Origin of the sequence: Rothia nasimurium (assembly GCF_928382285.1) — a bacterium.
In the GTDB taxonomy this organism is placed as follows: domain Bacteria; phylum Actinomycetota; class Actinomycetes; order Actinomycetales; family Micrococcaceae; genus Rothia; species Rothia nasimurium_E.
Map to the genome: position 1 here is coordinate 403701 of NZ_CAKMSS010000001.1, position 115343 is coordinate 519043.

Here is a 115343-nt window from a genome sequence, read left to right on the forward strand (position 1 = left end):
GAGACTCCGGCTCGGAGAACTTCTCAATCGCCGACTCAGCCGCGTAAGTGCGGTTAGTAATCACCTGGGCATAGGAGCCGCCGTAGCCGGGGAAGAGCGCGTTAAACCGTTTGTAAATAAAATCAGCGTGGGCCTGGTTCTTAGCAAAAATAATGGTCTTGCCTAGCAACTCACCGTCAGCTACCCGGTAGCCGTGCTCCATGAGCGTGGTCAGCACCTTATCGACCGTATCGGCGTTGAAAAGAAAGCGGTTCAGGGCCTCGCTGGTAATCTCATCGGGCACAGCATCACCCCAGTCAGCAGACTCCCACTGCTCCTGCTCAGCCTCACTGAGCTGGTCATAGCGGATACCCTCGCGCAAGAAACGGGTACCTACGCTAAAGCCCCGGGCAGGAACCAGGTAACCATCGCTCACCGCCTGATCGAGGGTATAGGCGTCGGTCGGCACGCCGGCTTCTAGGTCAAAGAGGGCATAGGTGTTGAAATCAACCTCGTCTTTAGGGGTAGCAGTCAGCCCCACCAGAAGGGCATCAAAGTACTCAAAAATCGCCTTGTACTTGGCATAGACCGACCGGTGAGCCTCATCGATCACAATCAAATCGAAGTAACCGGGGCCGAATTCGCGCAGAGTGGCCTCGCCCTCAGCCCGGGTGCGGTTAATGATGTTCAGCATGGTGGGGTAGGTGCTGGCATAGACCCGGCCATTGGCCTGCTTATCTTCCACCAGATTCACCGTAGCCAGGTTCGGCAGATGGGTTTTAAAAGCCTTAACCGCCTGATTCACCAGGGCGGTGCGGTCAGCCAGGAACAGGACGCGCTTGACCCACCCGGCGCGTGAAAGCAGGTCCACCAGGGCGATGGTCGTGCGGGTCTTGCCCGAACCGGTTGCCATCACCAGCAGGGCCTTACGACGCCGGGCATCAAAAGCCTCAGCCACCGAAGCAACAGCCCGCAGCTGATAATCGCGCCCCGCAATCTCAGTATTCACCTGCTGACCGCTCAACTGCTGGCGGCTGGTCCTGCGCTCAATCAAAAGGGCCAGTTCATCTTCGGTGAGGAAACCCTGCACCTCACGCGGCGGGTAACCGGCAGCGTCATCCCACAGGTAGTGGGTATAGCCGTTGGTATAGAAAATAACCGGGCGGACGCCGGTCGCCGCCTGGAGCGCGTCCGCATAGGCCTTCGCCTGGTCACGGCCAACATCTACCGACTCCCGGGCCCGCTTGGCCTCAACCAAGCCGAGGGGGCGGCCGTCCCTACCCCACAGCACATAATCAACCCGGCCCGACCCACTGGGGGTGGGCAGGCCCGTCACCGGGTACTCGCGGTCCCGCGTATTGGCAAGGGGCCAGCCAGCTTCACCCAGGAGCAGGTCGATGAAGTAGTCGCGGGTTTCAGCCTCGTTATAGTCGTGGGTGTCGGGCAGAGGTCTAGCCGCCTGGGCTTCAGCTAACTGGGCGCGAAGACGCTCTAGCTCGGCGTCCATAGCGTCCACCCGCGCCTGGTGCTCAGCAGCCAGTCTCTCCAGCTCAGCCGTGCGTTCGGCCTCAGCCTCAGCCATGCGCTGCTGGGTCAGGGCCCGCTGCTCCGCCTGACGGCGTAGCGTGGGAATCAGCTGGCGGTCAAAAGCCCTACCCATAGGGGCTAGGGCTGGGTTTGCCGAATGGTTATACACGCCCCAGACCATCAGATGATACAGGTCGGTAACAGCCCGCTCGGCGTCCCGCTCAGACAGCACTTTCCGTGAATTGTGGGCCGCATCGTTGCCCAGGTGGCGGATGGTCTTGAACTTCAGACGCTTGTCATTGTCGAGATATACCGAGAAAGCCTCATTGCTGGTCAAGGTCGCCAACGTGGTCTGCTCCGGGCGATAGATACCCCGCACCCGGTAAATATGCTCAACCAAACCCTCGATAGCCCGCCGGGTGTAGAAGCAGGCGGTAGGCGCGTCCGTCACCAGATAGCCCTCGGCCTTGGCGCAATCCTGGTAGAGCTCAGGCAGGGCCTGGTAAACAAAAGCAAAGTTAGACATAGCGCCTCGTGACTGTGCGAGAAGGTGTAGGTGCAATCACACATATTTTAGCCTGGTCAGCGCTTGGAAGGGGACCTCAAAACCTAAAAGGGACCGCACATTATGCGGTCCCTTTTTGGAAATCAGGTCCCCTTGGGGGGCGGGCGTGAGCAGGGGCCTGCTCCGCCCTCCCTACTCGTCCGCCTCCGCGAACTGCGAGTTGTAGAGCTCGGCGTAGAAGCCGCCGCGCTCCAGCAGCTCAGCGTGGGAGCCGGATTCGACAATGTCGCCGTCGCGCATAGCGAAAATGACGTCGGCATCCCTGATGGTCGAGAGACGGTGGGCAATCACGAAGGAGGTCTTACCCACTGCCAGCTGACCCAGGGCCCGGGCAATCAGCAGCTCAGTGCGGGTATCGACCGACGAGGTAGCCTCATCCAGAATCAGCAGGGGTTTCTGAGCCACCATGGCGCGGGCAATCGTGACCAGCTGCTTCTGCCCGGCAGAAAGCTGGGTCTGGTCGGTCAGTACCGTGTCGTACCCGTCGTGCAGCTGCGATACCAGCTCGTCCAGGCCCACCGAGGCCATCACCTCATCAAGCCTCTCCTGGCTGACCTCCCTAGCCCCGTAGACCACGTTCTCCCGCAGGGTGCCCTCAAAGAGCCAGGTATCTTGCAACACCATGGCAAAGAGGGAGTCCACCTGTTCGCGGGTCAGGTCGGTGGTGGGCACCCCGTCAATGCGAATCTGCCCCGAGTCGAGCTCGTAGAAGCGCATGAGCAGGTTGACCAGGGTGGTCTTACCGGCCCCGGTTGGGCCCACAATCGCCACCTTCTGGCCGGGAGCCACTGAGGCGGTAAAGCCGTGGATAATCTCCTTGCCCGGCTCGTAGCTGAACCGCACGTTCTCAAAGTCCACAGCGCCGCGCACGGGCTGGGGCAGGGGAGTGCTCTTGGTGGACTCGTCCGCGAGCTCCTCGGCCTCCAAGAACTCAAAGACGCGAGCGCCCGCAGCCGCCGCCGATTGCAGGGAGGTAGCCGACTGGGCGAGCTGGCCCAGGGGGTTGGTGAAGAGGCGGACGTAGACGATGAAGGCGACGATGACGCCGAAGGTGATGGTGTTGTTCAGCACCAGGGCGGCACCGACAACGCAGACCACCACATAGCCCAGGTTGCCGATGAAACCCATGAGGGGGAACATGAGGCCCGAGAAGAACATGGACTTCCAGGCCACCTGGTAGAGGTCGGTGTTGCGGTCGGCAAATTCGGCGCGGGCGGCGGTTTCACCGTTGTAGGCGCGAATCATGGAGTGGCCGCTCAGGGTTTCTTCGATGTGGCCGTTGAGCTTACCGAGGAGCTGCTGCTGGGCCACGAAGTACTTCTGGCTGCGGGCCAGCACGAAGCCGGAGGCCACAATGCCGAGCAGGGAGGCGGCAATAGCGGCGAGGGCCATGCGCCAGTCGGTCACAAACATCATGACGGCTGAGCCAACCAGAGTGACCACACCGGTAATGGTGGTAGCCAGGGAGTTGTTGAGGGTCTGCTGCAGGGTGTCGACGTCGTTGGTCACGCGCGAGAGGGTGTCGCCGGTGGAACCCTTGTCCATGTAGGCCAGGGGGAGTCGGTCGATTTTGCGGTCTAGGTCGTGGCGCATGGAGCGCGATACCCAGACGGTTGAGCGGGCCATAATCTGCCCCTCCACCAGGCTCAGGAGCAGGGAGGCCACCAACATGCCGATAGAGATCCACATCAGTCGGTAGATTTCACCCATATCCAGCTGGCCGGTGAAGCCCTTCTGAATCTCATCGGTGATTGCCGAGAGGAACTGCGGGGCAACAATGGTAAGAACCACCCCGATAACGGCAGCCACAATGGCAACAATCATGCCGGGCAGCACTGGGCGCAGGTAGGCAAGCAACTTACCTATAGTTTGTTTAAAGGGGGCGGACGCCTGCCCCGGCAGGGCGTGGCGCGGCGGCCCGCCGGGCCCGCCGTGACCTCCGGGACGCCCTCCCTTCTCGCTTTTCAGCTGGCTATCGCGCAGCTGGCCTGCAGACTCAAGACCCCTGCGGGCTGACTCTAGCTCTTCGGGGGTAAAAACTGGTGACTGGCTCATGAGCGAAGTTCCTCCTCAGAGAGCTGGGACAGGGCAATATCCTGGTAGACCTCGTTGCTGGCCAAGAGTTCCTCGTGGGTGCCGGAGCCGACCAGGCGGCCCTTATCAAGCACCAGAATCTTATCGGCCTCCCGTACCGTACCGATACGCTGGGCCACCACCACGATGGTCGCCCCCTTGGCGGAGTTCTTGAGCTGACTGCGGATATCCCGTTCGGTCTTATAATCCAGGGCCGAGAAGGAATCATCAAAAATCATAATCTCCCCGCCGCGGGCAAAGGCCCGAGCCATCGACAGGCGCTGCCGCTGACCACCAGAGAAATTCTTACCGTTCTGGGCAACCACCGAGGCGTAGCCGTCCTCCTTCTTGCCCACGAACTCAGCTGCCGCAGCTGCATGAGCTGCCGCCACCACGTCCTCAGCGGTCACCTGGCGCAGGCCCTCACCCAGGGCCAGGTTAGAGGCAACCGAGCCCGAGAAGAGCACACTCTTTTGAGGCACATAGGCCAGACGGGCGCGCAAGTCCTTCTGGTTCCAGTTACGCACATCAACACCGTCCACCAGCACCGATCCCTCGCGCACATCGGCAAAACGCGGAATCAGATTCACCAGGGTCGACTTGCCCGAGCCGGTCGAGCCAATAATCGCCACGGTCTCACCCGGGGCAGCCGTAAAGGAAATTGAATGCAGGGCGTCCCCATCGGCCTCCGGGTAGCGGAAGGACACGTCCCTAAACTCCAGGGAACCTGCCGGGGCAACCCCAGCGCTCGCCCCGCCGTCCACAATCGCAGGCTCGGTGGAGAGCACCTCGCGGATACGACGCCAGGCAACTAGGGCTCGCGGGCCCATGACAAAGATGACGGTCATCATCATGAAGCTGGTGACCACCTGCAGGGCGTAGGTGGAGAAGACCACCATCTGCCCAAAGAGGGTGACGCGCTCGGTTAGGTCGGCGGTGCCGTCAATCAGCACAGCACCCAGCACATAGATGGAGAGGGACAGGCCCGTCATGATGGCGGTCAGCAGGGGCATGATGAAGGCCATGGTGGAGTTGACGAAGAGGGTGGTGTTGCGCAGGTCGGTGTTGACCTCTTCAAAGCGCTCTTCGTGGAAGTCCCCGGTGGTGTAGGCCCGAATGACGCGCAAACCGGTCAGGTGCTCGCGGGTCACCCGGTTGAGACGGTCGGTGATTTTCTGCATGCGCATCATGCGGGGGATGGCCAGGCCCATGGCGACGCCCAACACCAGCAGGGTGGCAAGGACGGCGATCCCGGTAGGGATGGTCCAGGTCAGCGACTGGGTAGCGATTTTGGAGCTAGCCCAGACCGCCATGATGGGGGCCTTAATGCTCATCTGCAGGCCCATGACCACAAACATCTGCACCTGGGTGACATCGTTGGTGGAGCGGGTGATGAGGCTGTCGGTGCCGATGTGATTAACTTCTGCACTGGAGAGGTCAAAGGTTTTGTTGTAGACCCCGGCCCGCATACGCCGGGCTAGGGTGGTACCGAAAATTGCGGTGCAGAAGCCGGTGATAATGGCACAGACCATAGAGGCCAGGGCGGCTGCCAGCATAAGGGTTCCGTCTGAGACGACGTCCCTGAGTTCGGACCCGGGCGTTGAGATGGTGAGGGTGATGTTTTCCATGTACTCGGGTACCTTGAGGTCAAGGTAGACCTGAGCCACGATGGACAGCACCGCCACCAGGACGAGTAACCATTCTCGCCGGTGAATAAATTGGGTGATTTTCATGGAATCCTAGGGCGTTTTCGTCAAAGAAAAAAGGTGCATCTCTGCACCTTCGTCCTTTCTATTATGCCCCTCTTGGCTGAGCTTGCCTAGATTCTTTACCGGTCAAGGCCCCGGGCGGCCAGGGCGTCGCCGGTTTCGTGGGCATAGGCTACCGTGGCAATCACTAGGGGAATGAAAAGCCGGAACTGGGCGACCTTGATCCCGCGGGCGGCCACCGCCGCCTGAATCAGCTGCCAGCTATCCATAATCACCGGGATAGAACGCACCATCAGGGCCAGAGCCAGCCCCACCCGCTCAGGGGAGCCACCCACCCACTTCAGGGGGGTGCACAGCCAGATAAACCCGTCAATCAAGACCGGCATAGGGGTCGACCACAGCAGCACCTTTGAAGCTGCAATCATGGTGAGTAGGGTCAGTAGGACGTCCGCCCCCGACTCTAGCTTGCTGCTGACCAGGTAGTAGACCAACAGAATTGCCAGCAACCAGGAAAGAGAAGCCAGGGATTGTACCCAGGTGCGCCAGGGAATTTTTGCCAGGGCCCCAAGAGCTAGCACCAGCGCGAGGGCCGCAAGGCCAAACCCCCAGTGGCTGGTAGCTGCCAGGGAGATGCCCAGCAGAAGAATAAAGACGCCTTTAGCCCACAGGGGTGCCCGGTGCACCGGGGTGCTAAGGGGCTGGTAGATGCCAAAGAGCTGGTTGGCAATGTTCACACCTGCCCCCCGGGACGTTGGGGGTCAGCAGGTTCAGGTGGGGCTGGGAAGTCCGTGGCACACCAGTGCTGGTAATCTGCCAGGACGTCTGCCGCTGGCCCCTGCGCCAGCAGGCGGCCCTCGTGGATGACGATTGCCTCATCGCAGGTTGCTGCCAGGTCAAGGTCGTGGGTGGAGATGACCTGCTGCTGGGGAAGGGAATCGAGCAGGTCAAATAGTCTTAACCTATTCTTGAGGTCTAAAAGCGTTGTGGGTTCATCTAAAAGTAGAACCTTAGGGTTCACTGCAAGTACAGCAGCTAGGGCGGTCAACTGCTTTTCACCGCCTGAGAGGTTATAGACAGAGTCAAAAGCGCGGTGCTCAACCCCTCGCTCAGCAAGGGCCTCCAGAGCAGCGGCGCGGCGGGCGTCCTTGCCCTTGATGTGCTGAAGGGAGAGCTCGACATCCTCAACCCCCGTCGGCATCACCAGCTGGGCGCCGGGGTCTGAAAAGAGCATACCCACCCGCGAGCGCACCGCAGGTAGATGCTCGCTCACGCTCACCCCGTGGACGGTGACCTCGCCCGAGGTGAGCTGGGAGAGCCCGTTGAAGAGTCGTAGGAAGGTTGACTTGCCCGAGCCATTGAGGCCGAGCACTGCGGTACGCGGGGTAGAGAGCTCCACGGTGATGTTGTGTAAGAGGGTGCGGTCGCTGGTGCCGGTGTCAACGGTTACGGTGGCTGAGCGGGTGGCAAGCAGCCCGTCGTCCGAAAATTGGGTCGACGGGCTTGCAGCGCTTGCGCGTGAAGAGCGAGAAAAAAACACGGGCTCTATCGTACCTAGCGGCGGGCCAGGGTGGGGAAGGCCCGGTGCACAGCCAGGGCAACCAGCACGGCTACCAGGCACTTAATGAGATCGCCGGGGATGTAAATCAGGGCAGCGGCAACGGCAGCACCCAGTTCAAGGTCGGCGTTGATCATCATGCCGGCAACGCCAAAGACCTGGATGATGGCAAAACCTGCCAGTACAGCCACCACAAAAGCGCCAAACAGCCCGGGCCCGCTCATGCGGCGGCGCAGGGCTGCGTAGGCAAGCCCGCCGGTAATCAGGGCACCGGGAATAAAGCCCAGCAGGTAGCCAAAGGAGGGGGAGACAATAGTGCCGAAGCCGCCCTTACCCCCAGAGAAAACCGGAAGGCCAATCAGGCCAGCGACGACATACAGGGTGACGGCAAGAGCAGCGCGGGTGCCACCTAAGGTCAGAGCTGCGATGTAAATCGCCAGGGTCTGGAGGGTAATCGGAACAGCGGCCGGACCCACCGGAATAGCGGGCAGCAGGGCGCATACGGTAATAAAAGCGGCAAAAACAGCGATAAGAGCCAGATCGCGACCGGGATTGGCAGCGGCGCGCGCCGGGCGCGCGGAAGTCTGTGATGATGTCATGCCCACTACTATAAACAGGTTTTGAACACCGTTCAAAAACTCCGCCTTTCTTTCACTTCTGTGACGCCAGCTCGAACCAACGCCCCGGTGGCCCTTCCAACATCGACCAGCACCACACCGGGGCGGTAAGATAGAAAGCTGGCCATCCACCCCTTACCTTAGGAGCAGTAGACCCGTGCTGTCAGTCAACAACCTCGAACTGCGAGCTGGCGCTCGCCTACTCATGGAGGACGTCACCTTCCGCATTGATAAGGGTGATAAGGTCGGTCTCGTGGGCCGAAACGGCGCCGGTAAAACCACCATGACCAAGGTGCTGGCCGGGCTCACCCTGCCCGCAGACGGTACCGTCACCCGCGGCGGCACCATCGGCTACCTGCCCCAGGACCCCAAGGTCGATGACATGACCCAGCTGGCCAAGGACCGGATCTTCTCGGCCCGCGGCCTGGACGGGGTGGCCCGCAAAATGCGCCAAGCTCAAGAAATGATGGCCAGTGAAGACCCGGCAGAGCATGCCAAGGGCATGCGCCGCTACGACCGCTTAGAGGCTGAGTTTATTGCCGGTGGCGGTTATGCCGCTGAGTCCGAGGCGGCAACCATCACCGCCAACCTCGACCTGCCCGAGCGCGTCCTCAACCAGCCCCTGTCCACCCTCTCCGGTGGTCAGCGCCGCCGCGTCGAACTGGCCCGCATTCTCTTTGCCAACGCAGACACCATGCTGCTCGATGAGCCCACCAACCACCTGGACGCCGACTCGGTAGTCTGGCTGCGCGAGTTTTTGAAGAACTACCAGGGCGGCATCCTGGTCATCTCCCACGACGTGGAACTGATGGAACTGGTGGTCAACAAGGTCTTCTACCTGGATGCCAACCGCTGCGTCATCGATATCTACAACATGGGCTGGAAGAACTACCTGCTGCAGCGCGAGCAGGACGAGGCCCGCCGCAAGCGCGAGCGCGCCAACGCCCAGAAAAAGGCCTCGGCCCTGATGGAGCAGGCCAACAAGATGCGCGCCAAGGCAACCAAGGCGGTTGCAGCCCAGCAGATGATCAAGCGCGCCGAAAAGCTCATGCGCGGGCTGGAAGAAGAGCGCCAGGTCGATAAGGTGGCCGCGATTCGCTTCCCCGACCCTGCCCCCTGTGGCAAGACGCCCCTGTCGGCGACGGGGCTGTCCAAGAGCTATGGCTCCCTCGAAATTTTCACCGACGTGGATTTGGCCATTGACCGCGGCTCGCGCGTGGTGGTGCTGGGCTTTAACGGCGCCGGTAAGACCACCCTGCTGCGCATGCTGGCTAAGAGCACCCAGCCCGATACCGGCGAGGTCATCTACGGCCACGGGGCCAAGGTGGGCTACTTTGCCCAGGAACACGAGATTCTGGATCACGACCGCACCGTCTTTGAGAACATGAAGTCAGCGGCCCCCGACCTTGATGACACCCGCGTCCGCACCATTCTCGGCTCCTTCCTCTTCTCGGGGGACGATGTCGATAAGCCCGCAGGCGTGCTCTCCGGCGGTGAGAAAACCCGCCTGTCGCTGGCAACCCTGGTGGCCTCGTCCGCCAATGTTCTGCTGCTCGATGAGCCCACCAATAACCTCGACCCGGCCTCCCGCGAAGAAATCCTGAATGCCCTGAAGAACTACCAGGGGGCTATTGTGATGGTCTCCCACGATGAGGGGGCGGTTGAGGCGCTGGATCCCGAGCGCGTGCTACTGCTGCCCGATGCGGTAGAAGATTTGTGGAGCAAGGAATACCAGGACCTCATCTCCCTGGCTTAGGCAGGAATGAGCGGACGCCCGCCCCGCCCGGTAGCTGACCGGGCGGGGCGGTCTTGTATCGACACCCCTTCTTTGGTCCGTACAAATAGGCTTGTGTGTCTGTTTCTTACGCAAGCCCACTGTTGGGGCCACCACACTCTACGAAAAAGGCCTGTGTGTTTCGTGGGTTTTTTGTTCCCAAACAAAGGTCACGAAATGATAACGGTCCTATTTTGCTAGTGCAGGGTGGGCCAGTCGGCGTAGAGTAAATACCAGCTTCGGAAGCCAATCTTCCCCAGCTACACCTCAAGAACACCGCCTCACCGATGAGGCGGCACACAAATCCAACACCGACGTTGGGCCGAACCTTGAAAGGATGATTCTATGCTGGAATCACACGACGTACGTTACCCCGAAATCGCTGAAGAGGGCGTAGAGGTCGACGTTTTCTGGACCGAAGACTAAACATCGTTCGCCTCAGCGGCACGGATATATTTTTGTTTTCCTTCCCACCCCACTTCAATGAGTGACTACATAGAAGTGATACACGGGTGAAAGACAGGGGCCCGGCACCATACGGTGCCGGGCCCCTGTCTTTGCCTGAAGTCTTAGGCTCCTGTGAAGAAGCCGCTGATCAGCTGGGTAGGGTAGCTGGTGAGGAAACCAAAAAAGGCCAGGATGTAGACCCCGATATAGACGGTCAGGGCGGCGGTGAGGAAGTTCTCGCGGGCTGAGCCAGCATCGCCCAGGATAGGCAGGGCCATGTAGCCGCTCTTGCGCCAGAGTTTGCTGGGCACTACGGGCTTGATGGTGACGGGCCAGAAGGGGTTAACCCCGCGGGTGGTCAGGGCATCACCCAGAATGTGGGCGGTTGCCCCGGTAAGAACCGCCCAGGGCATCAGGGCCAGTGAATCGGTATAGATGGTTCCGGCAATAACCGCGAGCGCCCCCAGCCAGCCTCCCGGTGCCTTGAAGGTGCGCAGGGCCAGGCCGCCAGCAAAACCGGCTAGAGCCAGGGCCAGGACGGGGATGCCCGCGTAGGTCAGGCGGTCGGCAAAAAAGGCCAGGGCCCAAAAGGCTGCTAGGCCAACCAGAGAATGGGTTCCCTTGCGGTGGCCGCCCGAGAGCCGCCCCACCAGCAGGGCAACCCAGCGACTGACCGGCGGAATCGAGTGGGCGATGGTGCCGTTATGGTGATCAATATCGGGGAGCATGCCCGCACCGGCAGCCGCTAGGGTAGTGACGGCCAGGGTGGTGGGGTCGTCAATGCCCAAGACTCCCGCCTCGTTGAGGGCTAGCCAGGCTGCTGCTGCGCTAATGGAGTGGGAATAACCCATCATGATGGTGCGATCCTTATGAATAATCCTCTGGAAGTGAAAGCACCACTTTAACATAATTTCGAATATTTGTTCTAAAAGGACGCCGGTGGTCACGGAGTAGGCAAAACCGGGGGATTGTTCGCCCAGAGCGAGCAAGAAGCGTAGACTAAAACTAGGACCACCCGCCCCGGCAGCCCTGCCGGGGGCGAGCGTCCTTACACCCACCACAACTACATACCGAAAGTCCTTCGTTGAACCAACATACCCAAGGGTCAGAACCCCAGACCCCTGCTGAAACTTCAACCGACATGCTCTACCAGATCGACGACACCCCACCCCTCGGTGTCTCTATCCTGCTAGCGCTCCAACACATCCTGGCAGCCTTCGCCGGAATCATCGCAGTACCCCTGGTCGTCTGCACCGCCCTCGGCTTTAACGTCGCCCAAACCTCACTGATGGTCAGCGCCTCCATCTTCGTTGCGGGCCTCACCACCTTCATCCAGTCCCGCGGCATCGGCCCCGTGGGCGCTCGCGTGCCCGGCATGATGGGCACCGACTTCACCTTCGTCAACCCCACCATCGCGGTTGGCTCCCAGTTCGGCATGGCCGGAATCGTGGCCGCCACCATCAGCGCCTCACTAGTTGAGATTGTGCTCTCCCGCTTCATTAAGCCCCTGATGCGCTTCTTCCCGCCGCTGATTACCGGCACCGTAGTGGCCCTCATCGGTATCACCCTGCTACCGGTCTCCATGGACTGGGCAGCAGGCGGCGCGGGCTCCGAAGACTACGGCTCCCTGCAGAACCTCACCATCGCCTTCGGCGTCATGGCCCTCACCCTCGCAATCGCCCACTTTGGCCGCGGTATTCTGCGCGCTGCCGCCGTCTTTATCGGCATGGTCGTCGGCTACCTGGTCTGCATTCCCCTGGGCCTAGTTGACCTATCCGTCGTCTCAGACGCCGCCTGGTTCGCCCTGCCCAACATCTTCGCCTACGGCCTGCACTTTGATCTGGCCTCCACCCTGGCCTTCGTCCCCGCCTATATCGTCTCCACCATCGGAACGGTCGGCATCATGATGGCTATCGGCCAGGCCTCCGGCGCCAAGCTCAACAGCAAGAGAGTCTCTAACGGTGTGCTTGCGGACGGCGTCGGCTCAGCTTTGGCAGGTGCTTTCGGCGCGGGCCCCAACACCGCCTTCTCCCAGAACGTCGGGCTGATTACCCTCACCAAGGTAGCCTCGCGCCGCGTCATGATCACCGCGGGTATTATCCTGGCTATCCTCGGCGTCTTCCCCAAGCTCTCAGCCCTGATTTCCGTGATGCCCCAGCCCGTCTTGGGTGGTGCAGGCGTCATCATGTTCGGTCTGGTCGCAGCCCAGGGCATCAAAACCCTCACCACCATCGAACTGGGCGACCGCGAACTGCTCATCGTCTCGGTGGCCTTCGCCCTGGGTATTGGCGTGACCGTGCGCCCCGACATGCTCGCCAACCTGCCCACCGCCCTGCAGATGATTCTCTCCTCCGGCATCTCCACCGGAACCCTGGCAGCCCTGCTACTCAACATCATCCTGGTAGACCGAAAGAAGAAAACAGCATGAAACTCCTCGAAGACCGCATCCGCCGCGACGGCCGCATCCTGCCCGGCAACATCCTCAAAGTCGACCAGTTCGTCAACCACCAGGTCGACCCCCAGCTCATGATGGACATGGGCCGCGACTTCGCCGAGCATTTCAAGGACGCCGGTATCACCCGCGTCCTCACCCTCGAAGTCTCCGGCATCTCTATGGCCATGACCGCCGCCCTGCACCTGGGCGTGCCCATGGTCTTTGCCAAGAAGATTTCCTCCAAAACCCTCTCCACCGACACCTACCACTCCAAGGTCTTCTCGTACACCAAGAAAATCGAGTATGACATCCGCATCGACAAGCGTTTTGTCACCCCCGAAGACCGCATCCTGATCATCGATGACTTCCTCGCCAACGGCCAGGCCCTGCACGGCCTAACCCACCTCTGCGAACAGGGCGGGGCCCAGGTAGCCGGCATCGGTATCGCCATCGAAAAGGTCTTTCAGGGCGGCGGCAAAGAATTCCGCGACCGCGGCTACGACGTCTACTCCCTGGCCATGATCGACCACTTCACCGACGACGGAGTGGTCTTTACCCACGAGGTAGAAAAAACCCAGTAGCACAGCAAGCAGCTCAAGAAAATGCTCCCCTCCACCTGAAGCGGTGGAGGGGAGCATTTTCTTTTCTCAATCACCCACAAAGCCTAGCGGTAGAGCTGCTCATCGAGCAGGGCGTCCTCCACCTCTTCATCGGTAATCTTCTTACTGCGCTTAGGGGCCTTAGGGCGCACAATGGACTTCATATGCGCGGGCATATCATCCACAAACTCCATGCGGCGGCGTACCACCTCTTCGTCCTCATCGCCGATATACGTGCCATCAGCATCGTAGAACTGACCAAAATAAGCCTCAAGCTCAGCGGCAACCTGCGCATCGAGCTCATCGTTACGCACCTTCTGGCGGGCAGACCAGAAATAAGCAATATAGAACATGGCCGCAAAACAGTACCACTGCACCGAATACGACAGGTTCGGCCCGTAATCTTCCTCCGGCTTATCCTTGACAATCGGGGCGCTTGCCGGAGCCGGGCTCTCAGAAGCCATCACACCGTAGTTGACCGTATCGACATCAAGACCGGTCACCTCAGCAACCTCGGGAAGGTCAATACTGCTAATCTGCCCATCCACCGATGAAGCACCCGTGTCAATCTCACCCTCCACCAGACGCACCGTAATCGTTACCTGCCCAGCCGGGGGAGCAGGCACCGGAGAAGCCGTCGAACCGGCATCCCCAAACGCAGCCTCCATCCAGCCGCGGTTAACCACCACAATATGGCCCTGATCGGTCTGGAAAGGCACCAGCACCTCATACCCGTTCAACCCGTTATAGGGCCGATTGCGCACCAGCAACTGGTGCTCACTCAGGTACTCGCCGGTCATGGTCACCGGCTGCCAGCGCAGCTCAGAATGAGCGGACGCAAACAGGCTAGAATCGTCCGCAAAATCCAGGGGAGCGGCATCATAGTTCTGCGAAATACGCTCATTCGAAAAATCAAGCGCCTCCTTGCGGCTCATCTGCCAGCTCGCCAAATACAGGCACACCAGCGAGGCGACCACCGTCAGCACAAACAGGCCAACCCACTTACCAGAGAGCAAAAAACCGTATTTCTTCACAAGCAACCACCCTATCCCAGAGGGACAGTCTGCTTCCAAAAACTACGCGCCACCAAAAAATCCTGCAAATACTGCACGTGCTCCTCACAGGCCGCCCAGCTCTTGAGCCGCTCCGGGGCATGCACCTTCGGGTTATTCCACAGCACCTCAAAACGAGCCTGCTCCTGGCAGCCCTTACGGCTACACTTCACAAACTCAGGCCCCTGGCCACTACCATCGGCCTGCCCCTGATTCAAAGAACCTAAAATATCCACCCGCTACTCCTTACCGTCCTCATCAAAAACCACTTCACCATCAATAATCACCGGATCACCAGAACCCTCAGCCGCAGAATCTGCCGGGTGAGCGCTCGCCTGGGTGCGGCTACCAGCTGGCCCACCGGCGTCCGCCCCCTCAGCTGCAGCGGCACGAGCCGCCCGATCAGCCTGAGCCGCCTCAATAGCAGCCTGCTGCTCCGGTGGCAGCATGGCAGAAAAACCGCCACCACCCTGCTTAGCCTCACCGTTAGCCACCACCACAGCCGTCCAAGGAATAATCGCAGCCGCCGCCAGGCACACCCACTGCCACACACCGTCCACCATCACCGCAGCAATAATAAAAACAATGCGCAAAAACATCTTGAAGGCATACACCTTAGCCCGCGAACTAACCCCCACCGACTGCCGCTCAGCAGCGTCCGTAATCTCAAAAACCTCAGAATCGCCCGAAGAATACCCGGCAGCCTCTAAATCCTCAGCAGTCCAATACTTCTGCGCCACCGGTACCCTCCTCACACAGGCTCAAACTCACCCCACCAGTCTACCCCTCGCACACACACCCCGCCCGACCCCCTAACCAAACCCGCCAGGCCAAATAACACGCGCCTACTTGAACAAACCACCACTTTTTTCTCAAGAGCGTAAGATAGGGGCAGGAACAAAACCCCACAACAAGGTGAAACAATGACCAACCCCACCGTACTCATCACCGGCGGCAACCGCGGCATCGGCCACGCCATCGCCACCGAATTCAAAAAAGCCGGCTACAACGTCGCCATCACCTACCGCAGCGGCGAACCCCCCGCCGACTTCTTCGCCGTCAAAGCAGACGTCACCGACTCAGCCTCCATCGACGCAGCCTTCACCGCCGTCGAAGCAGAATTCGGCCCCGTCGGCGTCGTCATCGCCAACGCAGGAATCACCAAAGACACCCTGCTCATGCGCATGAAAGAAGACGACTTCACCTCCGTCATCGACACCAACCTCACCGGCGCCTTCCGCGTCGCCCAGCGCGCCACCAAGGGCCTACTCAAAAACAAGGGCGGCCGCATCATCTTCATCTCCTCCGTCGTCGGCCTCTACGGCAACCCCGGCCAGGTCAACTACTCCGCCTCCAAGGCAGGCCTCGTCGGCATGGCCCGCTCCATCACCCGCGAACTCGGCGCCCGCAATATCACCGCTAACGTCATCGCCCCCGGCTTCATCAAAACCGACATGACCGAAGAACTCTCCGACGACCTCAAAAAGCAGTACACCGACTCCATCCCCGCCCGCCGCTTCGCCGAACCCAAAGAAATCGCCGACGTAGCCCTCTTCCTCGCCTCCGACGCCGCAGGGTACATCTCAGGTGCCGTCATTCCAGTAGACGGCGGCCTGGGCATGGGGCACTAATACAGCCTGGGCGGTGTGTGCCAGCGAAGGGCGGTAGCTCCCCTCTGCCGACTAACCTTCTCGCCGGTTCGCTATCGCTCACAGGCGATTCATGCCAGCCCCAGCCAGTCGGCTGCCGGGGAGCTACCGCCCACTGCTACCTAAACAAATCATTTATACAGCGCTAATAAGGACTAAGAATGTCACTTCAGAACAAGACCATTATCATTACCGGTTCCTCCCGCGGCGTGGGCGCAGATACCGCCCAGATTCTTGCCGCCCAGGGAGCCAACATCATCGTCAACTACCGCTCCAAGGCACCCCGTGCCACCAAGGTTGTTGCCGCCATTGAAGAAGCCGGTGGTAAGGCCGTTGCCGTACAGGGCGACGTGACCAAGGCTGAGGATGCCACCGCCCTGGTAGAGGCTGCCATCGAGAACTTCGGCTCCCTGGACTACCTCATTCTCAACGCCTCTGGCGGCATGGAGGCCGGCATGCCCGACGACTACGCCATGGTGCTCAACCGCGACTCCCAGCTGCGCCTGGCCCGCCTGGCAGCTGAAAAGATGCCCGAGGGTGGCCGTATCGTCTTTGTGACCAGCCACCAGGCCCACTTCATCCGCGAAGTAGAGACCATGCCCGAGTACAAGCCGGTTGCTGAGTCCAAGCGCGCCGGCGAGGACGCCCTGCTAGCAGAAATCCCCGCCCTCACCGAAAAGGGCATCTCCCTGGTGGTTGTCTCCGCCGACATGATTGAGGGTACCGTCACCGCGGCCCTGCTCAACCGCCTGCACCCCGGCGCCATTGAGGCCCGCCGCGAAGAAGCCGGCAAACTCTACACCGTCAACGAGTTCGCCCAGGAAGTTGCCAAGATGGTAACTGCCGACGTTGAAACTGGCCACATCGAGCTGGTCGGCGGCGCAGGCGGCTTCATCAAGTAGCCTTAGCATCACAAGATTTCGCAGGCTCGCGCTCGCTGCCGACCCTCTCGCTGGTTCGCTGACGCTCACAAGCGATTCACGCCCCGCCTAACGGCGGATTCCGTTCGCTCTTGTGTGCTGACGCACCCGCTCACTTCATCCGAGCCAGCAGCTTCGCTGCGAGCCTGCGAAACCTAACCCTTCAAACGTAAAAGGACGCTGGTAGCCACCTACCAGCGTCCTTTACCTATAGCGTGCGGGCAGTGCCCCGCAAATCTTTAGAGCCCAGCGAAGTGGCGTACCGCGTCCAGTCGCAGGGTGTTGATCTGGGCGTCGGCGACCTCAAGCAGGGCAGTCTTGGCGTTGAACGCAACGCCCAGCTCCGCCTCAAGGATCATGAGCACATCGTTGGCACCGTCGCCCACGGCAATGGTCTGGGAGGACTTGATATCGAACTCCTTGGCCCACTCCTTCAGCGACTCCTTCTTGACCTCACCGGTAATGATCTCGCCGGTGACCTTGCCGGTCAGCTTACCCTCGATGATGTCAAGGACGTTGGCGCGCGCCTTGGAAAGATTCAGGTAGCCCGCCAGCGGGGAAAGAACCTGCACAAACCCGCCCGAGACCACGCAGACCTCGTGGCCGGCAGCCAGGAAAACCTCAACCAGCTTGGTGGCACCGGGGGAGTAGAGCACCTGAGAAGCTACCTCGTCGATTACTGACTCATCGAGACCAGCAAGGGTAGCAACCCGCTCACGCAGGGAGGCCTCAAAGTCTAGCTCTCCCCGCATAGCGCGTTCGGTGACCTCAGCAACCTCAGCGCCGCGTCCTGCCGCAGCTGCCAGCTCGTCAATAACCTCCTGGCGGATCAGGGTGGAATCGACATCCATGATGAGCAGCTTCTTCTCATCATTGGCTAGCTCAGCGGGTACCACATTCAGGTCAAAACCCAGCGAGCGCGGTCCATCGAGCAGACCTAGGGCACCGCGGGCGTCCTCTACTCCGCCACGCTCCCACTGCGCAGAAGCCAGATAAACCAAATAGGCTGGCCCCTCAGCTTCCCGCTCTACGCGGGAGGCAGGAACATCCATTAGAAGACCGGACTCAAGCTCCAGGCCCTCAACCGCCTGCAGTGCAGCAACCAGCTGCTCCTCGGTAGCAATCAGGGGGGCGTCCGCACGAGAAATAGCAACAATATTCACAGAAGTACTCATAGGCACCATTATCTACTAAAGTTGTGAACCATGGCATCAGTTCTTGAACTTAATAAGGTTACTGTCTCACGAAGCGGTAAGAACCTCATCCACAACATCACCTGGTCTGTCGAAGAAGGCGAACGCTGGGTCGTCCTTGGCCCCAACGGCGCGGGCAAAACTACCCTGCTCTCCATCGCAGCAGCCCGCCTGCACCCCACCCGCGGCGAAGTCGACATCCTCGACGAAATCCTCGGCGCCGTCGACGTTTTTGAACTACGCCCCCGCATCGGCCTCTCATCAGCCCCCATGGCAGCCCAAATCCCCGGCAACGAAACCGTGCTCGATGTCGTCATCACCGCAGCCTACGGCGTAGCAGGCCGCTGGAACGAAGAATACGACTCCTTCGACGACAACCAGGGCAAGGCCCTGCTCGACGACTGGGGGGTAGCCCACCTAGCTGACCGCCCCTTCGGCACCCTGTCTGAGGGCGAAAAAAAGCGCGTGCTCATCGCCCGCGCCCTCATGACCGACCCCGAAATGCTGATTCTCGATGAACCCGGCGCCGGCATGGACATCGCAGGCCGCGAAGACCTGGTCAAGCGCCTCACCCACCTGGCCCTCGACCCCTACGCCCCCGCCACCATCCTGGTCACCCACCACCTCGAAGAAATCCCCGCAGGCTTCACCCACGCCCTACTCCTGCGCGAAGGCGAAATCGTAGCAGCAGGCCCCATCGAAGAAACCCTCACCCAGGCCAACGTCTCAGCCACCTACGGCCTCGACCTCGACCTGACCATTCACGAGTCCGGCCGCTACTCAGCCTTCGCCCGCTAGCTCCCAAGCATGAAACCCAAACAACTCACCCCCGAGCAGCTGGCAGAACGCTCAGCCCGCGTCACCGCCCTGCCCAACACGCGTCCGCTCAGCACAGCCCCGAGCGAGGCCACCCGCTTCTACACCCACCTCACCGACGTCAAACTGCGCTCCATCAAAGAACCCGAATGGGGAATCTACATCGCAGAATCCTCCAAGGTAATCCGTCGGGCGCTCGCCGCCGGGCACCGGCCTCTCTCATTTCTCATGAGCGAAAAATGGGCCGACGACCTCATTGACGTGTTGCAGGAGTACCCCGAGGTGCCCGTCTATGTGGGAAGCGAGGACGAGCTGGAGCAGGTCACCGGCTTTGCCCTGCACCGCGGGGCCCTGGCCGCCATGGCTAGGCCCGAACCTGTTCCCTTACAAACCCTGCTTGAGGGGGTGCGGCGCGTTGCGATCCTAGAAGATATCGTTGACCACACCAACGTGGGCGCTATCTTCCGCTCGGCAGCCGCCCTCGACGTCGACCTGGTGCTGGTGACCCCGCGCTGCGCTGACCCGCTCTACCGGCGTTCAATCCGCGTCTCCATGGGAACCGTCTTCCAAGTACCCTGGGCCAGACTGGACTCCTGGCCCGGCGCCCTCGACACCCTGCACGCAGCGGGCTTCACCACCGCCGCGCTCGCCTTAGAAGAGGATTCTTTGAGCCTGACCGAACTGGCTAACCGCAACGATGAGAAACTAGCTCTGATTTTGGGCACCGAGGGGCACGGGCTGGCAAAGTCCACCCTGGCAGCTACCCAGCACACCGTCATGATTCCCATGAGCCACGGGGTTGATTCCCTCAATGTAGCGGCCGCCTCAGCCGTTGCCTTCTGGGAAACCCGCCCAAAGATGGTAGAGTAGTTCCTCGGTTGTAAACCGCAACCACCGGTAGGCACCCGCCCCGGTAGCAACAAGATATGCACTGGCAAAATCCAGGGCACGAAGAAGGTAAATATCATGCAGGCTGGCATCCACCCTGAATACAACTACGTTCTCTTCCGCGACCTCGCATCAGGCGAGACCTTCCTGACCAAGTCAACCATGACTTCTCAGAAGACCGAAAAGTGGGAAGACGGCAACGAGTACCCCCTCGTAGAAGTTGAAATCTCATCAGCTTCACACCCCTTCTACACCGGCAAGCAGCGCATCATGGACGCCGCTGGTCGTGTTGAGCGCTTCAACGCTCGCTTCGCAAACTTCGGCAAGAAGGCCTAAGTTTACAGCCAGTCTATTCAGGCTTAATATCACACCCCGTGACCGTGATTTATCACGCGTTACGGGGTGTTTTTGTAGGTTTACTGCGTAGAATTGGGTTCGATTCACTCCGCGTACCGCACCCTTTTGCCGGGTGGGTACGCCCCTTTTGAGATTAGTTAGGGAGGTACCGTGTCCGTCGAGGCTCACGAAGAACCTAAAAAGAAGAAAAGCAAAAAAGCCCTCTGGATTACCCTGCTCATTCTGCTGCTGATTCCGATTATCGCTGTGGGCGGCTACCTGTTCATGATCAATAAGGCCTGGAATAAGTCCGAGACCTTTGATAACGCCATGCCCAATGAGGACGGTAGTGTGAGTAGCCCCCACAGTGATGAGCTGCAAGCTTTGGTCGATTCAGCAAAAATCGTTAACGATTCAGGGAAAGATAACATCACTGAGGGTGATGCTAACGGTAACGGTATCCTCGATATCTATGAAGGCGGTGCCGTCACTGCCCGTCCCGTAAACACTGCTGCTACTGACATCCTTTTGCTGGGTTCTGACCAGCGTACCGGAGCTGAGGCGCTACATGTTTCTGGCGCCCGTGCCGATACCATCATGGTGCTTCACATTCCTGAAGACGGCTCAGCTGCCTACCTGATTTCAATCATGCGTGACACCTGGGTTAATATTCCCGGGTACGGCTCCCATAAGGTAAATGCCGGTCTGAACTACGGCGGTATTGATCTACAGGTTGCTACTATTGAGCAGCTTCTTGGTATTCAGATGGATCACGTTGCTGAAATAGACTTCCAGGGCTTTAAAGCCCTGGTAGATACCCTGGGTGGAGTTACAGTTGATGTTCCCCTCAGCTTTTCAACCGGGAATAATACCTTTATTGCAGGGCCTCAAACTCTGAACGGTAGTCAAGCTCTTGAATTTGTTCGTGAACGCTACAGCTTCTCAGACGGTGACTACCAGCGTGTCCGAAATCAGCGTGCCTTCCTGCGCGGTGTGTATAACAAGCTGAGGGCTGATGGTGCTTTATCATCAGCTAGTAAGTTGTTGCAGGTCATTGAGTCTGTTTCACCCTACATGAGCGTAGATCAGGGTCTGTCACCTTCCGCCATCGTGGGTATTGCCCAGCCTGTGCTTTCCAACGGTAATACCCAGCTGGTCTCCATGACCCTGTCGAATGCCGGTACCGGCTGGTCCTGGGACGGCCAGTCCATCGTGGTCCTCGATGCCGCTGCAACCAGCGCCCTATCATATGCCTTGCAGACCGATACCATGCCTAGTTACATTGCTACCTACGGTTCTGACTAAGCCCAGGTAGCCCCTCGCCAGAGGATATAAGGGGAGCCCCACCAGTTTGGTGGGGCTCCCTTTATATTTTCTTTTTACCTTGATGCTAGTGTTCGAGCGGGTCGGCAGATACTTCTTCTTCGGTATAGCTGTTATCGCGACCGACGAAGAGAGCCAGGAAGGCTACGGATGCGCCGAGCACTATACCTAAAATGCCGAGCAGGGGCTTGAAGAAGACAAGAACCAGGCCCGTGACCAGGATTAGCCCGCCGACAAGCCCAAGGAGAACAGAGATGCGCTGTAAACCCAGGGAGTTCGCTGTAGTGGGTTCTGCGGCTTCAGCTCCGTTGGCTTCAACGGTAGTGGGCTCGCTTGCGGCCGGACGGCTGGGCATAAGTGAACGCTTCTTCTTGGGGGCGTTGCTGCGGGTCGCCTCACCCTCGGTCGGCACGTAGGCGGGGGGCACCTCGTAGGAGGGTGCTGCCGGTAGAAGCTCGGGCAGGTAGTTGGGGAGCTCCTGGTACCACTCGGCGGGAATTTCAGAGGGGCGGACGGCCTGCACCGTCAGGGACAGCTCAAAGGAGTTGCCGCGAATCGTGCCCCAGGCGCTGGTGAGCTTATCGTGCTCGTAGGCGTAGCGGATGACGGGGGCTAACTGCTCGGAGATCTGGGTGGAGAGGCGGCCCACCACCTTGCGGTCGTGTAGGACGTCGACAGAGTCAACCACGCGCCCGTCCGCGTGCTTAATCTGGTTGTTCTCCAGGGAGAGAATCACTCGGCCCTCACCCGAGGGAGGCAGGATGGAGTGCAGGTACTCGGAATGGTCCTTCTCATCGAGCACCTTCATGGAGGCCCCCTGGGGCAGCAGGGTTGCCTGGGTGGGGGCGTTATTGAGGGGGAAGAGAGAACCGGGGGCACTCAGGGAGAGCTGGCCGCTGCTTTCGATGTGGGTTTCACCGGTGACCCCGCGCAGAACAGCAGAAAGCTGCATGCGGGTCACCGCATCGTAGCCCGAGGCCACAACGCGGGTAATCGGGCCCCAATAGGCAGCGGAGTCCTCGGGAGAAAGACGCCCCAGCTTAAGGTCGTCAGCATAGACCGCAATGGCCTGGGGCTGGTAGGGGTTATCGGGCTCTGGTACAAGGCGAACCTCACCGTTCCAAACCCGTTCACGGTCAATCAAGAGTTCTTCAAAAACCTGAAGAATTTCTGCATCGTAGTAGTCATCGGTGATGACCTGCACGGTGCCGCGATCGCCCAGTACGTAGTCGGTCACAGTAGGCTCCTTATCCCAAAAAGTTACTCTCTATAGCTTCTCACGAAAAAGCCGGTTTTGGTTTGCAATGCTGCGCCCCAAAACCGGCTTTCTGCGTAGATTCCCAGGTAAAGACCTAGTTACCTGCCACCTCTTCGGCGGCAGATGCGTTATAGGCCTGAGCGTTGAGGATGCGGACGGCATCATCGAGCAGCTCCCGCACCAGTCGCACCAGGGCGGTGGGGGCGTCCGCATGCTCGGCTAGCCAGCGCTCAGTGGCGCGGACGACCGGGTGAGTCGCCGCGTTACCCTCAGCTAGCTCCACCGCCGGGTAGAGACCACGAATCACACGAGTCGCCATACCGCCGGTACGTGCAGCCCAGGTGGGGGCAAGAAGCTCAAAGAAAGCATCCCGATAACCAACACGCAGCTCTTCTGGCCCATGCTGGAAACCAGCAGCGGTCGCTGACAGCAACTCATTAGAAAGGCCCATATCTTCAGTCACCAGGTTCCAGGCGGCCTGCTTTGCAGCCGCCACCGGCAGAGCGGCGGTCGCAAAGGCATAGCCACGCTCAGCCGTAGCAGAAGGACGGAAAGACCGCGCCTCCTCCAGCTCCTGCTGGGTCACCGCGTCCTGAACCGCAAGAGCCCCCAAAGCCTTCCAACCCAGCGTCTGGTTATAGCTCATACCAGGAGCATCAGAAATAAAACCCTCAACCTGAGCGCTCGCACCCCGCGCCAGATCCTGAGCGAACTCAAGACCCAGCTGCGAATGCGCCGACACAGACAGTAGCGCCCGCACCAGAATCAACTGCTCATCGCTACCCTCCGCAGCACCAGCAAGAGCCTCAGACAGCGCAGCATACAGGGCATCCCACAGCTCACCACGAGCACCCGCCGGAGTGTACAAAGAAATCGCAGCCTGCGCCTGATCCACAATATTCGACAGTAGGGTAGCGGACGGCTCAGCCGCCGCAGCCTGCCCCACAGCCAACACAAACCGGCGGCTAGCAAGCTTCCCATCACGCACCATATTCCACAAGCTACCCCACAGCAGACCGCGCGACAGAGCATCCTCCACCGACGACACCTGACTCAAAGCAAACTCAAGCCCATCAGCCTCAGCCAGGGCAACCTTCGCATAGGTCAAATCCTCAGCATTGAGCAAAACCACATCAGCAGCAGCCACAAGAGCCTGCTCCTGATCAGTCAATCCAACCAGCACCTCATTCTGACCCACAGGAATATCAGCCGACACCACACCCGTGGGCACCAGACGCCCGCCCTCAGAGGCGAACAGGGCAATCTTCAACAGATGCGGCCGCCCCAACTCAGCCGGAACACCCACAGGCAACTGCTGACGCACCACCAACTGCACAGAACCATCAGCACCGGTCACACGCTCACACGACAGCTCAGACAAACCACTCGTCTGCAACCACGCCTCAGCCCAAGTACGAACATCACGATCAGAGACCTCATCGAGCACACCCAAGAAATCATCAAGAGTCGTATTACCCCACTCAAACCGCTTAAAGTAAACCCGCGCAGCCTCAATAAACTGATCAAACCCAACATAAGCAACCAGCTGCTTCAGGGCGCTCGCACCCTTGGCGTAGGTAATACCGTCAAAGTTCTGACGGGCAGCTTCAAGGTGGGGGATATCCGCAACAATCGGGTGAGTAGTCGGCAGCTGATCCTGACGGTAAGCCCAGGCCTTACGGGAATTCGCAAAGGTGACCCAGGCGTCCTTATAGCCATTGGCCTCAGCAGCGCCCAGATGCCCCATGAAGTCTGCAAAAGACTCCTTGAGCCACAGGTCATTCCACCACTTCATGGTAACCAGGTCACCAAACCACATGTGGCTCATCTCGTGGCAAATCACATTAGCCCGGCCCTCAAGCTGGGACTCATCAGCGCCGGAGACAAAAATATACCCCTCGGTAAACGTCACCAAACCGGGGTTCTCCATTGCCCCCAAGTTGTACTCCGGCACAAAAGCCTGCTCGTACTTGGGGTAGGGGTAGGCGTAGTCAAAGAGGTCCTGGAAGAAATCCAGGCCCTGCTTGGTCACGGCAAAGATGTTCTGGTAGTCAAAATGCTCTTTGAGCGACTGGCGGCAGTAGGCAACCAGGGGGATAGACCCAGAATTAACAGCGGACGCCGGGGTGTAGGTATCGAAAGCGGTAAAGTACTCGCCCGCCACAATAGCGGTGATATAGGTAGAAATACGGGCAGTCGGCTTGAAAACACGCTTAGAAATCGATGAATCTGACGGGTCATCAATTTCGCGGTCCAGCTCAGCATTCGAGCTCACCACCCAGCTCTTAGGGGCCGTAATACGGAAGTTAAACACAGCCTTGAGGTCGGGTTGCTCAAAATTCGGGAAAACCCGACGACAATCCGCCGGCTCATACTGGGTGTAGAGATAAATCTTGCCATCGGACGGGTCAATGTAGCGGTGCAGACCCTCACCCGAGCGGCTAAAGTACGACCGGCCCTTGATAGTGAGAGTATTCTCCGCCTGCAAACCCGGCAGGACAATACGGGAACCCTCAACCACCTCATCAACAGGCAGCGACACCCCGTTCAGCTTCACCGACTCCACCGACTGATGAATGTAGTCAATAAAAGTACTAGCACCCTCAGACGCCGTAAATCGAACAGTCGTAGCAACCGGATAAGTTTCAAAATCAGAGCTGGCATGAGTGAGATCAACATGCACATCGTAGGTATCAACGCTGATAGTACGGGCCCGCAGAGCGGCCTCTTCTTGAGTCAAATTTTCGTTATTCACATCACCATAGTAAGCCCCTGTATGTACAAGGTCGAGTTAGAAAGTGCTGGTGGGGTAGTGGAAGGTGGATTTTGCACGTTCGCTAAACCTTGTGTATAGTAATAACTCGTTGCCAGCACGGCTTCAGTTGAAGTCTGCAAGACACCTTGCGCGGGTGGCGGAATAGGCAGACGCGCTAGCTTGAGGTGCTAGTCCTCGTATTAGAGGGTGGGGGTTCAAGTCCCCCCTCGCGCACAAGAAAACCCCATGTGGGACATAGAAAAAACCGGTTCCTGTTGACAGGAGCCGGTTTTTTGTTGACAGGAGCCCTGCTGAGGTGGGTTGGATCAGGAATCTTGAGTGCTAACCCGTAGGGGAGTGCTTGTCTGATAGTCACCCAACGTTCGGATGTGATGGAGCTTATGCCGCCAAATCCCTTTTCTGGTTTGCGCGCACGAGAAGTGCCCGGTATAGTTATTACTCGTTGCCAGCACGGCTTCGGTTGAAGAAGTGCAAGACACCTTGCGCGGGTGGCGGAATAGGCAGACGCGCTAGCTTGAGGTGCTAGTCCTCGTATTAGAGGGTGGGGGTTCAAGTCCCCCCTCGCGCACAATAAAACCCCGTATGGGATATAGAAAAAACCGGTTCCTGTTGACAGGAGCCGGTTTTTTGTTGAATTAAGCCCTGCCGCTACGAGCCATAGGCCCCGGCGGAATTTTTATGCCCCGGTAGATTATCAACTTTATTCATCAGTTAAACTGATAATTTTTGGCTGGCGCCCTTAAAAAATTTTGAAATCGGGGGCAGCTCCCACCCTCCAAGCCAGTCTCTCTAGCCTTCGACCGGGCGATAAACTAGCCCTATGCAGCCTACTGAACCCCGTGCGTCCGCCCCGCTCCTTGACCATACCTACAGCGAGACCTTCCCCGACCTCACTCGCCATGCCCAGCCGGACATCCCGCAGGGTACCCGCCTGGCCTGGCTCAACGAGAATCTTGCCCGCGACCTGGGGCTGAACCCGGCCTGGTTGCGCACGGACGCCGGTCTCGCCTGGATGACGGGCAGGGGAGAGGCCCCCACAGTCGCCCTGGCCTACTCGGGCTACCAGTTCGGGCAGCTCTCTCCGGTGCTGGGTGACGGTCGGGCCCACCTCATTGGCGAACTGGCTATCCCCGCGCAAGAAGAAGGCGGTAGGGCTACCCGTTGCGATCTTCACCTGAAAGGCAGTGGTCGGACGACCTTCTCCCGCCCCGGTTCGGACGGCAAGGCTCCACTGTCGGCGGCCTGGCGCGAGGCTGTCATCGGGGAGTCCCTGCATGCGCTCGGTCTGCCGACTACCAGGGCCCTGGCTGTGTTTGAGACCGGAGAGAAGGTGCAGCGCCGCGCACCTGAACCGGAACCGGCGGGGCTGGTTCTGCGTGTTGCCGCCAGCCACCTGCGGGTAGGTACCTTCCAGTTTGCCCAGTACCACTGCGACCCTCAGGTGCGGGGGCAGCTGGTCGATTATGCCCTGGCTCGTCACTACTCCGACCTCACCCCGGGAGAAAATCGCAGTGAGCGGGCCCTTGCCCTTCTTCGGGCTGTGGCGCAGCGGCAAGCTCGCCTGGTAGCTAGTTGGCAGGCGCTGGGGTTCGTGCACGGGGTGCTCAACACCGATAACGTAACTATTTCTGGTGAAGCTATTGACTTTGGCCCCTGCGCTTTCATTGATGCTTTTGAGCGGGATAAGGTCTTCAGCTCCATCGACCGCCAGGGCCGCTACGCCTACAACCACCAGCCCGGCATCACCGCTTGGAACCTATCCCGCTTTGCCGAAACCCTGCTCGATATCATCGACCCTGAAGAGCCGAACCGGGCAATCCACCTAGCCACCGAGGTGATCTCGGAGTTCGAAGATGAAGTGGTGGAGCAGCAAATAGCGGCATTTGCTATCAAGCTGGGGCTTGACCTGGGCGGGGTTGGTGAGGACGTCCGCGCCCAAGTGGGCAGGTTCGGGCAGGCAACTCTGGGGCTGCTAGAGCGCCACGCGCTGGACTTTACAGGGTTCTTTAGGTCTTTGGCTGAAGGAACCTGCCTGCTACCGGAGGGAGACCGGCAGGGCTGGTTGACTCGGTGGGAAGAACTGAAGGTCGCTACAGGTACTACCCCTGAACGGGCGACGGAACTCATGCTGGCACATAACCCGGTCTACATCCCCAGAAATTTAGCCCTCGACGCTGCCCTACGGCAGATGGAGCGCGGGAATCGGCAACCGCTTGAGGAGCTGCTGGAAGCCGTCAGTAACCCCTTTGAGCGCCATGCCGGCCTGGACTATCTGGAAGGCGCTCCTGCCGAGTCCCGCTTCTTCACGAGCTTTTGCGGAACGTAGAGCAACTTCTCTTATCTAGAGTTTGGTTTAAAAAGGCCGGGGCCTGCCGCCGAATTCATCGGTGGCAGGCCCCGGCCTTCTGCTAGCGGGAGCGGCGGTGCAGCCAGCTCAACAGGGCGGCACCTAGAGCCAGGGTTCCTACAGCAGCAGCAAGGACGCCAGCCCGCGGCTTCTTGCCAGACGCTAGGGGAGCCTGGGGTGCGGCAGTGGTGGGAACAGCCTCCACAACGGGGATGCTGCCGGTGTAGACGGTCTGAACTTCGAGCACATCGCGCTCAGCTACCTCGGCCTGGGGCTCAGCGGCATCTTCAGCCTGCTTGTTGCCCTGAGCGTTCTCCTGCAGACCCGAAGCTGCACGCAGCGGGGGAGTCTTGAAGAAGAGAGCCAGAACAAAGGCCATAACGGTGGCAAAGAAGGCAACCCAGTAGACCGACAGGGTTGAAGCGTTGAAGCCAACCATGAAGGGGCGGGTGAGGCGGGCGTCCGCACCTGTGAGGTAAGAGGTATCAGAGGTTGAAACGCCTGATTCTTCACCATCGGTGGAGGTCGAAGAAATCTGCTCTGCCAGGGTGGGGGTGAGCTGGTCTACCCAGTAGGAGCGCTGGGCTTCATCTGACCAGTCAACGACCAGGGTGCCGTCCTGAACCGACGCGTGAGCCTGCTCGGCGGCAGATACCAGGGCAGCCTGTTCAGCGGCAGGGGTGGCTTCAGCTACCTGGGCGTCAATGAAGGTCTGAGCCTGGTCGGCAGGTAGGGTGCCAGCGTCAACCTGGGCCTGAACCGCAGCAGAAACCTGCTGGTAGACCGCATCGTCGGCGGCGGTGCGAGCCTGGTCAGAGGCCGCTGAGAGCTGAGAGGCGATAGAGCTCTGGGCGGGCTCCACAATCTGATTCCACATCTGCTCCATGATGCCCTGGTTCTCAGGAGCGGAGGCCACAGCGGGAGTCAGCGCGGCGTCAAGACCCGAACGCAGGTCGTCCTCGTTGCCCATGGCCTTCATGATGTTGCCGGGCATAGCTGAGAAGAGAACCGACAGCAGGACGGCGGTACCCATGGTGCCACCGATCTGACGGAAAAAGGTAGCGGCGGAGGACGCCACACCCATGTAGGAGGGAGCAACAGCATTCTGGGCTGCCAGGGTCAGGGACTGCATGAGCTGACCCAGGCCAAGACCCATGATGAACATGCCCAGCATGAGGAACCAGAGGGGGCGGTCCGCTGTCATGAAGGTCAGGTAGTAGTAGGCAACCACCATGAGGGCGGTGCCCAGAATGGGGAAGATGCGGTACTTGCCGGTGCTAGCGACCATGCGACCCGACACGATGGACGCGGTCATAATACCGGCCATCATGGGTAGGGTTGCGAAGCCCGACTCGGTGGGGGTTAGCCCGGTGACAATCTGCAGGTAGAGGGGGATGGTCATCATGGCGCCGAACATGCCGAAGCCAACCAGGAAGCCCAGAAGGGACGACATGGAGAAGGCACCGGAGCGGAAGAGAGCCAGCGGGAGAATGGCGTCCTGACCCATCTTGGATTCGATGATGAGGAAGGCTGCTAGACCCAGGGCGGAGATGACGAAGCAGGTGATGGACGCTGCGGAGGTCCAGCCCCATTCGCGACCCTGTTCAGCCACGAGCAGGAGGGGGACCAGAGCTACGACAACGCTGGTTGCACCCCACCAGTCAACGCGGGGCTTGAGGGCAGTATCGGTGATGCGAGGCAGGTGCAGGAACTTCCAGACCATAGCCAGGGCAATGATGCCGATGGGGACGTTGATGAGGAAGACCCAGCGCCAGCCGGTAATCCACAGAATTTCGTCGCTACCGGCAAAGAGACCACCGGTGAGGGGGCCGAGCACGGAGGAGATGCCAAAGATGGCCAGGAAGTAGCCCTGGTACTTGGCGCGCTCACGGGGAGCCAGCATATCGCCCATAATCGCCATAGGCAGAGACATGAGGGCGCCTGCACCGATGCCCTGGAAAGCGCGGAAGGCTGCCAGCATGATCATCGAGGTGGAGAAGCTGGAAAGAAGCGAACCCAGAATGAATACGACGATACCGAAGAGGTAGAGGGGGCGGCGGCCGAAGAGGTCGGAGAGTTTGCCGTAGATGGGGGTGGTGATCGTGGAGGTGATCATGTAGGCGGTGGTGACCCATGCCTGCTGTTCTAGGCCGTGGAGGTCATCGCCGATCGTCCTGATAGCTGTAGAGACGATGGTTTGATCGAGGGATGAGAGGAACATGCCCGCCATAAGACCGACGATGACCAGCATGATTTGCCGATGGGTCATGAGGGGTTGGTCTTGGGCGGTTGTCTGCTCTGGTGTAGCTGGTGCTGTAGACATGACGAACCTTTAGGTCTGGAGTGAATTGCGGGTTCGCGCGGTTTTGCTTGGTCTACGGTGCGCGGACGCTTGTGGCGGGCGGTTGCGTAGTCTTGGGTTCGCGAACTTAACAAGCTTAAGTGCAGTTCTGCAAAAATACTTCCTTCTGAAAGCGTCTTGTGCGCCACAATGGGCAGGGTGGCTTGAAATTATCTACGTAAGACCGGGTGTGAGCTTTCACAAAGGGTCAAGCTGCACATATTTGGTTTTGTGGGCTTTTCTGAGTAAAGGTCAGCAAAACCCCAAATGAAAAGCAGATAAACCCACATAAAAGCGTATTTTTTCTGGCATACTTGAGATGTAACGAACACAAAACAACCCCACAGCATCTGCTGAAAGGAACCTCCCATGGCTCTCGAAAAGAAGAACACCAAGCTCGGCGTTATCGGCGCAGGTGGTGTTGGTTCAGCAACCGCCTACGCAGCAACCCTGCGCGGCGCAGCTGATGAAATCGTTATCTACGACATCGCCGGTGAGCGCGCTGAGGCAGAAGGCCTCGATATCGCCCACGGCACCATGTTCGCCCACGAAGCTGAAGTTTCAGGCAGCGGCGATGTAGAAATCCTGCGCGACTCAGACCTCATCATCGTTACCGCAGGCGCCCGCCAGAAGCCCGGTCAGCCCCGCCTCGAACTGGCAGAAGCAAACGTCAACATCTTCAAGTCCATGCTTCCCAAGGTCATGGAGGTAGCCCCCAACGCTATCCTCATGATCGTCACCAACCCCTGCGACGTCCTCGCCGTTGTTGCTCAGAAGATCACCGGCCTGCCCACCGAGCGCTGCTTCGCATCCGGTACCGTGCTCGACTCATCCCGCCTGCGCTGGCTGATTGCTGAAAAGGCCGGTGTCTCCATCAAGTCAGTTCACGCCAACATCGTTGGTGAGCACGGCGACTCAGAATTCCCCGTCTGGTCAGCAGCCAACATCGGTATGGTTCCCCTTGACGAGTGGACCAACGAAGACGGCGAAAAGGTCTTCACCGAAGAAGTCAAGGCAGAACTGGCAGAAGAAGCCATGCGTGCAGCCTACAAGGTCATCGAAGGTAAGGGTTCCACCAACTACGCCATCGGCATCTCGGCGACCCGCATCGCCGAAGCTATCCTGCACGGCCAGGACGCCGTACTCAACGTCGCAACCCAGGTACGCGGCCGCTACGGCATCGAGGGTGAAGCCGCTCTCTCACTGCCCTCAGTTGTCTCCCGTGACGGCGTCAAGCGCGTACTCGACGTCCCCATGACCGACGAGGAAATCGAGCGTCTGCGCGCCTCAGCCAACGCCATCAACTCCTCACTGGCAACCCTGGGCTTCTAAAACCGGATAAGCCATTAGCGCATCCGAAGCCTGGCCCTATAGACAGTGCCGCCCCGCTCCCACCCGAGCGGGGCGGCACTGTTATGTGTGATTCACCAAATTTTCACCGCCCGGTATTTCCCACGCACTGAGAAAGGGAGTAACGTCTACTGTATGAGTAATAACCCTCGTGCCGAACTGGCTCACCTGACCGCCGCCCTCGAAGAGCACCTCAACGCTATTATCAATAGCCGCGGTGAACACGACGCCGCCGTCGACAACACCTACGTAGCCATCGCAAACGCCTTTGAACGCTACGAAGAAGCCCTGTTCGACGCCTACGAAGAGGTCACGCCGCTCGAAGTTTTCATCGATGATGAAGACGACGACGATGACTTTGACTACGACTTCGATGAAGAAGACGACGAAGACGATGATGATGAGGTGGAGTACTACCTCGATGAAGAGCAGAAGTAGACCGGTTACCTAAGTTCTACCTGTTATTCCAAGCACAGCACCGCGAGCGGTGCTGTGCTTTTTCTTTGACTCGCGTAGAGTTTTCTGCTGTGGAATGGATACAAGCAATCATCCTGGGTCTCGTCCAGGGTCTAACTGAGTTTTTGCCGATCTCGTCATCGGGTCATATTCGTATCGTGGGTCAGTTCTTGCCGAACGGTGAGGATCCCGGTGCGGCTTTTACCGCTATCACCCAGCTGGGTACTGAAGCGGCTGTTTTGGTCTTCTTCTGGAAGGACATCGTTCGCATCATCAAGAACTGGTTCGGTTCTTTGGTGGGCAAGGTCGATAAGAAGGATCCGGACGCCCGCATGGGCTGGTTCATCATTATCGGCTCCCTGCCGATTGGTATTCTGGGCATCCTGCTGGAGGACTACATCGATTCAACCTTCCGCAGCCTCTGGATTACCGCAACCATGCTGATTGTGTTCGCAATCTTCCTGGGTATTGCAGACCGTATCGGTCGCGAACAGCGCGAGCTGAAAGACCTCACCATCAAGCACGGTATTCTGTACGGTTTCGCACAGGCCCTGGCCCTGGTTCCCGGTGTCTCTCGCTCCGGCGGTACCATCATGGCCGGTCTGCTCATGGGCTACACCCGTGAGGCTGCCGCCCGTTACTCCTTCCTGCTGGCAATCCCCGCAGTTTTCGCATCGGGTCTCTACAAGCTGGCAGGCAGCATCTCTGAGGGCTTCTCCGGCTACTACGGTTTCGGTTCTACCATGGTTGCAACCCTGGTTGCTTTTGTAGTCGGCTACCTGATCATTGGCTGGTTCCTCAAGTACGTTTCCAACAAGAGCTACAGCATCTTCGTCTGGTACCGTATCGCCCTGGGTCTTGCCCTGTACATCCTGCTGGGCACCGGCGTCCTCGCCGCGTAGACCTGTCTCACTTTTTACCCGCCCGGAAATACCTTTCCGGGCGGGTATTGTTTTAGGAAGAGAAAAAGCACCGCCCGAGGCTATTCGGGGTAGGCGCACATCAACTATCGTGAGGTTTTCATGCGAGCTTGGGACCAGCCCACCATTCCGTCACTCCCGGGGCAGGCGCCCCTTCCCACCGTCTTTGATACTGCGGCCGGAGGCAGGCAGACCCTTGAGCGTGAGAGCCGCGCAGGGCTGTACGTCTGCGGTATTACCCCCTACGACGCGACCCACATGGGGCACGCTTCTACATATGTTGCTTTTGACGTGCTGAACCGGGCCTGGCGCGATGCCGGGGTAGAGGTAACTTTCGTACAGAACGTCACCGACGTTGATGATCCCCTGCTTGAACGTGCCGAAGCGACCGGCGTTGACTGGCGGCAGCTGGCTGAGGAACAGACCGAGCTGTTCCGTACCGATATGGTGGCCCTGAACGTCATTGCCCCCGACCACTACGTGAGCGTTGTTGACTCGGTGCCCTCTGTGGCGACTGCTGTGCAGAAACTGCTGCACGAGGGTGTGGCCTACCGCGTGCCCGGTTTCACCGACGAGCAGGGTGTTACCCAGCCCGACGGCGATATCTACTTCGATATTGAGGCCGCCCAGAAACTGGGTGAAGGCCGCGAAGGCGGCTGGTCGCTGGGTCAGGTGGCCCACTACAGCATTGAAGAGATGCTGACTATTTTTGGCGAGCGCGGCGGCGATCCTGATCGCCCCGGTAAGCGTAACGCCCTTGACCCCCTGCTGTGGCGCGTTGAGCGGGCGGGGGAGCCTGCCTGGGACGCGGGGGAGTTAGGACGCGGCCGCCCCGGCTGGCATATCGAGTGCAGCGTGATCTCGAGTGAGTTCCTGGGAGCACCCTTCTCTGTTCAGGGCGGTGGCTCTGACCTGATTTTCCCGCACCACGATTTGGGTTCGAGCCATTCCTTTGCCCTGAACGGTGAGCCTATGGCCCGCCACTACATGCACACCGGCATGGTGGGCCTTGACGGGGAGAAGATGAGCAAGTCCCTGGGTAACCTGGTGCTGGTGTCGAAGCTGCGGGCTGCCGGTGTAGAACCTGCTGCTATCCGCCTGGCGATTATGGATAACCACTACCGCACCGACTGGTTCTGGCAGGAAGATTTGCTGACCAAGGCCCAGGGGCGTCTGGAACTCTACCGTTCGGCTGCGGCAGCTGCCGAGGGGCAGGCCGATGAGGCCGCCCTTTCCCTGCTTGAGAGCGTCCGCCAGCATCTTGCCGACGACCTTAACACCCCCGCCGCTCTGGTTGCCCTTGACCAGTGGGCCCTCTCTACCCTTGAGAACGGTGGTGCCGGCGGTCAGCTGGTAGCCGACCTGCTCATGGCCCGCCTGGGTGTTGATCTGGCACCTGCTGCCTAGTTGTCGTCCTGGTCCTTGAGGAATTTCTCGAACTGGGCCGCAATATCTATTTGGCTGAGGTCAGCGATATCGTCGTTGGCCTCAGCTATTGATTCTAGGGTTCGTACGTAGCTGGCCAGCTCGGGCTCGTCCTCGATGAGGGCGTCGGCCTGGTGGTTCCAGCTGGCGATGTCGTCTGCGCTGCGCTCTAGGGGCATGGGGAAGCCCAGAATCGCTTCGAGGGCAGAGAGCAGGGTGAAGGTTGCCTTGGGGTGGGGCGGCTCAGGCAGGTAGTGGGGAACCGACACCCAAAGGGAGAGAGCCGGTATGTGAGCCTGCCCGGCTTCGAACGCCAACACGCCAATCAGGCCGGTTGGACCCTGGTAGGCATTGGCTTCTACGCCCTCTAAGGCGAGGACGCTACTGGTATAGCTGGTAACGCTCAGCGGCAGGGGGCGGGTGTGGGGGACCTCATCGAGCAGGGCCCCGCAGAAGACCACCAGGTCAACCTGTTCCCGCTGCACCAGGTCTTTAAAACGCTCGATGTAGGCATGCCAGTTCATGGAGGGCTCGGGGCCCGAGAGGGTCAGCAGGCGGACGCCGGCGGTGGTGTGTGCCTCGGTAAAGACGGTATCGGGCCAGGTAATGCGCTGGGTGCCTTCCTCATCGATGCTCAGAAGAGGCCGGGTTTCGGTGTAGTTGTAGCAGCCGCTCACGTCAAAGCCGGGTGCCGGTGTAGCGGGGTAGTGCTCCCACAGCGCGCGGAAGGCGTCGATAACGGCATCACCGGCGTCATTCCACCCTGTGAAACCGACCAGGAGCACGGTGGGGGCGTGAGCCGGTAGGGTGGAGGTGCTTGCAAAATGGTTCAGAGCGTTGAGGGGGAGGGGCTGATTAATCACCCCCCATATCCTACTCCTGATAGGCCGTAACCTCTACAGGCAATAGACTAGAGAGTTCCGGGGCGGTAGCTCCGGTGATGTAGCGCTCAGGAGGTAAAGGTATGACGTCCCATCCGGGTCTTCGGATTGGTTCTTTCGCGGGGGCGCCAATATATCTGCGCCTCTCCTGGTTCCCCCTCATGGCTTTGGTCGTGGTGGGTTACGGTATGAACCTGGCATCTTTGCGGTCTTTAACAGAGCTGCAGGGCTATCTCGCTGCCGGTGTGGTTGCCGGTACCCTGGCGCTGGGAGTCTTCGCCCACGAACTGGCACACGCTGCGGTCGGCCGGGCACAGGGGGTGCGGATTTCGTCCATCTCCCTGAACATGTGGGGCGGGCAGACCAAGATGCAGACCGCTTCGGCAGCTACCTCGCTACTAGTATCGGTGGCTGGCCCGCTGGTGAACTTTGCGGTAGCGGCCCTGTGTCAGTTGATATGGTGGGCGACGGGATCCGCCGACTTCTTTGGCTTCGCCTTAGCAGCCCAGGTCAACCTTGCTATCGGTATTTTTAACCTGATACCTGCCTTTCCCCTCGACGGTGGCTATGCCCTCGAAGCCTTGGTCTTTATCCTGGTAGGACGCCGGTCGGTGGCAACCCGGGTCACAGCCTATACGGGTCTTCTGCTCCTTGCCCTCTTAGCTAGCGCCCTGCTCTTTACCGGCCTGTGGCGATCCCCCTGGGTGTTACTGGTAGCCGCTGCCCTGGCCTTTTATCTGTGGAGCGGCACCAACCACTCCCTCAAACAACTCGCGCAGGATTCCGACCCTCACCACCCCCTACGGGCGTCCGCCCTGATGGCTCCCGCCCAGCTTGCTGACCCGCACAGCAGCATCGGTGGTGCCCACCAGCGCTGGGACGGCGTATCCCACCTTCTCCTGGTAGAGCAGCAGGGATCGTCCGTGCACCCCCTTGCCCTCGTTGAACCTACAACACTCGCTGCCTCGTTGGGCTCTCTTGACCAGCAGCCCCTTGCCGCGATCGCCCAGCCCCTTGCAGCCCGCACTCTGGGCATTCAGACCGGCTACATCGACACCCTCGATGAGTACAGCGGCTTTGCCCACTACCGGCTGCCCGAAGAGCAGCGGGGGCAGAACCTCACCTGGGTGGTGATGGACGCCGCCACCCCCGTGGGGCTGGTGACCTCCCAGGCCATGACTCAGGCGGTGCTCGCCACCGTGGGCGCTGGCACGTCTTCATCTAAATGACCCCACCGCGCTTTTCTGAGACAATAGAAGAAACCAGACCAAAAACGAAAGAGAAATCTGACCTTATGAGCACCCCTACCGGTAGTGTCAACCGTCGTGGCCCCTTCCGCCCGGGAGAGCGCGTCCAGCTAACCGACGAGCGCGGACGCATGACCACCATTACCCTGGCTGAAGGCGGGGAGTACCACTCTCACCGCGGTTTTTTTAAGCACAGCGAGCTCATCGGCAACGTTGAGGGCACCGTGATTGAAAACTCCGAGGGGTTCAAGTTCCAGGCCCTGCGCCCGCTCTACAAGGATTTTGTGCTTTCTATGCCCCGCGGCGCTGCCGTGGTCTACCCCAAGGACGCCGGCCAGATTGTGGCCATGGCCGATATCTTCCCCGGTGCCCGCGTGATTGAAGCTGGCGTCGGCTCCGGTGCTCTCTCTATCGCCCTGCTGCGGGCCGTGGGGGACGGCGGCCACCTGCGCTCTTTCGAACGCCGAGAAGAATTTGCCGATATCGCCCGCGGCAACATCGAGACCTTCTTCGGTGGGGAGCACCCCGCCTGGTCGCTGACCCTGGGCGATTTGGCTGAAGCACTGGGCGAGGTTGAAGAACCCGGTAGCGTAGACCGCGCCGTCCTTGACATGCTGGCCCCCTGGGAGTGCCTGGACGCCGTAGCCACCGCCCTGGCGCCCGGCGGCGTCATCATCTGCTACGTTGCAACCGTCACCCAGCTCTCCCGCGTGGCTGAGGCCCTGCGCGCCGATGGCCGTTTCACCGAGCCCGAATCCCACGAAACCATGGTGCGCGGCTGGCACGTTGAGGGCTTGGCAGTGCGCCCCGACCACCGTATGGTAGCCCACACAGGCTTCCTCATTACCGCCCGCCGCCTAGCTGACGGGGCAGAGCGTCTGGCCCCCAAGCGCCGCGCCTCAAAGACCGATTTCTCAGAAGAGGATATGAACGCCTGGACTCCCGCAGCCCTGGGCGAGCGCAATGTCTCTGACCGTAAGCTCCGTCGGGCCGGTCGCGATGCCCTGAACCTGGCTGAGAAGGCCGCCTCTGCCGCCCAGAAGGCTGAGGCAGCGCAGGCTGACCAGGATTCCGAAAACTAAAACCCCATGACGGCCCCGCCACCCGATGATTGGGGTGGCGGGGTTCTGACTCACCGGTGAGTCGTCACCAGAAGGAAGTGCCCCAGCATGAGTGAACGTTTAACCGTTTCGTCGGTAGATTACGAGCGTATTCTGCGGCAGCTCAATATCGCTAACGATAACCGCCGCAATCTGGATCGGCAGTTGCGGGCGGCTGGCGAGCGTAACCAGAAGCTGGTGACGGCTCTGACCAAGACAAAGAACGAAATTGAGCATTTGCGCATGGCGCTGGCTCAGGAGGTGGCTCCGCCGCTGAATTCTGCCCTGGTGCTGGGGGTGCACGGGGCGACGATGACCTACCAGGATCTTGCCGAGGGTAAGACTCCGGCTGAGATTGAGGAGCATCTTGATGTGCTCTTGGGCGGCCGCCTGGTGCGTATCACCTGCTCACCCCTGCTACCGATTGCCCAAGTGAAGCCGGGTATGACCGTCCTGCTCAACGAGCAGACCCAGGCCGTGGTATCGCTGGGGTTTGAGGGCTACGGTGATGTGGTGACGGTGCGGGAGGTTCTTGATCACGATCACCTGGTGGTTGACCTACCCAATCAGTCTAAGGCTGTGGCTCGTATCTCGGGTGCCCTGGACCCGGACGAGCTGCGGGTGGGGGATACCGTCACCTACGATTCGCGTATTCAGATGGTGACCTCCTTGGTTCCCCATACCGATGCCCAGGAGCTGGTGCTGGAAGAGGTACCCGATGTTACCTATGACAATATCGGTGGCCTGGGTGACCAGATTGACCTGATTAGGGATGCCGTTGAGCTACCTTTCTTGCACCCCGATATTTACCGCCAGTACCGCCTCACCCCGCCCAAGGGTATCTTGCTCTACGGCCCTCCCGGCAACGGTAAGACCCTGATTGCCAAGGCTGTGGCTAACTCTCTGGCTGCGCGGGCTGCGGAGCGGTCTGAGAATGGTAAGAAGACCGGCTACTTCTTGAACATCAAGGGCCCGGAGCTGCTGGATAAGTATGTGGGTGAGACTGAGCGACAGATTCGCGATATCTTCTCTGCTGCCCGCGACAAGGCACGAGCTGGACACCCCGTGGTGGTTTTCTTTGATGAGATGGAGTCGCTCTTCCGCACCCGCGGTTCGGGCCGGTCTTCGGACGTAGAAACTACCATTGTGCCCCAGCTTCTGGCTGAGATTGACGGGGTTGAGAGCCTGGATAACGTCATTGTGATTGGTGCGACCAACCGCGAAGACATGATTGACCCGGCCGTGTTGCGCCCGGGGCGTTTGGACGTGAAAATCCGTATTAACCGCCCCAACCGGGCCGGCGCTGCCGAAATCTTCGGGCTTTACCTGACAGAGGATCTGCCGATTAGTCAGGCTGAGGTGGCACGAGCTGGGTCCCAGCAGCAGGCGGTTGCCAGCATGATTGAGACGGTCATCGAGAATCTCTTCTCCGCTGAGCCGGCGAACCGCTACATCAGTGTTGATTTAGAGAACGGCGTGAGCCGCTGGCTCTTCAGGGGCGACTTCCTTTCGGGTGCCGTGATCCGCAATATTGTCGATCAGGCTAAGAAGCTGGCGATTAAGTCTTACCTGTCTACCGGGGCTGAGGGTATCAGCACCGAGCACCTGCTTGAGGCCGTGCGCGCAGAGTTCGAGGATCAGGTCGAGGTTCCCCAGGCTAGCGAAATTGAGGATGTTCTCTCTACCCTTAACATTCGTCTGCGCGTGCTTAACGCCGCCCCGGCTCGTGCCGTCGATACCGGAGCGGGGGTCTAGCGATGACTGTTCGCCGTATCATGGGGGCCGAGACCGAGTATGGGGTTCATGCCCCGGCAAAGCCCCACGCCAACCCCACGGTGCTCTCTGCCTTTGTGGTCAACACCTACGACACCCTTTTCAAGCAGGAGCTCTCAGCGGCCCTTGAGACCCGCTGGGAGTACGGTTCAGAAGCACCGCTAGCCGATGCGCGCGGTTTCGACATGCCGCGCGAGCAGGCCCACCCCACCCAGCTAACCGATACCGCCCACGTGCTCACCAGCGAAGATATCGCGGCAGAAGCCCTGAGCGAGGCCGGGCATTTTGCCGAGCGTATCGACTGGGATGCGGTCACCATGAACTCGATTCTGCCCAACGGGGCCCGTTTTTATGTGGACCATGCCCACCCCGAGTACTCCTCGCCCGAGGTGACTAACCCGCGCGACGCCGTCCTCTGGGATGCGGCAGGCGACCACATCGCCGCACAAACCGTAGCCACCATTGAAAAGGTAACCGCTAGCCAGAGTTCGGCTATGCCTGCGGTCAACCTCTACAAGAACAATACGGACGGCAAGGGCCAGTCCTACGGTTCCCACGAGAACTATCTGGTGCCCCGCACCGTCGATTTTGAGTACCTGGCAGCTAGCCTGCTGCCCTTCTTTGCTACCCGCCAGGTCATGGTGGGGGCAGGACGGCTGGGCTTGGGTACAGCGGGGGAGCAGGCAGGTTTTCAGATTTCCCAGCGCGCTGACTTCTTTGAGCGCACCGTCGGGCTGGAAACCACCGTTCGCCGCCCTCTGATTAACACCCGCGACGAGCCCCACGCCGACAGCAACCGCTATCGCCGCCTGCACGTGATCACCGGCGACGCTAACCTATCGCACACCTCTAACCTGCTCAAGTTTGGCACCATGTCCCTGGTGCTGAACCTCATTGAGGCGAAAACTGCTCCCGCCATCAAACTGGCTGACCCGGTTGCTGCCATGCACACGGTCAGCCACGACCTGACCCTGAGCACCCAGCTGCCCCTGGCGGGCGGGGGCAGCATGAGCGCCCTGCAGATTCAGCGGGCCTACCTCGATGCTGCCATCGCGCTAGAGACCAACCCCGATGAGGCGACCGCCGAGATCTTGCAGCTTTGGGGCGAGGTGCTAGAGGTCCTGGCAGATAACCCCCTATCCCTGGCCAACCGCCTGGACTGGGTTGCCAAGTACGCCCTACTGAAGGGCTACGTTGACCGGGGCCTGAGCTGGGATAATCCCAAGCTGGCCGCCATCGACCTGCAGTATTCGGACGTCCGCCCCGGCAAGGGCCTGTACCACAAGCTGGTAGCCCTGGGCCGCATGAAGACCCTCTTCAGCCCCGAAGAGATTGCCCGGGCTGCTGCCGAGCCACCGCGCGACACCCGTGCCTACTTGCGCGGTAAGCTCATCACCACCTGGCCCGACGAGGTTGTAGGAGCCAACTGGGACACCCTCTCGGTACGCAACCCGCTCTCCATCGACCTGCACCGCCTGACCATGGATAACCCCGAGTACTTTACCGCCGAAATCGTTGAACCCCACCTGGGGCTAGAGCACGCAGACCAGCTTTTTGCCCTACTGGCCGGCCAGCAGCACAGCTAGCCGTAATACCCCACAGAAAGAGAGACATCATGGACCGCATCCAGCGCCAGAACACCGCCTCAACCACCTCCCAGCAGGTAGAAGAGGTAGCCATCGCCCACCAGAACACCAAGGTGAACGAGCAGGCAGTATCAGACATCGATGACCTGCTGGCAGAAATCGACGGCGTGCTCGAAGAAAATGCCGAAGACTTCGTCAAGGGCTTCGTCCAAAAGGGCGGCCAGTAGGCCCAGCCCCTCACAAGCAGCCAGCACCCGACCCAACGCCTAAGGAAGACCCGTGGAACGCAGAATATTCGGCATCGAAACCGAGTTCGGCATCAGATACATCCCGAAAGGGCTTGGCCCCCTGGCCCCAGAAGAGGCCGCCCGCAAGCTCTTCAAGCCGGTGGTAGACACCTGGCGTTCCTCCAACGTCTTCCTGCCCAACGGCGGGCGACTCTACCTCGATGTGGGATCCCACCCCGAATACGCCACCGCCGAGACCGCCTCGGTCCGCGATGCCCTGATTCAGGACAAGGCGGGGGAGTACCTGTTCAATGACCTGGTCAACCAGGCAGAAGATTCCCTCGAAGCAGAGGGCTATCAGGGGCAGATTTTCCTCTTCAAAAACAATGTTGACTCGGCGGGCAACTCTTTCGGATCCCACGAGAACTACATGCTTGAGCGCAAGGTGGAGTTCTCCCGCCTGGTCCGCTCCCTGATTCCCTTCCTGATTACCCGCCAGATTGTGGTGGGGGCGGGTAAGGTACACCCTGCAGGGCCCCCGCAGTGGGGCGGACGTCCGCTCGGGCCAGAGGGGCAGCCCAGCTTCTCCTTCTCCCAGCGCGCCGACTACATCTGGGAGGGCTCATCAACAGCCACCACCAGGGCCCGCCCCATCATCAACACCCGCGACGAGCCCCACGCCGACGCCTCGCTCTACCGTCGTATGCACGTCATCAACGGGGATTCCAACATGTCGCAGGCCACCACCCTGCTCAAACTCGGAGCCACCGACCTGGTGCTTCGCATGCTTGAGGACTACTACCCCCTCGAGAACTTCGAAATCAAAGACACCGCCACAGCCCTGCGCGTTATCTCCCACGACCTGACCGGCACAGCAACCTTCCCCCTGGCGGACGGCCGTGAAGCCACCGCCCTGACCCTGCAACGTCACTACCAGGTGGCCGCCACCCGCTACATCGAGGAGAAGGGGGCCCACCACGAGGACGTGCCCTACATCCTGGATCTCTGGGGGCGAGCCCTGGACGCGGTGGAAAGCGGCGATACCTCCCTCATCGATACCGAAATTGACTGGGCCATCAAAAAGAAGCTGCTCGATACCTACATCACCCGCGGGGCCAGCGGCTACGACGACCCCAAAATCCAGCAGCTTGATTTGGCCTACCACGATATCGACCCCGCACGAGGCGTCTTTGGCCTGCTCACCCGCAAGGGCCTGGTCAAGAACCTGGTCAGCCCCGATGACATTGCCCATGCCACCGTACACCCGCCCGCTACCCGGGCCTCCCTGCGCGGCCGCTTCATCAGTGCAGCCCGCAACGCCGGGGAGCCCTTCACCGTGGACTGGGTCCACCTGAAACTCAACAACAAGCCCCATCTGACCGTCATGTGCAAGGACCCGTTCGCCACAGAAAACGCTGCGATGGAAGACCTCCTGGCTACCCTCAGCCCTGCTCTCTCAGACACCTGGTCGCCGCCCTTCATTTAGGCTATAGGGCGAATTGCCAGTACCAACCCAGCTCTATCCGCTAGTATGTACGCGGTGAAGAAAAGCGTTCCTCAGCCGAACGTAACATCAACGAAAGTGAAACCAGTGAAGAAAAAATCAGCCCTTTTCGCATCCAGCGGCGCAGTGCTCGCCCTCCTTCTTTCCGCCTGCGGTGGTAGCGGCGACGGTAGCAGCCTCGCTGACGTTGAGTACTCCATGAACGGGGCAACCGCCGAGCCCTCGGTTTCTTTCGCAACCCCCTTCGCCGCTAACGGTACCGAAGCCCACAAGATTGAGGATGGCGACGGCGCCACCATCGAAGACGGTGACAGCCTGCTGGTAGACGCCACCGTCTTTAACGGTGCAGACGGTACCTCCCTGGGTACCACCTACACCGATGCGCCCATGATTATCCCTGTGGGTCAGGAACTTAAGGACGCTGCCCCTGAACTCTATGATGTTTTGATCGGTTCAAAGGTGGGTATGTCCTTCTCCTACTCCACCAACATTGATGCCACATCTACCTCAACTGCTGAGGCCACCCCCACCGTTTCAGCGGGCACCGCCACCAACGTTGAGGTTTACACTGTCTCCGGCAAGCTGCTCAAGAGTGCAGAGGGCACTGAAAACGAGAAGCAGTCCTCAGCTCTAGAAAGCTTCTCCGTGGCTGACGACGGCACCGCTACCCTGGCCCTGTCTGAAGATCGCGGCGACGCTCCCACTGAGCTCTACACCGAAGACCTGATTACCGGCACCGGTGCCACTGTCAACGCAGATGATACGGTTTACGTAAATTACGTGGGCGTGACCTGGTCAGATGGTGCTCAGTTCGATGGAAACTTTGGTGCAACCCCCGCCGACCTTTCCCTGAATGGCGTTATCGAGGGCTGGAAGCAGGGTCTGGCCGGTAAGACCGTGGGTTCCCGTGTGCTCTTGGTTATCCCCAGTGAACTTGCCTACGGTGAGGACGCCGCCACCAGCGGTGCTCCCGAGGGCGCCCTGGTCTTTGTGGTCGATATTCTGGGTTCCTCACCCACCCGCACCGCAGCAGTATCTCCTAGCGCTTCAGCCGATGCGTCCGCAACTGCAGATGCCAGCGCAAGCGCCACCGAATCTGCCTCTGAGTCAGCGAGCGCTGAGGCAACTGCCTCAGCTAGCGAATAAGCCCTCTGTTATCACTCGATTAGAAAAGGTAAAACCTCATGTCATTTGGTCAGCGTAATCTCGACCGTAGCAAGCCTGAAATTGATTTTCCCGAAGGTGGCACCCCCGAAGAGCTCATCATCATCGATGAGATTGAGGGTGCTGGCGAGGTCGTTGAGGCTGGCGATACCGTGTCAGCCCACTACGTGGGTGTAGCTTTCTCCACCGGTGAAGAGTTTGACTCTTCCTGGGGTCGCGGTGAGCCCCTGCGTTTCCAGGTTGGTGTCGGTATGGTGATCCGCGGCTGGGACGAGGGCCTGCTGGGTATGAAGGTGGGCGGCCGCCGTCGCCTGGAGATTCCCAGCGAGATGGCTTACGGTTCCCGCGGTGCCGGTTCTGCTATTGGCCCTAACGAATCGCTGATTTTTGTGGTTGACCTGGTAGACGTCATCAAGCGTTAATTCTCGCTGCGGGCTTGTGCCTGAGCGTGTTTGGCCCCCGGTTCGAAAGAGCCGGGGGCTATCTTTATGTATGTGACTTCTAAAGCTGTTGAACGTGCTGCTGCCTTACTTGATGTGCTCTCGTCTGCCCCTTGGGGGCTGGATCGGGATGCTGTGCGCCAGCGGGTGCCGGGTTATGATCAGGCGGCGACTGACGCTGCGTTTGAGCGTATGTTTGAGCGCGATAAGCAGGTCTTGCGGGCCCTGGGCGTTGAGCTGGTGGCTGAGCGGGCTGATCGTTCTCGGCTGGGCTTTGTGTATCGGCTGGAGGCTAAGTCGCAGGCGGTGGCTGATTTTTCGGCCTTGGACGTGGTGGTGCTGAGCCACTGTGCGCGGGCCTGGGAAGGCACCGAGGTGGAGCGGCTGGCTCGTGCTGCCCTGCTCAAGGTGGGGGCGAGCGTGGGCCAGCGTCTGGGTGGTGAGCTGGGGGAGCCTGCCCGATTTACTACGGTTCCCGGGGTTGCCGAGTGCCTGGCAGCGGTGGCTGAGGGTAAGGGCGTGAGTTTTCGCTATGCCGGTAGGGACGAGGTGCGTGCGGTTACCTGCTGGGGCCTGGGGCTGCGGTTTGGTCACTGGTACCTGGTGGGCTGGGATAGGGCCCGTCAGGGGCAGCGTATTTTTAGGCTTGATCGGGCGGTGGGTTTGTCTGTTCTGGCTGTGGAGGGGCAGCAGCCTCCCGCTTCTTTTTCGATGGTGCGGGAGTTGGCCGCGCTTGAACCTGAGCAGGTTCCGCAGGTAGCTACTGTACCCCTTTTGCTCGGGAAGGGGGCGGACGGGGTGCAGCTGGCTCCGTCCTACGGAGTGGTGGAGTCTTCCCTGCAGGCGATGAGGGGCGGACGCACCCACCGGCTCCCGGAGGGCACATTAGCTCCTGGCGTGGTGGGGGACTACCAGCGAAAGGTCGCTGATGAAGAGGAAAGGCTTCGGCAGGAGCTGCGGGCCTGGCACGCCCCGGCGCCCAATATCGCTGCTCCTACCCGGACTAAAGCCTGGAAACCCGTGGTAGCTCAGCGGGCCCGTGAAAGTGCTTCAGACCAGCTCATGAGGCTTCTACTCATGGTGTCCCTGATCGAGAGTACCGGGGGCCTACCCCTTGCCACCCTGGCAGATTTCTTTTCAACGACGGAACAGAAAGCCCGTACCCAGCTGGAAGGCTTAGCCAGCAGCGTTGGGTTTGAGTCCCTGGATCTAGACATTAACTCGGCTGGGTTTGTGACCCTGCGGGGGCAGCAGGTGCTGACCCGCGGCGTGTCTCTGACTGAAACAGAAGCCCTGGTGCTGAGCCTGGCTCTCGACCTGTCGGCCAGCCTCGATACAGAGTCCTTTTACAGCCACCTGCGCCAGAAGGTATGGGCCTCGGTTGCTACCGAGAACCTACCCGAGGTTGCGCCCATGCCTGAACGGGTGGGGGTCTATCGGGCCGACCTTGACCCCCTAGTACAGCGGGCTCTTGATCAGCAGATTCCCCTCGATATCACCTACAGTTCCCACCGGTCTGTCTCCCGCCGCGTTATTGAACCGCTTGCCCTCATCGTTGATAACGGGCCTCGCTACCTGCAAGCCTGGTGCCGGCTGAACGGGCAGGTGCGGCACTTTAGGCTCGACCAGATATTGAGTATGGCCGCGGTAGAGGGCGATAGCTTCACCCGACTGACGCCGCCCGGCACCGAAGCGGGGGAGGACGCGTCCGCCCCCGTTAGCCCTCGCAGCTGGCTCACCCAGCTGACCAGCGGCAAGGTTGCTGCCGAGGCCATGATTCTGGCCGTCGCTAAAAGCCTGCCGGTAGCCCAGCGCGAAAAAACCCACAGCACCCTCTGCCGCTACGCCCTTGAAACAGCCGAAGAAAACGGTGTGACCTTCTACAAAATACCGGTTGCCCACACCGCCTGGGCCCTTAACCTGCTGATAGACCTGGGCCCGACCGCCCGCCTGCTCACCCCTGCCCACCTGCGGCAAGACCTGCTAGAGCTACTGGGTGACTAGGGAACACAAACAACTGCACCGGTACATTACCCACCCATATCTCAGCAGAATCGGTGCAAGCCCACAGCAAAATATTCTCAAAACTAAAGCCGCTTGGGATATATAATTGTCACTATGCCTTGGTGGTTTTGGATAGTTTTGTGGACCGTGCTCGTAGTGAGCTCGCTCTGCCTGCTAGCCTGGCTGCTATACCGCGCCTTCCGCAAAGCCTTAGGGGCACTCGATGCCGCCCAAGACTGGGAGTCCAGCATTACAGATGCGCTTGGGCAGGCCAACCACGCCCAGCCCCTCAGAGAAGAACCGCAACCGGCTCTTTTCATCCCGGTAGGAACCGCCTACGCAGACTACATCCAGGGCAAGAACACTCGAACGCTCGACCGAGCCCGCCGCCGCTCTCAGCGCCGCGACGAACTCGGACAGCCCCAACTCGTCGGAGACCTCAAACGTCTTCAAGAAAGGTGACGCTCGTGCTCGGTAACCTCGGCCCCGTCCATCTCATCATCCTCCTTGTCATCATCATCCTGCTCTTCGGTGCCCCCAAGCTCCCCGGCATGGCCCGCAGCCTCGGCCAGTCCATGCGTATCTTCAAGTCAGAAGTTGACGGCTTGAAGAACGACTCCAAGAAGAACAACGAAGCAAACGGCGACACCAACGGTTCCGTTGTTTCCGGTGAGGTCATCAACAACCCCACCACCACCGACCAGAACAAGGGCTCACAGAACTAAGTTCTCGCCCCCAGAGCGTTCGTGAGTTAACCGCCCGACCCGTGCCCTGGCCACCCAGGGCGCGGGTTTATGGGCTCCCAGAGTTTCAGTAGAAGGCACCCATGGCTAAATCAACCAGCCGAAAGAACAACCCCCAGGCCACCATGGCCCTCGGCGAGCACTTTCGCGAATTCCGCAACCGCCTCATTAAAGCGGCTGTTGCTACCTTTATCTGCGCTATCGGCGGCTTCTTCCTCTACGAGCCCTTCATGGAGGCCATCAGCGCCCCGGTCTACGCCATCAACACCGAAGCTGGCCGCACCGCAGCCCTGAACTACTCCACCGCAACATCTCCCTTCGACCAGATGGTGCGTATCTCCCTCTACATCGGCCTGGTCATCGCAAGCCCCGTCTGGCTCTACCAGCTCTGGGCCTTCATCACCCCGGCCCTCTACCGCAAGGAAAAGCTCTACACCCTGGGCTTCACCTTCACCGCCATCCCCATGTTCCTTCTGGGCACCGGCCTGGCCTGGTGGGTGCTACCCACCGCCGTCCGCACCCTGACCATGTTCAGCCCCGATGGCGCAACCAACCTCTTCACCGCCGACGTCTACGTCAGCTTCGTGGTTAAATTCATGCTGGTCTTCGGTATCGCCTTCGTACTGCCCGTTATCCTGGTCGGCCTCAACTTCATCGGCCTGATCCGCGGTAAGACCATTCTCAAGTCCTGGCGCTGGGTAGTCGTGCTCGTTGGTCTGCTCGCAGCTATGGCAGCCCCCGGTAACGACATCATGTCCATGCTCTACCTCATGCTGCCCCTGCTCTTCTTCTTCTTTGTTGCTATCGGTATCGCCATGCTTAACGACAAGCGCCGCGACCGCCGCAACGCCAAACTGGCAGAGGGTCTCACCGACGACGAACTCAACCGAGCCACCAGCCTAGAAGAACTCGACCAGCTCGGTCGCTCCTAAAACTTTCCCGCCCCGGCACTGTCTGTCGGGGCGGTTTTTTGTTCGCGCTGGAACGAAAGCTGACTGCCGGGTGCCCCTGGCCGAAATCTACCGCCTAAGATTAGACATATGGCTAGCTACGCTGAACAGTACCTGCGCGCCAAAGAACGCGCCACCTTCTCAAAGACCGCCCTTTACCGCTTTGAGCAGACCCTGAGCTTTGACCTGGATGACTTCCAGCGCCGGGCCTGCACTTCGGTTGAGGACGGCCGGGGCGTGCTGGTTGCTGCCCCCACTGGGGCGGGCAAGACGATCGTGGGAGAGTTCGCTATCTACCTGGCTCTATCGCAGGGTAAAAAGGCCTTTTACACCACCCCGATTAAGGCTCTGAGTAACCAGAAGTACAACGACCTGGTGGCAGCCTACGGTGAGGACGCCGTGGGGCTGCTGACCGGCGACACCTCCATCAATTCCGAAGCCCCCGTGGTCGTGATGACCACCGAGGTGCTCCGTAACATGCTCTATGCAGATTCCGCCACTCTGGCCAACCTGGGCTATGTGGTGATGGACGAGGTGCACTACCTGGCTGACCGCTCCCGCGGGGCGGTGTGGGAAGAGTGCATTATTCACCTGCCCGAATCGATCTCTGTTATCGCCCTATCGGCTACTATCTCTAACGCTGAGGAGTTCGGTGCCTGGCTCGATACCGTGCGCGGGCAGACCGACATTATCGTTTCTGAACACCGCCCGGTTCCCCTTTGGCAGCACGTGATGGTGGGCCGCCACCTCATGGACCTCTTCGCTGGCGATACCACTGTCGAGGACGCCGCAGCCGCCACCGACCTGCCCGAGGTCAACCCGGAGCTGGTGCGGGTCGGACGCCGCCCCCGCCCTTCACGGGGCCCCGGCGGCAAGTCCTTCTCCCGGCTGGGTAAGGGCAAACGTAGTCGTAACCAGGGCTACCAGTCCCAGGGCTATGACCGCGAGCGCCGCAGCAGCGCGGACGAGGCGAGCGCCCCCGTCCGCCCCCAGCGCATTAGCCGCCCAGAGATGATTCGCTCCCTCGATAAGGCGGGTCTGCTGCCCGGTATCTGTTTTATTTTCTCGCGGGTGGGCTGCGATGCTGCGGTATCGCAGTGTATCGATGCCGACATTCGCCTAACAACCGAGGCCGAGGCCCAGGCTATTCGGGCCTATATAGCTGAGGCTACCGCTAGCCTCGAGACCAGTGACCTGGCGGTGCTCGGTTTTTACGAGTGGCGTGAAGGCCTGATGCGGGGTGTAGCGGCCCACCATGCGGGCCTGTTGCCGGTCTTCAAGGAGGTTGTTGAGACCCTCTTCTCTGAGGGGCTGATTCGCATGGTTTTTGCAACCGAGACCCTGGCGCTGGGCATCAATATGCCGGCCCGGTCGGTGGTTCTAGAGAAGCTCACCAAGTTCAACGGTGAGACCCACGTGGATATTACGCCGGGGGAGTACACCCAGCTGACCGGACGCGCGGGCCGCCGCGGTATCGACGTTGAGGGTCACGCTGTGGTCATGTGGCGCCCCGGACTAGAGCCCCAGCAGGTAGCGGGCCTGGCCTCTAAGCGCACCTACCCCCTCAACTCCTCTTTTAAGCCCACCTACAATATGAGTGCCAACCTGATTGCCCAGTTTGGCACAGAGCGCACCAAGAAAATTCTGGAAAGCTCCTTCGCCCAGTTCCAGGCTGATAAGTCTGTGGTGGGCGTGGCCTCCCGCGTACGGAAGAATGAAAAAGCCCTAGCCGGTTTTGAAGAAGCCATGACCTGCCATCTGGGTGACTTCACCGAGTACGCCCGCATCCGCCGAGACCTCTCTGACCTTGAGAAAAAGGCCGAGAAGGGCCGTAGCCGGTTGCGGCAGTCCCAGGCGGTGGCTTCCGTCCTGGATCTGCTACCTGGCGATATTATCGAGATTCCCCGGGGGCGGAATGCCGGCCCTGCCCTGGTGCTCTCTAGGGCAGAGTCCCTGGATGACCCTCGCCCGTCCATCTTGACTACGGCGGCACAGCTCCGCCGCCTTGACCCCCGCGACCTGGACGGGCCCGTCCTGCCGGTCTCCAAAATCAAGGTGTCGAAAAAGTTTACGGGCAAAACCCCCAAGGACCGCCGCGATATGGCTTCTCGTATGCGCGAGGCTCTCTATCAGGGGTTGCCTGCCCGCTCAGGCTCCCAGAAAAAGTACTTCAATGAGCGCGAGCGCGGGGACGAGCAGAAGATTGAAGAGCTGCGCCGGGCCCTGCGGAATCACCCCTGCCACGGCTGTTCTGACCGTGAGAACCATGCCCGGTGGGCTGAACGCTGGTACCGCCTGTCGCGCGATACCGACGGTTTGCGCCGTCAGATTGAGCGCCGCACCAACACTATTGCCCAGGTCTTTGAGCGTATTACCCAGCTGCTGGCTAGCTACGGTTACGTTGAGACAGTGGAGGGGCGCCGCGTGCTTACTGCTCGGGGTGCCTCCCTGCGCCGGGTTTACGGTGAAAAGGACCTACTGACCTCGCTCTGTCTCGAGGACAGATTCTTGCAAGGGCTGGACCCGGCGTCAACTGCTGCTGTGGTCTCTGCCCTGGTTTACGAGGCCAAACGTGACGAACTGGGCCTGCTCTCTCGCTACCCGGGTCACGGGGTTGAGGGGGCGCTGATGACCGTGCTGAAGCACTGGAGCAAGCTCAATGACGCCGAAAAGCTTCACCGCCTACCCCAGACTGCCTCACCCGATTTTGGTATGGTCTGGCCCGTCTATAAGTGGGCCCGGGGGAAGAGCCTGGCCCAGGCTATCGATAGTACCGACCTTGCTGCTGGTGACTTCGTGCGCTGGACCAAACAGGTCATCGATAGCCTTGATCAGATTGCCCATGTGGCATCGTCTGACCCCCAGCTACGCACCCAGTGCGAGGCCGCTATCAACCTGCTGCGCCGCGGCGTGGTAGCAACCCAGCTTTAGTCTGTTGTACTGTCAGTATTTTGAAAGGACGGCAATGATGCCCGCAACTGTCATGCTCGATGGCTCTGTCTACAGCCCCGCTGACCCCTTTGCTACCGCCCTGGTCATGAACGAGGGCCAGGTGGAGTGGGTGGGGCAGGACGCCGGTGCCCGCTCCATTGCGGATTCCTCCATGACCGTGCAGGAGCTGGGCGGACGCCTGGTCACCCCCAGCTTTGCTCTAGCGGCGGCTTCTACGACCGGGGCGGACGCTCCCGCCCTGCTCGATGAGCTAGCGGCAGCTGGCTACGGCTATGCCCGCCTGCTGCTCACTGATTTCGCGCAGGAGCTCCCGGCGGCGCACCCTGCGGTAGCTGCTGACTACTACCTTCCCGTAGACAGCCTTGAAGGGGGCCGGGAGCTGCCCGCCGGCGTCCGCGGTATTTTTGTCTCATCTCCTGGAGAGCTTAACTCGCAGTTACTGGCTTTGCTGGCCGAAAAGCGCCTGCAGCTCATGTTGGTGGTCACCGAGGCGGCTCAGGTAGGGGAGTACCTGGCTCATCTGGCGCCTCTTGACGGCCTCGCCCGTCTGCGTATCAGCCCCAGCCTGGAGGGTCTCACCGAACTAGACCACAGTGACCTGGAACAAGCCAAAAACCTACAGGTCACCCTCGGTTTCTCAGGCGACTTCGACCGCTCCGGCGAAGCCTTTGGCCGGGCCCTGGCGGCGGGTGCTGCAGTTACCCTAGGGTCAGACCCCGGTACCCGACCCTCACTATTGGGCTGGGAGCTGGTAAACGCCGCCGTCAATCCCGCACAGACAGAACAGGCAGTATCGGCTCGCGCCGCTTTTGCCGCCTGCACCCGCGCGGTCTACCGCGCCGCGTCTACCCCCAACCCCTTCACCGGCCAGCTCGTGCCCGGAGCCCCCGCCCACTGCGCCCTCTGGACCATCACCGAACTCATCGTGCAGACCCCCGACAGTCGTATTGCCGCCTGGAGCACCGACCCGCGCGCCCGCACCCCCCTGCTCCCTGTCCTGGCCCCCGACGTACCCCGCCCCGAGCTGGTCAGCCTGTACCGCAACGGCCACAAAGTGGGCTAGGCGTCACCTCAGACCCCGGGGCTATCAATACACGCTCGAGGAACCTGCACCCTATATAATGAAAAACTGGTTTACACGCCGTCCCACGATTCAGATGGGCCATGACAAGGAGACCGCATGCGAGTACTAACCGTGATTCCTACCTACAATGAGAAGGAAAACCTTCCCATCGTAGTAGAGCGCCTGCGCGCAGCCGTGCCCGACTGCGACATCCTCGTCGTCGACGACAACAGCCCCGATGGCACCGGCCAGCTTGCCGACTCCATGGCAGCAGAAGACAGCCACATCAACGTCCTCCACCGCACCGTTAAGGACGGCCTGGGCGGTGCCTACCTGGCAGGCTTCGACTGGGGCCTTGAGGCTGGTTACGACGTGCTCGTTGAGATGGACGCCGACTGCTCCCACCAGCCCGAACAGCTGCCCCTGCTCCTGCAGGCAATCGAAGGGGGAGCCGACCTAGCTATCGGTTCCCGCTACGTACCCGGCGGCAAAACCAAAAACTGGCCCCTGCACCGCCAGATCCTTTCCCGCGGAGCCAACCTTTATACCCGCCTGATTCTGGGCACCAAGGTTAAAGACATCACCGCGGGCTACCGCGCCTACCGCCGCGAAGCCCTGCAGAAGCTTAACCTCGAAGGCATTGACTCCAAGGGCTACGTCTTCCAGGTTGATTTGGCCTGGCGCTCCGAGCAGGCCGGCCTGAAAATTGTAGAAGTACCCATCACCTTCGTAGAGCGTGAAATCGGTAGCTCCAAGATGGACGGCAACATCATCGTTGACTCCATGACCAAGGTAACCCGCTGGGGCTTGACCGCCCGAGCAGAGCGCGTCCGCTCCATCATCAAGAAGTAATAGCAGTTGATAGACGAAGGGCCCCGCCAGATAACTGGCGGGGCCCTTCGTCTTAGAGGGAAGCTAGCCTAGAGGGCGTGACGCTCCCGGTAAATCTCAAGACGCTGCTGCAGGGTCTCTTCGAGTTCTTCGACGCTACGGCGCTCCAGGAGCATGTCCCAGTGGGTACGAACAGGCTTTTCAGCGTTCTCTTCAACCTTGCCGTCGCCAGAAACTAGGAAGGCCTCCTTGCCGGACTTGGCTGTCCAGGTTGCGGGAATCTCAGCTTCCTGCGCGAAGGTAACGAAGACTCGTTCACCGTCTTCGGTGCGGTATTCCACACGCTGGCGGGGAGCCGGCTCCACGCCTGATTCGGTTTCCATTGACTGTGAACCCAGGCGCATACCGCGCAGGCTGCGATCGCTCATTTTCTTCCTCCATAAACGGTGACTGAAGTGCTTGCAGGTTTGTGACTACTCAAAGGCGGGTAAACCGTGCAGGCCAAATACCCATTATAACCTTTAGGCGCCGGGGCTGTGGGGGTCTGTGCCCTCAGCTGATTCGTCGGTAGGGAGCTCGCCCTCCTGAGGGATTTCAACGCCGCTATCGAGCTTGTCGAGGTTGGGGTTGAGGTCTTCAGGGGTCACACGGATCACCGGGGTGTCAACCAGGGGAGAGGACGGGGGAGTCGCAGGGGTAGACTCTTCCTCGGTCTCAGGTGCGCCTTCATTGCCCAGGGGTGAGAATGCGTTGCCGATACCGCGCAGGGCATCGCCCAGCTCGGTGGGAATGAACCAGAGCTTGTTAGCATCGCCCTCGGCTAGCTTGGGCAGGGTCTGCAGGTACTGGTAGGTCAGTAGCTTCTGGCTGGGATTCGAGGCGTGGATTGCGTGGAAGACCTTCTGGATAGCCTGGGCTTCACCGTCAGCACGCAGGATAGCTGCCTTAGCGTCACCCTCGGCGGTTAGAATCTGGGACTGCTTTTCACCTTCTGCTCGTAGAATCGCAGCACGGGAGTCACCCTCGGCGGTTAGAATCTGGGACTGCTTCTGGCCTTCAGCGGTCAGGATTGCGGCTCGGCGGTCACGCTCTGCTCGCATCTGCTTTTCCATGGAGTCCTGGATGGAGTGCGGGGGCTGAATTTCCTTGATATCGACGCGGGAGACGCGGATGCCCCAGCGGCCGGTGGTGCTGTCGAGAACCCCTCGCAGCTCGCTGTTAATCTGGTCGCGGGAGGTCAGGGTTTCTTCGAGGTTGAGACCACCGACGACATTGCGCAGGGTGGCGCTGGTCAGCTCGTCTACCGCCTGGATGTAGTTGGTGATTTCGTAGGTCGCGGCCTTGGGGTCGGTCACCTGGAAGTAGACCACGGTATCGATACCGACGACCAGGTTATCTTCGGTGATGACAGACTGGGCGGGGAAGGACACGACCTGTTCACGCAGGTCAATGAGGGGCAGGACGCGGTCGATAAAGGGAACGGTGACGTGGAAGCCGGGGTTGAGGGTGGTGTGGTACTTACCCAGACGTTCGACGATGCCAGCACGGGCCTGGGGAATAATACGTACAGCCTTAAGCAGGGTGATGAGCACCAAGAGGACGAGGGCTGTAAGCAGGATGGTTGTGGTGATGGTTGAAGCTGTCATAGGTTACGACCTTAATCTTTAAGTTAAAGGTTATTTTGTGGTGTGAGGGGCTAGGTAGGCAGTTGCACCGCGAATGGCTACCACGGTTGCTGTTGACCCTTCAGGGAGAACCAGCTGGTTGCTTTCGGGGCGGGCCGTCCAGGTATCACCGGCGATACGGGCAAGACCTGCCTGCTCTGTGACCGTCTGGGTAATAAGAGCGTCCTGGCCAATAAGCCCATCAGAGTTCATCGCAATATTGGGTGAGCTTTGATGGAAACGCTTAATAAGCGGTGGGCGGAGCCCTAAGAGAAGGGCGATGCTAACAACTGCAAAAAGAACAACCTGACCAACAAAGGAGTCGAGGAAAGTGGTGCTCAGTGTTGCCGACAGGGCAGCTAAGGCCATCATTAGAAAGATGAAGTCGAGCATCAAAATCTCGATAATGGCTAGAACAATCGCAGCGGTGAGCCAGAAAGCCCAGAGGTTCTGTGCGAACCAATCAATCATGTGTACCTCCCACAGGTCGGTGTGTGTTAGTACTTATCTATTCTCCCTGATGTGGTTTCTCTGTGCTAGTCATTACGTGAGGTATGAGAGGATTTGGCCAGCTCAGCCAGGCTTTCCATAAAGCCGATAATATACATTATGTAAAGTAAAGCTAAAAATGCTCCCCTGACGCCCTCGACTTACTCCACAGCTGCTGAGCTTAGCGCTCCTGCGTTAGAGTAAAACTATGCTCAGTTCAGTTGATTCAGGTAAATATTTTTCCCAGCCGGTTCGCGCCGTGGTTGACCTGGCCCTCGTCCTTCTTTTTATTACTATCGGGCTCACTAGCCACCAGGAACCGCTATCCCAGCTATTAGCCACCGCCGCACCTTTCTTACTGGCGGCCTGCGCTGGCCATATTGGTGTGTGGGCCGTGAGCTCCAGGCGGCAGCTTCCCCTCTTGCTTGAAGGTTTTATGATGTGGGTCAGCACCCTGGTGCTTGGGCTTGGCTTGCGCCTCTCCTTCGGCGATACTGCGGCAACTGCTTTTGTTCTTGTCTCAGCTCTTACTCTCTTGGTCTTCTTGGTGGGCTGGCGCCTTATCCTTGGCTTGGTACGCCGCAAGGCCTAAATTTCTTGATGTAGACAGTCTTTAAAAGGTGTGGCCCCAGAAAGTCTGGGGCCACACCTTTATGTTGTTATTTACTGTTGCTGTAAGCAATCCAACGTTCAAGCACAGCCTTAGCTTTACCTGATTCTACTGATTGGCGAGCGTCCCGCAGGGCTTCCTCAAAGCGTTCGGTAAAAGGCCTGCCGTCGACCGGACGGTAAGCAGTCAAGCCTGCTGCAGCATTCAGTAAAACCGCGTTGAGGATTGGGCCGGGAGTCCCATCGAGAACCTGATGCACAACCTGGGCGTTATGCTGGGCATCTCCCCCGCGTAGATCGTCCAGGGTGGCGCATTCAATACCAAAATCGGTGGGGGTTAGTGAATGGTGCTCAACTCCCCCATTGAAGGTTTCCCAAACTTGCGATTCACCGGTGATGGTAATTTCGTCCAGGCCATCATTTCCGCGGAAAATCAGCGCATGATCACCACGTGAGGCAAAAACGGCAGCGATTTTCTCCGCCATTTCGGCGTCAGCAACACCGATGGCAGAGGCTCGTACACGGGCCGGGTTAGTCATGGGGCCAAGATAGTTAAAGGCTGTTGGGACGGCGATGGAGCGGCGAGTCGGTGCCACATGACGCATTGACGGGTGGAAAACCTGGGCGAAGAGGAAAGTGATACCAGCAGCTTCAACTGCACCCGCAACATCCTTAATGCTTAGGTCAAGGTTTATGCCAAGTTCTGCCAGCACGTCTGCACTTCCACTTGAGGATGAAGATGCTCTATTGCCGTGTTTAATAACTGGCACTCCGGCACCTGCAATGACCAAGGAAGCCATAGTAGAAATATTGACGGTATTCTGCTGGTCTCCCCCGGTGCCTACAATATCCACTGCATCTCGGGTAACTTCGATGTGTTCTGCCTTGTCAAGCATGCCTTGCGCTAGGGCTGCAAGCTCTTCAGGAGTTTCACCTTTAACATGAAGTCCAACAAGGAACGCCCCGATGATAGCCTCAGGTGTAGAGCCTGACATGATATCTTGCATAGCCCACTCAATCTGAGCTGGTGCAAGATCCTGCTGGGCTACGAGCTGATTAAGAATAAGTTTCCACGTGATGGTGCCTGTCATGGCTCACATTCTACGGCTCTTTTGCACTCTGAGCGACCTCGTGAGATAGGCCCCAGCCCAGCTTTTACTTTCAGATGAATCGGAATGTGGGTTACGTAAGTTTTACATATAACGTGTCGCCAAGCTTCTGCCAAAAACCCCTAGATTAGGGGGTAGATATGCAGGATTTACAACACACCTCCTAGCAAACCCCCTTACCTATTGGTTCACGGGCAGTTTTACAGACATAATGTCTATGTGACAACTGCAACCCATACCCCAAGTAAGTCGGCGCATGCCGCTCTGAATCGACCCAACCAGGTGTCTGTTGGCACTGTTGTTTGGCTCGCCTCAGAGCTCATGTTCTTCGCCGGCCTGTTCGCAATGTACTTCACCCTGCGTGCTTCTCGCCCCGATATCTGGGCTGAGAACACCCCGCTGCTTGAAGTCCCGCTCGCTCTCGCCAACACCATCGTGCTGGTGCTGAGCTCTGTTACCTGCCAGTTCGGTGTTTTCAAAGCTGAACAACTCAAGCCCCGCCGTACCGGTTCCCTCTTCAATGTCCGAGAATGGGGCATGATCGAGTGGTTCCTGCTCACCTTCATCATGGGTGCGTTCTTCGTTTCAGTTCAGGCTTACGAATACGCAAACCTTGTAGCTGAAGGTATGACCATCGCGTCAAGTGCTTACGGCTCAGCTTTCTACATCACCACCGGTTTCCACGCAATCCACGTAACTGGCGGCCTGATCGCCTTCCTGCTGATCATCGGTCGCGCCTATGTTGCTAAGCGTTTCGGTCACTACGAAGCAACCTCAGCAATCGTTGTTTCTTACTACTGGCACTTCGTAGACGTCGTGTGGATCGCACTGTTCTTCATCGTCTACTTCCTCAAGTAACCGGTAACCGCTAAAAGTAAACCAACTAGCACACACACAAAGGAACAACGACGTGAAGGCACTTTCTCAAAAGCGACGTCATCCGCTCGCAGCTCTCGTGTTGCTTGCCCTTGCCCTCCTTCTATCTGGTGGCCTCTACGCAGTTGCCACGGCTACTAACGAGGCTCAAGCCGCTACAAGCACCACCTACACTGCAGAAGACATCTCAGAAGGTCAGAAACTTTTCCTGGCCAACTGCGCTACCTGCCACGGTACTAACGCAGAAGGATCAGTAGACGGCCCGGCACTTATTGGTGTTGGTGCAGCTGCTGTTGACTTCCAGGTAGGCACCGGCCGTATGCCCATGCAGATGCAGGGCGTTCAGGCTCAGCTGAAGCCCGGACAGTTCAACGAAGAGCAGACGATGCAGCTCTCAGCCTACGTTGCATCACTCGGTGCAGGTCCCACCATCCCCGAGGAAGAGTACCTTGATGTTTCCAAGGGCGATGCAGCCAACGGTGCAAAGGTATTCCTGGCTAACTGCGCTATGTGCCATAACGCGGCAGGCGTAGGTGGTGCTCTTACCCGCGGTAAGTTTGCTCCTACCCTGATGGGCGTTTCAGAGAAGCACATTTACGAGGCTATGGAAACTGGCCCCCAGAACATGCCCGTCTTTAACGACGCAAACATCACCCCCGAAGAAAAGCGCGATGTTATTACCTACCTGAAGTCACAGGAAGTAAACGCATCGGTTGGTGGTTTCAAGCTTGGCTCACTCGGCCCCGTGTCTGAAGGTCTTCTGATCTGGACTCTCGGCCTGGTCATCGTCATTGCTTTCACCCTCTGGCTGACTTCACGAGCTGCATAAGCTCACGCACACACATAAATTTCGTACCAAGGAAGATTTGAGGCAACACATGGGAAACCATAGTGACGGCGCACATGAAAAGGCTGCCGTAGTTACCTCTGAGGCAGCAAGCCAGGAGAAGTTCGCTAACCCCGGACTTCCCCCGCACGCTCCCCGACTCACCGACGTCGATTCCAAAAAAGCTAAGGGTGCCGAGCGACAGGTAGTTCTACTATTCGTCATCTCCATGCTGGGCTCCCTGCTTTTCTGGGTCGGCTACTTCGGTGTCGAGGTAACCGGCAACTTCTACGATGTCATGAACCCCGAAGCAAACAACATGCTTCGTCTGCAGAACCTTCTGCTGGGTCTCGGCATCGCTTTTGCCATGTTCGGTATCGGTATCGGTATCGTCCACTGGGCACGCTCACTTATGCCCGACCACGAAATGGTCGAAGAGCGTCACGCGGTTACTTCAGAAGAAGACCGTGCAGAGGCTCAGGAAATCGTTGAAACCATCATCGAAGAATCAGGCATCAAGCGTCGCCCGCTTCTTCGTAACACCCTCATCGGTTCCGTTATCCTCGCTCCCCTCACCTTCGTCACCCTGTTCCGTGACCTGGGCCCCGCAGATCCCTCTGTACTCAAGTACACCTTGTGGGACGAAGGCGTCCGCCTCGTGCGCGACCCCTCCGGCACCCCCATTAAGGCTGCTGATGTTACCCTCGGCTCTGCTTACCACGTCCTTCCCGAAACCCTCTCAAGCCTGACTCACGAAAATGGCTACCTCGAGGAAAAGGCAAAGGCCGTTGTACTGCTTATGCGTCTGGATCCTGCTGACATCAAGAAGGTCACCCCCGGTCGCGAAAACTGGAACGTTGACGGCATCTACGCCTACTCCAAGGTTTGTACCCACGTAGGCTGCCCCATCGCTCTGTACGAGCAGCGCACCCACCACCTGCTCTGCCCCTGCCACCAGTCAACCTTTGACGCGGCAGAAGAGTGCAAGGTTATCTTCGGTCCCGCAGGCCACGCCCTGCCCCAGCTGCCCATCGCAGTTGACTCCGAAGGCTACCTGGTCGCCCAGAGTGACTTCCACGAGCCCGTTGGCCCCGGCTACTGGGAGCGTGCAAAGCACATCAAGGAAATGGCAGGTGAAGCATAATGTCGACTTCAATGCAGTCTGATTACAAGGCAAAGACCTCAACCGGTCGTATCGCCCACTACGTTGATCAGCGTGTTGGTGCTTCAGGCATCATCAAGGAATTCGGTCGCAAAATCTTCCCCGATCACTGGTCATTCATGTTCGGTGAAGTTGCGCTCTACAGCCTGGTTATCCTGATCATCTCAGGTACCTTCCTCACCTTCTTCTTCAACCCCACCATGGTGTCGGTAACCTACGACGGTTCCTACGTCCCCATGAAGGGCACCCACATGTCTGCCGCCTACGCCTCTGCCCTGGACATCTCCTTTGACGTCCGCGGTGGTCTGCTGATGCGTCAGATTCACCACTGGGCAGCTCTGATGTTCATGATGGCGATGACTGTGCACATGCTGCGCGTCTTCTTCACCGGCGCTTTCCGCCGCCCTCGTGAACTGAACTGGGTTGTTGGTTGCACCCTGCTCATCATCGGTATTCTGGCTGGCTTCACCGGCTACTCACTGCCCGATGACGTGCTCTCAGGTAACGGTCTGCGCATTATTGACGGTATTTTCAAGTCAATCCCGCTGGTTGGTACCTACATCTCGCTCTTCTTCTTCGGTGGCGAGTTCCCCGGTACCGCTGTGATTGGTCGCCTCTACACCCTGCACATCATGATTATCCCCGCGATGCTTCTGCTGCTCGTGGCTATTCACATGTTCATGGTTGTACTGCACAAGCACACCCAGTACCCCGGCCCCGGCCGCACCGAGAACAACGTCGTTGGCTTCCCCGTGGGCCCCGTCTACGCAGCCAAGGCTGGCGGTTTCTTCTTCATCGTGTTCGGTATCATCGCCTTCCTCGGCGCAACCTTTACCATCAACGCGATTTGGAACTACGGCCCCTACGACCCCTCACCGGTACAGGCCGGTACCCAGCCTGACTGGTACGTAGGCTTCGGTGACGGCGCCCTGCGTCTGTGGCCCGGCGTCTGGCCCTGGCCCTGGGAATTCGAATTCCTCGGTGGCACCTGGGTTCTGAGTGTCCTTCTCCCCTTCGCTCTGATGGCTGGCTCAGTCATGATGGCCATGGTCTTCTGGCCCTGGATTGAGCAGTGGGTTACCAAGGACAACCGCGTCCACAACATCCTGGACCGCCCCCGCAACGCCCCCTTCCGTACCGGTGTGGGTGTAGCAGGCATCATTGGCTACGCATCCCTGATGATCGCGGCAAGCTCCGACCTAATCGCAACTCACTTCCATGTATCGCTGAACGACGTTGCCTACTGGCTCCGCTTTACCTTCGTATTCGGTCCCCTCATTGGCTTCTTCATCACCCAGCGCATCTGCCTGGCTCTGCAGCGTAAGGACCGTGAGCTCGTACTGCACGGTATCGAAACCGGTAAGGTCGTCCAGCTCCCCCACGGTGAGTTCATCGAGGTTCACAAGCCTCTCGATGAATACCGCCGCTACGAGCTGGTCTCCTTCGAGTCACCCGAGCCCATCCCGGCTCAGCCCAACAAGAAGGGCAAGGTTGGCCTGATCGAGAAGACCCGCGCAGGTCTCTCAAAGATCTGGTTCGAAGACCGCGTAGTTGCCGTAACTCCCGCTGAGCTCGAAGCAGCTCACCATGAGCACCACGGTGCACATGAGGTTGACGGCCACAAGGCCGACTCAATCGAAAAATAACATACGGTTGTAGTAACAGTGTGGGGCACCCCTGACGGGGTGCCCCACACGTGTTTTAACAGGCTTTTACTGGCCCCGCGTGATTGGTTATCAATGACCGAGCCAATCATCGCCTCTAAGGGCTTCCTGAGCCTTTTAGGAGCCAAAACTAGTTTGTTGGGTTTAGCTCTGCTCCCCTATGCAGCCATGACGGCTCTGAAAAAAAGTAGCGCACTCCCGAGGCCGCGTGTGCTGGCCCCGTTCTGCGCAAGATGCAGGGGTATTATGCAGGGTAAATGAGGTGGCTCTCCCCTAGCTCACGGAGTCCCTTATACCTCTTTGAACTGCTTTTCTGTGCATCGAGGACGCGGGGGGGGGGCACAGCGCGCCGTCTGAACCGGGGGCGTGTCGCTGAGCGCCCGCCACAGGGATGGTCTCCCAGCTCAGGGAGCTATGTTGGCGGGTGCTCTTGACGGTTCATCACATAGTTAAAGATTCTTTGAGCGGTTCGGCGTGTCGCACTCCTAGGGTGGGCTGGCAGGGTCAGGCTGGCTCCTGTGCCGTCCTGTGCCGTCCTGTGCCGTCCTGTGCCGTCCTGTGCCGTCCTGTGCCGTCCTGTGCCGTCCTGTGCCGTCCTGTGCCGTCCTGTGCCGTCCTGTGCCGTCCTGTGCCGTCCTGTGCCGTCCTCCCAACCTCCCCTCAGCAATCTAAAAATGGCACAAAAAAGGGTGGGGCCCCTATCCTCTCGGATAGGGGCCCCACCCCTTGAGCCAGGTAAGACTCTTAGTGGGCGTGGTCGCCGCGGTTGTATTCGTAAACCCAACCCAGAACAGCTGCTGCTGCGAAGGGGATGGCAACGAGTACGATCCACCAGTCGATAGCCAGACCTACAACAACGATGGTGCAAGCAACACCGATGAAGAGGGGCCACCATGACCACGGTGAGTAGAAGCCGTAGTCGCCAGCGCCATCAGCGATTTCACCTTCGAGGTTCTCGTAGGGCATGTCGGGGTGCTTCTTGTCGGTGAAGTTCAGGAAGTACCAGAGGAAGAGACACATCACGGCGGTAGCCAGAATCGCGGGGAAACCGGCCCACTCGGTGAAGTCAGTCATCAGACCGTAGACAATGCCAACGGGAATCAGGAAGACGCCGATGAAACCGAAAATCTTAGCAAGAAGTTTCACAGTGGCCTCCTAGCGTGCAGTTGCCTGGCGGGCTGCTGCAGCGACGTCATTGTTGGTGGACAGTTCAGGGTGGTGCAGGTCAAGTGCAGGACGCTCTGAACGGATACGGGGCAGGGCGGTGAAGTTGTGGCGCGGGGGCGGGCAAGAAGTTGCCCATTCCAGTGAGCCACCGAAGCCCCAGGGGTCATCAACCTCAACACGCTTGCCGTTGCGGGCAGTGGTGTAGACGTTCCAGAACCAGGGAATCATGGAGATTGCCAGAATCATGGAGCCTACGGTTGAGAGCTGGTTCATCCAGGTGAAGCCATCTTCAGGCATGTAGTCTGCGTAGCGGCGGGGCATGCCGTCGACACCGAGCCAGTGCTGGATGAGGAAGGTCATGTGGAAGCCGATGAACAGCAGCCAGAAGTGGATCTTGCCCAGGCGCTCGTTCAGCATCTTGCCGGTGAACTTGGGCCACCAGAAGTAGAGAGCTGCGAACATACCGAAGACGAGGGTACCGAAGATGACGTAGTGGAAGTGAGCGACCACGAAGTAGGAGTCAGACAGGTGGAAGTCCAGCGGCGGGGTTGCCAGGATAATACCGGTGATACCACCGAAGAGGAAGGTGATCAGGAAGCCGATAACCCAGAGCATGGGGGTCTCAAAGGTGATGGAGCCCTGCCACATGGTGCCGATCCAGTTGAAGAACTTCACGCCGGTAGGAATACCAATCAGCATGGTCATGAAGGAGAAGAAGGGCAGCATGACCGCGCCGGTGACGTACATGTGGTGTGCCCACACGGTAACTGACAGAGCCGCAATAGCGATGGTTGCAAAAATCAGACCCTTGTAACCGAAAATCGGCTTACGTGAGAAGACGGGGATAATTTCTGAAACGATGCCGAAGAAGGGCAGAGCCAGAACGTAAACCTCGGGGTGACCGAAGAACCAGAAGAGGTGCTGCCAGAGGACGGCGCCACCGTTTTCGGGGTCGAAGATGTGGCCACCGAGACGGCGATCCATACCGAGGGCGAACAGGGCGGACGCCAGCGGCGGGAAGATCATGATGATCAGGATTGCGGTGATCAGGGTGGTCCAGGTGAAGACCGACATACGCCACATGGTCATACCGGGGGCGCGCATGCAGAGGATGGTGGTCAGGAAGTTGACGCCACCCATGATGGTGCCGAAGCCCTGAAGAGCCAGACCGAAGATCCAGAGGTCACCACCGACAGAGGGGCTGTAGGTGGTGCTGTTCAGCGGAGCGTATGCGAACCAGCCGAAGGAAGCTGCACCCTGGGGGGTAAGGAAGCCAGCGATGGCGACCAGTGAGCCGAACAGGAAGAACCAGAAGGCCAGGGAGTTCAGGCGGGGGAAGGCAACGTCGGGTGCACCAATCTGCAGGGGTACCAGGACGTTAGCGAAACCGGTGAACAGCGGGGTACCAAACATGAGCAGCATCAGGGTGCCGTGCATGGTGAAGAGCTGGTTGAACTGTTCCTTGGTTTCGAGGAACTGCATACCGGGGGTGAAGAGCTCCAGGCGCATAAGCAGAGCCATGACACCGGCAAAGCAGAAGAAAATAAACGCAGCGATCAGGTACATGTACCCGATGGTCTTGTGGTCGGTGGAAGTCAGCCAATTGACGATGATTCGTCCCTTGGACTTAGGAACCACCCGCGGGACAACGCTACCGGCTGTCTCAGCTGAATACTCAAGAGTAGTCACGGGTTACCTCTTAGTTGTTGGTGTTCATGTTGGGGTTACGGTTGTACTCGTCACCCAGACGGCCAATGTTGCCTTCATCTTCCAGTGACTGGATGTAGGCGTCGTAGTCTTCCTGGCTGACAACTTCAACGTTGAAGAGCATCTCTGAGTGGTACTCACCGCAGAGTTCGGCACACTTACCCTGGTAGCGAGCAGGCTCGGAACCGGTGGTGAAGTACATGTGGTTGGTCATGCCGGGAATGGTGTCGCGCTTCTCAAGGAAGGCGGGAATCCAGAAGGAGTGGATGACGTCACGGGACTTGAGCTGCAGGTCTACGGTTGAGTTGACCGGCAGGTAGAGGGTGGGGAGAGTTTCCTCAACGCCTACGTTGCCTTCCTTGTCGAGGCGAGCCTGGACGCCGGCGAAGTAGACGTTTTCGTCGAGGTAGTTGAAGTCCCATGCCCACTGCTTACCGTAAACCTCGATGGTGACATCGGCGGTTTCAGACTTGGGAGCGGTGATTTCGCGCTCGGCACGGTCTGAGAAGGTGAAGAAGCTGACGATCAGGATGATCGGGATAGCGGTGTAGAAAATTTCCAGCGGAGCGTGGTAGCTCACCTGGCGGGGGTAGCCGGTTTCGTACTTGCGACGGCGGTAGGCGATGATGCACCAAAGCATGAGGCCCCAGGTCACAAGACCTACAGCCAACGCAGCGATCCATGTACCAATCCAGAGGTCCATGATGGTATCGGCGTTATCGGTTACACCACGCTGAGTGGGCAGCCAGCCCACTGATGCCTGTTCTGAACAACCGGTCAAGAGCAGCGCTGAAACGGCTGTGGCAGCGGCTACTGCCTTGCCCTTAAGCCCCTTGCTGCTGGTTCGATGCTGCGAACTCACAGACGGCCCTTCCTGTAGCGATGTGCGTGTCACCTGGTGCTGTGTGTGGACAGCATTAACCCAGGTGTTAATTCTTTCAATACGAGCTTACCCTCAAACGGGCGTTTCTGGTGACAACCTGTCAATGAACTGACGTGTCATTACATAAGTATTTCATGTTTGGGCGGGCTGAAACAGAAAAGTGGGGGTATGCCGGAGCATACCCCCACGTGTGAAGCGGGCTGGGTAGACGCTTAGTGGAAGGAATCTCCACAGGCGCAGGAGCCCTGGGCGTTGGGGTTATCGATGGAGAACCCCTGCTTCTGAATGGTGTCTTCGAAGTCGATGGTTGAGCCTTCGAGGTAGGGAACACTCATACGATCAACGATGACTTCTACGCCGTCGAAGTCGCGGACGGCGTCACCGTCGAGCACGCGCTCGTCGAAGTAGAGCTGGTAAATCAGGCCTGAACAGCCGCCGGGCTGCACGGCGATGCGCAGGCGCAGGTCGGTGCGTCCTTCCTGCTCAAGCAGGGAACGAACCTTACCGGCTGCAACCTCGGTGAGGTTAACGCCGTGGGTGGGGAGATCTTCAAGTACTGCCTCAGACATGAGCAATCCTTTCGTGGGGTGTTTTGATGTCAATCTTACGCCTCTTGGGTGCGGGGCGCGAGATGTTCGCAGTCAAGTGAATTCCTAGTTGGCGGTGTGAGCTGCCGCCAGCATAAGGGCCTCAGCCAGGATTGCCTTCTGGAAGTCGGGGATGAAGAGGGACTCATTGGCGCTGTGGGCGCGGGTGTCGGGGTCTTCGATGCCGGTAATCAGGATGTGGGCCTCGGGGTAGACCTCGGTGAGGGTCGCAATGAAGGGGATGGACCCGCCCATGCCGGTGGTGACAGGCTCAACTCCCCAGGCCTCCCCCAGCGCTGCCAGGGCTAGCTGGGCGCCACTGCCAGAAAGGTCGGCCTGGTAGGGCTGGCCGGAGTCTTCGGCATGGTAGGTCACCTCTGCCCCGTGATGGTTGTGGCGGGCGAAGTGCTCGGTAAGTGCCCGATGGGCTGCGGCGGGATCCTGACCGGGAGCCAGGCGGACGCTGATGCGCGCCTTGGCTGTGGCAGCAATGGTGTTTGAGGACTCGGCAACCGAGGTGATGTCCATGCCGATGACGGAGATAGCGGGCTGGGACCAGAGGCGGGAGGAAATGGAACCCTGACCTGCCAGCTTCATGCTGTCGAGAATGCCAGAATCGGTGCGGAAATCGGTCTCAGGGTATTCAACGTCAGGTTCAGGTGCAGTAACTAAACCTTCAACTGCAACTGAACCTTGAGTATCGTGTAGGGTGGCGAGTAGCTGGATAAGGACGGTGTTGGCGTCCAGCAGGGGGCCGCCAAACATGCCGGAGTGAACCGAGTGGCTGCTCACGCGTACAGAGATATCACCGCTTGCTACACCACGCAGGCCCGCGGTAAGAGCAGGTACGCCGGTTTTCCAGTTAGCCGAGTCTGCTACAACGATGTAGTCGCCAGCAAGCTTGTCACGGTAGGTATGCAGGAAGCTATCAAAGCTGGGTGAACCAGCTTCTTCCTCGCCCTCGATAAAGAGGGTGACGCCAACCTTAAAGTCGTCACCTAGTACTTCGCGCGCAGCCTTAAAAGCGGCCAGGTGGGCGATGACGCCGGCCTTGTCGTCCGCAGCTCCGCGGCCGTAGAGGCGATCGCCCTTGCGAGTGGCGACAAAAGGCTCGGTCTCCCAGAGGGAGCGGTCGCCAGCTGGTTGCACATCGTGGTGGGCATAGAGCAAGAAGGTGGGGAAGCCAGGTGCAGCCGGTGAGTGGGCTACGACCGCAGGCATACCCTGCTGGCCTTCCCCGTAGGTTGCTGAGAGAATCTCAACACTTTCAAAACCGGCGTCCTCCGCCAGGCTCTTCACCTTTTCGGCACTGCGCTGTACCTCAGTAAGATCAAAAGACTCCCAGGCAACAGAAGGGATAGCCACGAGCTCAGCTAGATGCTCAAGCTGAGCTTCAAAGTTCTCTTCGATGTAGGTTGCTAGAGCCGGGCGGGCAGAAAAATCAAAATCGTGTGTTGTCATACATCTCAGAATACGCTCTGACTGTATATCTACGCACGAACTTGGTTATTCTTAAGGGGTGTTTGGTCGTAATAAGAAATCATCAGAAAATGCTGGTTCTGTGGTTGCCGAGGCTACTCCGGTAGCAAGCGAAGCCCCTGAAACCACCCAGCCGGGGTACACCGCGCCCAAGGGACGTCCTACCCCTTCCCGTAAAGAACGTGAAGCTGCCCGCCGCACTCCCCTGGTTCCCGCAGACCGCAAGGCTGCAAAGGACGCCCAGCGTGAAGCTGACCGCGAGTTCCGGGCAAAGCAACAGCAGGCCCTGCAAACCGGCGATGAGCGCTACCTGCCCGCCAACGATCGTGGCCCCCAGCGCCGCTACATCCGTGACTACGTTGATGCCCGTTTCAACGTAGGTGACATCATGATCATCGTTATTCTGGCTGTCTTCATCGTGGGCCTTTTCTCCCCCAGCATGCAGCGGTACACCATCTTGCTGATGTGGGGCATGATTCTGCTCTGGGTCATCGACTACATGATTATGTGGCGCGGTCTCAAGAAGAAGTTGACCGAAAAGTTTGGCTCCATCGAGCCCCGCTCCGGCTTCTACGCCTTCAATCGCGTCATGATGCTTCGTCGCTTCCGCCTACCCAAGCCTCAGGTAAAGCGCGGTGAATACCCCAAGTAAGGCCACAACGGAGTAAAAATCCGTTAGCTTGAACCTTTAAATACAAAGGGGCGTTACCTCTCTAGAGAGGTAGCGCCCCTTTGTGTCATGATCTCACGTGTCTAGTCTAGCGGGTTTTCCGCAATTTCAATAGTCCACGATTAATATGAGCTGCCCACAGGGGGCCTTCGTAGATGAAAGCAGAGTAACCCTGCACCAGATTGGCGCCCGCATCCAGGCGGTCAGCGACGTCCTGAGCAGTGGTAACGCCACCTACCGAGATAAGAGCCAGCTGGTCCCCCACCTCAGCTTTCAGCAGACGGAGAACCTCAAGTGAACGCTTCTTGAGGGGCTCGCCTGAGAGTCCACCTGCGCCAATTTCCTCAACCTTAGCTCGAGGGCTAACCAGGCCCAGCCCTTCACGAGCAATCGTGGTGTTCGTGGCAATAATGCCATCTAACCCCAGACGCAGAGCCATCGCGGCAACGTCCTTAATATCTTCATCGGCCAGATCAGGAGCAATCTTCACGACCAGGGGCACGCGGCGCCCCTGCACAACGCGGTCGGCTTCAGCACGTACAGCCTCAAGTAGAGGTTCAAGAGTCTCAATCGCCTGAAGGTCACGCAGACCCGGAGTATTCGGTGAGCTGACATTTACAGCGAGATAGTCAGCCTGGGGCGCAAGCACCCGAGTGCTCACCAAGTAGTCCTCGATGGCGTCCTTAAGGGCTACCACCTTGGTTTTACCGATATTGACACCAATGACGGGGCGTACCTTACCCCGATATTCGGCTTCAAGGTCCGCGCGGGCGGCAGCGACACGGGGCCCAGCTGCTGCCGCCCCATCGTTATTGAAGCCCATGCGGTTAATAATGGCCTTATCATCTACCAGGCGGAAAAGGCGGGGCTGGGGGTTGCCCGGCTGAGCCTGACCGGTAATAGTGCCGATTTCAATGTGTCCAAAACCCAGGTTACCCAGCGCCGGAATTGCCTTACCGCCCTTATCAAAACCAGCAGCAACGCCGAAAGGCGAGGGGAAAGTAAGGCCCATGACCTCGGTAGCCAGTGACGGGTGTGGCGCAAAGTAGCGGCCCCCCAGGCGAGAAATACCGGTGCGGCGAAGGGTCTGCACCCCCCACATGCCCACATGGTGCGCTTTCTCGGCGTCCATGGGTTTGAAGAAGAGTTTAAACAGGGTTGGGTAGATCCGCATATCGGACCCCTTTCAGCCGCGGCTTTCGCCTAGTATGGGAGGAAACTTAGGGTTGGGTCACCTTATCAACGGCCCCTCCGTAGCGGCGGTCGCGGAGGGCATATTCTTCTACCGCCTGCCACAGTACCGTACGGTCAACATCGGGCCAGAGCACGTTCATAAAGACCATCTCGGCATAGGCACTCTGCCAGAGAAGGAAGTTAGAGAAACGCTGTTCACCCGAGGTTCGGAGGAAAAGATCAACGTCGGGCAGGTCAGGCTCGTCGAGATAGTTCTGAAAGATTTTTTCGTTGATGTGCTTGGGCTTGAGGCGCCCGGCTGCGACGTCCTCGGCAATCAGGGCGGCGGCGTCCGCAATTTCTGCCCTACCCCCGTAGTTGACGCACATGGTCAGGGTACACAGGGTGTTGTACTTGGTTTCTTCTTCGCACTTTTCGAGCAGCTTGATAACCGACTTCCAGAGCTTGGGCCGACGGCCGGCCCAGCGGATGCGCACCCCCCAGCTCTTGAGGGTCTCTAGCTGACGTTCTAGAACCTCAGAGGAGAACCGCATGAGGAAGGCGACCTCGTCGGGACTGCGACGCCAGTTCTCGGTTGAAAACGCGTAGGCAGAAACATAGGGAATACCCATTTCGATAGCACCAGCCACCACATCGAGCAGGGCTGCTTCACCGGCTCGGTGGCCCTCATTGCGGGGTAGGCCGCGTTCATTCGCCCAGCGCCCATTGCCGTCCATCACCACGGCCACGTGCTGGGGCACGAACTTGCTCGGAATCGCAGGAGCTACGGCGCCGCTGGGGTGGCTGTAGGGCTTCACCGGTGTCATCAACTAGATTTCCTTCTCTAGGGTGGTCAGAGTTTTGAGCGGCCGCTCAAGCTGCCACTGCACATAGTCCATGATATGCTGTTCCGCCCTCTGCCGGAGCGCGGGCGGGTGCTCGCTCAAAATGCCGGGCCAGTCGCCGGTGGCCAGAGCCGCTAAATAGGCAGGTTCTTCAGGAGCCAGTGGGCTGAGCTGAGGGAAATTACCGGTGCGCGCACACCCGGTGCACAGCACCCCCAGGGAGGGGGAAAAATAGGTGAGGTCATCCAGGCTACCGCAGGCGGCACAGGCGCCAATGGCCATGCTCCAGCCCGCCCTGTGCAGGGCTCGTAGCAGGTAGGAGTCAAGGACGCGGTGGGGCGGGTAGGTGCCCCGCGCTAGGGCTGAGAGGGCGCCGGCTAATAGCGTGAACTGCTCCTCTAGGCGCTCTTGTTCGTGGTTGAGCAGTTGTTCTGCCACCTCGGCTAAGACAGCTGCGACCGTGTAACGGGTGTAGTCGTTGATAATCGGCCCCAAATAGGCGCGGCGGGTAACAACCTGCGAAATCGTAGCGAGTTTTTTACCGGGGGCAGCCGAAATATCGACCAGCATGAAGGGCTCGAGCCGGGCACCAATCTTTGAGCTACTCTTGCGCACTCCCCTGGCTACTGCGTGCAGAATCCCCCGCTGCCGGGTAGCCAGGATAATAATGCGGTCGTGCTCCCCCAGATCCTGGGTGCGTAAAACAATAGCGCTATCACGAATGGTCTTAGTCGTAGATAGCGCTGAAGTCACGTCTTTATTCTCCCACATTCAGTGTGCCAGGGCTCCACCCTGGCCTGTTATACGGGGCACTGTTAAAAGGTGGGCTGTACCGGAAGTCCCGATACAGCCCATCGCTTTGCTCTATTCTGCAGCGTCGCGCAGTGCGCGGTTCACCGCTGAAATCATAGCCTTGAGTGAGGCACGAGTGGTCGAGCTGTCGATACCGACACCCCACAGCACCCGGCTCCCCACCGCTGCCTCAATGTATGAGGCTGCCTGGGCGCTCGCTGCAGAAGCCAGGGTGTGCTCCGAGTAGTCGAGCACGCGGACGTCCACGCCCTCCTTGGCCAAAATAGACTGTAGTGCCTCGATAGGGCCGCTACCCTGACCTACTCGGTTGTAGGTATGACCAGCAATATTCAGGCCAACCCGCATAGTGGTCTCGCCATGCTCCTCAGAGTCAATAGAGAGCGATTCAATGCGGTACTTACCCCAGCGGGCGTCCGCTTCCCTGCTCGGCAGGTACTCATCGGCAAAAATATCCCACAGGGCCTTGCTCTCAACCTCGCCACCCTGGGCATCGGTCTGAGCCTGCACAATAGCAGAGAACTCCTGCTGGGCGCGCTTGGGCAAATCGAGCCCAAAGTCCTTCTTGAGCAGGTAGGCCACCCCGCCCTTGCCCGACTGAGAGTTCACACGAATCACAGCCTCGTAGGTACGGCCCAGATCCTTGGGGTCAATGGGCAGGTAGGGAACAGCCCATACCAATTCATCGACGCTCTTACCCTGCTCGGCAGCGTCCTTCTCCATGCGCTCGAAGCCCTTCTTGATGGCGTCCTGGTGTGAGCCTGAGAAGGCGGTGAAGACCAGGTCGCCACCGTAGGGGGAACGCTCGTGAACGGGCAACTGGTTGCAGTACTCAACGGTTCTGCGAATCTCGTCGATGTCGGAGAAGTCAATTTCGGGGTCGATACCCTGGGTGTACATGTTCAGGCCCAGGGTAATCAGGTCAACGTTACCGGTGCGCTCTCCATTGCCAAAGAGACAGCCCTCGATACGGTCTGCACCGGCCAGGTAGCCCAGCTCAGCTGCAGCCACACCAGTGCCCCGGTCATTGTGGGGGTGCAGGGAGAGGATGACGTGCTCACGGTTGGTCAGGTTGCGACTGACCCACTCTACAGAGTCGGCGTACACGTTCGGGGTAGCCATCTCAACGGTGGCAGGGAGATTGATAATAACCTCGTTGCCCTCGCCGATACCCAGCTCATCGGTGACAGCATTGCAGACCCGCACTGCGTATTCCAGCTCGGTGCCGGTGAAGGACTCCGGTGAGTACTCGTAGGTGATCTTGGTGTCGCCAGCCAGCTGTTCTTCGTACTTCTTACAGAGACGGGCTCCGGTGAGGGCGATGTCCAAGATGCCGTCCTGGTCCTGGTTGAAAACCACACGACGCTGCAGCACAGACGTGGAGTTGTAGAAGTGGACGATAGCCTTGGGAGCCCCGTCGATAGCCTCAAAAGTCTTCTGAATCAGGTGCTCACGGCACTGTACCAGCACCTGGATGGTGACATCATTGGGAATGTGGCCCTCTTCGATGAGGGTGCGCACAAAGTTAAAGTCGGTGGCCGAAGCTGAGGGGAAGCCAACCTCGATTTCCTTGTAGCCCATCTTTACCAAGAGCTTGAACATGGCCAGCTTGCGCTCGGTGTCCATGGGGTCAATCAGGGCCTGATTGCCGTCACGCAGGTCAACAGCGCACCAGCGGGGGGCCTTGGTCATGGTCTTATTAGGCCAGGTGCGGTCGGGCAGGGAAACCTGAATCTGCTGGTCAAAGGGCACGTACTTGTGCACGGGCATGGGTGAGGGCTTCTGAAAGTTTTTCATCGTAATGACCTTAGATGTTGAGATCGGTGAGGAAGGGGTATCGTCCCGGGTAGCACTGACCCGTATCGAAGCTACACCCGGGGCGCTTCGATACGGCAGATAAGGAGTACCAGTGTCATCTCACTCATACTGTCACGGTACCACGCAGAGACGGGCGGCGGCAGAACCTGCCACCGCCCGTCCACTATTTGGAACCGTTGTGGGTGCTTAGTAGCTGAAAGACTGCTGGCAGGTTACCTGATCAGCGGTCTGGCCGGTAGCACCCGCTGCAATCTCAGATTGGGGGGCTTCAATGGTGTCGCTCTCAGCCAGGTCTGATCCCAGAACAACGGCAATTCCCACGTACTGGTCCGAGGGGGTTAGGGAGGTAATACCGAAGAGATCGGCAATAGCCTGAGCTTCGGCCTCATAACCGTAGGGGTAGTAAATTGCCGACTCGGTGTAGACCGCATCGGTGGTGGAGGTTGTCACCGAGGTGAAGCCAGCCTGCTCAATCTTGGGAGCCAGTTCTTCAGCACGGTCCTCAACACCGGTGGCATCGGTAACGCTCACACCCAGCGAATAGGTCAGTTCAGCAGCCGGGGCGGACGATTCACTCGCGCTAGCAGAGGCAGCGGGGGCAGGCTCGACCAGGGATTCATCATTCTGAAGTTTGGTGAAGAAAGCCTCTGCATCGGCAGAGAGCTGGAGCTTGTTTGCATTGTAGGTGTAGGGCTCGTTTGGGACAGTCGCAAAGACCACCTTGCTCAGATCAACCTTGGCAAAGATAGTTCCGATGCTCACCAGGTTACCCAGGTTAGTCAATTCCTTATCGACGGTGACGTTCTGGGTGATAGCCTCAGCGATGTTGAGCAGCATAGCGGGGTTGGTCAGAGTGCCCTCAGCCTGGACCTTCCGCAGTAGGGAGGCGAGGAAGCTCTGCTGGGCCTGAATACGGGCGGTGTCGCTACCGTCGCCAAAGCCGTGGCGAGAACGTAGGAAGGCCAGGGCCTGTTCGCCCTCAACGCTTGAGGTACCGGCGGGGAGCTTGAGCCCGCTGTAGGTGTCATCGATTGGCTCGGTCACACAGACCTCAACGCCACCCACGACACTCGATAGAGCCTTAACGGCGTTGAAATCTACCAGCATAAAGTGGTCAATAGCTATGCCGGTGAGGTTGCTGATTGTGGCCACGGTGCAGCCGGGACCACCGCGTTCGAGGGATTCATTAATCTGGGTTTCGGTGGTAGCCGGGTAGACATCACCGGTTTCGGCGTCCGTACACTTGGGAATATCGACCATCAGGTCGCGGGGGAAGGATATGACGTTGACGTTTGAACGGTCTTCGCTCACCTGAACCAGCATCATCACATCGGAGCGCGCCCCGGAGGCGGCATCCTCAGCAGTACCGTAGGCCCCGTTGTTACCGGCACGGGTATCGGAGCCAATCACAAGAATGTCGAGAGGGCCGCTGGCAAGATTCGATGATAGCTCACCAATGTTCATCTCGGCGGTCTGCACGTTGCTGCGCAAACGCACCAGAGCAAAACCGCTAAAAGCAACCACCATAGCGAGAAGGGCAACGCACGAGAGCGCTATCCACTTAATCCGCTGAGACTTAAGAGGCTGGTTGCTCATATGACGCCCCAGGGGCGTAACAACTCGCTGCGGGGGCTGACCCTGTGGCGTCATAAAAGGTATCTCCGATTCGTCTACGGTACGGGGGTGACCGATTTTCTTCAGCCCAGCTTAGGGGGTAAGACTGGGAGGAAACTCCTGAAAAGTGGGGAAAATTTAGAAGCCCAGCTTGCCCAGGGCACGGGGGTCACGCTGCCAGTCCTTGGCAACCTTCACATGAATGGAGAGGAAGACCTTGGTGCCGAGCAGGGCCTCGATGTTCTTACGGGCGGTTTGACCGATTTCTTTCAGGCGAGCTCCCCGCTTACCGATAATAATTCCTTTTTGGGAGTCTCGCTCTACAAAGAGGTTTACGTGAATGTCGAGCAGGGGGTTATCCTCGCTGCGGCCCTCGCGCAGTTCCATCTCTTCAACGGTGACGGCTACTGAGTGGGGCAGTTCGTCCTGCACGCCTTCCAGAGCCGCTTCTCGCACCAGCTCAGCTACCAGGGTGGCCTCAGGCTCATCGGTCAGCTCGCCGGTGGGGTACAGCGGGGGTGAGTCAGGCAGGTAGGACGAAAGGAGCTTCGCGACCTCTTCTACCTGGTAGTCCTTGACCGCAGAAACCGGGATAATATCTGCCCAGCCGCCACGGCCGTCATTAACCGGAGCAGGCGTGGCCTGACCCTTCTCACGGGTAGCTGCCGGGCCGCTACCCTTACGGAAGGGAAGCTCCTCCCCCTTCTTCTTGCGTTCCTGACGTTCGCGGCGCTGCTGGCGGGCAGCCCGCTCAGCGCTCATAATCTCATCGCCCAGCGCCGAAACGGCAAGGAGCTGCTCTGTCAGTTGCTCGTGACCCACCTTATCGGCCTTGGTGACGATAGCGACGATGGGCTTGTTGCCCGAGGCAGCCAGCTGCTGCGCAATGTAGCGGTCACCGGGGCCGATTTTTTCGTCGGCAGGAATGCAGAAACCAATGACGTCGACCTCAGAGAGAGTCTGCGCCACCATGTCGTTCAGACGCTCACCCAGCAGGGTACGGGGGCGATGCAGACCGGGAGTATCAACCAGCACCAGCTGGAAGTCCTCACGGTGCACAATACCGCGGATGGTGTGGCGGGTCGTCTGCGGGCGGTTGGAGGTAATAGCGACCTTCTGCCCGACCAGCGCATTGGTGAGGGTTGACTTACCGGCGTTGGGGCGACCTACCAGAACGGCAAAGCCCGCAGTGTAGTCGTCGGGGAAGGAAGCAAACTCCATACAGATACTCCAATGATGGGATTAAGTAATGTCTTGGCTTTACTTTACAGGGTGTTGCGGCGCAGGGTCCGCCCAAACAGAGAGCGTGCCAATCTTATTGCGGCGCCCACGAGAACCAATAGCCTTAATGTGAATACCCTCAACAACAACTTCGCTGCCGATAATCGGTACCCGACCCAGGTGTTTAGCTAGCAGACCGCCGACCGTATCGACGTCCTCATCATCAAGTTCTAGGCCGAAGAGCTCGCCCAGTTCCCAAATACTCAGGCGGGAGCTGATCTTGAAGGTGCCGTCGTCTTGCAGGGTGATTTCGGGCTTCTCGTTGTCGTACTCGTCAGAGATGTCGCCGACTAGTTCTTCAATGAGATCTTCTAGGGTTACAAGACCGGCGGTTCCGCCGTACTCATCAACAACCACAGCGACGTGGGTCGATTCACGCTGCATTTCCTTGAGCAGGTCCATCACGCGCTTGGATTCTGGCTCATAGCGGACCGGGCGCATCAGAGAGGTAATCCCCAAGCTCTTAAGGTCTGCCCCCGCCTCGCGTGAGGCGGCCAGGGCGTCCTTGAGGTAGAGCATGCCGCGGACATCGTCAAAGGACTCCCCCAGTACCGGCACGCGGGAATAGCCCGACCGCAGGAAGAGGGAGATAGCGTCGTCCAGGCTTTCGGTCACGTCAACCGTCACCATATCGGCACGCGGCACCATAATTGAGCGAATGCGGGTCTCATCGAGTTCAAAAATGGACTGCACCATCTCTGCCTCGTCGTCTTCGATAGCCTCAGAAGAACTGGCGCGGTCAACGAACTCAAGAATCTCATCTTCAGTGAAGATGCCGGTCACCTGCTCGGAGTCCTTGGGGCTGACCTTGCGGGACAGGGCGGTGAGAGCGGACGAGAAGGGGCGGGTCAGCACGCCTAGCCCGTAAACCACCCCGGCCATCGCCGAGAAGACCTGAGTATGCTTGGTGCGCCCCACCAGGCGGGGGGCAACCCCGAAGAAGGCAAAGACCACAACGGTCATGACAAGTAGGGTGACCAGGACGCTCACCCAGGTGCGGCTAAAAAGATCGTGGACGAGCAGGAAGAAACAGACGACCGAAGACACCTCAGCCAGAACCCGCCAGATTCGCAGGGAGCGGAAGTAGGGCTCGGGGTCAGCGAGAATAGCCCGAATACTCTTGTTCTCGGGCTCCTCCCCCAGGCGCTGGGCCTCAGAACGGGGCAGATAGGTGTAGGACGACTCAACGGCGGTGAGCAGGTAGCCCACTAGAACTAAGAGCAGGACGGCACAGGCCAGCAAAGCAGAATAAAGCACCGGTTAGTGCCTCGTCTCTACAGGTGCCGGGCGCCCCAGAAATTCTTCAAGAATGGTGCGCTGAATACCGAACATTTCAGCCTCTTCTTCCGCCGTGGCATGGTCAAAGCCCAGGCAGTGCAGGATGCCGTGGGTGGTGAGCAGGCAGAGCTCATCGAGGGTGCTGTGGCCTGCGTCCACCCCCTGACGGGCAGCAACGGGCGGGCACAAGACAATATCACCGAGGACGCCGGTGGCAGGCTGATCGTCGGTGCCGGGGGTGAGCTCGTCCATGGGGAAGCTCATCACGTCGGTGGAGCCGGGCAAATCCATCCAATCGATGTGGATGCGCTCCATTTCACTTTCGCCCACAATAGCGATAGACAGCTCGGTCTCAGGTGAGACCTTCATATGGGCAAAGGCGTGGGCTACCAGCTTCTCCAACACACCGGTATCGACAGCCTCAAAAGACTCACGCACAAAGTCGCTCGCCTCTGCGCCGGGCTCTTCAATATCAAACTCAATATTCACGGGGCTAGGCCTTCTCTTCGGGGGTTACATCGATACCTGACTGCTGCAGCAGCTTTTCGGCCGCAGCCTCAATGGTCTGGCGCTTGACCTTGCGATTACGGCGGCGCTCCATCGAGGTCTTGGCATCGTCCCACTTATCGTAGGCACTCACAATATCCGAGACCAGGGAGTGGCGCACCACGTCCTCGGCCTGCAGAACCGCGAAATGGATATCGTCAATACCCTCAAGAATCTGACGAATCTGCTTCAGACCTGAGGCCTGACCACCGGGCAGGTCCACCTGGGTGACGTCACCGGTAATCACCATCTTCGACCCAAAGCCCAAACGGGTCAGGAACATCTTCATCTGCTCCACCGTAGTGTTCTGCGCTTCGTCCAAAATAATAAAAGCGTCGTTCAGGGTACGACCGCGCATATAGGCCAGGGGTGCCACCTCAATGGTCCCGGCCTCCATCAGGCGGGGAATGGTCTCGGGGTCCATCATGTCGTGCAGCGCATCGTAGAGCGGGCGTAGATAGGGGTCAATTTTCTCGTTCAACGACCCGGGTAGGAAGCCTAGGCGCTCGCCAGCTTCAACAGCGGGGCGGGTCAGAATGATGCGGTTGACTTCCTTTGACTGGAGGGCCTGTACCGCCTTGGCCATGGCCAGGTAGGTCTTACCTGTACCTGCCGGGCCGATGCCAAAGACCACGGTGTTGGCATCGATAGCATCGACATAGGACTTCTGGTTAATGGTCTTCGGGCGAATATTCTTGCCCCGGGAGCTCAGAATATTCTGGCTAATCGCGGTAGCTGGGTGGGAGAGGCTGGCGGTCATCATGCCCATGATGCGCTTGACCACCTCGCCGGTGACCTGGGTGTCGTTCTCTACCAAAATGGTGAGTTCAGCCAGCAGACGGACGGTGGTGGCTACGGTTTCTGAGGGGCCGGTAACGATGACGTCTAGCCCCTTGGGGCGGATAGTGAGACCGGGGAAGGCCTGCTCAATCAGGGTGATATTTCCGTCGTGGGGGCCAAGTACCGCGACCATCTCTTCGGTTGACCGGAAGGAGAAGGTGCGGGCAACAGAGAGGGGGCGGCTGCTAGCCGTAGATGAGGTAGTCATAGATGCCCGTGCGGGCTGTCAGAGCTCCTTGAAATACAAAGCGTACGCGGTAGTTCTTACTTTACCTGTAGCAGAACGGGGTTTACCAGCGTCCTAACGCAACGTTGAGGGCAGAAATAGCGGCTGCACCGGCGGTAGAACTGCGGAGGATTTCTGGGCCAAGCAGCACCGTGTGGGCCCCGGCTTCTGCGAGCAGGTCGAGTTCTCGGGGGCTGATACCACCTTCGGGGCCAACGATGAAGTAGACCTCTTTTACCCGATCGGTCAGGTGCCGCTCAAGAGCTTGGGTGAGACGGTAGTCTGCCTGTTCGTGGAGAACCAGGAAGAGGCCGTCCTCCCCCAGCTCGTGGGCAAGGTCGGCTAAATCTGCGGTTGAGTGCTGCTCGTAGACCGGGGGCAGCAGGGCCCGGCGGGACTGCTTAGCTGCTGCCCGCACCGTATTCTGCCACTTAGCCCGTGCTTTGACGGCCCTTTCCATCTTCCAGCGCACGATGGAGCGGTCAGCGCTCCAAGGGACAATGCCATGGGCACCCAACTCGGTGGCCATTTCAATGGCCTGGATATCCCTGTCTCCCTTAGCCAGGGCCTGCACAAGGTATATCTCTACCCCCACCGTATCTTGGGTGAGCTCGAGGACCTCAAGCACGGGGCCGTCCTGACCCAGCTCAGTAACCCGGGTGATAGCCCGGTTACCCTCGCCGTCTACCACGTCGAGCCCTTCCCCGAGCTCCGGACGTTTGACGAGGGCGTGGTGCCCCTCGTCACCGGTCAAGTGCAGGGTAGCACCTGGCGTCAGGGCAGCTAGCTCGTCAGGTTCGATGTAGTAGACAGCGTTACTCATGGGGACATCCTATTTGAGGTGATCTTTGAGGCGGGAGAAGAAGCCGCCCTGCTTGTGGGTGACGGTTTCGCTAACCTGCAGGTCCTCACCGCGTAGCTCAGAGAACTGCTTGAGCAGGTTCTTCTGCTCCTCTGTGAGGTCGGTGGGGGTACGCACCTCGATCTGCACACGGATGTCACCGCGTCCGCCACCCCGCAGGTGGGTGACGCCCAGGTCCTTGAGGGTCACCACATCACCTGACTGGGTACCGGTGGGAATCTGCACCTGCTGGGGGCCATCAAAGGTTTCCAGGGTAATAGTGGTGCCCAGGGCGGCGGCGGTCATGGGCACACCAACGGTGGCAACCAGATCATCGCCGTCACGGCTGAAGGTGGGATCGGGGTTAACTCGCAGTTCAACGTAGAGGTCACCATTGGGGCCACCTGCGGTACCGGCCTCGCCCTGGCCTGCAAGGCGGATGCGGGCGCCGTTGCTGACGCCGGCAGGGATCTTGATGGTCAGGGGCTTGCGCTCACGCACACGACCCTCACCGTAGCACTCGGCGCAGGGGTGCTTGATGACGGTGCCAAACCCGCGGCAGGTGGGGCATTCAACGGGCTGCACGACGGTGCCCAGAATCGACTGGACCTGGCGCTGCATGTAGCCCTGGCCGTGGCAGGTATCGCAGGTTTCGGGGTGGGTGCCCTCAGCGGTTCCTTCGCCCTTGCAGAGGTCACAGGTAACGGCGGTATCAACGGTGATGGGCTTGTTAGTGCCGAAGACGGCATCTTTGAGGTCAATCTTGACGTTGATGAGGGCGTCCTGGCCCTGGCGGACGCGGCTCTGGGGGCCGCGCGGGGCAGAGTTGAAGAAGGTATCGAAGATGTCTTGGAAGCCGCCAAAGCCCCCGCCGAAGCCGCCTGCTCCTGCACCGAAGCCACCGGCGGTACCGTTTTCGTTGCCGGTCTGGTCGTAGATGCGGCGCTTTTCGGGGTCAGAGAGCACATCGTGGGCGAGGGAGACACGCTTGAACTCCTCGGCAGCTTCTTCCGAAGGGTTGATGTCGGGGTGCAACTGGCGGGCCTTCTTGCGGTAGGCTTTCTTGATTTCTTCGGGGCTGGCATCGCGTGAGACGCCGAGGGTTTCGTAGTGACTGCTCACTGGTTCTCTCTTTCGATGGGCTGGTTTAAAGGGGGGTAGGCGCAGGGCTAGGCCTGGCCCAAAATCTTGGATAGGTAGCGGGCTACGGCGTTGACCTTGGAGACGGTGCTGGTGTAGTCCATGCGGGTGGGGCCAACGACTCCCACGTGGGCAGCTCCCCCGGGCCCGTAGCTACTGGCGACGACCGAGGTTTCGGCCAGGGATTCGCTGCGGTTCTCAGAGCCGATACTCACGGCAAATCCGCGTTCATCGTGGTCTAGGTCGGTGAGTAGTTTGAGTAGCACAACCTGCTCTTCTAGGGCATCGAGCACCGGGGCGATGCTGCCTCTAAAATCTACGGTCGAGGCGGCAAGGTAGGAGGTACCCGCAATCAGCACCTGAGAAGAGGCACCCTGGGCGGCGAGCAGGTGCAGGGCTTCGGTGAGGGTGCCGAGTAGGTTATTGCCGGGGGCGGACGCCGGTGCTGCGGCTATGCTGTCGAGCGTACGGTTGGCGTAGAGGTCAAGGAGTTGCTGGCGGGCTACTGCAAGCTCTTCGGGGCTGTGGGCAAGGGTGAGGGTGCGCTGGTTTACCTGGCCGGAGTCGGTAATAAGAATCAGCAGAACCGTGGTGCTGGAGAGGGAGACCAGCTCGATATGGCGCACGCTGGTAGCCGGGCCGGTGGGGTACTGCACCATAGCCACCTGCTGGGTCAGTGATGAGAGTAGACGCACGCTGGTCTTCATCATCTCATCAACGCTTTCGGCGCTGTCGAGCAGGGTATGAATCGCTCTTTTTTCGGCATCGGAGAGGGGCTGGAGAGCCGAAATCTGGTCCACAAAGAGCCGGTAACCCCGGTCCGTGGGTACTCGCCCGGCACTGGCGTGGGGGGCCTGGATGAGGCCCTGCTCTTCGAGGGCCGCCATGTCGTTGCGGACGGTAGCGCTAGAGACCCCCAGCTGGTGCCGCTCGAGCAGGGTTTTGGACCCCACGGGCTCACGGGTGTGCACGTATTCTTCGACGATGGCTTGCAGAACTTGCAAGCGTCTCGGGTGGTTCACGGCACCTCCTGGGCTCATAGGTCTTCGCCTAGTGGGCGAAGAGGTCTGCGGGGCTAGATTAGCACTTGATGACCTTGAGTGCTAAGTTACCCGTTAACTCTAATACCACTGAACTAGAATCAGAACTCGGTACGCTGATGGCTAATGCCCCTGGATGCAGAGAGTGAGAGATACACCGATGGACTACCGCGATACCTGGGGTCAGGCTGACCTCACCTCCCACCATTCTGCCCTGCCCAAGGTACCTCTTGTCCCCGGCATGGTGCTAGAGGACGCCGCCACCGGCTTTGTGGGGGCGGCAGTGACCCTGCGGGCTACGGCGTCCGGCCCCCAGGTGGGCCTCGAAGACCGGCGGGGCCGAATCAAGTTCTTCCCCCTGGGCCCGGGGTTTTTGCTCGAAGGCCGCAGCATTGACCTGACCAAGCCTCAGCAGAAGCCCAAGGCCGCTACGCGGCAGGTTTCTCGGTCGGGGTCGGTTGCGGTGGAGAACGCTCCGGCACGGACGGCCAGGGCCAGCCGTATCTGGGTGGAGGGCGTGCACGATGCCGAGCTCATTGAAAAGGTCTGGGGCCACGACCTACGGGTTGAGGGTATCGTGGTGGAACCCCTGCACGGGGTCGACGATCTCGCCGCAGCAGTTGCAGGTTTTGGCCCGGCCTCCCACCGCAAACTCGGAATTCTGGTAGACCACCTGGTGGCAGGAAGTAAGGAAGAGCGCATCGCGCAAGAGGCCATGGCAGTGGCCGGTGCCCGCGATAACGTGCTGATTGTGGGCCACCCCTTTGTGGATATCTGGCAGGCAGTCAAGCCCCAGGTATTGGGCTTACAGGCCTGGCCCGAAGTTCCCCGCGGGGAAGACTGGAAGACCGGCATACTGCGGCGTTTCGGCCGGTCGGCAGAGACCCCCGAGGACGTCCGCGCCGGCTGGGATTCCATTCTCAAGAGGGTCAACTCCTACACCGACCTTGAACCAAGTCTCTTAGGGCCGGTAGAACACCTCATTGACTTCGTCACCCTTGACGGGCCAGCAGGCTAGAGCGGATACAGCCGGTGTGACAAATATCGTCCTGCTCCCCCATAAATTCGTAGGCTTCACATATACCGCCCTCCCCCGGCTTTGACTAAAATTGTGTTTGATGGGCTCAAAGCCCGCACATCACTCATTCGCCCTTTCAACCTCAAAGAGAAGAATTCTTGAAGACCGCATCAGCACCTTCCTCGACCGCCTACAAGGGGTCACCTGCAACCGCTGCACACCTGTCTGTTAGCGCAGACCGAAATATCGCAACCGCTGCACACTTTGGGGGCGTGCTAGGTTGTATTCCCGCGGCCGTCATCTACTACCTCTACCGAGGCCGCGGCCCCTTCACCGAGCAGGAATCCCGTGAAGCTCTCGACTTCACCCTGCTACCCACCCTGGTTCTGGCTATCTCAATTATGCTCAGCAATATTCCGGCTATCGGCTGGCTCTTTGGCCTCATCGCTGCCCTGGCCTGGACCTACCTGGCTATTTCAGCCCTCATCGCCGGTATTAAGGTAACCCGCGGTAACCCCTACCAGTACAAGGGCAATACCCGCCTTTTCAGCAAGCTCACTCGCCGCGGTAAGTAGGCACCCAGGCTGCTAGAACATGAAGGGGGCGGTCTGACTCAGCTGAGTCAGACCGCCCCCTTCGTTTCCACTGGCAGGGCGAGAGTAGCTAGCTGTCGATATCGGGGAGGAGCTCCCTGGTCACCGCGTCGCCCAGCAGGCGCCCCTTGAGGGTGAGCTGCACGCGTCCGCCCGCTCTCGCCTCGGGGTCAATCAAACCCTGCCCCTGAAGCCAGTTCAGGGACGCCTCGATTCGGGCAGCATCGCCACCCTCCAGCAGGCGGGAAATGTCTAGGCCGTCAATGACCCTGACCTGTAGCATGATGTCCTCAAACCTACGGGTCTGCTCCCCCAAAACCTCGCGGGCAGCAGCCGGGCTTTGACCAGCCCGGACTCGGTTGGCATAGGGTACCGGGTGTTTGAGGTTCCACCAGCGGGTGCCGTCTACATGCGAGTGGGCGCCGGGGCCAATTCCCCACCAGTCCTGGTTGCGCCAGTAGGCATAGTTATGGCGGGAACGGTACTCCGGTGACTTGGCGTAGTTCGACACTTCATACCAGTGGTAGCCGGCCTCATTGAAGATTTGCTCAGCCAGCAGGTACATATCTGCCATCAGGTCTTCGTCGGGTATGGTGTAGTCGCCCCGCCGAATCTGGGCAGCCAGCTTGGTGCCCTCTTCAACGATGAGCGAATAGGCAGAAATATGGTCGGGGGCATACGACACCGCTGCCCGCACCGACTGCTCCCACTGGGCCAGACTCTCCCCCGGTGACCCGTAAATCAGGTCAACCGACACCTGCAGCCCAACCTCTTTAGCCCAGGCGACCACCTTGGGAACATTCGCCGGAGTGTGGGTACGATCAAGCACCTCAAGCACCTCAGGTACCACCGACTGCATACCGAAGGACACCCGGGTAAAGCCACCGGCCTTCAGCGTCTCAAGATCCTCGCGGGTCACCGAGTCGGGGTTGGCCTCGGTCGTTACCTCAGCACCCTCTTCTACACCAAACAGCTCAACCGCTTCGCGCAGAATCTTCACAAGGTCAGCTGCGGGCAGCTTGGTGGGGGTGCCCCCACCAAAAAAGATAGAGTAGAGCGGACGGTCAGCGACACCCGACTCGCGCAAAACCTGCCGGGCAAAGCGCAACTCGGCGATGGCGTCCTCGGCATAGGTACCCAAACCCACCCCGTTGCCGAAATCCTCGGTGGCGTAGGTATTGAAGTCGCAGTAGCCACACCGTACCGAGCAAAACGGCACGTGCACGTAGAGAGAAAAATCGCGCTCAACGCCGTGGACGGCAGAATCAACGGGGATTCTGCCGTCCAAAGGAGCCGGAGCGCCCAGAGGCTGGGCTGGCATTACTTCTTGCCCTTGTCCTTACCTTCTTCACCGGAAGACAGGGCAGCGATGAAGGCTTCCTGAGGAACCTCAACACGGCCCACCATCTTCATACGCTTCTTACCTTCCTTCTGCTTCTCCAGCAGCTTACGCTTACGAGAAATATCGCCACCGTAGCACTTAGACAGAACGTCCTTACGCATAGCGCGAATATTCTCACGGGCAATAATACGGGAACCAATAGCAGCCTGAATCGGCACCTCGAACTGCTGACGAGGGATCAGCTCGCGCAGCTTGCCGGTCATCATCACGCCGTAGGAATAGGCCTTATCGCGGTGGGTAATAGCCGAGAAGGCATCCACCTTCTCGCCCTGGAGCAGGATATCGACCTTGACCAGGTCTGCCTCTTCCTCACCGTCAAACTTCCAGTCCAGCGAGGCGTAACCGCGGGTTTTGGACTTGAGCTGGTCAAAGAAGTCAAAGACAATTTCGGCCAGGGGCAGACGATATCGCAGCTCCACACGGTCTTGGGAGAGGTAGTCCATGCCACCCATGGTGCCGCGGCGGGACTGGCACAGTTCCATAATCGCGCCCACAAATTCGTTGGGGGCGATGATGGTGCAGGCCACCATAGGTTCGCGAATGGTAGCGACCTTACCCTCGGGGAACTCTGAAGGGTTGGTCACGCGCTGGGCGGTGCCGTCCTCAGCCACCACGTCGTAGATAACGTTGGGAGCAGTAGAAATTAGGTCAAGGTTGAACTCGCGTTCCAGGCGCTCACGCACAATCTCGAGGTGGAGCAGGCCCAGGAAGCCACAGCGGAAGCCGAAGCCCAGAGCCGCAGAGGTCTCAGGCTCGTAAATGAGGGCAGCATCGTTGAGCTGCAACTTATCGAGGGCATCACGCAGGGCCGGGTAGTCAGAGCCGTCAATCGGGAAGAGACCCGAGAAAACCATGGGCTTGGGGTCCTCATATCCGCCCAGCTCCTCGGCGGCGGGCTTGTGGGCGCCGGTAACGGTGTCACCCACGCGGGACAGGCGGACATCCTTCACACCGGTAATTAGGTAACCCACCTCGCCCACACCCAGGCCGTCGGTCGGCTTGGGCTCGGGAGAAATCACACCGATTTCCAGCAGGTCATGCTCGGCACCGGTAGACATCATCTTAATCTTCTGGCGGGGTTCCAGCTTGCCGTCCACCACACGAACGTAGGTAACCACACCGCGGTAGGAGTCGTAGACAGAGTCAAAAATCATGGCGCGGGCGGGGGCATCAGCCTGGCCCTCGGGCGCGGGCAGCAGCTCAACAATGCGGTCAAGCAGCTCGGGTACACCCTCACCGGTCTTACCCGAAACCCGCAGCACATCCTCAGGCTCAACGCCAATCAGGTTAGCCAGTTCCTCGGCATACTTATCGGGCTGGGCAGCCGGAAGGTCAATCTTGTTGAGCACCGGAATAATGGTCAGGTCATTTTCCATAGCCAGGTAGAGGTTAGCCAGGGTCTGAGCCTCAATACCCTGAGCAGCATCAACCAGCAGCAGGGCACCCTCACACGCAGCCAGAGAACGAGAGACCTCGTAGGTGAAGTCCACGTGACCGGGGGTGTCAATCATGTTCAGGGCATAGTTGACGCCGTCCACCTCCCAGGGCATACGAACAGCCTGGGACTTAATAGTGATACCGCGCTCACGCTCGATATCCATGCGGTCAAGGTACTGGGCCTTCATCTCGCGCGGAGTAACCACGCCGGTGGCCTGCAGCATGCGGTCAGCCAGGGTGGACTTACCGTGGTCAATATGCGCAATGATGCAGAAGTTACGGATAACGGAAGGGTCAGTGGCCGCCGGTTTGGGCGGGTTGGTCGCCAAGGGTGACACGTGGGTTGGGTCCTTTCACGACTCTCAGAAAGCTCATGGGAGCCTACCGGGTCTCTGACGGTAGAAATCAGTTAACCAGTTTCTCACATTTAGCCGGTGCGTGTCTGCTCGCGCGCCGAGGAGCAGCGATTATTGTAGTGACCATGAAGATCAACATGCGAACTATCCAGCAGGCGCTGAACATCGGCCAGCGTATCTACCGGGAATGGAACAAGTACCAGAACCAGAAGAATAAACAGCAGGGCACCGGCACCCGCCCCTCTGACGGCAGGAGCCAGGCCGGCACGCGCACCCAGCAGCGTCCGGACGCCGGCAACGGCAATTTTGGTACGTTCGGCCCCGGCGGTAGCCAGCAGGCACCTGCCGGCCAGTCCACCGGAAGCTGGGAACAGGGCGGCTACCCCGGCGACTACTTCGGCTCGGTAGCTTTCGACTACTCCCCCGCTCTCGACGGCGACGCCGACCCCGGCGAAGTCGTCTGGGCCTGGGTCCCCTTCGAAGAGGACTACAGCCAGGGCAAGGACCGCCCAGTCCTAGTCATCGGACGCTCCGGTTCCTACCTTCTAGGGCTAATGCTCACCAGCAAGGACCACTCCAACTCCCGCACCGCCGACCCCAACTACCTGGACATCGGCGCAGGCGTATGGGACAAGGAAGGGCGCGACTCCGAGGTCAAACTCAACCGTGTCATCCAGCTCAACCCGAACGGTATCCGCCGTGAGGGAGCCATCATGGACCGGGCAACCTTCGACTTCATCGCCGAAGCCTACCGCCGTCGCTAAGAGACTTACTCAAAGGGGTTACACAGGCTCGCGCTCGCTGCCGACCCTCTCGCTGGTTCGCTAGCTGGCTCGCAAGCTCGCCAGATTCGCGCCGAGATTTGTTTTCCTCGCGCGCTCGGAATCTCGGTGCTCATCACCAGCGATTCACGCCAGCCGCCGAGCCAGCAGCTTCGCTGCGAGCCTGCTCCACCCAACCTGGCAGGGTCTAAGAAAAATTGTTGCTTATATCTCTGCCCTAAGCTGGGGCGGAGCTGATAAAGTTAACCCTTGTGTGTCCGATGGTCATCGGGCACTGCTGACTGGTTGCCATAGGCATCCCCACGCCGCTCAGTCGATGACCGGTCAGCGCAGCCCTCACCGACCAATTAGACAAAAACAGAAAGTTTTTAATCGTGGCTAACATCAAGTCCCAGAAGAAGCGCATCCTCACCAACGAGAAGGCTCGTCTGCGCAACAACGCAATCAAGTCAGATCTCAAGACCTCCATCCGTAAGGTCAACGAGGCAGTTGAAGCTCAGAACGTTGAAGCAGCAACTGAAGCTCTTCGTGTTGCGAACCGCAAGCTGGACAAGGCTGTTTCTAAGGGTGTTCTGCACAAGAAGAACGCAGCTAACAAGAAGTCCGGTCTGACCGTTCTCGTCAACAAGCTTTCCTAAGTTCTATATTCCGGCCCCTCTAGCCGGCGTCTAAGAGCGAAGTGACACAAGGCCCCGCTCCCTTTCCTGGGAGCGGGGCCTTGTGCTTTCTTGCCCTGTCGCTAGTGGTTGCGGGAGGCCTGGGAAATAGCCAGGACGGCTTTTTCTAAGGGGTAGAAAGAGTCAAGATTCTCGCCCTTGAGCTGGGCATCGGTATCGGCCAGCAGGGCCAGGACGCGGGCCAGGTCGGCAGGCGCATACCTGCGGGAATCCCGCTGGGCAGCTTCTACCTGCCAGGGAGCCATCTTAAGGTCACCCGCCAGCTGGTTTGAGCTGCCACGCACCCCGTGCACTTTGGCAATGTTACGCATGCGGGCAGCCAGGGCACCCAGGATGGGGATAGGGTCGCTTCCGGTATCGATCGCCTGGCGGAGCAGTTTAATAGCTTCCCTGCTGTTGCCCGCTACCGCAGCATCACCCACCTTAAAGGCGGTGACCTCGGTACGGCCGCCAAAGTAGCGGTCGATGGTATCTACAGTGATGGCACCCGGCTCATCTGCAATAAGCTGGCGGGCAGCCGACGCTAATTCTGAGATATCACTGGTTGCTGCCGCAAGAGCTGCCGCTGCGGGCGGGTCAATAGAGCGCTGGGCTGAGCGGAACTCGTAAATGACGAAATCCAGCCGGTCGCGTTCATTCTTAAGAGCCTTACACTCGACCACCGGGTAGGACTTATTGGCCTTGATAGTATCAATGAGCTTTTTACCCCTGTTACCTCCTGCGTGGTGCAGTACCACCAGGGTGGAGTCGTGGGGCGCAGCGGCATAGGCAAGGGCGTCCTGCAGGAAGGCGTCGCTCATGGAGGCGACCTGGGTGACCTCAATAATTTTGGGTTCATCAAAAAGGGAGGGGCTGGCAAGGACGTCTAGCTGCCCGGCCCGGTAATCTTTGGCCGAGAGGCTGGTGATTTCGTAGCTGCCGTGGGCCTCTTCAAAGAGCTGACGGAGCCGCTGGGTGGCTCGGGAAGCAAAGTATTCTTCGGGGCCGTAGAGCAAAACGAGTGGAGCAAGCGGAACCGATCGCCAGCCGTTATCTGGACCAGCTGAGCGGGTGCGGGGTGTGCGTGCCATGTATCCTCCTTGGGTGCCTTTCTATCTTGTCAGATAAAGCGCTTTTGTGCAGGTTTAGCCCGAGGCGGTCACCTCAATCCCCCGGTCACTGGTGGTCAGAGCCAGATGCCCCGAAAGGTCTGTGCGGGCAGCGGGGATAGAACGTTGGTTCAGGAAGCTGAGAATACTCTCATGCGGGTGCCCATAACTGTTGCCTGCTCCCACAGGGATGAGCGCTAGGGAGGGGCTGGCTGCGATGATCAGGTCGGTTCCGCTGCCCGCCGAGCCGTGGTGGGCTATTTTAAGGACGTCGGCAGGCACCTGCCCTGCCGATTCGGCAAGAAGCCGGTGGGCGGCGTCCGCTTCAAGATCCCCCGTGGTGAGCACGGTCAGCGGCCTCTGGCCGGTCTCCCTGGCAGGCAGGGACCAGTGGATGACGAGGGAGGAATTGTTGATCCAGCTAGAGGAGCCGGTTGCGCCGGGAATCCTCTGGGCCTGGACCGGGGGCCACAACACCCGACCTAGGGGTTGACCGGTTGCCTCGTGCTGCCCTGCGGTAACGGACTCTGCGGGGAAGGCCGAGCCCGTAGAAAGCCGATAGGCAGCTGTTCCTTGTGCGACCGGGGTCTGTTGCCCCTGTCTGCTGTAATGGGGCGACGTCACCAGCGTCGGCTGGGCGAAGTCACTTTGAACCTGTTGTAGTACCCCATCGTGGTCGCTATGGGCGTGGGTTATGAGCACAGCTTCCAGCTGGTCTACCCCGGCCCAGTCGAGGCAGGACTTGAGGGCCGAGTAATCGTTGCCGGTATCGAGAAGGTAGGCCGATCGCTGGCCGGTGCGGATGAGGTGGGCGTCCCCCTGGCCTACATCGCAGGTAATCCACTGCCAGTTATCAGGGGCCCGGTGTGCAGCCGGCCAACGGTCGTGCAGCAGGAATACCGCTAGACCTATCACGAGCACTATGAGGGTAAGATCAGCCAGGCTTTTGTTTCTCCTGCGGTTCACGGTCTGCCCCCTAGCAGTCGAGGCAAGCGAGCTGCGGGCAGGGAGTTGAGAGACCTGTCTGCTGAGAGAACCAGCCAGCTGCTACCCACAACGATCAGCAGGGTCAACCCTAGAGTGAGAGGTGAAAGCGCAAGAGGTAGCTGGCTTGCAGGTAGCTTGTAGCACCAGGTAGCAACTGCTAGCAGCCCCTGGGTAAGAAAGCCACCGAGATTCATGAGGGCATCGAGCAGGGGTTGGGCTAGCCCAAGGGCGTAGCCGATGAGGGCAAGTAACCCCAGCACGGTAATGGGCGCTACCAAAGGGGCGGCCAGAAGATTAGCTAGAACCGTATAGGGGTAGATGGACTCAGAAAGAATCAGGATCACCGGCGCGCACCAGAGGCTAGCTGCACAGGGTAGAGCTACCAGATCAGCAAGCAGAAGGGGCAGTACCCTGCTGAGGAGGCGTGAGAGAGCCGGTGCCAGTATCAGGAGGGAAGCTGTAGCCACGACCGAGAGAATAAAGCCGTAGTGGGTGGCAAGGGGTGGCGCTGCCAGAAGAAGAGCCATTACGCAGGTTGAGAGGAAAGCCAGACGGTAGGCTCCGTGGCCAAGAATCAGACCTAGAGCTCCCAGCAGCCCCATTACCCAGGCTCTGAGTACAGAACCGTCAAGCCCTACCAGCACGACGTAGGCCGATGACGCGGCCACTCCGACTGCTATGAGGGCAGGGCGCCGGGGCCACAACGGGTAGAGCAGACGGTAGGCGACGACAAAAATCAGGGTAATGTTAGCCCCCGAAACAGCTGTCAGGTGTGTTAGACCGGCCACCCGCAAAGATGAAAGAGCCGGTGCAGGCAGCGAAGAATCATCGCCGTAGGCCATACCCAGGAGCAGGCCAGCCCGTTCGGCGCCCAGATGGTCCACTGCCCTATCGCGCAACCCGCTCTTAAGTTCGAAGAGAGGGGCTACAGAAGCCGGGTGCTCCAGCAGGCTCACAGCTCCCTGCAAACGGTAGTAGGTTCCGCTGACCTTCAACTCCCCCACCGCGCTGACAGTGCTCCCCGGAATAAAAAGTTTATCTGTATAGACGCTGAGCGGTACCCGCTGGCTCCAGGTCCTTGAAGCCTGCCTTATCTCCACGGTTTCTACCTGCAACCTATACCCACCCGTCGGAGCAGGCCGGGCCTCAGTTACTTCAGCCGTCACTCGTATTCCCTGCCCGTTCAGAGCCTGCATCAGCTCCCACTGTTGAGGGTAACCCCGGGCGTGAAGGGCAACAGTCTGTAAGGCAGCGAGCAGGCAGGTTAGCACCAGAGTATATGACACAGAGACCGGTACCTGGGTCAGCGGACCTTTCGCCTTCGCAATACTTTTTCGAACTAAAATCTGGGCGCCGCACCAGGAGCCCAGAGCAAGGCAAGCGAGCAGGGCTCCAGCCCAGAGCGCCCACCGGGCCCCGGCAAGAATCCACAGGGCGGTAAAACACCAGAGCCCCACAGCAGGTGCCACAAGACGGGCATCGGTCAGACGCAGTTGCACCCGCCGATGTTCGGCCCGTTCAGCCTGTGCCTGCTGCCAGCTCCGACCAACAGCCAGAACCCTTTTCATACCGTCACCAGCGGGCGGAGAGCTTCAAGAGTGGCTGGCCCAATGCCCGAAACCTGGTCCAGCTCATCCACCGAGCTGAAACCCCCGTACTGCTCCCGCCAGCTAATAATTGATGCAGCCAGCACCGGGCCGACCTTCGGCAGGGTCTGAAGCTCTTCGGCACTTGCCGTATTGATATTCACTAGCCCGGCGGCGTCCGTACCCCGATCTATACCGAGCCCCGTACCCGCTAAACTATGAGCGGCCTCGGCGCCACCCTCTGAACTAGGTGGTGCCTCGCCCTGCACCGGAATATACACCTGGCTCCCGTCGCTGGCAGGGGCTGCCAGGTTGATCGCCGATGTATCAGCATCGTCCCTGAGCCCGCCGGCAGCTGTGACCGCATCGTTTACCCGGCTCCCAGAATCCAGCTCATAGACTCCCGGGGTCTGCACCGCGCCGGCAACATGAACCACCACAGGCGCACCTCCCCCATGAGCGGCAACTGAAGTAGCGTCCGCCCCGGTGCTCAGCCCCTGACCAGCCTCATCACCCGGCACCGGGCTACCCCCATCAGCCTGCACCGTGGCTTCCCCAGAAGGGGCCACAGGAACCGCCGACACAGACGAGCCGCCACCAGAAAACACCACAGGCCACAGAGCAACAAGACCCAAGACAAGAGCAAGAATCACCAGAGCACCTGTAGGCACCCGCCATCGGGTCACCGAAGCCTGCGGGCCAAGACCGGGAGCCTCCGAATCGGAAGACGCCAAAGCACGCTCAAGAAGCACCCGATGGCGGGGGCTCCGTGTGGCGCTCGCAGGAGCAGGGCCGTGGCGCCTGCTGCGCAAGAGATAGTCAGTCTGACTCGGCTGACCTGTATCGATATCGGCAGGTTCAATCGAAACAGACGGTAGGGTATCAGCGGGGTACCTAGAGTTCTGAGACATGGCCCCAGGCTAAGAGCTTCCGAGCGGCTAGGCCAAGGCCAAAGGCACCTGTGGATAAAGCCCCTCCCACCAATCTGCGGAAATTAGCCCCAGAAACCTCGCAGGTGGTGCAGTCGAGTCACAAGATGACGCGACTCAGGCCCCTATCCACAGGGGCTCTGCACCATCTTGAACATAACTCTAGAAAATAACGGCTGCCAGGGCCCCTAAGCCCGCATGGGCAGAGAGCACCGGGGGCAGGGGCGTCAGCACGGCCCCAGAGGCGATAGACCCCAGGGTCTGCTGAAACTCCCGCGCCTGCTCCTCATTACCGCTGTAATGGATGGCAACCACCTGCCCCTGGCGTCTGAGCAGGTTGGCTGACTCCCTATCCTTCAGCGGCACATCTAGCGGTAATTCACCGGCCCGCTCGGCACTGGCCTGTTCGGTCAAAACTGCAAGCCGTTCAATCGCCTTAGCTGTAGTGCGGGGGCGCTCAACGTAGTGCAGTTTGCCATCGAGCACGGTAGCCACAGGCCGAATCTGAAACATCTGGCCCACCATAGCTAGAGCGGGGCTGACGCGTCCGCCCCGTTTAAGAGCGTCCAGGGTAGGGATAAAGAAAAAGAGCTCGGTAGAAGCACAGAGCTCCTCGGCTACAGCGGTGGCCTGCTCTAAGTCCTGCTCGCGGGCAAGGAGGCGGTGCAGGCGGAGCACGGGCTCCCCCAGCCCCATCGCCAAGTTGAGCGAGTCAACTACCACCACCGGCACATCGACCAGTTGCGCCGCTAAACGGGCCGCATCGCAGGTACCCGACAGCTCCCCCGATAAGTGAACCGAGATAATCGCAGTGTAGCCCTGGGCTGCCAGCTGCTCGTAGACGTCCACCAGGGCACCCGGCGCAACGCCGGAGGTCAGCACCTGCTCCCCCTGAACATGAGCTAAAGCGATAGCGGCATCTATCTGATCGGCCGGTAAGTCATTCAAAGCACGGTCGCCCACGGTGACCGGTAGCTCAACCAGACTAAACCCGCCTTCGGCCTTGAGCTCTTCAAGGGTAGCGGCGGGCAGGGCAGCAGACGAATCGGTGACCAGGGCTATAGAACGCACCTCACTACTCTACCGCCTAGCCAAGCCCTTGGAGTGACTCAGTCCATAGCAATCACCCAAAAGATAAAAAATCGGGTGCTCCCTCACTGCGGAAGAAGCACCCGATGATATCTATCTAGATCTCACTAGATCACAATGTTGACCAGCTTGGGGGCACGCACAATAACCTTGCGTACCTCAGCGTCGCCTAGGGCTCGCTGAACGGCCTCTGACCCCAGGGCCAGGGCTTCAAGATCGGCCTCAGAAATATCCTTGGTGACCTCCAGACGGTCCTTGACCTTGCCCTTGACCTGCACGATTGCGGTGACGGTATCGTCTACCAGCTGGGCCGGGTCGACCTCGGGCCAGCCTGCAGTCAGTACCGGGGTATCGTGGCCGAGCAGATGCCAGGCGTCCTCTGCGGTGTAGGGGGCGTAGAGGGAGAGCAGGATGGCGATGGTCTCAGCAGCTTCGCGGACGGCCGGGTCAGCAGCACCTGCACCGGAGTCAATGACCTTGCGGGTAGCGTTGACCAGCTCCATGGTCTTGGCCACGGCAACGTTGAACTTGCCGTTCTCTACCAGGGCATCGACGTCGTGGACGGTGCGGTGCACCAGCTTGTGCAGGGCAGCGTCGCCGCTTGCGCCGTCCGCCCCCACCTCGCTGGTGACGTCCTGGGCAACGCGCCAGGCGCGGGCCAGGAACTTCTGCATACCTGCGGGGGAAACGTCAGCCCAGTCGACATCGTCCTCGGGCGGGGAGGCAAAGACCATGACGGTGCGGACGGCATCGACGCCGAACTTATCGAGCTGCTGGCCCAGGTCAACACCGTTACCCAGTGACTTGGACATAGCCTTACCCTGGTTGAGCACCTGGCCCTGGTTCATCAGGGCCTTGAAGGGCTCAGAGTGTTCAATCAGGCCCAGGTCGCGGATGACCTTGGTGAAGAAGCGGGCGTAGAGCAGGTGCAGAATCGCGTGCTCAACACCGCCGACGTACATATCGACCTGGTTCCACTTCTTCATCTGCTCGGGGTCGAAGATAGCCTGGTCGTAATTCGGTGAGACGTAGCGCAGGAAGTACCAGGAGGAATCCACGAAGGTGTCCATGGTGTCTGAGTCGCGCTTGGCGTCCTTACCGCAGACGGGGCAGGGAACGGTGTTCCAGTCGGTAGCAGCTGCCAGGGGTGACTGGCCCTTGGGTGCCAGGTCTTCACCGGCCAGGTTGTCGGGGAGCAGGACGGGCAGCTGCTCTTCCGGAACCAGCTGTTCACCGTGCTCTTCACAGTGGATGACGGGGATGGGGCAGCCCCAGAAGCGCTGGCGGGAGAGCAGCCAGTCACGCAGGCGGAAGTTGACCTTGCCGGTGCCTACACCCTTCTCTTCAAGAATCTCAATGGCCTTTGAGATACCGTCAGCCTTGTTCAGGCCATCCAGCGGGCCGGAGTTGATGTGCACACCATCGCCGGTGGTAGCGACGCCGGTTTCTGCCGGGTCGTCCTCACCGGTGTCAAGAACGGTGATGACGGGGATATCGAACTTGCGAGCGAAGTCCAGGTCGCGCTGGTCGTGGGCGGGAACCGCCATCAGCGCACCGGTACCGTAGTCAGCCAGGGCGTAGTCAGAGGCCCACAGGGGCAGCTTATCGCCGGTCAGGGGGTTGATGGCGTAACGGCCCAGGAAAACGCCGGTCTTCTCGCGGTCGGTAGACTGGCGGTCGATATCCGATAGAACCTTGATCTCTTCGCGGTAGGCTTCCAGGGCTTCCCGCTGGTCGTCGGTTACCAGATCGAGGGCCAGGTCGGCGTCGGCTGCCACGATGAAGAAGGTTGCACCGTAGAGGGTATCGGGGCGGGTGGTGAACACGTCTACGGTGGTGGCGGGCTTGTTACCGGCAGCCTCAACCTCAAAAGTAACCTCGGCGCCCTCGGAGCGGCCAATCCAGTTGCGCTGCATAGCCAGCACGCGGTCGGGCCAGTGGCCCTCCAGCTCCTTCATGTCGTCCAGTAGTTCCTGGGCGTAGTCGGTGATCTTGAAGTACCACTGGTTCAGCGACTTCTTGGTCACGGGGGTGTGGCAGCGTTCGCACTCGCCGTTGACAACCTGCTCGTTGGCCAGCACGGTCTGGTCCTTGGGGCACCAGTTGACCTGGGAGTACTTACGGTAGGCCAGCCCCTTCTTGTAGAACTGCTGGAAGAGCCACTGGGTCCACTTGTAGTATTCGGGGTCAGAGGTGTGCAGGCGGCGGGACCAGTCGGTCATAATGCCGTAGCGCTTGAAAGAGCCGGCCTGGGTCTCGATGTTCTTGTAGGTCCACTCTTTGGGGTGGGTGTTGTTCTTGATGGCTGCGTTTTCTGCGGGCAGGCCGAAGGAGTCCCAGCCGATGGGGTGCAGCACATCGTAGCCCTTTTGCTTCCAGAAGCGGGCGGTGACGTCGCCAATGGCGAAGGCTTCGGCATGGCCCATGTGGAGGTCGCCGGAGGGGTAGGGGAACATGTCCGCGACGTAGCGGGTTTCCTTGCCTTCTTCGTTGGTGGGTTCAAAAACCTTGGTTTCTTCCCAGTAGGGCTGCCACTTGGCTTCCATGGAGCGGAAGTCCCAGGTGGTTTCGTTCTGTCCGGTAGGTTCTACCTCAGCAGTCACCGTGTTTCCTGTCTGTCGAGTGGTGCTTGCGCTTTTTGGGCGCGCACGAGTCTGAGCTGTCAATAGTTTGCTTCCTAGTGTACCGCGCTTGGGCCTGCTTTGCCCGGTGGCAGTTTGCCCACTGAGAAGTGGGGGGTGAGGCGGTACAGTGGTGGGGGTAGAGAGAAGGAGTCACTATGTCTGCAAGCCCCCGCTCGGCCGGTGTTTTTGAGCCGGTACCTCAGCAGGTTCCTGCTGGGACGCGCTACGAGGGCTGGGTTGGTGGCACCTATAGCCGCTGGTGGGTGTATGGAAAGGCGGACGCCGCTCCCCTGGTTTTGGTGCACGGCTTTAGGGGCGATCACCACGGCCTCGAAATCATTGCCACCGGCCTGAAGGATTTTTGTGTTTATATCCCTGATCTGCCGGGCTTTGGCAAAACTGCCCCGATTGAGGGGGCTGAGCATGCGGTGAGCACCTATGCTGCCTGGTTGGTTGATTTCATTGAGACCGCTGTGGGCAGCCCGGTGCACCTGGTGGGTCACTCTTTCGGGTCGATCGTGAGCTCTTATACCGCCCTGGTGCGCCCCCATCTGGTAGAGCGTTTGACCCTGATTAACCCCATCTGTCAGCCTGCTCTTGAGGGGGACCAAAAGGTGATGAGCCGCCTGGCTGAGCTCTATTATGGTGCGGGAGCTGCCCTACCTGCTTCCCTGGGTTTTGCCCTGCTGCGCTCCCGCCTGGTGACCAGATTGAGCAGTGAGTTCATGATGAAAAATCACGACCCCGCCCTGCGCCGGTTCATCAACGGCCAGCACGATGCCTACTTCGGTGCCTTTGCCTCCCGCGAGGCGGTTCTACAGGCCTACCGGGCATCCATTAGTTCCACCGCAGCTGATTTCACCCCGGCCCTGCCGATGCCGGTCCAGCTCATTGTGGCGGAGAAGGACGACCTGGGTACTCTGGAACTCCAGCAGGCCATGGCCCGTAAGCTCCAGCGGGGGCGGCTCGACGTTATTCCCGAAGTCGGCCACCTGATTCACTACGAGACTCCCCTGCGGGCTGCTTCCCTGATTGCTGACTTTCATTCCCAAGGCCTAGAGGAGGGCAGGTAGCATGAAACTTTTTATTGATGCCCGCTATACCCGCATCGGTTTTCACGACGGTATTAGCCGCTACACCGCGTCCTTACTCTTTGCCCTCAAGGAGCTCGCGGACGCCGGTGACCGGCGCTTGCCCGAAGGGCTGGAGCTCACCATGGTGGTGAGTGATGAACGTCAGCTTGAGATGCTCCCCGGCCTGCCGTCCGTGCAGATCTGTGCACCGACGTCCGCTCTGGAACCCGCCGCCGCCCTGCAGCTCAACCGCTACTTACCCGACGTGGTCTTCTCGCCCATGCAAACCATCGGGCTGGGTGGGCTGGGCAGGCAGTTCAAGCTGATCCTGACCCTGCACGATTTGATTTACTACTCCCACCCCACGCCGCCGGGCTTCCTCCCCCTGCCGGTTCGGCTGGGCTGGCGGGCCTTCCACACCACCTACGCGCCCCAGCGCTACCTGCTGAACCGGGCGGACGCCGTCGCTACGGTCTCGCAGACCACGGCAGCTTTGATGCGGGAGCACGAGCTGACCACCAACCCCATTACGGTGATACCCAACGCCCCCCAGGCTAAGGGGTTTGTGGCCCAGGAGCAGGCGCTCGAGCTGGCCCCGGACCGCACCAAAGACCTGATCTACATGGGCTCCTTCATGCCCTACAAGAACGTTGAAACCCTCCTGCAAGCCATGAAGTTCCTGCCGGACTACCGCCTGCACCTACTCTCCAAGGCAGCCCCGGCGCGCCTGGAGGAACTTGCACCTCTCGCGGGAGAAAACGTGGTGTTCCACGGGGGAACCAGCGATGAAGACTACCGCCAGCTGCTCCGCACCGCCGCCGCTCTGCTCACTGCCTCGCGGGAAGAAGGCTACGGGCTGCCAGTGGTGGAGGCCCAGTCGGCGGGCTGCCCCGTGGTGCTGTCGGATATCCCGATTTTCCGGGAGATAGCACCCTCAGCCCTCTTTGCGGAGACCAGCTCCCCCTTTGCCTTTGCGCAGGCGGTACGCAACCTAGAAGACCGGCAAGTCCAGCAGAGAAGCATTGTGAACGGTCTTGCGGACGCCGCCCGCTACACCTGGGAACAGAGCGCCCTCACCCTGCTGGGACTGGCCTCTTCCCTGCATCGGCAGTAGAAACCTAGCCGCCCCGGGCACTTGCCCCCGCTACCCCAGGCACCGGGCAGACCTAGAGAATATCGAGCCCGTCGCAGCGTATCTGCACGGGCTCACTCTTTTTCAGGGCAGCTAGCGAGGCCTTGGTGGCGCGCAGGTGGTGGGTGAGTTTGGCTCCCACGGCGTAAGGGAAGAAGATAATGGCTCGATAGAGGTCGCTGTCGGCCTCTCCTTCGTAGTAGCCGGTCGAATCGGCCAGGGGCATGGGGCCGTTGACGCGGGCCTCATCGGGCAGGGTAATAGCCTCCAAAAAGACCTGCACGGCACGCTCACTACCGGTAATGGCGGCGGTGCGGACGGCCGGGGGCAGGCCAATCTCGGCACGCTCGTCCATTTCCCAGAGGGCAAAGCCCATGGGGTCCCAGCGCACCAGGGCTTCAAGAGCTGCCGAGGGACTGGCCGTGGTGACGACGCGGCCGCCCACGGCAAAGGAGCGCACCAGGGCTGCCGCGTTGAGCCAGCGCCGAAGGGCGGTTTCGGGGGCACGCAGGGAGTCGAACTGGAGCATCCGGTCGGCATCGAGCAGCAGGGCGGCCGCATAGCCGCCCTCAGCTACCGGTTCGCCACCGGGGGTGGCGATGACCAGGGCCGGTTCTGGGCCGATACTGGTTTTGATGTTCTCGCCGCTGGAGGTAATCACCGGGACGCCTGGGAATGCCCGACCCAGTTCTTCTGCGGTTCGCAGGGCACCGGCGATACCAGTACGCCAGCGGTTATACCCGCAGTCAAGACAGTGCCAGTGGTGGGCCAGATGGCCGCACCAGCCGCACTGGGGGGCACTTCCCCCGGCGGGCTGGGTCAGGGGGCCGCGACAGTTATCGCAGCGGGCGGGCATGCGGCAGCGCTGGCAGGCCAGGGCGGGGATGTAGCCGGCACGGGCCACCTGGATCAGCACGGGCCCCGTAGCGAGGGCGTCCTTGGCTACGGCGAAAGCCTGGTGGGGTATGCGGGCAATCGCAGCCAGGGGGTCACGGGCAAGCTGATAGTCGTCGCCGGTGGGCATGACCCGGGGAGTAAAAGACCTGACCAGGGCTCTGTCCGCCCCCAGGAAGCTAGCCCAGCGGGTGCGAACCAGGCGGGCAGCCTCACTAGAGACCGCATACCCCATGAAGAGAGCCGCCGTTTTTTCGAGGGTGGCTCGTAGCAGAAGAACATCACGGGCCTGGCAGTAGGGGGCCCGCTGCTCAACCAGGGAAGAGTCCCCGTCATCCCAGCAGGCAACCAGACCCAGGTTTGCTACGGGAGCGTAGGCAGCTGAACGAGTACCGATCACGATACGCACCTGGCCGCTTTGGGTTTTCAGATAACTGCGGTAGCGGGGGGTGGGCTTGTCGTTGGCGGTCAACCGCACGAAGGCGCTCTTATCTACGAGCTCTTCGAGGGCGGCTGTGAGCCGGTCAAGGCTCTTGTGGTCTGGTACAACGGCTAGGGCTCCCCTGCCGGTGGAGGCGGTTGCTACCAGGGCGGACGCCAGCAGCTGCTCCCAGCTCCGTTCAGGATGGGAGGGTAGCACGGCCATCACCGCCCGGGCCTGATGGCCGGCAAGCAGGTCCTCACAGAACTCAGCCCCCTGGGCATAGTCGGTAAAGCCGGTGAGGTCGGGGCAGTCTGGAATGGGCGCTTCAGCCGGGTCTTCGGCCTCTATAAAAGCTTTCTCAACGCTAGCAACCCGCGGGGGCACAGCCAGGCGGAGCACATCGGGCACCAGCCCCGCGTAGCGCTCCGCTAGGGCGTCAGCTAACTCAAAGACTTCAGGGGTAACAACAGGCAGGGGCGAAATCACCTTGTGCAGGGGTACCAGGCGGGCGGGGGCGTCCGAATGTTCTACCCGCTCCCGCAGCCAGCCGGTGACCTCTCTTCCCCCGAACTTAACCCTCACCCGTACCCCGGGCTGGGCCTCTTCATCAAGAGCCGCTGGCACCCGGTAGTCAAAGAGCCTATCGAGGTGGGGCACGTGGGTGTCGATGTGCACGCGGGCAATCGGCAGCTGCACCGCAGCGTCCTCGGCTGCCGTGGAGCCGACCAGGTGCGCATCGGGTATGTCGAATCCCTGCAACAAATCTGGTTGCAGGGATTCGGGGGTGGGTGCCGTTGTCATACAGACATTTTAGCCTAGAGGCCTACAGCCGCCTTGAGTTCGCTGACGCGGTTGGTGCGTTCCCAGGTGAACTCGCGCTCTTCGCGGCCGAAGTGACCGTTGGCTGCGGTCTTGGCGTAGATAGGACGGCGCAGCTCTAGGTCGCGAATGATGGCCAGTGGGCGCAGGTCGAAGACCTCGCGGATAGCCTGTTCAATCTTGAAGGTTTCGACCTTTTCGGTGCCGAAGGTTTCAACGTAGATACCGACAGGTGCAGCCTGGCCAATAGCGTAGGCGACCTGAACCTCGGCACGGTCGGCGAGACCGGCAGCAACGATGTTCTTGGCAACCCAGCGCATGGCGTAGGCGGCAGAACGGTCAACCTTAGAGGGGTCCTTACCTGAGAAGGCACCGCCACCGTGGCGAGCCATGCCACCGTAGGTATCCACAATAATCTTGCGGCCGGTCAGACCGGCATCGCCCACGGGGCCACCCTGAACGAAGCGACCTGCGGGGTTGATGATGAACTTGGCCTGAGACGAGTCAAAGTCGAAGCTGGCCAGAACCGGCTCAATCACGTGCTGCTGAATATCGGCTGCAAGCTGGTCGAGATCGTAGTCTGCGGTGTGCTGGGTTGAGACCACAACGGTATCAATCATGACGGGCTTGAAGTTCTCGTCGTAGCCCAGGGTCACCTGGGTCTTACCGTCGGGGCGCAGGTTGGGCAGGGTGCCGTCCTTGCGTACCTTGGTCAGCTGCTCGGCCAGGCGGTGCGCAACGTAAATGGGGGCGGGCATGAGCACTTCGGTCTCATTGGTGGCGTAACCGAACATGATGCCCTGGTCGCCTGCGCCCTGGCGGTCCAGATCGTCGGCTGCGGTGCCCTGGCGGGCTTCAAGGGAGTTGTAAACACCCGAGTTAATGTCGGGTGACTGCTCGCCAATCGATACAGACACGCCACAGAATTCGCCGTCGAAGCCGTGGGTGGATGAGTTGTAGCCGATGTTGAGGATAGTCTTGCGCACAATGCTGGGGATATCGACGTAACCGTTGGTGGTTACCTCACCCGCTACGTGCACCTGGCCGGTGGTGACCAGGGTTTCAACCGCTACGTTTGAGAGCGGGTCAACGGTCAGCAGGGCGTCCAGGATTGAGTCAGAGATCTGGTCACAAATCTTGTCGGGGTGGCCCTCGGTCACGGACTCACTGGTGAATAAACGAAGATGATTATTTTCAGTCACGGTTTTTACTGTACTTCTCTCAGCCCGGTAGGGCTACTTGGTGAATGATTGTTGAATTCTTGCGCTATATGACGAAGTATTGCGCGGGAGACGTCGAGCTTACTGCCCTGGAGGGTTACCTCGCGGTCATTCTGGCCCGAGAGCAGGGTAATAGTGTTGCTATCTGCCCCAAACCCCTGGGTTTCGCTCACGGTGTTCACCGCCAGGTAGTCGCAGCGCTTGCGCGCCAGCTTGGCGCGGCCGTAGTCGAGCGGGCTGGTGGTAGCATCCCCGGTCTCGGCGGCAAAACCAACGATGGTGTGGGGTGCTCGCTGCGGGTTTTCCTCGCGGTAAAGTACGGCTTCTTTGAGGACGTCGGGGTTGCGCACCAGCCTAATCACGGGGTCTTGGCCGGGGTCGTCCGTCTTTTTAATCTTGGCGTCCGCGTACTCTGCCGGCCTGAAGTCAGCCACCGCCGCGGTCATAATCAGGACGTCGGTGGCTACCAGGTGCTCAAACACGGCTTCGCGTAGCTGCAGGGCACTCGATACCCGGGTGACCCGGTGCAGGTTATCCGGTATCTCGACCTCCACATGGGCTGCAATGAGGTGTACCTGGGCGCCGAGCTCGGTAGCAGCAGTAGCAAGGGCGATGCCCTGCTTGCCTGAGGACCGGTTGCCCAAGAAGCGCACCGGGTCAAGGGCTTCGCGGGTACCGCCGGCTGTAATGAGCAGTCGCTGCCCAGCTAGGGGCTGCTCCCCTGTCTCAACCGACTGGCCCTCCCCCGCGGCGTCCTGATTCCAGCCCAAAATGGTTAGGGCCTGGGCATAGATATCCTCGGGTTCAGGCAGGCGCCCCACGCCGGAGTCGGGGCCGGTCAGACGGCCCACGGCAGGCTCGATCACGTGGTAGCCGTAGGATTTCAGGGTCGCTACGTTAGCCTGGGTAGCCGGGTGCTCCCACATCTGAGTGTGCATCGCCGGCGCTAAAATGACCGGGGCGTGAGTGGTCAGCACGGTTGCGGTCAGCAGGTCGTTAGCCCGCCCAGCCGCTAAACGGGCCATGAGGTCGGCTGTCGCCGGGGCAACAATCACAGCGTCAGCCTGCTCAGCCTGCCGCACATGATTGACCTCGGGAACCCGCTCAAAGACGTCCACCGACACCGGGTTGCCGCTCAGGGCTTCAAGAGTAGGCTGCCCCACAAACTTGAGGGCAGCCTCGGTGGGCACCGCAATAACCTCGTGCCCGGCCTTACCAAAAAGACGAAGGAGCATTGCCGCCTTATAGGCAGCAATGCCCCCTCCAATGCCAATAACAACTCGCATGAGCTACTGCAGATTAGGCCTGATCTGCATCTTCAGCGTCGACGTATTCAACGAAGGGCTCGTCGATGTAGAAGTCGCCACCGGCCAGGAATGCGCTGGGCTCATCCTCGTGCAGCAGGGTGCCGTTTTCATCGAACTGGCCATCAGTAATATGGCGGGCCTCAATCAGGCCTTCGTTGATTTCACGCATAGCCACAGAGAGCGACTTCTCGTTGGGCTCAGAATCTACCAGGGGGCCTACGTGATCGTACAGGTTCTCGTGAAGCTGTGAGTAGTAGGCGTTAATCTGGCGAGCACGGCGAGCACCAAAAATCACCAGACCGTACTTCGACTCAGCTTTTTGGATCAGAGCGTCTGCGCTGGGATTGATGATACCTTCATCGTTGTGTGCGTTTGCCACGTAAGACTCCATCTTGACTGTGCTTGCTCACCACCGGGTCTACCGGTGGCATAAAACTCTACCTATACTATCGGTCAACCGTTTTTTTGTCACGCAAAAGGGCGACGGTGCAGGGGTGATATTCCCCTAAACCGCCGCCCTAGCAGGCGCAGAGGCTATGAGCGGTCTGCACCCATGAGGCGCACGATTTCCTCAGCCGCTTCTGCCACGGTTTCATTGATGACGGTGTAATCAAACTCGGGCTCAGCAGCCAGCTCAATTTTGGCTGTGTCCAGGCGGGCTTCCTGCTCCTGGGGAGATTCGGTGCCGCGGCCAATGAGGCGGGATACCAGTTCGTCCCAGCTGGGAGGAGCCAAGAAAATGAGCTGCGCTTCGGGCATAGCGTTACGGACCTGACGTGCACCCTGCAGGTCAATTTCAAGCAGGACGTGCTTACCGGCGTCCAGCTGCTTCTGCACCATAGAGCGAATCGTGCCGTACTTGTAGGAGTTGTGCACGGTGGCCCATTCCAGCATCTGGCGATTCTCTACCATCGACTCAAACTCTTCGTCTGAGACGAAGTAGTAGTGCACGCCGTCCTCTTCGCCCGGACGGGGGTCGCGGGTAGTGGCGGAGACAGAGAACCACACCTCGGGGTAGTGCTCACGAATGTAAGCAGAAACGGTTCCCTTGCCAACGGCGGTGGGGCCAGCTAGCACGGTCAGTTTGGGTGTAGCGGTCTGTTCAGCCATGGTTTCCCTTATCGGTCGAGAAGATTGATGAGTGCCTTGCGCTGGTGGATACCAAGACCACGCAGACGGCGGGACGCAGCAATGTTCAGTTCGTTCAAAATGTTCTCGGTACGAACCTCGCCCACACCCGGCAGGGAGGTGAGCAGGTCGGTTACCTTCAGTCTAGCGACTGCTTCGTCAGTTTCGGCGCGCTTGAGAACTTCTGCGATAGTAATCTGCTTGTTCTTAACGGCGTCCTTGATTTCGGCGCGGGCGACCCGGGCCTTCTTAGCCTTGTCGCGGGCTGCTGCGCGCTGTTCTTCGGTGAGAGGCTGAAGAGGCATATTCTAATCCTTCTGTGCGAGATGCCGTGTGGGGCAAAAGGGGGTGGGGTGTGCTGGAATAAACAGGCAACCGAGCAGCTTCGCTCACTCTTGGGGGTTGTTGCTTATCTATTTGCGAACCAACAATTACAAAATAGCATGTCAGAAACGGTTATGGAAGATAGTTACCCGGCGGTAACCTTTTTTAAAGAAAAATGGTGGGAATTGTTTCAAATTCCCACCATTTTTGTTGGATTAGCCTCTAGCGAGCACTCAGGAGCTCGTCACGGGCCTTTTCGGCGGCTAGTCGCAGCCCAGGAGCGGACGGACCAGCAGCCAGCACACCGCGGCTTGAATTGACCAGCACCTGGCTCTCAATACCGGAAAATACGGTGTAGAGATCACGAGCCGTAGCTCCCTGAGCACCGAAACCCGGTGCCAGAATAGGGCCGTTGAAGGTTGAGAGGTCGATCTCTAGCTTCTTCAAGGCGTCTGCTACAGTTGCTCCTACCACCAGACCGCAGGGACCCATTGCCTCCCACTGGCGCTGATCGTTCTCAGCACGAGCTGCCTCAATAATGAGGGATGCCACCGATGAGCTTCCACCCACATGCTGAACTGTCTGGCCCTCGGGGTTCGAGGTCAGCGCCAGAACGAAGGTGCCCCGGTTATTGCGGTCAGCGAGGTCCAGAGCAGGGCGCAGGGACTCAAAACCCAGGTAGGGGCTCAGGGTCACGGAGTCGGCTCCCAGGGGGGAAGCCTCCCCTAGCCAGGCGTCCGCATAGGCTGCCATGGTCGAGCCGATATCGCCGCGCTTGGCGTCCGCAACCACCAGCACACCGGCGTCCGCAGCATCGCGCTGAAGTTGCTCCAGAGCGGCAAGACCCGCAGAGCCGTGGCGCTCAAAGAGCGCCACCTGGGGCTTGAGAGCTGCGGCTACCCGACCGCAGGCCTCAAGCACGGTCGAGGCAAAGGTGCTTAAGGACGCCGCGGTGTCGGGTAGCCCCCAGGCATCAAGGAGGGAGGGGTGGGGGTCTATGCCCACGCAAAGGGGGCCCTTCTCCCCCATGGCCGCAGCCAGGCGATCACCAAAACCGCGTGACATTAGGCCTCCCGGGCTTTCAGGGCAGCCTCGATGGAGGCGCCGTGTTCCTGCAGGCTCATGACGTCCCAGCTGTATTCGCGCAGGGCGTTAATACCCTGAACGGCTGCACCGAATTCAGAGACGGTGGTCATCACGGGGCAGCCTACCGAGGTAGCCGCAGCGCGGATTTCGTAGCCATCGCCACGGGCCTGACCGCCGGAGGGGGTGTTGAAAATCAGGTCGATGTCGCCATCGCGCACCATATCAACGATGGAGCGCTCCCCGTCCTTGGTTTCTGCAATCTTGGGAACAACCAGGGACTCCACCCCGTTGCGGCGCAGAACGTCTGCGGTACCGCCGGTGGAGACAATCTCGAAGCCCAGCTGCTGCAGCATCTTCACGTAGATGATGGAGTTGCGTTTGTCGCGGTTAGCTACAGAAACGAAAACCTTACCCTCGGTCGGCAGCTTAGAACCTGCAGATGCTTCAGCCTTAGCGAAAGCGGTATCGAAGTGGCGGTCCAGGCCCATAACCTCACCGGTTGAGCGCATTTCGGGGCCGAGCAGGGAGTCAACCACGATGCCCTCGGGGGTGCGGAAGCGGCTGAAGGGCAGCACAGCTTCCTTGACCGCGATGGCGGTTTCAGCAGGCAGGGTGGCACCGTCCATGGTGGCAGGCAGGTAGCCTTCGGCCTTGAGATCGGCAATGGTCTTACCGGTACCGATTAGAGCCGCAGCCTTAGCCATCTGCACACCGGTTGCCTTCGAAACAAAGGGAACGGTACGAGAGGCGCGGGGGTTAGCTTCAATCACGTAGAGAATTTCAGAAGCTACAGCGAACTGAATGTTGATCAGACCGCGCACGCCCACGCCGGCGGCAATCTTGTGGGTTGCCTCCTTGACCTGCTCGATGACGTCCGGCCCCAGGGTAATGGGGGGCAGGGTGCAGGCAGAGTCGCCCGAGTGAATACCGGCCTCTTCGATGTGCTCCATGACACCGCCCAGGTAAAGCTCTTCACCGTCAAAGAGAGCATCGACGTCGATTTCGACGGCGTCCTCAAGGAACTTATCAATCAGAGCGGGCTGGGAGGGGGAAACCTCGGTCGCGTTCTCTAGGTAGCGGGCCAGCTGGGCCTCTGAGTAGACAATTTCCATGCCGCGTCCGCCCAGAACGTAGGAGGGGCGCACCAGCACGGGGTAGCCGATTTCGTCCGCAATCTTCTTGGCGTTCTCGAAGGTGTAGGCGGTGCCGTTCTTGGGGGAAATCAGGCCGGCTTCTTCCAGCACGCGGGAGAATTCGCCGCGGTCTTCAGCCAGGTCTATAGCCTCGGGTGAGGTGCCCAGAATCGGGATGCCAGCGGCCTTGAGTTCCTGGGCCAGCTTGAGCGGGGTCTGGCCACCGAGCTGCACAAAGACGCCCAGCAGGCCACCGGTACGACGCTCCGCCTCAACGATTTCGAGCACGTCTTCCAGGGTGAGGGGCTCGAAGTAGAGGCGGGTAGAGATGTCGTAGTCGGTTGATACGGTCTCGGGGTTGCAGTTGACCATGACGGTCTCGTAGCCGGCCTCGCGCAGCACCATGGAGGCGTGCACGCAGGAGTAGTCGAACTCGATACCCTGGCCGATGCGGTTGGGGCCGGAGCCCAGAATCATGATTGAGGGCTTCTCGTGGTGGGCTACTTCGTCCTCCTGGTCGTAGGAAGAGTAGTGGTAGGGGGTGAAGGCCTCAAACTCGGCTGCACAGGTGTCGACGGTCTTGAAGACGGGGCGGATGTTCAGGGCGTGGCGGATACCGCGCACTACTGCCTCGCTCATGCCAAGAATCTCACCGATCTGCGCATCGGAGAAGCCGTGACGCTTGGCCAGGCGCAGGGTGCGCTCATCCAGGGTCTTAGAGGCGGCGATTTCTGCGGCAACCTCGTTGAGGAGCACCAGCTGGTCGAGGAACCAGGGGTCAATGGCGGTTGCCTCGTACATTTGCTCGACGGTAGCACCAGCCAGCAGGGCTCGCTGGACCTGGAAGATACGGTCGGTGGTAGCGGTCTTGCTCTGCTCAATCAGGGCGGCCAGCTCGTCCGCACCGAGTTCGGGGTTGTCGAAGCGGAAGGTTGAGCCCTTCTGCTCCATGGAGCGCATGGCCTTCTGCAGGGCTTCGGTGAAGTTGCGGCCCAGGGCCATGGCCTCGCCCACCGACTTCATGGTGGTGGTCAGAGTGGGGTCTGCTGCCGGGAACTTCTCGAAGGCAAAGCGGGGAACCTTGACCACGACGTAGTCGAGGGTGGGCTCGAAGGATGCCGGGGTCTTCTGGGTGATGTCGTTGGGGATCTCGTCCAGGGTGTAGCCCAGGGAGAGCTTGGTGGCGATCTTTGCAATCGGGAAGCCGGTTGCCTTTGATGCCAGAGCGGACGAGCGGGACACGCGGGGGTTCATTTCGATGACGATGACGCGGCCTGTTGCCGGGTCGATGGCGAACTGGATGTTACAGCCGCCGGTGTCAACGCCGACCTCGCGAATCACGTTGATGGCGATGTCGCGAAGCTTCTGGTATTCGCGGTCGGTGAGGGTGAGGGCGGGGGCTACGGTGATGGAGTCACCGGTGTGTACACCTACGGGGTCGAAGTTTTCGATGGAGCAGACGACAACCACGTTATCGTTCTTATCTCGCATCATTTCCAGTTCGTATTCCTTCCAGCCCAGGATGGATTCTTCGAGAAGAACCTCGCTGGTGGGGCTGTACTGGATACCGGCACCTGCGATGCGGTGCAGGTCTTCTTCGTTGTAGGCCATGCCCGAGCCCAGGCCGCCCATGGTGAAGGAGGGGCGGACCACCATGGGGTAGCCCAGTTCCTTAGCAGCTTCGAGGGCTTCGTCCATGGTGTGGACGATAACGGAGCGGGCAGACTCGCCGCCCGCACGTTCGACAACGCCCTTGAAGGCCTCACGATCTTCGCCCAGGTTGATGGCTTCGATGTTAGCGCCAATGAGCTCAACACCGTACTTATCGAGAATGCCCTGCTCATCGAGGGCGATAGCGGCGTTGAGGGCGGTCTGACCACCGAGGGTGGGGAGGATCGCGTCGGGCTTTTCCTTGGCGATAATCTTTTCGATGACCTCGGGGGTAATCGGTTCGATGTAGGTGGCGTCGGCAAACTCGGGGTCGGTCATGATAGTGGCCGGGTTGGAGTTGACCAGGATGACGCGCACGCCTTCTTCTTTGAGAACGCGCAGGGCCTGGGTGCCCGAGTAGTCGAATTCGGCGGCCTGACCAATGACGATCGGGCCAGAACCGATGACGAGGATTGAGTTGAGATCGTTACGCTTCGGCATGGTTCGGTGTCCTTAGTTCTTCTTCTCGAGCATGAGATCGATGAAACGGTCAAAGAGGTAGGCAGCGTCGTGGGGGCCAGCGGCTGCTTCGGGGTGGTACTGCACCGAGAAGGCGGGGATGTCGAGGCAGCGAAGGCCCTCGACTACCTGGTCGTTGAGTCCTACGTGGGAAACTTCGACGCGACCGAATTCAGCGTTGGGTGCGGTGACGGCTCCATCCAGGGGGGCGTCTACGGCAAAGCCGTGGTTCTGGGCGGTGATTTCTACCTTGCCGGTGGTGCGGTCCATGACGGGCTGGTTGATACCGCGGTGGCCGAAGGGCAGCTTGTAGGTGCCAAAGCCCAGGGCGCGGCCCAGCAGCTGGTTGCCAAAGCAGATACCGAAGAAGGGGGTGCCGGTGCGCAGGACGGACTGCAGGAGCTGAACCTGGTCGTCCGCGGTTGCGGGGTCGCCGGGGCCGTTGGAGAAGAAGACACCGTCGGGGTTGAGGGCGGTGATATCTTCGAGGGTGGCGGTTGCGGGCAGCACGTGCACGCGGACGCCGCGCTCGGCAAAGCGCTTCGGGGTCATGGCCTTGATACCCAGGTCGAGGGCAACCAAGGTGGCTTTGACGTCACCCTCCCAGCCCTGGTCAGCGGGTTCTACGATGTAAGCCTCTTCGATAGAAACGGAGTCAGCCAGTTTCTGGCCCTTCATTTCGGCTGCTGCCTGTACCTGGGCAACCAGGTCTGCCAAGGGAAGCTCGGCGTCTGCACCGGTGAAGATACCGGCGCGCATGGAACCGGCGCTGCGCAGGTGGCGGGTCAGGGCGCGGGTGTCGATGCCCTGGATGCCGACGATTCCCTGCTCTACCAGTTCCTCGTCGAGGGAACGCTCTGAGCGCCAGTTGGAGGGGCGGCGGGCGGCGTCGCGCACGGCGTAGCCTGCAACCCAGATTTTGCGGGATTCGGCGTCCTCGGTGTTAACGCCGGTGTTGCCGATATGGGGTGCGGTCTGAACCACGATCTGCCCCGCGTAGGAGGGGTCGGTCAGGGTTTCCTGGTAGCCGGTCATGCCGGTTGAGAAGACCGCTTCGCCAAGGGTCTTGCCGGTAGCGCCGTAGCTTTCGCCGCGGTAGAAGGTACCGTCTTCAAGGACGAGTACTGCTGCACGTGGGGTGGGTGCTGGGTGGGACATTCACACACTTCCTGTTGGTTGGTGTAGTCACCTGCAATCAGCAGGTGGAAACTTAGGGGCGGGCCAGAGTGTCGTGGCCGACGGTTGCCTGGGGCGCGATAGCTGCAACGGCATCGAGGATTGATTTTTTGTCAGCCGCATAGCGGGTGCGGAAGCCGGTATCGACGGGGTTGCCGTTGAGTGACCAGGAGAGGACGGCCAGGCCGTCCTTCTCGACGAACTTACCGTTCATACCGGCTTCGGTGCGCACACCGATAATGTCGCTGGCGGGAATCCAGATATCTTGGGAGCCGTTGCGCATGATGATGACGGCGTCCTCGTAGACGAAGAAGACACCGGTTGATTTCACGCCCAGGGTGTTGGTGGCGATACGGTCGAGCCAGTCCCCCATGACGGTAGTGGCAACGTAGGTGCCGGGTACCGCAAGCAGGGATTCGGCGTCGTCGTAGCGCTCAGGCACATCGAGCAGGGTGCCGGTGTGAACCTGACGCTGCTTCCTACTCTTCCAGCCCTGCCACATAGCCCAGAAGATGAGGGCGGCAACAAGGGCCAGGATCAGGGTGGGAATTAGCTTGTCAGACACGGGCGCTCCTAGCGGTTAGTTTGCGGTCGGGGTGTTGAGCTTACCGTCGAGCACGGTGGGGTGGCCGCCGAAGAAGGTGGCTACGACCGCGCCGGGAACTTCCAGACCCCGGTAAGGGTTGTTCTTACCCTTGGTTGCCTGAGCGGCAGGGTCAATGACGCGGGTGGCTGCGGGGTCAACCAAGACCAGGTGGGCGGGCTCCCCCGCTTCGAGCGGACGCCCCTGGTCGGCTGCGAGGCCGATTTCGGCGGGCTTAGTGCTCATGATGCGGGCAACGTCTGCCCAGGTGATGTAGCCGGTATCAACCAGGGTCTTCTGGATGATAGACAGGGCCTGTTCCAGGCCGGTCATACCGTTAGCCGCGCAGGCCCACTCGCAGTCCTTGGATTCGGCGGGGTGGGGTGCGTGGTCGGTGCCGATGATGTCGATGATGCCGTCGGCAACTGCCTGACGCAGGGCCAGTACGTCCTCTTCGGTGCGCAGGGGCGGGTTGACCTTGTAGACGGGATCGTAGGTGCGCACCAGCTCGTCGGTCAGTAGCAGGTGGTGGGGGGTGACCTCGGCGGTTACCTTGATGCCGCGTTCCTTGGCCCAGCGCACGATTTCAACGGAGCCCTTGGTTGAGAGGTGGCAGATATGCAGACGGGAGCCTACATGTTCTGCCAGCAGCACGTCGCGGGCGATGATGGATTCTTCAGCGACAGCGGGCCAACCGGCCAGACCGAGCTCGGCAGAAACCTTACCCTCATTCATCTGGGCGCCCTCGGTCAGGCGGGGTTCCTGGGCGTGCTGGGCGATGACACCGTTGAAGGTCTTGACGTATTCGAGGGCTCGGCGCATCAGGGCGGGGTCCCAGACGCACATGCCGTCGTCTGAAAAAACACGAACCTGGGCACGGGATTCAGCCATAGCCCCGATATCGGAGAGGCGCTCCCCTGCCAGGCCAACGGTCACAGCTCCGATGGGCTGCACCTTAACCCAGCCCGAGTTCTTTCCCAGTTCATAGACCTGTTCCACCACACCGGCGGTGTCAGCAACGGGGTTGGAGTTGGCCATAGCGAAGACGGCGGTGTAGCCACCCAGAGCTGCGGCACGGGTACCGGTTTCAACGGTTTCGGCATCTTCCTGGCCAGGTTCGCGCAGGTGGGTGTGCAGGTCGACCAAGCCGGGGAGAGCAATCAGCCCCTGGGCCTCAACCACCTGAGCTGCGGCGTCCTCAAGGTTTTCACCAATCTCGGCGATAGTGCCGCCCTTGATCAGAATATCGGCGGTCTTCTCACCAAGCAGTGAGGCGCCCTTGATGAGGTAAACAGTTTCAGTCATTGTTTCTCTTTCGTCCAGGGCTTAGGAGCCGGGGTAGAAATCGTTGGCGGAGCCACCGGTCATGAGCAGGTAGAGCACAGCCATACGGACGGATACACCGTTGGTGACCTGACGGAGCACCCAGGAACGGGGCGAATCTGCTGCTTCTGCGCAGATTTCGAGGCCGCGGTTCATGGGGCCGGGGTGCAAAATGGCGGTTTCGTGGGCGGACGCATCAAGGCGGGCAAAGCGCTCAGGGGTCAGCCCCCACAGGCGGGAGTATTCTTCGGATGAGGGGAAGAAGGCCGCGTTCATGCGTTCTTTCTGGATACGCAGCATCATCACCGCGTCAACTCCCGACTCGATGGCATCGTCGAGGTTGTAGTAAATCTCTGCCGGCCAGCTTTCGATATCTACCGGGAGCAGGGTGGGCGGGGCAACGAACTTGACGGTTGCTCCCAGGGTGTGAAGCAGCCAGAGGTTGGAGCGGGCCACACGGGAGTGCAGGATATCGCCCACAATCGCTACTCGCATACCCTCTAAGGTAAGGCCGCGGGTTGTTACCCCCTCAACCTGGGCCTTGAACTGGCGCAGGGTCATGGCGTCCAGCAGGGCCTGGGTGGGGTGGGCATGGGTGCCGTCACCGGCGTTGAGCACGGGCACGTCAATCCAGCCAGCTTCAGCTAGACGCTGGGGGGCACCCGATGCGCTGTGGCGAATCACCACGGCGTCGGCGTTGATTGCTGCCAGGGTCTGGGCGGTGTCTTTGAGCGACTCCCCCTTAGAGACAGATGAGCCCTTGGCCGAGAAGTTGATGATGTCGGCAGACAGACGCTTTTCGGCAGCTTCGAAGGACAGGCGGGTGCGGGTCGAGTCTTCGAAGAAGAGGTTGACCACAGTGCGCCCCTGGAGCACGGGGAGTTTCTTGACTTCGCGCTGGCCGACCTCACCCATGTAGTCGGCGGTATCGAGAATGTTGAGGGCGTCGTCAAGGGAGAGATCCTTGGTATCGAGCAGGTGACGCACGGCTACTCCCCTCCTTCCTGGGCTGAGGTGGTGGAGTGGGCGGGCTGAGAAATAATCACCTTGTCGTCCTCACCGTCGATGGACGAAAGTAGCACCTTAACCGATTCATGGGTGCTGGTGGGCAGGTTCTTTCCCACGTGATCTGCGCGGATGGGAAGCTGGCGGTGGCCGCGGTCAACCAGCACAGCGAGGCGGACGGTATCGGGGCGGCCGTAGTCCTTGAGGGCATCGAGGGCGGCACGGATAGTGCGCCCTGAAAAAAGTACATCGTCAACGAGGACGACGGTGCGCCCCTCAATCCCCGCTGCGGGCAGGCGGGTGGGCTCAGGCGTCCGCCCAGGTTTTGAGAGTAAATCATCACGGTACATAGTGATGTCGAGTTGTCCCAGAGAAAAAGCGGGATTGAAGTCAGAGTCGGTCTGGGCGATCTTTGCTGCCAGACGCTCAGCTAACGGGAAGCCGCGGCGCGGAATACCTAGAAGAACCAGGTTCTCACTGCCCTTATTGGCTTCAAGAATTTCATGGGCGATGCGAGTTAGAGCTCGCTCGATGTCGGCTGACTCCAGGATAACCCGGTGGGCTCCTGCAGATACGTCGGTGGGTACACCGGTGGTATCGGTCATGTGCCGGCCTCCTTCCCCGCCTCACAGGACGGACTTAAAGGTTGCTGTCACACCTCAATGTATCACGTCCACCCCTCACCGCGGCTGAATTTGAGACAGTTTTCAGTAGGTACCGTTTAAATCAGAAAAACCCACCTCGTTGGTGGGTTTTTCTGATTTAGATGGTACCTATGGGCCTAGGCCAGCAGGGTGGGCTTCACCTGGCGCAGGCGGTCGAGCAGGCCATTCACAAACTTGGGTGAATCGTCGGTCGACAGCAGGCGAACCAGGCCGGTAGCCTCTGAGATAGCTACGGCATCGGGAATCTCATCGTTGAAGAGGAGCTCCCAAGCGCCGAGCCGCAGGGCCACGCGGTCCACGCTGGGCATGCGGTCCATGGTCCAGTCCCGGGCGTAGGTTTCGATGTACTCGCGAATCTCTTCGTCGTGGTCGCGTACGCCACGAACAATCTGCTCGGAGTAGAGCGAAATCTGCGCTGAGGTGTAGGTGCGACGGCGAATCAGGACGTCAATGACGTCATCGCCGCGCTGATCGGCCTCAAACAGGACTTCGAGGGCGCGAAGTCTAGCTTTGGTTCTTGAATTCACGGTACTTAGTCGTTGACGCGGCCGAGGTAATCGCCGGTGCGGGTGTCGACCTTGACCTTGGTGCCGGTTTCGAGGAAGAGGGGCACCTGAATCTCGGCGCCGGTCTCGACGGTTGCGGGCTTGGTGCCGCCGGTGGAGCGGTCACCCTGCAGGCCGGGCTCGGTGTAGGTGATTTCGAGGACGACTGAGGCGGGAAGCTCGATGTAGAGGGGTGAACCTTCGTGCATGGCGATGGTTGCGGTCTGGTTTTCGAGCATGAACTTGGCGGCGTCGCCAACGGTGACCTCTGATACGTTGATCTGGTCGTAGGTCTTCATATCCATGAAGACGTAGTCGGTGCCGTCCTGGTAGAGGTACTGGTAGTCGGAGCGGTCGACGGTTGCGGTCTCAACCTTGGCGCCGGCGTTGAAGGTCTTATCAACTACCTTGCCTGAGGTGACGTTGCGCAGCTTGGTACGGACGAAAGCGCCGCCCTTGCCGGGCTTGACGTGCTGGAATTCGATGACGGACCAGAGGTTGCCGTCAATCTTGAGAACGACACCGTTCTTGATATCTGCGGTAGTAGCCAACAGACTCTCCTCTAAACTGAAATTTTCAATAAGCGTTGCGGGGTAAACCGTAGACCAGTCTACCGGCTCCCCCGCCGCTTTGCGCTATTAGTTAGCGAGTTTCACACCTAGCTGGCAATTTCCTGGTAGGTCATAAACAGGATCGAGTCATCGGGCACCTCATAGATGCGGGGCTTGCCCAGGCTTTCCAGAACGACGAAGCGCAGCATGTTGCCGCGGGCCTTCTTGTCGCGGCGCATGGTTTCAAGCAGCTTGGGCCAGCGGTCTGCCGGGTAGGTGGTGGGCAGATCGAGGGCGGTGCAGATAGCGCGGGTTCGCTCAACGGTTGCCTCGTCAAGGTAGCCAGCGGCGAGGGACAGTTCAGCGGCGAAGACCATGCCCACAGCTACGGCAGCCCCGTGGCGCCACTGGTAGCGTTCTGCGTGCTCGATGGCATGGCCCAGGGTGTGCCCGTAGTTCAGGAATTCGCGGCGGCCCGACTCCTTCAGGTCTTCAGACACCACCTCAGCCTTAACCCGGATAGAGCGCTCAATGAGCTCTCGCACTACCTCAGACTGGGAGTCCCGAATCTTGCCGGGGTTCGCTTCAATCAGGTCGAGAATCACCGGGTCTGCGATGAAGCCGCACTTAATCACTTCGGCCATACCGGTGAGCAGCTCATGCTGCGGCAGGGTGCGCAGCACACCCAGTTCGCAGAGGACGGCAGCGGGCGGGTGGAAGGCCCCCACCAGGTTCTTGCCCTCTGCGGTGTTGATGCCGGTCTTGCCGCCGACCGCGGCGTCCACCATGCCCAACAGGGTGGTGGGGATGTGGATAACGCGGACGCCGCGCAGCCAGGTCGCTGCCACAAAGCCAGCAAGGTCGGTGACGGCGCCGCCACCTACGGAAATAATTGCGTCGGTGCGGGTGAAGTCGTTTTGGCCCAGTACCTGCCAGCAGAAAGCGGCGACCTGGATGTGCTTGCCCTCTTCGGCGTCCGGAATTTCAGCCGAATAGGCCTCATAGCCCGCTGTACGCATCTGCTCCATCACCAGCTCACCGGTGGAGCGCAAGGCTCGGGGGTGGATGACGAGAATGCGC

At 59.8% G+C, this 115343-nt stretch carries 101 protein-coding genes and 2 tRNA genes (2 of these 103 cut by a window edge); 43 read left to right on the plus strand and 60 right to left on the minus strand.

The window, feature by feature from the left end; genetic code table 11:
- The 6 genes from L6758_RS01690 to L6758_RS01715 form a co-directional block, all read right to left on the minus strand.
- Nucleotides 1–2032: the 5' portion of a DEAD/DEAH box helicase family protein gene (locus tag L6758_RS01690; RefSeq protein WP_237204912.1), read on the minus strand. Its footprint begins 1346 nt before the window's first position; only the first 2032 of its 3378 coding nucleotides appear in the window; its start codon is at nucleotides 2030–2032; its stop codon lies off the left edge, out of view.
- Nucleotides 2033–2203: 171 nt separating this feature from the next.
- Nucleotides 2204–4126, minus strand: a complete 1923-nt coding sequence (locus tag L6758_RS01695) for an ABC transporter ATP-binding protein (protein ID WP_237204913.1) — start codon at nucleotides 4124–4126, stop codon at nucleotides 2204–2206.
- Nucleotides 4123–5877: an ABC transporter ATP-binding protein gene (locus L6758_RS01700; RefSeq protein WP_237199042.1), complete on the minus strand. Its 1755-nt coding sequence runs from the start codon at nucleotides 5875–5877 to the stop codon at nucleotides 4123–4125. The genes L6758_RS01695 and L6758_RS01700 overlap by 4 nt, the downstream gene beginning before the upstream one ends.
- A 95-nt stretch (nucleotides 5878–5972) precedes the next feature.
- Nucleotides 5973–6587, minus strand: coding sequence for an energy-coupling factor transporter transmembrane component T family protein (locus L6758_RS01705; RefSeq protein ID WP_237199043.1), 615 nt, complete (start codon nucleotides 6585–6587; stop codon nucleotides 5973–5975).
- Nucleotides 6584–7390: an energy-coupling factor ABC transporter ATP-binding protein gene (locus tag L6758_RS01710; RefSeq protein ID WP_237199044.1), complete on the minus strand. Its 807-nt coding sequence runs from the start codon at nucleotides 7388–7390 to the stop codon at nucleotides 6584–6586. The genes L6758_RS01705 and L6758_RS01710 overlap by 4 nt, the downstream gene beginning before the upstream one ends.
- Before the next feature lie 14 nt (nucleotides 7391–7404).
- Nucleotides 7405–8007 (minus strand): biotin transporter BioY, encoded by a 603-nt coding sequence (locus L6758_RS01715; RefSeq protein ID WP_237204914.1) that lies wholly within the window; start codon nucleotides 8005–8007, stop codon nucleotides 7405–7407.
- A gap of 175 nt (nucleotides 8008–8182) precedes the next feature.
- On the opposite strand from L6758_RS01715, the gene abc-f reads away from it, so the two are divergent.
- The gene (gene abc-f / locus L6758_RS01720; protein WP_237204915.1) at nucleotides 8183–9781 is read left to right on the plus strand and encodes a ribosomal protection-like ABC-F family protein; all 1599 of its coding nucleotides are present in this window, start codon (nucleotides 8183–8185) and stop codon (nucleotides 9779–9781) included.
- Nucleotides 9782–10368: 587 nt separating this feature from the next.
- Here abc-f and L6758_RS01725 read toward each other — a convergent pair.
- On the minus strand, nucleotides 10369–11100 hold the full coding sequence (locus tag L6758_RS01725) for a metal-dependent hydrolase (protein WP_237204916.1): 732 nt from the start codon (nucleotides 11098–11100) through the stop codon (nucleotides 10369–10371).
- A 230-nt stretch (nucleotides 11101–11330) separates the two neighbouring features.
- Between L6758_RS01725 and L6758_RS01730 the strand changes: the two genes are divergently transcribed.
- Together L6758_RS01730 and L6758_RS01735 are read left to right on the plus strand one after the other, a co-directional pair.
- On the plus strand, nucleotides 11331–12674 hold the full coding sequence (locus L6758_RS01730; RefSeq protein ID WP_237204917.1) for a nucleobase:cation symporter-2 family protein: 1344 nt from the start codon (nucleotides 11331–11333) through the stop codon (nucleotides 12672–12674).
- Nucleotides 12671–13261 (plus strand): xanthine phosphoribosyltransferase, encoded by a 591-nt coding sequence (locus L6758_RS01735; RefSeq protein ID WP_237185644.1) that lies wholly within the window; start codon nucleotides 12671–12673, stop codon nucleotides 13259–13261. The genes L6758_RS01730 and L6758_RS01735 overlap by 4 nt, the downstream gene beginning before the upstream one ends.
- Nucleotides 13262–13344: 83 nt before the next feature.
- Here L6758_RS01735 and L6758_RS01740 read toward each other — a convergent pair whose 3' ends face one another.
- Genes L6758_RS01740 through L6758_RS01750 form a run of 3 tightly spaced genes read right to left on the minus strand, consistent with a single transcriptional unit; the run spans nucleotide 13345 to nucleotide 15071 of the window.
- Nucleotides 13345–14313: an SURF1 family cytochrome oxidase biogenesis protein gene (locus tag L6758_RS01740; RefSeq protein WP_237204918.1), complete on the minus strand. Its 969-nt coding sequence runs from the start codon at nucleotides 14311–14313 to the stop codon at nucleotides 13345–13347.
- A gap of 11 nt (nucleotides 14314–14324) precedes the next feature.
- A complete protein-coding gene (locus L6758_RS01745; RefSeq protein WP_237195938.1) occupies nucleotides 14325–14567 on the minus strand; it encodes an acetone carboxylase in 243 nt (80 codons plus the stop codon).
- A 3-nt stretch (nucleotides 14568–14570) separates the two neighbouring features.
- On the minus strand, nucleotides 14571–15071 hold the full coding sequence (locus L6758_RS01750; protein WP_237204919.1) for a DUF3099 domain-containing protein: 501 nt from the start codon (nucleotides 15069–15071) through the stop codon (nucleotides 14571–14573).
- Between the two features lie 183 nt (nucleotides 15072–15254).
- Between L6758_RS01750 and L6758_RS01755 the strand changes: the two genes are divergently transcribed.
- Together L6758_RS01755 and L6758_RS01760 are read left to right on the plus strand one after the other, a co-directional pair.
- Nucleotides 15255–15962 (plus strand): beta-ketoacyl-ACP reductase, encoded by a 708-nt coding sequence (locus tag L6758_RS01755; RefSeq protein WP_185172948.1) that lies wholly within the window; start codon nucleotides 15255–15257, stop codon nucleotides 15960–15962.
- 179 nt (nucleotides 15963–16141) lie between these two features.
- Entirely contained in the window at nucleotides 16142–16882 is a 741-nt protein-coding gene (locus L6758_RS01760; protein ID WP_237204920.1) for an SDR family oxidoreductase, read from the plus strand.
- Nucleotides 16883–17139: 257 nt separating this feature from the next.
- Here L6758_RS01760 and serB read toward each other — a convergent pair whose 3' ends face one another.
- A complete protein-coding gene (serB, locus tag L6758_RS01765; RefSeq protein WP_237204921.1) occupies nucleotides 17140–18075 on the minus strand; it encodes a phosphoserine phosphatase SerB in 936 nt (311 codons plus the stop codon).
- Nucleotides 18076–18105: 30 nt separating this feature from the next.
- Here serB and L6758_RS01770 point away from each other — a divergent pair, with 30 nt between their 5' ends.
- The 4 genes from L6758_RS01770 to L6758_RS01785 all read left to right on the plus strand — a co-directional run bounded on the left by L6758_RS01770 (nucleotide 18106) and on the right by L6758_RS01785 (nucleotide 21438).
- Nucleotides 18106–18891, plus strand: coding sequence for an ABC transporter ATP-binding protein (locus tag L6758_RS01770; RefSeq protein ID WP_237185651.1), 786 nt, complete (start codon nucleotides 18106–18108; stop codon nucleotides 18889–18891).
- Nucleotides 18892–18900: 9 nt separating this feature from the next.
- Complete coding sequence (locus L6758_RS01775; RefSeq protein WP_237204922.1) at nucleotides 18901–19779, plus strand: TrmH family RNA methyltransferase; 879 nt, start codon at nucleotides 18901–18903, stop codon at nucleotides 19777–19779.
- A 96-nt stretch (nucleotides 19780–19875) separates the two neighbouring features.
- A complete protein-coding gene (locus tag L6758_RS01780; protein ID WP_083091002.1) occupies nucleotides 19876–20133 on the plus strand; it encodes a type B 50S ribosomal protein L31 in 258 nt (85 codons plus the stop codon).
- Between the two features lie 171 nt (nucleotides 20134–20304).
- Nucleotides 20305–21438, plus strand: coding sequence for an LCP family protein (locus L6758_RS01785; RefSeq protein WP_237204923.1), 1134 nt, complete (start codon nucleotides 20305–20307; stop codon nucleotides 21436–21438).
- A gap of 85 nt (nucleotides 21439–21523) precedes the next feature.
- Here L6758_RS01785 and L6758_RS01790 read toward each other — a convergent pair whose 3' ends face one another.
- On the minus strand, nucleotides 21524–22693 hold the full coding sequence (locus L6758_RS01790; protein WP_237204924.1) for an HIRAN domain-containing protein: 1170 nt from the start codon (nucleotides 22691–22693) through the stop codon (nucleotides 21524–21526).
- A 115-nt stretch (nucleotides 22694–22808) separates the two neighbouring features.
- The gene (gene pepN, locus L6758_RS01795; protein ID WP_237204925.1) at nucleotides 22809–25469 is read right to left on the minus strand and encodes an aminopeptidase N; all 2661 of its coding nucleotides are present in this window, start codon (nucleotides 25467–25469) and stop codon (nucleotides 22809–22811) included.
- Between the two features lie 148 nt (nucleotides 25470–25617).
- Here pepN and L6758_RS01800 point away from each other — a divergent pair.
- The 3 genes from L6758_RS01800 to L6758_RS01810 all read left to right on the plus strand — a co-directional run bounded on the left by L6758_RS01800 (nucleotide 25618) and on the right by L6758_RS01810 (nucleotide 27816).
- Nucleotides 25618–25703, plus strand: a tRNA-Leu gene (locus L6758_RS01800).
- 269 nt (nucleotides 25704–25972) lie between these two features.
- Nucleotides 25973–26058: transfer RNA gene (locus L6758_RS01805), tRNA-Leu, on the plus strand.
- Between the two features lie 252 nt (nucleotides 26059–26310).
- Complete coding sequence (locus L6758_RS01810) at nucleotides 26311–27816, plus strand: protein adenylyltransferase SelO family protein (protein WP_237204926.1); 1506 nt, start codon at nucleotides 26311–26313, stop codon at nucleotides 27814–27816.
- An 82-nt stretch (nucleotides 27817–27898) separates the two neighbouring features.
- On the opposite strand, the gene L6758_RS01815 is transcribed toward L6758_RS01810, so the two are convergent.
- Entirely contained in the window at nucleotides 27899–30160 is a 2262-nt protein-coding gene (locus L6758_RS01815; protein ID WP_237204927.1) for an MDR family MFS transporter, read from the minus strand.
- A gap of 387 nt (nucleotides 30161–30547) precedes the next feature.
- Between L6758_RS01815 and L6758_RS01820 the strand changes: the two genes are divergently transcribed.
- The 4 genes from L6758_RS01820 (at nucleotide 30548) to mshC (ending at nucleotide 34311) form a co-directional block, all read left to right on the plus strand.
- Nucleotides 30548–31510 carry an L-lactate dehydrogenase gene (locus tag L6758_RS01820; RefSeq protein ID WP_237185657.1) on the plus strand — a complete coding sequence of 321 codons (963 nt, stop codon included), beginning with the start codon at nucleotides 30548–30550 and terminating at the stop codon, nucleotides 31508–31510.
- A 153-nt stretch (nucleotides 31511–31663) separates the two neighbouring features.
- Nucleotides 31664–31966 (plus strand): hypothetical protein, encoded by a 303-nt coding sequence (locus tag L6758_RS01825; protein ID WP_237193651.1) that lies wholly within the window; start codon nucleotides 31664–31666, stop codon nucleotides 31964–31966.
- Nucleotides 31967–32055: 89 nt separating this feature from the next.
- Entirely contained in the window at nucleotides 32056–32886 is an 831-nt protein-coding gene (locus tag L6758_RS01830; RefSeq protein ID WP_237204928.1) for an undecaprenyl-diphosphate phosphatase, read from the plus strand.
- Between the two features lie 120 nt (nucleotides 32887–33006).
- On the plus strand, nucleotides 33007–34311 hold the full coding sequence (gene mshC / locus L6758_RS01835) for a cysteine--1-D-myo-inosityl 2-amino-2-deoxy-alpha-D-glucopyranoside ligase (RefSeq protein ID WP_237204929.1): 1305 nt from the start codon (nucleotides 33007–33009) through the stop codon (nucleotides 34309–34311).
- On the opposite strand, the gene L6758_RS01840 is transcribed toward mshC, so the two are convergent.
- Nucleotides 34308–35192 carry a PAC2 family protein gene (locus L6758_RS01840; RefSeq protein WP_237204930.1) on the minus strand — a complete coding sequence of 295 codons (885 nt, stop codon included), beginning with the start codon at nucleotides 35190–35192 and terminating at the stop codon, nucleotides 34308–34310. The genes mshC and L6758_RS01840 overlap by 4 nt on opposite strands.
- A gap of 101 nt (nucleotides 35193–35293) precedes the next feature.
- On the opposite strand from L6758_RS01840, the gene L6758_RS01845 reads away from it, so the two are divergent.
- The 15 genes from L6758_RS01845 (at nucleotide 35294) to L6758_RS01915 (ending at nucleotide 52815) form a co-directional block, all read left to right on the plus strand.
- Nucleotides 35294–36439 carry a site-2 protease family protein gene (locus L6758_RS01845; protein WP_237204931.1) on the plus strand — a complete coding sequence of 382 codons (1146 nt, stop codon included), beginning with the start codon at nucleotides 35294–35296 and terminating at the stop codon, nucleotides 36437–36439.
- A 65-nt stretch (nucleotides 36440–36504) separates the two neighbouring features.
- Nucleotides 36505–37539 (plus strand): tRNA (adenine-N1)-methyltransferase, encoded by a 1035-nt coding sequence (locus tag L6758_RS01850; RefSeq protein ID WP_237185663.1) that lies wholly within the window; start codon nucleotides 36505–36507, stop codon nucleotides 37537–37539.
- 87 nt (nucleotides 37540–37626) lie between these two features.
- Entirely contained in the window at nucleotides 37627–39312 is a 1686-nt protein-coding gene (gene arc, locus L6758_RS01855) for a proteasome ATPase (protein WP_237204932.1), read from the plus strand.
- A 2-nt stretch (nucleotides 39313–39314) separates the two neighbouring features.
- Nucleotides 39315–40916 (plus strand): depupylase/deamidase Dop, encoded by a 1602-nt coding sequence (gene dop, locus L6758_RS01860; protein ID WP_237204933.1) that lies wholly within the window; start codon nucleotides 39315–39317, stop codon nucleotides 40914–40916.
- A gap of 29 nt (nucleotides 40917–40945) precedes the next feature.
- Nucleotides 40946–41143: a ubiquitin-like protein Pup gene (locus L6758_RS01865; protein WP_237204934.1), complete on the plus strand. Its 198-nt coding sequence runs from the start codon at nucleotides 40946–40948 to the stop codon at nucleotides 41141–41143.
- A gap of 52 nt (nucleotides 41144–41195) precedes the next feature.
- Nucleotides 41196–42629, plus strand: coding sequence for a Pup--protein ligase (gene pafA, locus L6758_RS01870; RefSeq protein ID WP_237204935.1), 1434 nt, complete (start codon nucleotides 41196–41198; stop codon nucleotides 42627–42629).
- A gap of 105 nt (nucleotides 42630–42734) precedes the next feature.
- Nucleotides 42735–43793: an FKBP-type peptidyl-prolyl cis-trans isomerase gene (locus tag L6758_RS01875; RefSeq protein ID WP_237204936.1), complete on the plus strand. Its 1059-nt coding sequence runs from the start codon at nucleotides 42735–42737 to the stop codon at nucleotides 43791–43793.
- A gap of 38 nt (nucleotides 43794–43831) precedes the next feature.
- Entirely contained in the window at nucleotides 43832–44233 is a 402-nt protein-coding gene (locus L6758_RS01880) for an FKBP-type peptidyl-prolyl cis-trans isomerase (RefSeq protein WP_237185669.1), read from the plus strand.
- Between the two features lie 72 nt (nucleotides 44234–44305).
- Nucleotides 44306–46255 (plus strand): helix-turn-helix transcriptional regulator, encoded by a 1950-nt coding sequence (locus L6758_RS01885; protein WP_237204937.1) that lies wholly within the window; start codon nucleotides 44306–44308, stop codon nucleotides 46253–46255.
- Nucleotides 46256–46402: 147 nt separating this feature from the next.
- Nucleotides 46403–46717 carry a hypothetical protein gene (locus tag L6758_RS01890; RefSeq protein WP_237204938.1) on the plus strand — a complete coding sequence of 105 codons (315 nt, stop codon included), beginning with the start codon at nucleotides 46403–46405 and terminating at the stop codon, nucleotides 46715–46717.
- A 5-nt stretch (nucleotides 46718–46722) separates the two neighbouring features.
- Nucleotides 46723–46980 carry a Sec-independent protein translocase subunit TatA gene (tatA, locus tag L6758_RS01895; RefSeq protein ID WP_135013989.1) on the plus strand — a complete coding sequence of 86 codons (258 nt, stop codon included), beginning with the start codon at nucleotides 46723–46725 and terminating at the stop codon, nucleotides 46978–46980.
- Nucleotides 46981–47081: 101 nt separating this feature from the next.
- Entirely contained in the window at nucleotides 47082–47930 is an 849-nt protein-coding gene (tatC, locus tag L6758_RS01900; RefSeq protein ID WP_237185672.1) for a twin-arginine translocase subunit TatC, read from the plus strand.
- A gap of 108 nt (nucleotides 47931–48038) precedes the next feature.
- Nucleotides 48039–50879 (plus strand): DEAD/DEAH box helicase, encoded by a 2841-nt coding sequence (locus L6758_RS01905; protein ID WP_237204939.1) that lies wholly within the window; start codon nucleotides 48039–48041, stop codon nucleotides 50877–50879.
- Nucleotides 50880–50913: 34 nt separating this feature from the next.
- Nucleotides 50914–51963 (plus strand): hypothetical protein, encoded by a 1050-nt coding sequence (locus L6758_RS01910; RefSeq protein WP_237204940.1) that lies wholly within the window; start codon nucleotides 50914–50916, stop codon nucleotides 51961–51963.
- Nucleotides 51964–52080: 117 nt separating this feature from the next.
- Nucleotides 52081–52815: a polyprenol monophosphomannose synthase gene (locus L6758_RS01915; protein WP_237204941.1), complete on the plus strand. Its 735-nt coding sequence runs from the start codon at nucleotides 52081–52083 to the stop codon at nucleotides 52813–52815.
- A 68-nt stretch (nucleotides 52816–52883) separates the two neighbouring features.
- On the opposite strand, the gene L6758_RS01920 is transcribed toward L6758_RS01915, so the two are convergent.
- The 3 genes from L6758_RS01920 to L6758_RS01930 form a co-directional block, all read right to left on the minus strand.
- Nucleotides 52884–53222 (minus strand): RNA polymerase-binding protein RbpA, encoded by a 339-nt coding sequence (locus L6758_RS01920; RefSeq protein ID WP_135011868.1) that lies wholly within the window; start codon nucleotides 53220–53222, stop codon nucleotides 52884–52886.
- Nucleotides 53223–53315: 93 nt separating this feature from the next.
- Complete coding sequence (locus tag L6758_RS01925; RefSeq protein WP_237204942.1) at nucleotides 53316–54440, minus strand: SPFH domain-containing protein; 1125 nt, start codon at nucleotides 54438–54440, stop codon at nucleotides 53316–53318.
- A 30-nt stretch (nucleotides 54441–54470) separates the two neighbouring features.
- Nucleotides 54471–54929 carry an NfeD family protein gene (locus L6758_RS01930; protein WP_237185677.1) on the minus strand — a complete coding sequence of 153 codons (459 nt, stop codon included), beginning with the start codon at nucleotides 54927–54929 and terminating at the stop codon, nucleotides 54471–54473.
- Between the two features lie 226 nt (nucleotides 54930–55155).
- Here L6758_RS01930 and L6758_RS01935 point away from each other — a divergent pair, with 226 nt between their 5' ends.
- Complete coding sequence (locus L6758_RS01935) at nucleotides 55156–55539, plus strand: DUF3054 domain-containing protein (protein ID WP_237204943.1); 384 nt, start codon at nucleotides 55156–55158, stop codon at nucleotides 55537–55539.
- A 67-nt stretch (nucleotides 55540–55606) separates the two neighbouring features.
- On the opposite strand, the gene trpD is transcribed toward L6758_RS01935, so the two are convergent.
- The gene (gene trpD / locus L6758_RS01940; protein ID WP_237204944.1) at nucleotides 55607–56647 is read right to left on the minus strand and encodes an anthranilate phosphoribosyltransferase; all 1041 of its coding nucleotides are present in this window, start codon (nucleotides 56645–56647) and stop codon (nucleotides 55607–55609) included.
- A gap of 237 nt (nucleotides 56648–56884) precedes the next feature.
- On the opposite strand from trpD, the gene ctaE reads away from it, so the two are divergent.
- Genes ctaE through qcrB form a run of 4 tightly spaced genes read left to right on the plus strand, consistent with a single transcriptional unit; the run spans nucleotide 56885 to nucleotide 61175 of the window.
- Complete coding sequence (gene ctaE, locus L6758_RS01945) at nucleotides 56885–57523, plus strand: aa3-type cytochrome oxidase subunit III (RefSeq protein ID WP_237204945.1); 639 nt, start codon at nucleotides 56885–56887, stop codon at nucleotides 57521–57523.
- Between the two features lie 52 nt (nucleotides 57524–57575).
- Entirely contained in the window at nucleotides 57576–58370 is a 795-nt protein-coding gene (gene qcrC / locus L6758_RS01950) for a cytochrome bc1 complex diheme cytochrome c subunit (RefSeq protein ID WP_237204946.1), read from the plus strand.
- Nucleotides 58371–58419: 49 nt separating this feature from the next.
- Entirely contained in the window at nucleotides 58420–59511 is a 1092-nt protein-coding gene (qcrA, locus tag L6758_RS01955) for a cytochrome bc1 complex Rieske iron-sulfur subunit (RefSeq protein ID WP_237204947.1), read from the plus strand.
- The gene (gene qcrB / locus L6758_RS01960) at nucleotides 59511–61175 is read left to right on the plus strand and encodes a cytochrome bc1 complex cytochrome b subunit (RefSeq protein ID WP_237204948.1); all 1665 of its coding nucleotides are present in this window, start codon (nucleotides 59511–59513) and stop codon (nucleotides 61173–61175) included. Before qcrA ends, qcrB begins: the two co-directional genes overlap by 1 nt.
- Before the next feature lie 762 nt (nucleotides 61176–61937).
- Here qcrB and L6758_RS01965 read toward each other — a convergent pair.
- From L6758_RS01965 to L6758_RS01985, 5 genes are all read right to left on the minus strand, one after another.
- Nucleotides 61938–62339, minus strand: a complete 402-nt coding sequence (locus L6758_RS01965; RefSeq protein WP_185172911.1) for a cytochrome c oxidase subunit 4 — start codon at nucleotides 62337–62339, stop codon at nucleotides 61938–61940.
- Between the two features lie 9 nt (nucleotides 62340–62348).
- The gene (gene ctaD / locus L6758_RS01970; protein WP_237205233.1) at nucleotides 62349–64049 is read right to left on the minus strand and encodes an aa3-type cytochrome oxidase subunit I; all 1701 of its coding nucleotides are present in this window, start codon (nucleotides 64047–64049) and stop codon (nucleotides 62349–62351) included.
- A gap of 10 nt (nucleotides 64050–64059) precedes the next feature.
- A complete protein-coding gene (gene ctaC, locus L6758_RS01975) occupies nucleotides 64060–64929 on the minus strand; it encodes an aa3-type cytochrome oxidase subunit II (protein ID WP_237205234.1) in 870 nt (289 codons plus the stop codon).
- Nucleotides 64930–65162: 233 nt separating this feature from the next.
- Nucleotides 65163–65519: a HesB/IscA family protein gene (locus L6758_RS01980; protein ID WP_237185683.1), complete on the minus strand. Its 357-nt coding sequence runs from the start codon at nucleotides 65517–65519 to the stop codon at nucleotides 65163–65165.
- An 84-nt stretch (nucleotides 65520–65603) separates the two neighbouring features.
- Nucleotides 65604–66998 (minus strand): M20/M25/M40 family metallo-hydrolase, encoded by a 1395-nt coding sequence (locus L6758_RS01985; RefSeq protein WP_237205235.1) that lies wholly within the window; start codon nucleotides 66996–66998, stop codon nucleotides 65604–65606.
- A 100-nt stretch (nucleotides 66999–67098) separates the two neighbouring features.
- On the opposite strand from L6758_RS01985, the gene L6758_RS01990 reads away from it, so the two are divergent.
- Nucleotides 67099–67668, plus strand: a complete 570-nt coding sequence (locus tag L6758_RS01990) for a DUF3043 domain-containing protein (protein ID WP_237193743.1) — start codon at nucleotides 67099–67101, stop codon at nucleotides 67666–67668.
- A 106-nt stretch (nucleotides 67669–67774) separates the two neighbouring features.
- On the opposite strand, the gene L6758_RS01995 is transcribed toward L6758_RS01990, so the two are convergent.
- The 12 genes from L6758_RS01995 to hrcA all read right to left on the minus strand — a co-directional run bounded on the left by L6758_RS01995 (nucleotide 67775) and on the right by hrcA (nucleotide 81120).
- Nucleotides 67775–68860 (minus strand): quinone-dependent dihydroorotate dehydrogenase, encoded by a 1086-nt coding sequence (locus L6758_RS01995; RefSeq protein ID WP_237198953.1) that lies wholly within the window; start codon nucleotides 68858–68860, stop codon nucleotides 67775–67777.
- Between the two features lie 46 nt (nucleotides 68861–68906).
- Nucleotides 68907–69686 (minus strand): isoprenyl transferase, encoded by a 780-nt coding sequence (locus L6758_RS02000; RefSeq protein ID WP_237205236.1) that lies wholly within the window; start codon nucleotides 69684–69686, stop codon nucleotides 68907–68909.
- A 3-nt stretch (nucleotides 69687–69689) separates the two neighbouring features.
- A complete protein-coding gene (recO, locus tag L6758_RS02005; protein WP_237205237.1) occupies nucleotides 69690–70457 on the minus strand; it encodes a DNA repair protein RecO in 768 nt (255 codons plus the stop codon).
- A 111-nt stretch (nucleotides 70458–70568) separates the two neighbouring features.
- On the minus strand, nucleotides 70569–72311 hold the full coding sequence (leuA, locus tag L6758_RS02010; RefSeq protein ID WP_237205238.1) for a 2-isopropylmalate synthase: 1743 nt from the start codon (nucleotides 72309–72311) through the stop codon (nucleotides 70569–70571).
- A gap of 207 nt (nucleotides 72312–72518) precedes the next feature.
- A complete protein-coding gene (locus L6758_RS02015) occupies nucleotides 72519–73928 on the minus strand; it encodes an LCP family protein (RefSeq protein WP_237205239.1) in 1410 nt (469 codons plus the stop codon).
- 156 nt (nucleotides 73929–74084) lie between these two features.
- Nucleotides 74085–75167 (minus strand): GTPase Era, encoded by a 1083-nt coding sequence (locus tag L6758_RS02020; protein WP_237198960.1) that lies wholly within the window; start codon nucleotides 75165–75167, stop codon nucleotides 74085–74087.
- 39 nt (nucleotides 75168–75206) lie between these two features.
- On the minus strand, nucleotides 75207–76484 hold the full coding sequence (locus L6758_RS02025) for a hemolysin family protein (protein WP_237198962.1): 1278 nt from the start codon (nucleotides 76482–76484) through the stop codon (nucleotides 75207–75209).
- A gap of 3 nt (nucleotides 76485–76487) precedes the next feature.
- Nucleotides 76488–76994, minus strand: a complete 507-nt coding sequence (gene ybeY, locus L6758_RS02030) for an rRNA maturation RNase YbeY (RefSeq protein ID WP_237205240.1) — start codon at nucleotides 76992–76994, stop codon at nucleotides 76488–76490.
- A gap of 4 nt (nucleotides 76995–76998) precedes the next feature.
- The gene (locus L6758_RS02035) at nucleotides 76999–78099 is read right to left on the minus strand and encodes a PhoH family protein (protein WP_237205241.1); all 1101 of its coding nucleotides are present in this window, start codon (nucleotides 78097–78099) and stop codon (nucleotides 76999–77001) included.
- Between the two features lie 82 nt (nucleotides 78100–78181).
- A complete protein-coding gene (locus tag L6758_RS02040; RefSeq protein WP_237185695.1) occupies nucleotides 78182–78940 on the minus strand; it encodes a 16S rRNA (uracil(1498)-N(3))-methyltransferase in 759 nt (252 codons plus the stop codon).
- Between the two features lie 9 nt (nucleotides 78941–78949).
- Nucleotides 78950–80080 carry a molecular chaperone DnaJ gene (dnaJ, locus tag L6758_RS02045; RefSeq protein ID WP_237205242.1) on the minus strand — a complete coding sequence of 377 codons (1131 nt, stop codon included), beginning with the start codon at nucleotides 80078–80080 and terminating at the stop codon, nucleotides 78950–78952.
- Between the two features lie 47 nt (nucleotides 80081–80127).
- On the minus strand, nucleotides 80128–81120 hold the full coding sequence (gene hrcA, locus L6758_RS02050; protein WP_237205243.1) for a heat-inducible transcriptional repressor HrcA: 993 nt from the start codon (nucleotides 81118–81120) through the stop codon (nucleotides 80128–80130).
- A 178-nt stretch (nucleotides 81121–81298) separates the two neighbouring features.
- On the opposite strand from hrcA, the gene L6758_RS02055 reads away from it, so the two are divergent.
- Nucleotides 81299–82156 carry a DUF3097 family protein gene (locus L6758_RS02055; RefSeq protein ID WP_237205353.1) on the plus strand — a complete coding sequence of 286 codons (858 nt, stop codon included), beginning with the start codon at nucleotides 81299–81301 and terminating at the stop codon, nucleotides 82154–82156.
- Between the two features lie 158 nt (nucleotides 82157–82314).
- Entirely contained in the window at nucleotides 82315–82731 is a 417-nt protein-coding gene (locus L6758_RS02060; protein WP_237193775.1) for a DUF4870 domain-containing protein, read from the plus strand.
- An 88-nt stretch (nucleotides 82732–82819) separates the two neighbouring features.
- Here the strand turns inward: L6758_RS02060 and hemW are convergent, their stop codons facing one another.
- The gene (gene hemW, locus L6758_RS02065; RefSeq protein WP_237205244.1) at nucleotides 82820–84070 is read right to left on the minus strand and encodes a radical SAM family heme chaperone HemW; all 1251 of its coding nucleotides are present in this window, start codon (nucleotides 84068–84070) and stop codon (nucleotides 82820–82822) included.
- Nucleotides 84070–85926, minus strand: a complete 1857-nt coding sequence (gene lepA / locus L6758_RS02070; protein ID WP_237185701.1) for a translation elongation factor 4 — start codon at nucleotides 85924–85926, stop codon at nucleotides 84070–84072. The genes hemW and lepA overlap by 1 nt, the downstream gene beginning before the upstream one ends.
- Before the next feature lie 143 nt (nucleotides 85927–86069).
- Between lepA and L6758_RS02075 the strand changes: the two genes are divergently transcribed.
- Together L6758_RS02075 and rpsT are read left to right on the plus strand one after the other, a co-directional pair.
- Entirely contained in the window at nucleotides 86070–86708 is a 639-nt protein-coding gene (locus L6758_RS02075; protein ID WP_237218603.1) for a type II toxin-antitoxin system PemK/MazF family toxin, read from the plus strand.
- A gap of 392 nt (nucleotides 86709–87100) precedes the next feature.
- Nucleotides 87101–87364, plus strand: a complete 264-nt coding sequence (rpsT, locus tag L6758_RS02080) for a 30S ribosomal protein S20 (protein WP_185172890.1) — start codon at nucleotides 87101–87103, stop codon at nucleotides 87362–87364.
- A 101-nt stretch (nucleotides 87365–87465) separates the two neighbouring features.
- Here the strand turns inward: rpsT and holA are convergent, their stop codons facing one another.
- The 6 genes from holA to leuS form a co-directional block, all read right to left on the minus strand.
- Nucleotides 87466–88473 carry a DNA polymerase III subunit delta gene (holA, locus tag L6758_RS02085; RefSeq protein ID WP_237205246.1) on the minus strand — a complete coding sequence of 336 codons (1008 nt, stop codon included), beginning with the start codon at nucleotides 88471–88473 and terminating at the stop codon, nucleotides 87466–87468.
- Nucleotides 88474–88527: 54 nt separating this feature from the next.
- Nucleotides 88528–89457, minus strand: coding sequence for a ComEC/Rec2 family competence protein (locus tag L6758_RS02090; RefSeq protein WP_237205247.1), 930 nt, complete (start codon nucleotides 89455–89457; stop codon nucleotides 88528–88530).
- Nucleotides 89454–91046, minus strand: coding sequence for a ComEC/Rec2 family competence protein (locus tag L6758_RS02095; protein WP_237205248.1), 1593 nt, complete (start codon nucleotides 91044–91046; stop codon nucleotides 89454–89456). Before L6758_RS02095 ends, L6758_RS02090 begins: the two co-directional genes overlap by 4 nt.
- Nucleotides 91043–91975 (minus strand): helix-hairpin-helix domain-containing protein, encoded by a 933-nt coding sequence (locus L6758_RS02100; RefSeq protein ID WP_237205249.1) that lies wholly within the window; start codon nucleotides 91973–91975, stop codon nucleotides 91043–91045. The genes L6758_RS02095 and L6758_RS02100 overlap by 4 nt, the downstream gene beginning before the upstream one ends.
- A 180-nt stretch (nucleotides 91976–92155) precedes the next feature.
- A complete protein-coding gene (locus tag L6758_RS02105) occupies nucleotides 92156–93064 on the minus strand; it encodes a DegV family protein (protein ID WP_237205250.1) in 909 nt (302 codons plus the stop codon).
- A 125-nt stretch (nucleotides 93065–93189) separates the two neighbouring features.
- Nucleotides 93190–95628, minus strand: coding sequence for a leucine--tRNA ligase (gene leuS, locus L6758_RS02110; protein ID WP_237205354.1), 2439 nt, complete (start codon nucleotides 95626–95628; stop codon nucleotides 93190–93192).
- A 233-nt stretch (nucleotides 95629–95861) separates the two neighbouring features.
- Between leuS and L6758_RS02115 the strand changes: the two genes are divergently transcribed.
- Nucleotides 95862–96779 (plus strand): alpha/beta fold hydrolase, encoded by a 918-nt coding sequence (locus L6758_RS02115; RefSeq protein WP_237205251.1) that lies wholly within the window; start codon nucleotides 95862–95864, stop codon nucleotides 96777–96779.
- A 1-nt stretch (nucleotide 96780) separates the two neighbouring features.
- Entirely contained in the window at nucleotides 96781–97893 is a 1113-nt protein-coding gene (locus L6758_RS02120; RefSeq protein WP_237205252.1) for a glycosyltransferase family 4 protein, read from the plus strand.
- Nucleotides 97894–97945: 52 nt separating this feature from the next.
- Here L6758_RS02120 and L6758_RS02125 read toward each other — a convergent pair whose 3' ends face one another.
- From L6758_RS02125 to aroB, 16 genes are all read right to left on the minus strand, one after another.
- A complete protein-coding gene (locus L6758_RS02125) occupies nucleotides 97946–100030 on the minus strand; it encodes a primosomal protein N' (protein ID WP_237205253.1) in 2085 nt (694 codons plus the stop codon).
- A gap of 14 nt (nucleotides 100031–100044) precedes the next feature.
- On the minus strand, nucleotides 100045–101250 hold the full coding sequence (gene metK, locus L6758_RS02130; RefSeq protein WP_237205254.1) for a methionine adenosyltransferase: 1206 nt from the start codon (nucleotides 101248–101250) through the stop codon (nucleotides 100045–100047).
- A 5-nt stretch (nucleotides 101251–101255) separates the two neighbouring features.
- On the minus strand, nucleotides 101256–102554 hold the full coding sequence (coaBC, locus tag L6758_RS02135) for a bifunctional phosphopantothenoylcysteine decarboxylase/phosphopantothenate--cysteine ligase CoaBC (RefSeq protein WP_237205255.1): 1299 nt from the start codon (nucleotides 102552–102554) through the stop codon (nucleotides 101256–101258).
- Nucleotides 102555–102567: 13 nt separating this feature from the next.
- Nucleotides 102568–102954, minus strand: coding sequence for a DNA-directed RNA polymerase subunit omega (rpoZ, locus tag L6758_RS02140; protein WP_377129350.1), 387 nt, complete (start codon nucleotides 102952–102954; stop codon nucleotides 102568–102570).
- A gap of 155 nt (nucleotides 102955–103109) precedes the next feature.
- Entirely contained in the window at nucleotides 103110–103685 is a 576-nt protein-coding gene (gmk, locus tag L6758_RS02145) for a guanylate kinase (RefSeq protein ID WP_237205256.1), read from the minus strand.
- Between the two features lie 8 nt (nucleotides 103686–103693).
- Nucleotides 103694–104008, minus strand: a complete 315-nt coding sequence (gene mihF / locus L6758_RS02150; RefSeq protein WP_237205257.1) for an integration host factor, actinobacterial type — start codon at nucleotides 104006–104008, stop codon at nucleotides 103694–103696.
- 241 nt (nucleotides 104009–104249) lie between these two features.
- Nucleotides 104250–105092 (minus strand): orotidine-5'-phosphate decarboxylase, encoded by an 843-nt coding sequence (gene pyrF, locus L6758_RS02155; protein ID WP_237205258.1) that lies wholly within the window; start codon nucleotides 105090–105092, stop codon nucleotides 104250–104252.
- Entirely contained in the window at nucleotides 105092–108397 is a 3306-nt protein-coding gene (gene carB / locus L6758_RS02160; RefSeq protein WP_237205259.1) for a carbamoyl-phosphate synthase large subunit, read from the minus strand. The genes pyrF and carB overlap by 1 nt, the downstream gene beginning before the upstream one ends.
- 12 nt (nucleotides 108398–108409) lie before the next feature.
- Entirely contained in the window at nucleotides 108410–109573 is a 1164-nt protein-coding gene (gene carA, locus L6758_RS02165; protein WP_237205260.1) for a glutamine-hydrolyzing carbamoyl-phosphate synthase small subunit, read from the minus strand.
- Nucleotides 109574–109625: 52 nt separating this feature from the next.
- Entirely contained in the window at nucleotides 109626–110156 is a 531-nt protein-coding gene (locus tag L6758_RS02170; RefSeq protein ID WP_237185719.1) for a PH-like domain-containing protein, read from the minus strand.
- Between the two features lie 15 nt (nucleotides 110157–110171).
- Nucleotides 110172–111479 carry a dihydroorotase gene (locus L6758_RS02175; RefSeq protein ID WP_237205261.1) on the minus strand — a complete coding sequence of 436 codons (1308 nt, stop codon included), beginning with the start codon at nucleotides 111477–111479 and terminating at the stop codon, nucleotides 110172–110174.
- 21 nt (nucleotides 111480–111500) lie between these two features.
- Nucleotides 111501–112484 carry an aspartate carbamoyltransferase catalytic subunit gene (locus tag L6758_RS02180; protein WP_237205262.1) on the minus strand — a complete coding sequence of 328 codons (984 nt, stop codon included), beginning with the start codon at nucleotides 112482–112484 and terminating at the stop codon, nucleotides 111501–111503.
- Nucleotides 112485–112486: 2 nt separating this feature from the next.
- Nucleotides 112487–113107 (minus strand): bifunctional pyr operon transcriptional regulator/uracil phosphoribosyltransferase PyrR, encoded by a 621-nt coding sequence (gene pyrR / locus L6758_RS02185; RefSeq protein WP_237205263.1) that lies wholly within the window; start codon nucleotides 113105–113107, stop codon nucleotides 112487–112489.
- A 176-nt stretch (nucleotides 113108–113283) separates the two neighbouring features.
- The gene (gene nusB, locus L6758_RS02190; protein ID WP_237205264.1) at nucleotides 113284–113694 is read right to left on the minus strand and encodes a transcription antitermination factor NusB; all 411 of its coding nucleotides are present in this window, start codon (nucleotides 113692–113694) and stop codon (nucleotides 113284–113286) included.
- Between the two features lie 5 nt (nucleotides 113695–113699).
- A complete protein-coding gene (efp, locus tag L6758_RS02195) occupies nucleotides 113700–114263 on the minus strand; it encodes an elongation factor P (RefSeq protein WP_237205265.1) in 564 nt (187 codons plus the stop codon).
- Between the two features lie 107 nt (nucleotides 114264–114370).
- Nucleotides 114371–115343, minus strand: partial view of a 3-dehydroquinate synthase gene (aroB, locus tag L6758_RS02200; RefSeq protein ID WP_237205266.1) — the 3' portion only. It continues 122 nt past the right edge of the window; 973 of the gene's 1095 nt are visible here — the last part of the coding sequence; its start codon lies off the right edge, out of view; its stop codon occupies nucleotides 114371–114373.

Coding starts and splice junctions, on each gene's coding strand:
- L6758_RS01695 (WP_237204913.1), bottom strand. CDS start 4,126: ATGAGCCAGTCACCAGTTTTTACCCCCGAAGAGCTAGAGTCAGCCCGC.
- L6758_RS01700 (WP_237199042.1), bottom strand. CDS start 5,877: ATGAAAATCACCCAATTTATTCACCGGCGAGAATGGTTACTCGTCCTG.
- L6758_RS01715 (WP_237204914.1), bottom strand. CDS start 8,007: ATGACATCATCACAGACTTCCGCGCGCCCGGCGCGCGCCGCTGCCAAT.
- L6758_RS01725 (WP_237204916.1), bottom strand. CDS start 11,100: ATGATGGGTTATTCCCACTCCATTAGCGCAGCAGCAGCCTGGCTAGCC.
- L6758_RS01735 (WP_237185644.1), top strand. CDS start 12,671: ATGAAACTCCTCGAAGACCGCATCCGCCGCGACGGCCGCATCCTGCCC.
- L6758_RS01755 (WP_185172948.1), top strand. CDS start 15,255: ATGACCAACCCCACCGTACTCATCACCGGCGGCAACCGCGGCATCGGC.
- L6758_RS01760 (WP_237204920.1), top strand. CDS start 16,142: ATGTCACTTCAGAACAAGACCATTATCATTACCGGTTCCTCCCGCGGC.
- serB (WP_237204921.1), bottom strand. CDS start 18,075: ATGAGTACTTCTGTGAATATTGTTGCTATTTCTCGTGCGGACGCCCCC.
- L6758_RS01770 (WP_237185651.1), top strand. CDS start 18,106: ATGGCATCAGTTCTTGAACTTAATAAGGTTACTGTCTCACGAAGCGGT.
- L6758_RS01775 (WP_237204922.1), top strand. CDS start 18,901: ATGAAACCCAAACAACTCACCCCCGAGCAGCTGGCAGAACGCTCAGCC.
- L6758_RS01780 (WP_083091002.1), top strand. CDS start 19,876: ATGCAGGCTGGCATCCACCCTGAATACAACTACGTTCTCTTCCGCGAC.
- L6758_RS01810 (WP_237204926.1), top strand. CDS start 26,311: ATGCAGCCTACTGAACCCCGTGCGTCCGCCCCGCTCCTTGACCATACC.
- L6758_RS01815 (WP_237204927.1), bottom strand. CDS start 30,160: ATGTCTACAGCACCAGCTACACCAGAGCAGACAACCGCCCAAGACCAA.
- L6758_RS01820 (WP_237185657.1), top strand. CDS start 30,548: ATGGCTCTCGAAAAGAAGAACACCAAGCTCGGCGTTATCGGCGCAGGT.
- L6758_RS01825 (WP_237193651.1), top strand. CDS start 31,664: ATGAGTAATAACCCTCGTGCCGAACTGGCTCACCTGACCGCCGCCCTC.
- mshC (WP_237204929.1), top strand. CDS start 33,007: ATGCGAGCTTGGGACCAGCCCACCATTCCGTCACTCCCGGGGCAGGCG.
- L6758_RS01845 (WP_237204931.1), top strand. CDS start 35,294: ATGACGTCCCATCCGGGTCTTCGGATTGGTTCTTTCGCGGGGGCGCCA.
- L6758_RS01850 (WP_237185663.1), top strand. CDS start 36,505: ATGAGCACCCCTACCGGTAGTGTCAACCGTCGTGGCCCCTTCCGCCCG.
- arc (WP_237204932.1), top strand. CDS start 37,627: ATGAGTGAACGTTTAACCGTTTCGTCGGTAGATTACGAGCGTATTCTG.
- dop (WP_237204933.1), top strand. CDS start 39,315: ATGACTGTTCGCCGTATCATGGGGGCCGAGACCGAGTATGGGGTTCAT.
- L6758_RS01865 (WP_237204934.1), top strand. CDS start 40,946: ATGGACCGCATCCAGCGCCAGAACACCGCCTCAACCACCTCCCAGCAG.
- L6758_RS01880 (WP_237185669.1), top strand. CDS start 43,832: ATGTCATTTGGTCAGCGTAATCTCGACCGTAGCAAGCCTGAAATTGAT.
- tatC (WP_237185672.1), top strand. CDS start 47,082: ATGGCTAAATCAACCAGCCGAAAGAACAACCCCCAGGCCACCATGGCC.
- L6758_RS01905 (WP_237204939.1), top strand. CDS start 48,039: ATGGCTAGCTACGCTGAACAGTACCTGCGCGCCAAAGAACGCGCCACC.
- L6758_RS01910 (WP_237204940.1), top strand. CDS start 50,914: ATGATGCCCGCAACTGTCATGCTCGATGGCTCTGTCTACAGCCCCGCT.
- L6758_RS01915 (WP_237204941.1), top strand. CDS start 52,081: ATGCGAGTACTAACCGTGATTCCTACCTACAATGAGAAGGAAAACCTT.
- L6758_RS01920 (WP_135011868.1), bottom strand. CDS start 53,222: ATGAGCGATCGCAGCCTGCGCGGTATGCGCCTGGGTTCACAGTCAATG.
- L6758_RS01925 (WP_237204942.1), bottom strand. CDS start 54,440: ATGACAGCTTCAACCATCACCACAACCATCCTGCTTACAGCCCTCGTC.
- L6758_RS01930 (WP_237185677.1), bottom strand. CDS start 54,929: ATGATTGATTGGTTCGCACAGAACCTCTGGGCTTTCTGGCTCACCGCT.
- L6758_RS01935 (WP_237204943.1), top strand. CDS start 55,156: ATGCTCAGTTCAGTTGATTCAGGTAAATATTTTTCCCAGCCGGTTCGC.
- trpD (WP_237204944.1), bottom strand. CDS start 56,647: ATGACAGGCACCATCACGTGGAAACTTATTCTTAATCAGCTCGTAGCC.
- qcrA (WP_237204947.1), top strand. CDS start 58,420: ATGGGAAACCATAGTGACGGCGCACATGAAAAGGCTGCCGTAGTTACC.
- qcrB (WP_237204948.1), top strand. CDS start 59,511: ATGTCGACTTCAATGCAGTCTGATTACAAGGCAAAGACCTCAACCGGT.
- L6758_RS01980 (WP_237185683.1), bottom strand. CDS start 65,519: ATGTCTGAGGCAGTACTTGAAGATCTCCCCACCCACGGCGTTAACCTC.
- L6758_RS01985 (WP_237205235.1), bottom strand. CDS start 66,998: ATGACAACACACGATTTTGATTTTTCTGCCCGCCCGGCTCTAGCAACC.
- L6758_RS01995 (WP_237198953.1), bottom strand. CDS start 68,860: ATGCGGATCTACCCAACCCTGTTTAAACTCTTCTTCAAACCCATGGAC.
- L6758_RS02000 (WP_237205236.1), bottom strand. CDS start 69,686: ATGACACCGGTGAAGCCCTACAGCCACCCCAGCGGCGCCGTAGCTCCT.
- leuA (WP_237205238.1), bottom strand. CDS start 72,311: ATGAAAAACTTTCAGAAGCCCTCACCCATGCCCGTGCACAAGTACGTG.
- L6758_RS02015 (WP_237205239.1), bottom strand. CDS start 73,928: ATGAGCAACCAGCCTCTTAAGTCTCAGCGGATTAAGTGGATAGCGCTC.
- L6758_RS02020 (WP_237198960.1), bottom strand. CDS start 75,167: ATGGAGTTTGCTTCCTTCCCCGACGACTACACTGCGGGCTTTGCCGTT.
- L6758_RS02035 (WP_237205241.1), bottom strand. CDS start 78,099: ATGACTACCTCATCTACGGCTAGCAGCCGCCCCCTCTCTGTTGCCCGC.
- L6758_RS02040 (WP_237185695.1), bottom strand. CDS start 78,940: ATGAGTAACGCTGTCTACTACATCGAACCTGACGAGCTAGCTGCCCTG.
- L6758_RS02055 (WP_237205353.1), top strand. CDS start 81,299: ATGGACTACCGCGATACCTGGGGTCAGGCTGACCTCACCTCCCACCAT.
- hemW (WP_237205244.1), bottom strand. CDS start 84,070: ATGCCAGCCCAGCCTCTGGGCGCTCCGGCTCCTTTGGACGGCAGAATC.
- L6758_RS02075 (WP_237218603.1), top strand. CDS start 86,070: ATGAAGATCAACATGCGAACTATCCAGCAGGCGCTGAACATCGGCCAG.
- holA (WP_237205246.1), bottom strand. CDS start 88,473: ATGGCACGCACACCCCGCACCCGCTCAGCTGGTCCAGATAACGGCTGG.
- L6758_RS02095 (WP_237205248.1), bottom strand. CDS start 91,046: ATGAAAAGGGTTCTGGCTGTTGGTCGGAGCTGGCAGCAGGCACAGGCT.
- L6758_RS02100 (WP_237205249.1), bottom strand. CDS start 91,975: ATGTCTCAGAACTCTAGGTACCCCGCTGATACCCTACCGTCTGTTTCG.
- leuS (WP_237205354.1), bottom strand. CDS start 95,628: ATGGAAGCCAAGTGGCAGCCCTACTGGGAAGAAACCAAGGTTTTTGAA.
- L6758_RS02115 (WP_237205251.1), top strand. CDS start 95,862: ATGTCTGCAAGCCCCCGCTCGGCCGGTGTTTTTGAGCCGGTACCTCAG.
- L6758_RS02120 (WP_237205252.1), top strand. CDS start 96,781: ATGAAACTTTTTATTGATGCCCGCTATACCCGCATCGGTTTTCACGAC.
- L6758_RS02125 (WP_237205253.1), bottom strand. CDS start 100,030: ATGACAACGGCACCCACCCCCGAATCCCTGCAACCAGATTTGTTGCAG.
- coaBC (WP_237205255.1), bottom strand. CDS start 102,554: ATGCGAGTTGTTATTGGCATTGGAGGGGGCATTGCTGCCTATAAGGCG.
- gmk (WP_237205256.1), bottom strand. CDS start 103,685: ATGGCTGAACAGACCGCTACACCCAAACTGACCGTGCTAGCTGGCCCC.
- mihF (WP_237205257.1), bottom strand. CDS start 104,008: ATGCCTCTTCAGCCTCTCACCGAAGAACAGCGCGCAGCAGCCCGCGAC.
- pyrF (WP_237205258.1), bottom strand. CDS start 105,092: ATGTCACGCGGTTTTGGTGATCGCCTGGCTGCGGCCATGGGGGAGAAG.
- carB (WP_237205259.1), bottom strand. CDS start 108,397: ATGCCGAAGCGTAACGATCTCAACTCAATCCTCGTCATCGGTTCTGGC.
- carA (WP_237205260.1), bottom strand. CDS start 109,573: ATGTCCCACCCAGCACCCACCCCACGTGCAGCAGTACTCGTCCTTGAA.
- L6758_RS02175 (WP_237205261.1), bottom strand. CDS start 111,479: ATGACTGAAACTGTTTACCTCATCAAGGGCGCCTCACTGCTTGGTGAG.
- pyrR (WP_237205263.1), bottom strand. CDS start 113,107: ATGACCGATACCACCGGTGTACCCACCGACGTATCTGCAGGAGCCCAC.